This window comes from Desulfonatronum thiosulfatophilum, assembly GCF_900104215.1.
In the GTDB taxonomy this organism is placed as follows: Bacteria; Desulfobacterota; Desulfovibrionia; order Desulfovibrionales; family Desulfonatronaceae; genus Desulfonatronum; species Desulfonatronum thiosulfatophilum.
In genome coordinates this window covers 1-88,150 of the sequence record NZ_FMXO01000019.1, presented here as the reverse complement: position 1 = coordinate 88,150, position 88,150 = coordinate 1, and the positions used below count along the sequence as shown (strand labels likewise).

The window sequence follows — 88,150 nt, the reverse complement described above, 5'->3', positions numbered from 1 at the left end:
GTCCGAAGAAAAGCGATAGCCCCTATCAACGGCGGATCGCCCGTGAGCGTTTTCGCCGTAGAGCAGGAATAGAGCCGATAATTGGTCACCTGAAACAGGATCATCGCTTGTCCCGAAACTACCTGAAAGGGGTTCTCGGCGACGCGATCAACCTGTTCATGGCTGCCGCGGCATTCAATTTCAGGAAGTGGATTCGGAAGTTCGAACACTTTTTTGCCCTTTTTACGCTTTGGCTGTTTTTCGGCACCACAACCCGTCAGCCTTCTATGATGATCCTGTAACGAAAATATCGGATTTTTCAGGCTCGACTATCTAAACCACCATATAGCGTTCATATGTGGTGACCCCTCAAATCACGAAGTGGCGGACTGGGACAAGTAATCGCGGTCAGCAGGCAATATTGTCATCGCTGAGATGGTAGAGGTGTATTTTTGTGGAGTAAGATGGTATAGATGGAGACTGCTGTTCAATGTCCGGATTCTGTTGTCCGCAAAGCGGATTACCTTGACTTCCGGGGCTGCATAATTCAAATATTTGCGGTGTTTTTGAGACCGCTTCTTTTCACCACGATACTTTTATGAAAGGCATGCCATGACCGAATACAAAAAAACATTGAACCTGCCGCAGACCACTTTTCCGATGCGTGCCAACCTGAGCCAGAACGAGCCGAAGATGCTGGTTTTCTGGAAAGAAATCAATGCATATCAAGCCATGATTGAGGCCAATGCCGGAGCACGGGAGTATGTGCTGCACGACGGACCTCCCTATGCCAACGGCCATATCCACCTGGGAACGGCTTTGAACAAAGTCCTCAAGGACATTATTGTCAAGTCCCGCAACATGCAGGGATTGCGCGCGGAATATGTTCCCGGCTGGGACTGTCACGGCCTGCCCATCGAATTGAAGGTGGAGCAGGAATTCAAATTGAAACAGAAGGCCGTCTCGACCCTGGAAATCCGGCGGCGCTGCCGGGAATACGCCTGGAAATACCTGGACATCCAGCGCGAGGAGTTCAAACGTCTGGGCGTGTTCGGAGCGTGGGACGATCCCTACATGACCATGAAGCCGGCCTACGAGGCGGCCACGGCCCGGGAACTGGGCCGTTTCATGGCCAAGGGCGCGGTGGTGCGCAACAAGAAGCCGGTGCATTGGTGCTGCTCCTGTGAAACCGCCCTGGCCGAAGCCGAGGTGGAATACGCCGAACACAGCTCCCCATCCATCTACGTCGCTTTCCCGCTGAACGACCCCAAGCTGGACGAAATCTTTCCCGGAGCGGACTGCTCCAACGCCTCCATCGTGATCTGGACCACCACGCCCTGGACCATCCCGGACAACATGGCCGTGGCCGTGCATCCGGATTTTTCCTACGCCCTCGTTCGCGTTGCGGGTCAGTGCTTCATCGTGGCCGAGGAGTTGGCGGCCAAACTGCAGGAAACGTTCGGCTGGCAGGAACCTGAAGTGGTGGGCAAGGCGACGGGACAGCAGTTGGAAGGCCTGCAGGCCGGCCATCCCTTTTATGATCGGCCCTCTCCAGTGGTCCTGGCAAGTTACGTGACCCTGGAGGCCGGCACGGGCTGCGTGCATACCGCCCCCGGCCACGGGCGCGACGACTATGAAACCGGCCTGCGCTACGGCCTGGAAACCCTGTCCCCGCTGGACGACCGCGGCTGTTTCTACACCCAGACCGAAATGGTGGGCGGCCTGAACGTCTTTGACGCCAATCCCAAGGTCATCGAGATCCTCACCCAGTCCCGCCGGCTGCTGGCCCAGGAACGCATCACCCACTTCTATCCCCATTGCTGGCGCTGCAACAAGCCGGTCATCTTTCGGGCCACCATGCAGTGGTTCATCTCCATGCAGGCCGATGATCTGCGGGGAAAGGCCCTGCACGAGATCGACGAGAACGTGCGCTGGATTCCTTCCTGGGGCCGGGAGCGCATTCACAACATGATCGCCAACCGCCCGGACTGGTGCATCTCCCGCCAACGCAATTGGGGCGTGCCTATCGTGGCCTTGATCTGCGGTGACTGCGGACATACCTATACCGATTCGGATTGGGTCTTCTCCGTTGTGGATCGCTTTGCCGATCACGAACGCGGAGCCGACTACTGGTTCGAAGCGTCCCTGGAAGAGGTTGCGCCGCAGGGCCTGGCCTGTCCGGACTGTGGTTCAGCAAACTGGGAGAAAGAGGACGACATCCTGGACGTCTGGTTTGATTCCGGCACAAGTTTCGCGGCGGTTCTCGAACAGCGCCCGGAATGCCGCTTTCCGGCGGACCTGTATCTTGAAGGTTCGGACCAGCATCGCGGCTGGTTCCACAGTTCCCTGCTGGCCTCCGTGGGCAGCAGGGGCGTTGCGCCGTACAAGGCGGTACTGACCCACGGCTACGTGGTGGATGCCAATGGCCGCAAGATGTCCAAATCCGTGGGCAACGTGGTCGCACCGCAGGAAATCATCAAGCAGTTCGGCGCGGAGATTCTGCGGCTGTGGGTGGCTTCGGAAGACTATCAGGACGATGTGCGCATTTCCACGGAAACCCTGAACCGACTGGTGGACGCCTACCGTCGGATCCGGAACACCTGCCGCTTTCTGCTGGGCAATCTATTCGACTTCCGTCCCGCGGAGCATGCCGTGGATCTGGAACAGATGCCGCCCTTGGACCGCTTTGCCATGGATCTGTTTGCCAGACGGCACGCCAGGATCGTCGAGGCCTACGAACAGTATGAATTTCACAAGGTTTTCCACACCCTGCACAACATGTGCGTCACGGATTTAAGCGCTTTCTACCTCGATATCGTCAAGGACCGACTCTATGTATCCGGCACGGACAGCCTTGACCGGCGCTCCGCCCAGACGGTGCTCTGGCGCCTGCTGGAGGGATTGCTGGCGGACATGGCCCCGGTCCTGAGTTTCACCGCGGAAGAAGTCTACCAGCACCTGCCGGAAGAATACCGTGCGGGCTCCTCCAGCGTGTTCGGTTTGCGTTTTCAGGCTGATGCAGCGGGAAAAATGTCCTCCGAGGAGCGCCAGGCCTGGGAAACGGTAGTCCAGGTTCGCGCGGAGGTGACCAAGGCCATCGAGCCGGTCCGCAAATCCGGCGTTGTCGGGCATTCTCTGGCCACGGAAGTGATCCTCTACGCCCATGAGGACCTGCTGGAGGTGCTGCGGTCCATGTCTTCAATGTTGCGGGAGGTGTTCATCGTGTCCAAGGTGACGGTGAAACCGGAGAGCGATGCTCCCGGAGACGCATTCATCAGCCAGGACGTCAGCGGATTGCGCATTGGAGTGGCGTCCGCGCCCGGCGAAAAATGTCCCCGCTGCTGGGTGTTCAGCGAGGAGCTTGCGCCAGGGGCTGGAACTGGCGAGGATATGACGATGCCCTTTATCGGCCCCAGCGAGGTCTGCCCCCGTTGTCAGGCAGCTTTGGAGGGCCGGTAAGATGCAGCTTCGGTATCGCATTGTTTCCTTCCTGGCCCTGGGCGTGCTGGTGCTGGACCAGATCACCAAGCTCTGGGTGGCGGCCACGCTGCCCCTTTGGTCATCCAAGCCCGTCATCCCCGGTTTCTTCAACCTGGTGCACGTGATGAACAAGGGGGCGGCCTTCGGTTTTCTGCACGATCTGGATGTCGCGTGGCGACCGTATTTTTTCATGGCCGTCACCGCCCTGGCTGTTGTCCTGATCCTGCATCTGTTGCGCACGGTTCCCCGGGAAGACAAGGTCCTGTTTACCGCCCTGGGATTGATTCTGGGCGGCGCATTGGGCAATCTGGTGGATAGAATCCGGCTTGGCGAAGTGATCGACTTTCTGGATTTTTATATCGGCCAATATCATTGGCCGGCGTTCAACGTTGCCGACGTGGCCATCAGCATCGGGTCCGTCCTGCTTCTGGTGTCGGTTTACCGCACCCGGCGCTATGGCCTTGCCGACGATAAATAGTTGTTCAGGATGATCACGACAAATGCCCATGACTTCGCTGTCGGGTCTGCCGTTTTTGTCGCAACGCCTGCCTAACAACAATTTGACCACGGCGTTCCATGCTGTATGCCAGGAGCGCTCATCAATCACTTCATGTACAAAGGAAAACTATGTTCGACCTGCCACCGTCGCAGCTGATATTGATTATGGCCTTGCTGGCCTTGCCGATTTTGCCGAATTTGTGGGCCATCTGGCATTCTTTTCATGCCGATTTCACCACGCATCAGGAAAAGATGGTCTGGATCGCGGTCTGTGTATTCGTACCTGTGCTTGGCGGTCTGGCATATTTGATCTGGGGACGTAAACGAGCTCGGAGGGACCAATGAAACCAACAGTCATATTCCTTATTTTTCTCAGCCTGCTCGCATCTGCCTGCACGGTTTCCAGGACCGAGGTCGACACTCTGTCGGCACGGGTTTGGGATCAGGATCAGCAGCAACGTCGACTGCAGGGACAGTTGACCGCCATGGACCAGGAATTGACGCGCCTGCTGGCCGAAATGGAGGGCGTGAGCACTCCCATGCGCGCCACCCAGGCCAATTTGTGGGCCGAAATCGAGAGCTTGCGGGTTCAGACCGCCACCATGCGGGGTCAGATGGAGGAGCTTCAGTTGATGGTCCAGAATGGACGCCGGGGAGAAGGCGAGGGTCAGGTCGCCGAACTCAGCCGCCAAGTAGATTACCTGGACCGTTCCGTGGCCATGATTGCCAGCCAGATGGCCCTGGATCTCGGACCGCGACCGACTCAGGGAGTTGACGCGCCGGGCGTTGCCGAACGACCCGATCAGCGAGCCATGCTTGAGCCTGAGCTATCGGCGCCGGGACGGCCTCAACCGCCGATGACGGAAGACACGGCCCAGGCTTTGTACGACAGGGCTCTGGATGCTTTTCAAAACCGTGATTATGTTCAGGCCCAGAGGATGTGGGATGAATTCGTCCGCACTTTCACCGATCACTCATTGGTCTCCAATGCCTTGTTCTGGCAGGGCGAAAGTTTTTTTCAGATGGAGGACTACGGGCAGGCCGTGCTGGCCTACCAGGATGTGATCAGCAAGCATCCCCAAAGCAACAAGTATGCTGCCTCGATGCTCAAGCAGGGCGTATCCTTTTACCGGCTGGGCAAGGACCGGGCCGGGACTCTGGTTCTGGAAGACCTGATCAACCGCTTTCCGGATTTACCTGAAGCCACCAGGGCGAAAAATCTGCTGGCTGAGCAGCAGAATTAATAAAGGGCGAGGGGCGAGAGGCGAGGGGTGATAGGCTATAGCCCAGAACCAACGTTCATCCCATAGCCCATAGCCCCTCGCCCCCCAACTCAAGGAACCATCAATGTCTGAAACAAAAGAAACCATCTGTCTGTCTTTCCCGCCCGATGTCTCCAACCAGCCGGTAGTCTGCAACCTGGCCCGGATCTACGGGTTGACGTTCAACATACTCAAGGCGCGCATCTCTCCAAAGCAAGAAGGCCAGATGACCATAGAGATTATTGGGGAGAGGGATCAGTGCCGTCAGGGGCTCCGTTACTTGCGCGATCATGGTGTCAGCATCACGCCGGTTGCTCACAAGATTCGTCGAATAGAAAAATCCTGCGTCCATTGCGGAATGTGCACTGCTCTTTGTCCGACCAAATCGCTGCGTATGGATGTGGCTACCCGGGAAGTCTTGTTTTTGCGTGAAAAATGTTCCGTGTGCGGCTTGTGCACCAGTCTTTGTCCGGTAAAGGCCATGGTCCTGGAAACGGAAAACGGTATTTGGGAGGCGCTTACGGAGGAGGCATGAGCGAGCAAAAGAGAAACTACTCCAGAGTCGACACATTTTTTCAAGGCAGATTACGCGTTCTTCCGCCTGGGGATGCGCTTCCCCTTTATCGCGGCTGTCCTGGCTGCGAAATGCAGAGCATGGCTACCCGCCCCAAGGCAGGAAATCTGCCGGAGGCGTTGCTGGACTTTCTGGAAACCATCAATTCCAAATTGGACATGCTGCTGAGCCTTGCCAATCAGGAACTCATCCAGAACAGCTTTCCCGTGCCCATGAATATCATCGAAATCAGCGGCGCCGGCCTGATTTTCCTTGCCGACAAGGAATTCACTTTGGACGAGCGACTGGAAATGGTCCTGTTTCTGAGTCAGTTTCCACTGCAGATTGTCGGGGCCATGGGCCGCATTCATCGCCGAGACGAGCGTAACGGTTCATCGGCTTGGGCTGTGGATTTCACGTCCATCCGCGAGGCGGACCGCGAAGCCATTGTTCGCTTTGTCTTTCAGCAGCAGCGTGAACGGATCAGGGAGAGCAAGCAGTGGTCCTGAGCAACTCCGCCTTGGGATTCGCTCTTGCCCGTTCCGAGAGCGCCGCGGGCAGCGTGGTCAACGGAATTGTGCATAACATGAACAATCCGTTGCATGCTCTGACCATGCAGACCGAACTTTTTTTGAAAGCTTTGGACAAGGATGACCTGGAAGCCATTCGCCCGAACCTGCGTGAAAAGTGCTTCCGACTGCAACGGATCGGGGAGGATTTGAAATCTCAGCTTGAAGCGCTTGCCTGGCGCGATACCTACACGAGCCGAAACAACCAGTTGATCGATCCGGTACATTTCGGCAACTGGTTTCTCGAGTTTTGGCGATACCATCTTTTTTTCAAGCACAATTTTTCAACGACGATTGTCACGGACCCGGCTCCGCCCCACATCATGGCAATTCCTCTGGCCATCACCTGGAGCCTGGAGGAGCCGCTGGTCACCCTTCTCGATCTCTTTCAGAATACGGAACCCCAAATCTCGTTCAAATTACAGCTTACAATCAGCCCACTGACTGACGGAGCCGCGTTCCAACTTTATGTCGCTCCAGAATCCGGGCCGGTGCAAGCCCCTGCACAGCCCATCTTCAATGAATTTGATGTGCGCTCACTGACGTCAAGCCTGGGGTGGGATTGGAAGGCAACTCTGGAGGGAGGTTCGTTATCCGTGCAACTTATTGTTCCGGCACGTCCCGGAGTTGGAGAAAATTATGAACGTATTGGCTGAACTTTCCATTTTTCCCATGGACAAAGGCGAAAGCCTGGCGCCATACGTAGCCAGGGCCGTGACCATTATTGAACAAAGCGGCCTGGCGTATCAACTTGGTCCGATGTCCACGGTCATTGAAGGGGAATGGGATCAGGTGCTGGAGGTGGTCAGTCGTTGTCAGAATGATCTGGCCAAGGATTGTGACCGGATTCTAGTCTATCTACGGCTGGACTGCCGCCGCAACCGTGTCGACGCAATGGGTGCCAAAGTCAAATCCGTTCAGAAGCATCTGGCCTCGGATTGACTATTTTTTCTTACAACAAGACGTTGAGTATTGAACCCGGTGCTCACGGGGAGCACGAAGGGCTTTTTCGCCCAGGTGATATTTTTTAGTTTCCAACCGTCGGTTGGAAATTGATCATCTTGTGGGACGGGTTTTGAAGATTAATTGTTGCTTCAAATCCGTTGATTGCATGGCTGTCGAATCAACCGGCTGATGACCATAAAAAAAGGCTCTCCTCAGAGAGCCTTTTTTTATGGTCATCAGCCGGAATCCGGGCTGGAAGTGAATAATGATTGTCTACTTGCTGGTCCTGGGGCCTCTCTTCTTCCAAAGCTCCATTTCCTGCATTTTTTTTCGCCGCGCCTTGGAAAGACCTTTGGCGATCAGCGAGGTTCCTTTTTTGTAGCCGTATTTGCCGCGATATTCATCCGGGGTCATATCATGTGAAGCGAGATGCTTTTTCGTCAGCACCTTGAAATTCTTTCCACACTCCAGACAAGTAATGGACTTTTCCTTGATGACCTTCCTGGGATCGCTCTGCAGTTCGGGACTGGATTCGTCCATCCCTGCCATGCCGGATCCGATATCTGATGCAATCTTTAAGCTGGACGACATCTTCATGACCATGGAGGTCATCTCTTCTTCCGTCATCGGTCGGATTCCAGCCTGTGCTTTCACGATTTCCAACGATTGTTTCACGAATTCGTCCATGGTTCTACTCCCTGTGTTAAATGTTTTTTTATGTGAAAGGGAAGTGTTTCGCCGGCAACGCAAGCGAGTTCAAGCATGATTCGCAAACGCTGCATTTCGGTCCAATTTGAATGAAACGGGTTATCGCTTGTGAATGATTCTCGCCCTCCGTCTGTTTGCCGAAGATGTACTCGTTTATGTTTTCATGAACAAAAGATGCCGTGAGCCATCTTGATTCGACTTGTGAATCTGGATTGACATGGCGTTCTTGCTTTACCCTTTACCTGCTCTCGCTTGTGCGTTCTTCACCAAGATGGTCCACAACATTGCCTACATTAAGCAATTTCCATGCCCAGCGCATTGGGAACCACACTAGATGAAACAATATGTAGTATTTCTATATCGTTAGGAAGGGACAAGCCAGATGGCCAAGGATGAGAAACGCATCACGGCTTGGCGTTGCACGCAACATAAGTGTTGCAAATGCAGTAACTGAACACAACACAAAGTATGTCATGCGCTGTAAGGGTATCGTGGCTAAAACTCAGCGGGAGCTGATCCGTGACAAAACCGGAGTCAACTACAAACTCAATGAGGGGCAAGCAGGAAAGTGATCAATAAAAAAGGCGCTTCCATGGAAAACCGCAACCTTAAACGGACTGCTCAAAAGCGGCATCCATTCAAGCGAATGCTGCGTCTGGCCGCAACGCTGCGAACGCCGCGGCTTGTGATTCGGGAATTGTGCGCATGGGGATGACATGTCCGCAGGCAATTACTCACTTGAGATTTTGATTACCATGGTTTTGCGGCAGCTCGAATTCCGTCGCCGGCTTCGTAACATCCCTCGCCATTTCCATAGTGCTGGAGACAACAAATGCCTGCGTCGGGATTGCCGCGGGATGAACCAATCCTGACTTCAATCAGAGATGCGAAATCGCCAAATCAAGACTAGCTGGCCTTGTTTGTGTCGGAGATCAAAATTTGCTGAATGAATACCTATCAGCATCCGCAAGTTTGATTTAGGGCACGGGTAAATACATTTCCTTCTGGATAGCGGAAAACCAAAACTTGAGGAAAGCATAAACCTCAATTCCAGTTCATTCATCTTGTCGCTCCAATAATGAGCTGATTTTAAAACATGCACCGTCAATGCTCAATTCGTGGAGACGGTACCGAGCAGTCATTGATCAGGGTGCTGGTAACGGTTGCCCGTGATGTATGCCTGTTCGCGTCGCCCTGGCGAAGAAATTCGCTTGTGTATTGTTGAAGCCGGATAAAAAATTATGCCCGTCTGCCGAGGGTGTTGTCGGGTAATTTTACACCCGCACCTGTCGGCATTCTTTACAGCTCTTCGTCTTGGCATCTTCTTCAGCAACTACTTGCCAGCGGTCCGGCTTGTCTCGATTTTTCGGCCTCACAACTCCTTCGTCGGCTTCGTAGCATTCGAACCATTGCGTGAATAAACAGCGTTTGGCGCTTTAAGCGCCCAGCAATGGTTCGATGAACGGATCCTGACTCAGTCAGACAGGCGATGCCAAAAAATCGAGACAAGCCGGACCACTTCATGCCATGCAATCAAGAGTGCTGAATAATTACCTTCTTCATTTAAAAAGAATAAATGAGTCCTTCAGCGTGGCGCTTGAGGGCGTTCATGAAATGATCATGATTTCAAGCCTTTCAAATGCGTAGTTTGAATACCTCGAGTTGCATATTGAAGCTCAGGATCTCCCATTAGGTTCCGCCTTTACATGAAAACCTTAAGTACTGGTCCCCTCGGGGCTTTGATGGTGGCCTGGGGCTTTCACTTTTAAGTCTTCTGGAAAAGTACGATGTCGGGAGTCTTTACAGTTCAAATGCTTCTTTCAAAGAAAATAAAAAATATATTATTATTTTTAAGTATTTATATCGTGGCACAACCCTTGCTTATCTCTCGCCATAGGATAAGGCGGGGTCAAATTTCTTAAAAATTTTGAAAGGAGTTGGAGTCATGAAACGATTGCTCACGGTTTTTTTGGCGGCAGTGTTATTGAGTGGAATGGTCATGGTCGGCAAGGCTCAGGCGATCAACTTGAATTTAAATTACTGGCATAAAGCTGTTACCTCACAAGGTGTGAGCTATTTGTCAGATCATGAGCAGCCTTACTTGTGGGGAGTTGCTCAAGTTGGTGAGATTCGACCTCATCTGTTTTCTGGACCGAATCAGAATATTGTAGCCGGACCCTGGGATGACCCACTTTATTCAACTAATGGAGATGGGTATCTCGCCCTGCGTTTTGGAAATTTGCTAGGTACTCAGAGCGCAGATAATGTCAGCTATTTTGGCGCCAGCAATATGGGCACAAGTTATCTGGAATTATGGTGGAGTGACACGAATGCTTATATTCCCGCTATGATGTCTGGACCAAACCCTGGCGGTCTCGGAGCCTATGACACATTTGCTCAAGACATGCCGACTGGTTCAACTCTTCTTTTGTCCGCGATTTTCCAGCCCGGCGCCTTATGGGTCGAAGAAACCGCTACCACTGGCAATCCGATTGCCGATCAGACTGATCTTTTTCGAGCGAACTTAAATCCCGCTGACGCACGCGCTGAAACACTCGGCTATCTTGATGTTGTCGGCGGCCTGTGGGCGGAACTTCTTCAGGTCGGACTTCACTTGAGCAATTACGATGCACTTCTGGCAGATATTGGAAGAGACCGTGGATTTGATTTGCGTCTTGAAGCCAGCAATATCTCGATGAATCCTCTTTATGGCTGGAACTTTTCGATTGAATCCGGAAGCGCGACTTACTACGTAATTCCTGAGCCCGGAACGATCCTCCTGCTGGGCCTCGGCCTGCTGGGCCTCGCCGGAGTTGCCAGAATTCGTCGGCGCGAAGGCTAATTCTTGATGGCGGACCATTGCCAAGTTGAAAGCCGCCTTGCGACGCAAGGCGGCTTTCAACTGTGGAATACCTGGGGCCGCTTATCCAGATTGTCTTCGGAGCAACTAACAGAAGTTTTTTCATGAACCGCTGGAGAAGGTCATGAAAATAACGTTTTCGGATATCCTGCTGAGTACCTGTTGCAGCACTATATGTTTAGGGCTGGGGTTTGGAGCCGCTTGGCTGATCCATGGCCCCGTGCTGCTCCCTCATGGATTCCAGGCAGTGTTCCTGATCACGATTTTTGGGTTTGTTTTTGTCTTTTCAACCATTGGCATACTCTATCTTCTTCGCGCACTCTGGCCTCTTGAGGAAGGTGCCTTTGCCCTTGGAACCGACAGTCGATCGGTGGTCTGGAAACTGCTCGGTTTTCTTTACGTGAATCATCTCTGGCCACTGATCAATGCCAACCTCGTGCCCGTGAACATGCGCGGCACGGCCTATTCCATGATTGGAGCCAAAATTGGAAAATCCGTTATGGTCGGAGGGAAAATTTTGGAGCCGACATTGGTGCAAATCGGCAACTATTCCATGCTCGGAGAAGATTGCATCCTTACAGCGCACACGGTCGTCGGCAACGAAGTGGATCTGGGGCGGATCATTATCGGGGACGAGGTCACAATCGGCGGAACTTCCGTGATCTTGCCGGATGTACGTGTTCAAGACCGAGCCATAGTCGCGCCGGGCGCGGTGGTCACAAAGGGAAGCCGAATCGGTCCCGGGGAAATCTGGGGGGGAGTTCCGGCAAAAAAAATTGGCCAAAGGCAGACGGCCAATTCGGTAATTGCACATTAAAGGTCTGGTAACAAACCATCGGGGGCGTGCTGCCTGGATAGCGTTCACACGCTGGCCCGTGCCGGTATGCCGGAATGGAATGCATCGCGAACGAGGTCTTTGGTCGTGATGCCGGCAGGTTGCGGCCATGTGCTTTTCGTGTGGTTCAATTGCCCGGAGTTAATAGCAGTTACGAAAATCATCCGTAACATCCTGACAACTCGGCTGAGCCACGACGCATGTCAGCTGAAGTGAATCGGGTGGCAACATTCCATGAGAGAATCTTCGACAATTGACGACAGGAATCATGGCGTCGAGTTAATACCACCAGGACGACAATGAACATTCTGATCTTGATCCTCGGTATCCTGGGGCTGGCGGCCTCGGCCATGCCCATTGTCCTGGCCTATCGGTTCAAAAAGCACATTGCCGCTGACTTGAGAAGTCCAGCCGCTCTTCATGCTCCCAAGGCTTCCGTGATCATTCCTTGCAAAGGCCTCGACCCGGATTTCAAAACCAACATCACCGCGCTTTTCAATCAGGATTACCGGGAGTTCCAGTTGATTTTCGTCACGGCTGAGGACAATGATCCGGCCTATCCGGAACTCCGACGACTAATTCAAGAACACCCTAATGTGTCAGCGCGACTGGAGGTTGCGGGGGTGGCCCAGGGCCGGAGTCAAAAGGTGAACAACCAGTTGCGGGGGCTGGAGGTTGTTGACCCGGATTCCGAAATCCTGGTCTTTCTAGATTCCGACGCCCGTCCGGAGACGGATTTCCTGCAGCGCATCGTCCAGCCTCTGGAAGAGCCTGGAGTGGGGCTTTCCACTGGATTTCGATGGTATCTCCCGGTCAAGGGCGGCCTCTGGTCATATCTGCGTTCGGCCTGGAACGGAGGCGGCGTGGTCTTTCTCACCGATCCGCGGGCCAATTATGCCTGGGGAGGCGCCATGGCAATTCGCAGATCCGTCTTTCATGAATGCAAGATACCCGAAATCTGGCGCACTGCGCTTTCCGACGACATGACCATCACCTTGGCCGTGCGTGAACATGGTTTGAAAATCCGGTTCGTGCCTCATTGCCTGGTGGCCATCCATGAAGACTGCAATTTTTCCGAGATGTTGGAATGGACCAATCGCCAAACAATCATCACCCGGATCTATCACCCGGCGCTGTGGCGGACCATTGCCCTGGCGCACGGCATGGGTAACGCCATTCTCTGTCTTGGCGCGATTCTGGTGCTTGCCTTTGTATTAGGATTTGTGCGCGACCCGTTGATCCTGACCGGTGCAATACTGATGCTGGCCATGGCACCCATGGAAATGATCGGCGGATACGTGCTGCTTCCGGCCGTGGAGCGCATGTTGCCCCAGTATGGAACTCGGATTAGAGGTATGGCCTGGAAATATCTTCTGTTGGCGCCGCCGGCGTCCATGCTGGCCTTGGCGAATACAATCCATTCCCTGTTCACCAATCGTATCACCTGGCGCGGCGTGACTTATGAGATGCGCTCATCCACGGAAACCATCGTCGTCCATCATAAAAAGGATTAGTCGTGAAGCCGGATGTTGATCAAGCTTTTCAGGACTGGCAGACACTGCTCGGGCCGGAAAGGGCCCGCCGGGATCAGGACGTCATCGCCACGTACTCCCGCTGCACCTTGCCGGAAGGTACCACTCCCCTGGGCGTGCTCTATCCCCATTCCACCCAGGAGGTGCAGAAAATCGTCGCCATTGCCCGCCGAACGGGGATCAGCCTGTACCCCATCAGTCGCGGAAAAAACTGGGGTTACGGGGATGCCTGCGCCGTGACCAGTGGTCAGGTCATCATGGATCTCACCGGGATGAACCGCATCCTGGAGGTCAACCAGGAGCTGGCCTATGCCGTCATCGAGCCGGGCGTGACCCAGAAACAGCTTTACGACGAACTGCAAAGCAGGAACATCCCCCTCTGGTTCGACTGCACCGGTTCCGGCCCCGAGGCAAGCATTGTCGGCAACACCCTGGAGCGAGGCTTCGGCCACACCCCGTACGGGGATCATTTCTATCACTCCTGCGGCATGGAGGTGGTTCTGGGGGATGGCCGGGTGGTGAAGACAGGTTACGGGCACTACCGGGAAGCCAAGGCGACTCACGTGTTCAAGTGGGCGCTCGGACCATACCTTGACGGTCTGTTCACCCAGTCCAATCTGGGCATAGTGACAAGCATGGGAATCTGGCTGATGCCCAAGCCGGAATGCTTCAACATGTTCTTCCTGTCCATGCCCGAGGATGATGACCTGCCCCGGATGGTCGACGCATTGCGGCCCCTGAAGCTTCGCGGTCAAGTCAAAAGCCTGGTGCACATCGGAAACGACGTGCGAATCATTTCTTCCTTCCAGCGCTACCCTTGGAGCCAGGCCGGAGGAAAAACGCCGCTGCCCGAGGAGTTGCGCCGCTCCATGCGCAAAAAAGGCGGCTTCGGAGCCTGGAATATCAGCGGCGCGATCTACGGCACCAAAGGCGAAGTGCGTGCGGTGCGTCGGGAAATTCGCAAGGCCTTGGGTTCCCTGGGCCGGGTGCGTTTTGTCGGCCCGACTTCTTTGTTGCTGGCTCGTAACCTGCTCGGGATCCTTGAACAGCGGGGCTGGCGGAAGGAGTGGCAGATAATGCTCGGCGCTTTGGTCAAGGTCGGAGGCCTGCTCCAGGGGCAGCCGACGGACGCATTCCTGTACGGCACGTTATGGCGCATCAGCGGCCGGGAGGAACCCGCATCTCTTGACCCGCTGGAGAACAATGCCGGACTCCTTTGGATTTCGCCGATCATGCCCATGACCGGCAACGCTGCCGGAGATCTGGTTCGCAAGCTGTCGCCAATTTTTCTGGAATATGGCTTCGAACCTCTGATCACCGTCTCCCTGATCACGGAGCGAGCAATGGTGGCCGTGACCACTATTGCCTACGACCGCACCAATCCCGAGGAAACAAAAAGAGCCCGGGAGTGTTATGATGCCCTGTTCAGTGAAGTGATGCGCGCCGGCTATATCCCCTACAGGGCCTCCATCGCGTCCATGTCCCAACTTGCTCAGGGATCCGATGTCTTCTGGGATGTCGTACATGATTTGAAGCGGACTCTGGATCCGGACATGATCATAGCCAGGGGGCGCTACGACCCCTTTGGCGTCTGATCACCGCATCCCAATAGTCCTGCTCCATCAGGAGGCGAACCCACAATGCGGATATTCAGCCTGTTTCTTTTCGGGTCATTTCCATCAGCCGTCATCACCGTGGTATTCCCATGAAATCGATCAGCGGGTTTGTCGTGCGGCACCCTCTGGCATCCCTTGTGGCGAGCGTCATGGTGGGGCTGTTTTTCTTCCTGCAGATACCTAAGCTGACCACCATCGACAATGTGGATTATTTTGTTGTCGATGACGACCCTGACTTTGCCTACTACGAGGAAATCCGTTCGATTTTCGGAGAGGATGAGTTCTTTGTCATTGCCTTTCGACAACCCGACGTCTTCACCGAGCGGAACCTGCATCTGCTGCGGGATCTGACCCGGGAGTTGGAAAGCCATCCCGGCTCCAGAAACGTCAAGAGCCTGGCCAATGTGGACTATGTGGACGGGGCTCAGGAATTTTTTGATGTGCGGCCGTTTCTGGAAACCATTCCGGATACCAGGGAGGGGTTGGAGCGTCTCAGGGAACAGGCGATGTCCACGCCGCTGTACCTGGACAACCTGATCTCCAGAGACGCCGAAACCCTCGCGATCATCGTCTATCCCCATGACCATCCGGACGACCATGAATTTCGAAGGCGATTCCTGGATGACGTCGCCAACATGCTGGCAAGACATGAAGCCGAAGGAACGCGCTTTCACCTTGCCGGAAACACGGTCAGCAACGTCTTCCTGAGCCGGTATGTGCAGCAGGACCTGGCAACGTTCATTCCTCTGACCATCACCCTCGTGGCATTGGTCATCCTGGCTGTTTTCAAAAATCTTCGGCTGACGCTGCTGGCCATGGTCAACATCATGTTCTGCCTGGGAGCCACAGTGGGCTTCATGGCTCTCACCGGCACGGCCATGCACAATGTCACTTCCGTGGTGCCGTCATTGGTCATGGCTCTGGCCCTGGCCGACACGGTCCATATCTTCTCCTATCTCGACAAGGATTATTTGGGAGCTGAACAGAATAAGCACGCAGCCCTGAGGCGGGTGCTGGACAAGGTGATCCTGCCCTGCTTCTTGACTTCTCTGACCACGGCAGTGGGTTTTTTCTCGCTGTCCGTGAGCACCCTGCTTCCGATCCGCGAGTTTGCCTATGTGGCTTCCATGGGGATGCTTCTTGAATTCTTTTTCTCCTTTTTCCTGCTTCCTCCGCTGATTTTGTTCTGCAATCCATCAAAGATCTACAGGAGCAGGCGCACGGAACACGGCCTCTCCGGAATCTTGTTCGCCACAAGCCGCTTCGTGCGCAAACAGCATGTCCGGATCTGTTTCGTGGTTCTGCTGATAGTCATTGGCTCCGGTTGGTTTGCGGGCAAAATTCAGATGGAGACGAATCTTCTGGAGTATTTCAAGAAGGAAAGCCCGTTGCGCCAGGATCTGGATTTTGTGCAGCAACACCTGAGCGGCGTGGCGACCATGGATATCTCGTTGCGCGCCAATTCGGATTTCGCGTTCAGCGAGCCGGAGAACCTGCTGCTTCTGGACGCCATCCAGTCGTTCATGCACGGCCTGCCCGGCGTGGACACATCGCTTTCCTTCGCCGACTACATCAAGGACATGAACAAATCCTTTCATGATGAGGACCCGCAATTTTATGTCGTGCCCGAAGAAAGGGACCTGATCGCCCAGTACCTGCTGTTGTATGATTCGCGAGACATCGACGACTACATCAACAGGTCTCTTGATCATGCCCGGATCGTGCTGCGACTGTCCGAAACCAGTTCGGCCAGGCAGGCGGAGTTGATTGAGGCGACGCAAATATTCCTGGCTGAACTGGAAGCCGACGGCATTGCCATCCGGATTACCGGAAACGTGGTGCAGCAGGTCAACGTGATCCAGGCCTTGCTGGACAGCCTGATGGCCAGCCTGGCCTTGGCTGTGGGCGTCATCGCCCTGATCATGTTCCTGGTGCTGCGTTCAATAAAGATGGGATTGTTGAGTTTCGTGCCCAACATTTTTCCCCTGCTGGTCAATTTCGGCATCATGGGATTGTTGGGCATACCGTTGGATACATCCACGGCATTGATCGCAGTGGTTGCCCTGGGTATTGCCGTGGACGACACGATTCACTTTCTGATGGAGTACGACACGCACCGCAAGACAGGTCTGCCCATTGCGGCATCCCTGGAACAGGCCGTGATGAACAAGGGGCTGGCTATTGTTACGACATCCGTCATCCTGAGCATCGGATTCGGCGTGTTGGTCTTCAGCAATTTTGTGCCGACAATCTACTTCGGCCTGCTCAGCGCACTGGTGATGGTCACCGCACTGATCGGAGACCTGATTCTTCTTCCGGCCATCATTCTGCTGAAAAAAGATCGCCCCGCGACATAGCTCCTGGGGAGTCTTTCACATGGCTTTGTTTTCGATTCCGATTTTTGTTTTGATGTCAGCTCGTCAGCAGTATGTAGTATGGGGACTCGCTAGAAATAGTACCTGATTATGCAATAGATCTGGTCATTGTTGCGATATTGCCCCAGAAAGGTATCCGATCCACCTTCAAAAAAATCCAGTCCCAGGGTCAGCTCCCAATTCTGGAAGTACCGCAGCACAAGGTGGGGATTCAGCATGACGCTTTTATCCCGGATATTATAGTAATAACGGAACACGGCCTCGATGTTGCCCCGCCAGAATTCCTTGCTGATTTCTCCGTTCACGGAGTAGTCGTGTCGATTCCAATACAGGATTTCTGGATCATATCCGAAAACCACATGATGTCCGAACTGCAGATTGACATACCAGTCCTGCTCTCCGAGGTAATCCACCCCAAGGACGTAATGCAAAACCGCCTTGTCCATGGAAACAAGGTCCCGCGTCAGGAATGAGCGGCGATCAAAATAGGCCCCTTCTCCGCGCAATCCGAACCCGTTGGCGGTGGTTTCCATCTCCAGTCCGAATATGCTGGATCGCCGATATTCCACGTCGATCCCGTCGATCCCGGAGCCTGCCCGCGTTGGCGGCAACGTCGGCGGATGAGGGGAGAACGTATCGGAGGCGAGATGCGTCAGCGGATTATTGAGAACATGCGGCATTTTTTCCCAGGCATACAGGTAGCTTGCCGCAACGTCCCAACCATCGAACGTCCTGGCTGTTCGAATGCCCCAGTCTCCGGTGGTCAGTCGGCGAGGTGGCTTGTTTTCGGTGACCGAAAGATGATCAACCTGGGCTTGCAGTTCCGGCGGCAGGGGTGATTGCCGGAGAATTTGCTTGAGATGTCCGAACATGGCCCAGTCCGTTCCAAAGTAGTCCAGCCTGGGTGGTTCGAAAAAAGGGATGTAGACGCCTTCCAGGGTGAACCAATCGGAGAAATGGCGGATTCTGGCCATCCAGTTGGGCAGCTTGCGCTCCTCGATCTCGGGGAGAAGGAATTCCCGCAGATCATGCGGATTGAGGTTGTCCACCGGGCTGATTCCGTCAGCCTTGCCCCAGCGCACCCGCTGTCTTCCCAGCCGGATCTCCCACGGGAATCTGGACCAGTGCATGAAGCCCTCGAAAAGTTCCAGATAATAATCATCCGTCTTGTTATCCGGTCCGAACCAGAGATAGTCGGATTGGACCGATGCCAGAAAAAACAGATTCGTGGGAGTTGCTGCTTCAGCCGGGTAGATATCCGGCGTCCACCTGCTCTCCAGGCGGATCCTGTTGCGCAGCATCCGGGTATGTTCGAAATCAGCGGTTTTTCGAGTATCCAGAGCCGTCTTCAGTTCCACGATTCCACTCAGGTCGATGGTTTTCGGCAATGCGGCGGCACCTGCCTCACGGGGCTGATCGGCGGGGGGGGAGAACATCAGCACCCCGGGACTTTCAGCCTGGGCAACCTTCTGCTCAGTGTCGGCCTGCTCCGCTGCCAAAGCATGGACAGGAAATCCCTGCTGCAATAAAAACAGCGTGAGGATGAACAAGGCGAGGCGGATAATCTGCATATATGTTTCACACTTATTACAAGACTATTTTCATTTTACCATCTCTCAAGATTCTGCTGAGTGAACAGGCTGTCCGCCAAACCCAGATTGTATTCGATCTCCTTGGTTGCCAGGATGGTGCTGTGGCCGGAGGTCAGATCTTCCATGACGACCTCGGTTTCAGTCCATATTCCCTGGATGTCCTCCAGGCGCAAGACGCGGTATTGCTTGATATGCTGATCCTGCTTGTCGAAATAGTCGATTTTCAAGGGCACATCCAATTCCTGGGCAACCCAGATTCGGAGCAGCCCGTACAGTGAATCGCTGTCCGGCTTGGGTCTGCTTTCCAGAATCCAGACGGCTACTCCTTCGAGATCTTCACTGCCCGCGAGTTGATGTTCGGACTCGTCCACAGGACGGCGTTCCATATCCTCATAGGTGAAATCCGTATTCACGAAACTGCGCCCCTTCTGGGAGGCGGCAATGCGCCGTGTGCGGTTCAGGGCGGGCAAAAAAATGAATTGTTCCGTCGAGCCCCGGCCATCCTCGATGGAGAGAAAACCGGTTCCTCTGATGTCCGCCGGCGCTGTGAAGCGAATGAATGATTTCCGGATCGGTCCGTCCTCTTTGGTCAGCATCGTCATCTCGCGAACCCGTCTTTGACTCCCAGGGCTGATAAGTTCCATGACCACTCGACTCTGCGAATCCTGCCCGACATCCCGATCATGAACCCGCTGAGCAAGTTCCCGACCGGAGGGGGGGGCATGTTCGGTCGCCAGAGTTGAAAAAGGCATTAACATCAATACAAAGAGATACGTGATGATTTTCTTCATGATAGACTTCCAATAATTCCCTGATGTGGTCCCTATTTTATGATTGGCTTGTTCAACTTCAGACTCGGATACAGTTTGTGAAAGTATTCTATCTGTTTCGGCGGCAGTTTATCAAAGATCCTTGGTTTTAGGTTTACGAAATACAGGAATGTTTCTTCATTCATGGGTGAACACCTGTTGGCAAAAATTCTGTCCACGTAAAGAGTCTGCGTGGTATTGTTCATTTTGCAAAAGAAATTGTACAGGTTGCTTTCAAAATCATAATCCTTGTAAACCTGATTCAACCGTTTATCGATCTTGTCGAAGTTTATGCGCAGTGCAATCGCCGGAGCATTAACCGCGGGATAAAATTTCTCTTTCCCAAAATCTTCAAAAAGGAGGATGGCTTTGTAAAAGCGCACATGCTTGGGGTTGACCATGATGCATATGTCATTGACCATGGTCAGCTTGGAATATTCGAACATGGTTTTGGCTAGGTAGATCATCAAGTTGCACCAGCGCATCTCTTTTGGGGTCGCCAAAGCCGACAGTTCGGTTACGAACCTGCCCTGGTTGCGCAACCGATCGACTTCTTTCCGGTACAGAGCGTCCATGGGAAGCCCGAATTCCGAGCTGTCCGCAATCTGAGTCAGGGTGGAAATAACCGTCAAATAGCTTTTAAAGATGTATACGCAAGTGGATGGCAAGAAATTGTAGATATTGTAGGCGAGTTTTGAAGGATGAGGTTTGATGTATCCTTGTTCGAGATATTCCTTATAGACCAGAGCATACGCCTGTTCCAGTTCTTGCTTGGTTTCCGCGATCTTGATGCTGGGACGATTGATGTCGTCCAGGTTCGCTCTGAGCAGGGCTGAACGCCGGATCCGTATTGTTCGTCGGCGCTCTTGATGATGCAAATTCGAATTGTATCCCTGCTCCATGAAGAAAAATCCTATCAAAACCGCTTTTCAACGCCAGTCGAGCTGATTTCTCAAAAGGTCCTTCGCAATCCCAATGATCAATAAATACAGCCAAGAACCGGCGCTTTTTGATGTCGGACATCCGGAAAAAGAGGCGAAGCAAACCTTGAGGCATATTCATGTGCGACTTCCTTTCATCCGGCAAGGTGGCGTCGCGACTCCTTGATTCAGGATCTCTCTTACGATTGACCAGCGCCCATCGAGCGGACATACCATTGGGCGGCCATATTCAGGCCGTCATGGACCGAGTATTTCGGATGAAAGCCCAGCAAGCGGGCGGCCTTGGCGATGTCCGCGAGGGAATGGCGCACGTCGCCGGCTCGGAAGTCCCGGTATTGGGGTTTGATTTCAGCGGCGGCAGGGTGGTGCGCCGCAACCAGATCGCGGATGAACCCGAACAGCTCATTCAGAGTCGTGCGTTGGCCGAAAGCCACGTTGTAGACCTGGTTCAGGGCTTCCTCTTGGCTGGAACAGGCGGCCAGAATATTGGCTTGCACGGCGTTGTCCACATAGCAAAAATCCCGGCTGGTCTCTCCGTCTCCGTTAATGAACGGCTCCTGACTTTGCAGCAATGCCGCGAACCATTTGGGAATTACCGCGGCATAGGCTCCATCGGGGTCCTGTCGCGGGCCAAAGATGTTGAAGTAGCGAAGGCCGATGCTGTGGAAGCCGTAACAGCTCGAGTAAACCTCGGCATACAACTCGTTCACGTATTTCGTCACGGCATAGGGAGAAAGCGGTTTTCCGATAGCGTCCTCACGCTTGGGCAGACCCGGATGATCACCGTATGTTGAACTGGAAGCGGCATAGACGAAGCGCTCTGCTCCGGCATCCCGCGCGGCTGTGATCATGTTCAGGAAACCGGTGATGTTGTTTTCATTGGCTTCAATGGGATCTTCTAAGGATCGCGGAACACTCCCGAGAGCCGCCTGATGCAGCACGTAGTTCACATTGGAGACAGCATGGCCGCAGGCTCCGGCATCACGGATGTCCGCCTCCATGAACCGGAATTTTTTCCATTGCTCGGGAGAGACGGTGTCTCGAACTTCATCCAGATTCTTCTGGTAGCCGGTGGAGAAATTGTCCAGGCCGACCACCTGTTGGTCCAATCGGAGCAGGGTTTCCAGCAGGTTGGAGCCGATGAAGCCGGCTACACCGGTGACGAGCCAGGTTTTCGGGTTGTGTCGCAGTTCATTCTGGATACGGTCATATGAGGAAATGTTGTTCATCTGGTATATTCCGATACATCCCCGGTTCAAGTGTTTTACGCTCCGGTGCGAGGTTTTTCGCCCGTGGAAACGCGTAGTGTGGATTCTGGAGATTTTTGTGCAGCAGCTTCCCCGCTAGCCTGCTCTCCAGGGGCTTGGAGAACAGATACCCCTGGGCGTAATCGCAGTTCATTTCCTGCAGCAGAGACAACTGCTGACGTGTCTCCACGCCTTCGGCAACAACTTCTATCCCGAGACTATGGGCGAGCATGATCGTGGTCCAGACCATTTCAAGATAATCATTGCTATCGGTCAACCTGCCTATCACCGAGCGGTCGATCTTGAGATTGTCGATGGGCACGAAAGGATATCGTTGAAGATGCAGCAAGGCTGAGCAGCCGAGGCCAAAGTCATCGATGGAGAGCTGAACGTCCAACTCCTTCAGCCTGATGAGCAACTCGCCGATATTTTCCGTAATCGCCAATGCCTTGCCCGAGAATTCGAGCTTCAGGCTTCGTTCATCCAACCCCGTGGCCTCGAGCACGGACTGAACGCTTTCCACGAGACCGGGGGTTGAGAATTGATCCAGAAAAAGGTTGACGCTGATGGTCAGCGGCGGCTCGGAGGTGTAGTTCAGCTGCCAGGTGCGCATCTGTGAGCACGCATCGCCGAGCACCCAATGGGTCAATGGGATGATTTGGCCGTTTTTCTCGGCCAAAGGGAGAAACTCGTCCGGAAGCAGCAAGCCGAGCTTGGGGTGTTTCCAGCGAATCAAGGCCTCAAATCCGATTATTCTGTTGCCGTTGATTTGATAGATCGGCTGGTAATGGAGCCAGAATTCACCATGATCCAAGGCTCTGGAGATATCATTCATGAGCGTGTCGCGTCGGTGAGCCAATCGTCCGGAAGTGGGCCTCAGAAGATGGATCCCGCCCTTATTCTGCGTTTTGGCTTTGTACATGGCCATGTCGGCATCCCGCAACATCTCCGTGGCCGAGGTGTATCCCATGGATAGAACCAAGCCAATGCTCACGGTGCAGACGATCCCCCGCTGTCCGTTGACCGGGAAAGGAATGGACAGGCCCTCGCGAATTCGGTTCAGAATGCTCATGGCCTCGCTTTCATCCTCTATGCCATCCAGCAGGGCGACAAACTCATCACCGCCGAATCGGGAGACCGTGTCCACGTTGCGCACGGAATTCGCGATAACTTGTGATATTTTGACCAGCAGTTGGTCGGCCAGAAGATGGCCATACCTGTCGTTCACGGTCTTGAAATTATCGATGTCCAGAAAGGCCAGGGCGAACAGGCTGTCTTTTTTGCGTTTGGCCTGCTGCAGGGCCATGTCGATCCTGTCCATGAGCAGAGCCTTGTTGGGCAGGCCCGTGAGATGGTCGTGAAAGGCCTGATGCAGCAGTTTCTGATCTGAACTTTTCTGCTCCGTGACATCTTCGACAACGGCAATGAAGGAGCAACCCGGATCATCCCGCTTGCCCGCGGAGAAGCCGTCAAACTGCAACAAGCGAGATTGTCCATCCGCGGCAAGCATTTCCATCTCATATTTGGAAACCGACCCATGTTCTTGGAATTTCTGGAACATTGCACGGCACTGATTGGCCGAGACGCAACTCCTCTTCCACCAGTTCATGTCCTGTCCCCGCAACCCCTCCTGGTTTTTATATCCCAGCATATCCGCAAAAGTCTGGTTGACATGGAGGATGACTCCGCCGGCCGACACTCTGACCAGACCGCGCCGCGACATCTCGAATAAGCGCCTGTACTGCAACTCGGATTGATCCTCTCCGTCCTGATCCAATGTTGGAGAATCATGTCCACGAACGACCACAAGCCTGTTCCAGAAATTTCTTCCAGCCGTTTCGGGCATGTGATGAATGTACAGCGTTACCGGGCCTTCCTTGTCGTCGCGAGTTCTGATTTTTCCGGAAAAGGTGCGGCGTTGCAGTTCCGAGTCGGAGGGGAGATCATCGCACTCCGTTGGAGATTCGATCACGGAAGCGAAGGGAACCGGTGCACGGATGCCGTCCTGGCCAAGCCCCGTCAGCACGGCAAATGCCTGGTTCCAGTGAATTATTTCATCCTGATGATCGACAAGGCACAGTGCCGGGCCATGCTTGTCCAGCAGAGTGAAGAGCGCGGCATTCTGATCCATTACCTGATTCCACTGTTCAATGACATGCAACACTTCCCGAGCCTGATTCCCTGGTTTTGCCGGATAATTCTCCAGAGGAAGCGGGTGAGTGTTGCGCCGGATGCGTCCCCCAAGAACAATGAACGGGCTGAACTCGAGGAGAGTATTGAATGTTTCGGAAGGTAGGCCATCTTGTGGAAACTGAAACAAGATCGCGCTGGGGTGGCGTTCCAGAAACCCATTGGTGATGATTTGCAATAAATCCCGCAATTCTTGCAGGACCAAATGCAGACTGACCATGTCAAAACTAATGTCTACCGCTCGAAAACCTTGCTGAATGCCTGTCTCGACCTTCTGTTCAAGCTTTTCCAAGAACACGGGCAATACCAGTTTGCCGTACTTCATGTACTTTTGCGGATCGAAGAACTCGACTTGACCTTTGCGCAGTCCATGTTCCAGCAGTTCCTTGTGCATCGATTGAAAACAAGCGTGGCCATTGGATTCGGGATTCGTGATGCTGATGCAAAACGCTTCCCTTTTCATTGCGCCAAGCCAATGCGCCCGACTATTGACCTGTAATTCATCCAGGTTTGAATAAACCATGGCAAGGCGGTCCCGGGGCTGGATTGAAGAGAAATTTTTTGGAGTATTGAGTATCATAATTGGGGTCTGTTTTTCCGGCCAGGAGAAATTCCCGTCATGCGAGAGACACATTCCTGGGTCCTGGAAACTTCAGCAAACCAGAAAAAATGTCCTGATGAATGCGTCCGGATTGTGATGAGTAATCTTCAAGATGTATGCCAATTGCCGAAATTCTTGTATTTTTTTGATAAATCATAATCAAAACTCAGGGCCGAACACGCCGCTCTTTATTGTCCGGATTGCAAGCCGCTGCCGGCAAAACCGATTGCTGTCGCGGCATTATGGGGATTTGAATGATTCCACGCTATTTCATCAAGTGTAAGCAGGCGAACTTCGAGTCCGAAAAATTTGGATTCTTGCGTGATTAATGCGTACAGACAAGGATGTTGTCGAAAATTTTTACAGTGCATGTCTCGATTTTACGTTGAGAGCATGCGGGATTATGTTCTCTCGGAGAATACATCCTTCCTGTTTTTTTATACAAATAACATTATTTATTCCCCAAAAAACACATGTGTCGCGCTTTTTTTCAATTGCCCGGTTTTGTCGGGATTTTTTACATCTGCTCGAACACGGGAGATCCTCTGCGCAACTCCTCGGTTGAGGTCCGACTTTACTCGACTTGCGGCTTTCAAACTCGGTCGTCGGCTTTGCGGCATCCCGCGCCTGATCCCATAGTGCTGAAGATGGGCATAGGGATGAAGACAGGCGAGGGATGTCATCCTGGCATGGGTTAACATCCGAAACGGCGTAAATTGGTCCGACTCGCCCCCAGATGACATGCCATGCTGAATCGTTGGGGGTTGGCATAAAACATGCTAATATCAGCATGCACAAAAAATATGCACCCGCTCATTCCTGACCGTCTTCTCCTATAGTCATGGCCTCCTGTCCATGATCACTTCGGCATCAATGAATCAATGGTGAGAATCAGTATGGTCTCGTCGAAATGAGAAGTTCCACATTTTTTTAACCGGCTTGGTCTCGAAATTATTGTTTCCAAGTAACCCGCATCTTGCACCCTGTCCGAATATTCTGGAATGTGGATTACGCTAAGCACCATTCCAAATCGGGTGCGAGGTAACGCCCGGGACGAAAACATGAACAAGCTGCTTGTCGTTGACGACAACGAAGACATTCGAAAACAGCTCAAGTGGGCCCTGGGGCGAGATTACAGCTTGACGCTGGCAGTTGACGCGAATCATGCCCTTGACCTCTTCCGAAAGCACAAGCCTCACGTGGTTACCCTGGACCTGGGGCTGCCTCCTCATGAAGACAGCTCTGAGGAAGGTTTCCGGTGTCTTTCGGAAATTCTTAAACAGGCCAATACCACAAAAGTCATAGTCATTACAGGAAACGACGGACACGAGAACGCTCTCAAGGCCGTGCAAATGGGAGCATACGACTTCTATCACAAGCCCATTGATCTGGACGAACTGCGAATCATCATTAAGCGGGCCTTTCACCTTGCCTCCCTGGAAGAAGAAAACCGCCACCTGCACAGCCAATCATGCCATGGTCTGGATGATGGTCATGGGATCATCGGCCAGTGCCAAAAAATGCAGAACGTCTTTGCCTCCATCCGCAAGGTTGCTGATTCCGAAGCCTCCGTCCTGATTACCGGGGAGTCAGGAACAGGCAAGGAGCTTGTGGCTAGAGCCGTTCATGCCAAGAGTTCGCGTCGCAAAAATGCTTTTGTGGCCATCAACTGCGGCGCCATTCCGGAAAATCTTTTGGAATCCGAACTATTTGGACATGAAAAAGGAGCCTACACCGGAGCCAGTTCTCGAACTCAAGGCAAATTTGAGTTTGCCCACCAGGGAACCCTGTTTCTCGACGAGATCGGCGAGCTTCCTCTCGCCTTGCAGGTCAAACTGCTCCGTTTTCTTCAGGAAAAAGTGATTCAGCGGGTTGGTGGACGCCAGGACATCCAGGTGGACGCACGCATCGTTTCCGCCACGAATATCGACATCGCCCAAGCCATGGCCGACGGGTCATTCCGGGAGGACCTGTTTTACCGGATTGGTGTCGTGACTATAGAGTTGCCGCCGTTGCGGGAGCGCGGCGAAGACATTCTTCTTTTATCGAATCTGTTTTTGCAGCGAAATTGTCGGGAATTGAATCGGAAAAGCGCCGGCTTCAGTCCCGAATCCGTAGCCTGCCTGCAATCCTATGAATGGCCGGGTAATGTGCGGGAATTGGAGAACAAGATTCAACGTGCCGTGATCATGACCAATACATCTTTCATTGAACCAGAAGATCTTGGATTTTCGGAAAAGTCGGAAAAGTCGACACCTCGTCCTCAACTGTCTTTGGGAACCACATTGCGACAGGGTCGGGAGATGCTGGAACGGCAAATGGTTCAAACCGCTCTTCAGGATAATACGGGGAATGTCGCCAAGGCTGCGGAATCGCTGGGAGTTTCAAGGCCGACGTTGTATGATCTCTTAAAAAAATACAATCTGTCGCCTGCGGCAATTCATCAAGGCGCGGATGATGACGACAGTCAAAAAACAAAGCATAAAACAAGATATGAAATTAATACTGGCTAAATAGCTGCTGGTGGCATGGTTGTTGCTTTAAGGCCGCCAGAGGCCAGAAATAACGGATTTCCGCAACGTTACGTCCCAGCGCTATCGAGGTAATAAAAATGCAACAGGCTAATCCGGATCTGCGAAAATCTCCCCGCAAAGAAGTACTGGCGCCAGCAGTCATTCACATGGAAAAAGATGGAAAAGTGTATAGATCACAAGCAATTGTGAGAAATATTTCCATGGAGGGAATGCTCGTAGCTCTTTACGATTACGACGAAGATTTGAAAGAATTGGACCTGGAAAACGTCACCGCCAAAATCCGCTTTCGTTGTTCAGACGCAGATACGGAGTATGTGGCCTCCTGCCTCACCAATCGTGCTGAGAAACTGACCTATTCAATTCAGATCAGCGCGGTGATCACAAAAATGAGCCCGGAACATCTCCAGGCAATGCAACGCTACTGCTCTTAAAGATTAATTTTTCAGAATGGTTACAATGGTTTAAACATCAGGTGTCATGAGCGCTGATGACTCGACTTGGTGCTTTATTGTCCGTGCAGGAGCATCTCACGCCGCCCATGACCGCGAGGAAAGGACCTCAACCCCGAGGAAATCCGTCACCAGCTTGTTCAGAATTTTTGAATGTGTTCATTTGAAACACAAATGCAACACTTCCGTTGCTTGCAACGTTCCTTTGGCGAACCGCGATGTGCTTAAAAACTGATCCTTTTCCCCTAACTCCGCATTAAACAAGAAAAACCTACACCGCCAGGACAAGAGGCGAGAGGGGCATAGAACTTGCTTCCTTATGCTGGCTGAATGTCCACACGAACAGCCCAGGTTATCCTCGGGCTGCAGTTTTTTTATTCAAACTGTCGAACTAGAGGTGTATTGAAGAGCAGTGACAGCATTTCATTGTTTTCCGGGATGGTTCTTGCGTGTTTTTAATTGAACCAATCAGCGGCTCCGGGTGCATCTTCTTCCTTCATAACCAAGAGCTGGAATCACCACGACACGAGCCTGAATAATCATAACGAAGGCCGGATTCTGACTTGCCAAAAACATCCATGGGGTTGATATGGCTCGCGTGTTAATCATTGATGACGATCAGATCATTTGCAGCGTACTCTCCAAAAAGATTGAGCGGCTAGGACATGAGGTTCAATACTCCCACACCATCAGCAACGGAATTGAAATCGCCGCCTGTACTGATTTTGACGTCGTCTTTCTGGATGTGCGCCTGCCCGACGGCAACGGTCTTGATGCCCTGCCCATGATCAACAAGGGCGTCATGCCTCCCGAAGTAATCATCATCACCGGAGACTCGGACCCGGATGGCGCGGAACTCGCGATCCGCAGCGGGGCCTGGGACTATATCCAAAAACCATCTTCCTTGAAATCGATGGTTTTTCCATTGATCCGAGCGCTGCAGTACCGGGAAAAGCGCAAGGCTTCCTCGGCTTTGAAGGCCCTGAAAGTCAACGGGATCATCGGCAACAGCGCCAGAATCAAAGCATGCCTGGACCAGGTGGCCCATGCCGCGGACAGTGAGCTGTCCGTGCTCATCACTGGGGAAACAGGGACAGGCAAAGAGCTGTTTGCCCGGGCCATCCATGACAACAGCGACAGGGCCGGGGCGCGATTCGTCACCGTCGACTGCGCTTCCCTGCCTGAAAATCTTGTGGAGTCAGAATTGTTCGGGTCCATCAAGGGAGCCTTTTCCGGCGCGGTCTCCAACCGGGACGGCCTGATTATGCGTGCAAACGGGGGCACATTGTTTCTGGACGAAGTGGGGGAGCTTCCAATCGCGGTACAGAAGAAATTTTTGCGCGTGCTGCAGGAGCATTGCTTCAGGAAGGTAGGCGACAATCGGGAAATCAAAAGTGATTTTCGTCTGGTTTGCGCCACAAACCAGGATCTGGAAGCCATGTCCGAGAACGGAGAATTTCGGCAAGATCTCCACTTTCGATTGAAGGCAATGCATGTCGAACTGCCCGCCCTGCGGGAGCGGAAGGAAGACATCAAGGAAATCGCCATGCATCACATGAACAAGATATGTGAACATTACAGGATGCCGACCAAGGGCATGTCGCCGGAGTTCACGGAAGCCCTGCTGAGCTATGATTGGCCCGGCAACGTCCGGGAATTACTGAATACTCTGGAAAACGTTCTGGTCGGATCAAAGGACGAACCAATTCTCTACCCGCAACATTTGCCAATCAATCTGCGAATCAAGGCCAAACAGGCGAGCTTGAACCGGGAACCGTCAATGATCGACAGCCCGAACCAGCTCAATTTTCAAAGATTTTGTCCTGATGACGACGATTTTCTGGTGGACAACAACCTGCCATGCGATTTTGATACCGCCGAGGTGCTGCGTACTTCCGTGGAAAAACCCTTTAGACAAACTTTTTCTTCAAGCACGTCCTTCCCCACTCTGCGGGAACTTCGTGAAGTGACCATCAGTGCCATGGAGAAGAAATACCTCGAGGAGCTCCTGCAGCGTTCGGGCGCCGACCTGAACTCCGCCCTGAATCTCTCCGGCCTCTCCAGAGCCAGGTTCTATGAACTACTCAAGAAACATTCCATGCCGTTTCGGATGCCTTCATCGAATGATCTGGAAGAAACCGCGCTTTTTCACACAACAAACATCCACAGAAACAATGAAGCTTCGGTTGCTTGCGCCCCTTAGCAGGCTGTTGAAAATCCCCGCTAGCTGCGTCGCTGTAAAGAGTTTAAACCCTCACATGTGACAAAATACGCTTCGGATTTAAACTTTTTGCGCCTTGCCATCGGGGTTTTTGAACGACCTGCAGTTTTTTGTTTTTTCATCACCTGTTAAGCGGAACAAGAACTCTCTTGTCAGCTCTCAATGAATACACTCCGACCTGTATTTATTTGCCCCTCAAATTGAAATATTGAACGAACCGCCGCGTAAGCACTTCAACAAACAATTAAAATATTCTTCCAATATAATTTGACAATCTTGTTTTATTTCTGATTCCTAGCATCAATATGCCAATCCAATTCAAATAACTTCCAGGTGGCTTCTTCAGGCCACACATTTCGCGAAATCTTCGATAGCAAATTTCGGAAAATTCGGGGCTATCCGCAAGCGCGCTTTGAGCCAGAACATAATATCCTACTCCCAGCGCATTTTGATATTTGGCGTTCAGCATTCCCTTTTGCTTCAAGATAATTTCCAGTTTCAAGAAAACAGCGTAACGGGAGTTCAATGTCTTTTGACTCTTCGTATCCGATATGGATGGCTTTTTATTTTTGTGAGAAGTGATCAAAACAGGTGGAGCATTTTCCGCATAGATGAATGCTATACCCTCAATCAGGGCTCTCATTGCAATATCCCCGTCCTGATTGGCATGAAGAGCTTCGTCCCAACCGCCCACTTTCACAAGATTTTCACGTTTCCAGAAAACGCATGAAGTGAAAATCCACCAATCATGCTTAATCCAGCTTTCAAGCAAGTCTGGATTCGGGCAAGGCCCCAATTCCGAGAGTACGTTGAATCCCAGATCAGTGAAATATCCTTTTTTTGAAGGTCCATAGATATTTGCGTCCGAATTGCGCATTGCAACCTTCAGTAACTCCTCCAGATAATTTTTTTCCAAAACGTCATCCGAATCAAGAAAAATCAGGTAACCACCACTTGATTCATGGAAACCACGATTTCTTGCGACGTTGGCTCCTTGATTTTTCTGGTATATATATCGAATTCTTGAATCTTTGATGTTGCTGACTATTGCGCGCGTATCATCTTTTGAGCCATCATCAACAACTATCAACTCAAATTCTTTATAGGATTGCTGCAGCACGCTATGTATCGTATCCAAGATACAAAAACTATAATTATAAGTTGGTATAATTATACTAATAAACTTATTAGAAACATTAATGTTTTTCATGTTCGATTAACCATGTGCAATCTCATTAAGTGATGAAACGAACAACATACCGCTTGTCAAGAAGACATGTAAAGGGATTCGTATTTTTTTATTGAAGTATCGAGTGAGTAGTTTTGCTTTACATACTCCTGACCTGCATTACCGAAAATTTCCCTGTCTTTCTTGTTTTTTAACATTTGGATTACAGCATTTGCCATTGATTCAGGGTCACGCGGAGGAACGATTATTCCTGACCCTGAATCATTCACCAGTGATGGAACTCCACCAACGTCAGTAGCGACAATTGGTTTGCCGGCAGCCATAGCTTCAAGAATACTCAGTGGAAGGCCTTCTTTCCATGACGCAAGTACAAATATGTCTATGCAACTCAATATGTTGGGGATGTCGGAACGCGTTCCCAGAAAAATCACCGCATGTTTCAGCCCAAGGTCATGAGTCTGCTTCTCAAGCCTTTCACGTTCACTGCCGTCACCTGCAACCAATAATTTTGCATTCGGCACGTTATCAACCACAATTCGAAAAGCTTTCAGCAGCATGGCGTGATCCTTGACCGGATGAAGGCGAGCGACAATCCCAGCGACCGGATCTTCCTCTGAGAGCCCAAACTGCTCTCGGCTACTCGACGCGTTTGCGATTTTCCGAAAGTCGATTCCGTTAACGACAATATGCACTTTTGATTTGGGAATCTTCACTTTCTGGACGAGAAAGTCTGACGTCTCGCGGTTCACGGCGGTTATCGCGTTGCAAAACCTTGATATTTTGCGGAGCATGAAACGAGATTTCGCGGGCACGAGTGAGTAGTATTCATGCTCGGTGTGGATGAGTCGCGCACCGGATAAAAGGGCTCCTGGCCAGGCATAGAACAATTGATAAAGGTGATGCGTATGAACAACATTCGGCTTGAAGGAACGCATGGCTTTCCATAGTCGGATCATAGGTCCGAAGCGTTCTGTAGGTTGTCTGTCAATAACGTATGTCTTCACATTGTTCGAGTCGAACACCTCTCTGAAATGGCCATCGCTTTCCAATGAAGCGACGGCATGTTCGGAATGCTTGTTCATATTCAAGGCAATGTCCCTTGCTACCGACTCTGACCCGCCGACCTTGAACGCATATATAACCTGCATCACCCGCATTTTTTCTCCAAAATATCGATAAGCCTCCGCAACATAGCTTAATTTAGCTGTTGAGTTGGCTAGTTTTTGTCAATTATCATCAAAAATTATTACATGTATTAGCGTCATATAATGGCATATGCCAGGGCATTCAATTTAGATGCGACAAGTTTGTTTGAATCAAGGCATCTCAATCCGAAGTAAGCAAACGAAACGCAACCGGATCGGAACATCATCAGGACCGAAAACAATTATTTCTGCGTGACCAAGCATTGTTCAATTTCTAATGCCAGGCTACGAGTGCATTTTTTTCGATCAAACTCCTCTTCGACTTTTTTTCGGGCTGCAAAACACATTCCTTCTAAAAGCTTTCTATTCTTATCGACCCACAAGATGGCGTCCGCTAATTCCTGAACATTTTCGGGTTCCACCAGAAGACCGTTTTGACCATGCTGAACGAGCTCGGGGATTCCGGAAATGTTTGTGGCGATGAGGAATACCTCCATCGCCATTGCCTCCATGCAAACGACGGGAAGTCCTTCATTACGCGACGAGAGCACAAATACATCGGCTTCCCGAAGTACCTTGATGACAACATCTTGCGGCTGAGCTCCAAGAAAATCGATGTGATCAATGATATCCAAGGATCGGGCCAGTTCTTTCAACTGATCCAGAAGCGGTCCTGCGCCGACAATTTGCAGATCGAACTGCACGCCTCGTTTTTTGACCGCTGCCAGTGCTTGAAAAAGAACATCCTGCGCCTTTTCCGGTACGAGCCGTCCGATGTTGACAATCCGCAGGTGATTGCCGACGAATCTCTCAGTTTTGTCGCTCCGTCTGAATGCTTGGGTGTCGATGCCGCAGTGGATGGTTTTTATCGCATCCTTGGCAATGCCGTATTTCTTGACCATTAAATCTTGATTATAGCCACTGATGGCGACTACCAGGTTGGCTTGGAAAAGAAGTTTCGATACTTCGCCTGCCGGCATTGGATCTTCGCGGAGATCGTATCCGTGTGTGGTCACGCCGAAAGGAAGGCCTGTCCATTCGGATAAAGCCTTCGTCCATTTAAGATTTTCATCGGCAAAATGCGTATGGATGTATTGCACCCCGTGATCCTGCAGAAACAGAGCATATGGCGCCGAACTCATGTAGTGCCATCGATCCTTGGATTTTAGGATACGCATACAGCAGAAAAACGTTTTCCGCGGATTTCTCAGAGCCAATTGCGGAATTGCCCGCAATGTCCTCGCCTTGGAGGGAATAACGATTTTTCTGAACAAACCCTGGTCAATAATTTTTCGTGCCGAAGGCTGCAGAACCGATCTTTCCAGACCATGGTTAAACGTCAAAACATATGGAGTGATGTCGAGATGCATCAATGATGCGGCTTCATCTGAAATGAACGTGAGACTCGGTTCCGGAAAGTAATTCAAGACGTAACAAATGGCTTTTAATGGAGTGCCCGGCACAAGGTAGTCCTTATTATGAATATTCTTTCGTATGTCTGCGAGGAACCGCTTGCGACATGCTCACTTCCGCCACCGAATCAAGAGATAAATTTTCTTAGGCCGCTCCGGTTACAACGATTATTGAGCCAATTGCGTCTTTTTCTCACAAAGCCGCGCAACGTCTCTGGGACGAAGAGCTTTTTCAAGACGTCACGCACTTCTCTGGATGCCGGAGCCAAGAGGCAGGCCTGCAGGGCGAGCCTGCGCGCTCCATTGACATCGTCCCATCCCGGCGTCAGGTGTCGATGTGCACTGTCCACCAGAAACAGATGCGCGAGGCCGTGCTCTCGCATCTGCGCACCATGTTTCCGGTAAAATTGTTTCCGGGCTTCCAGGTTCGCCTTGATCTTGGTGGATCGCCTGGTTTCCTTACCATTTCCCCGCGATGGATCATGGTCGTTATATCGGACAAGAGGCATGTCGACGTAATCGACCTTATACAGGCGGCTGACCCGCAGCCAGTAGTCATAGTCCTCTATTGCCGGGAAGGTTTCATCGAAGAATCCGATCGTCGTAACCACATTGCGCCGCATCATGATGTTGGTTCCACCCCCGTGCAGGAGATTCCTGACGAGGAGTTCACGGTAAAGGTCACCTCGTGCGGAGGGGATCTGAACAGATCGGCTGCCGTCGCTGAAGACGCTTTCCACGCCGGTATAGATCAGCCCCACATTCTCCGGCGAGCGATTCATAAGCTCAACCTGCAAAGCCAACTTTTCAGGAAACCATTCATCGTCGTCGTCCAGAAACGCAACAAGGTCAGCCCGTGCCTCCCGCAAACCGCGGTTGCGGGCCGCTGCGACGCCGCAGTTCCTGGGTTGCCGGAAATAGCGCACACGCCGGTCCCCTTGCTTTGCGAGCACTGATGCTGGATCGTCTCCGGAGCAGTCATCAACCACAATAACCTCAAAATGCGGAAACGTCTGGCCAAGAACACTCTCGATGGTGCGCTGCAGAAGATGAGCGCGGTTGTACACGGGAATGATCACGCTGACTTCAGGCCTATCGACTTGTTTGGAAGGCTTCGCATCCGTGATTGTTGTTGCCGAGAAAGAAGAGTCCAGCACCTCTCGCGCCCGATCGAGGCCGAACCGGATCTCTTCGCCCAGCCCCTGAGCCGCAACAGGGATCTGTCTTGCAGCGGCAGGTTCCCGACGTAAGCGGTTCAGCAAGCCCTTCGCTCTGATTGAAAGCGATGGGGCATATTCCCGGCTTCTCCTCCGGGCCTGTTCGCAAAGGGCGCCAAAGCGCCAAGCCGCGTCAGCGGCGATCAAGCCAAAGGCCCTGCTAATCTCAGGACGATAATTGTCCACCCGCCTCTGCTCCTCCAGCAGGCGAACAACTTTTTCAATGATTGCAAGTCGTCCCGCCAGCCCGCTGTACGTGTACCGATGACCACTCAAGGAAATCTGGCCCTTTGGAAGCCGGCGATAATAGGCGGTACCGGAAACAGCTTCCACCATTTGTATGCCGCCGATAAACGCCCGCATCATCAAGTCGCCGTCATCATTGAGCGTGGCGGCTTCATCCCAGCAGCCGGCCTCTTGAAAAGCCTCCCTGGACCAGAGTATGGAGCATGGAGGGTGATACCATCCGATCAGCCAAGCGGCGAGAACGTCCTGATCCTGCCTGCGTGGCGCACAGGAAGCCGGTCCGGATCTCCATGTCCCATCCACAAGTTCAAGGCGTTGCCATGAACACGCGGCAACACCGCCTGGGCAAGCGAAAAGCGCCTCTGCCAGGGCCTCGAGTGCGTCGGGAGCAAGTACGTCGTCGGCATCGAGAAACATCAGAGCATCTCCTGATGCGAAGGATGCGCCGAGATTTCGTGTCCGCGAAGCACAGCCGGAACGTTGGGAGTGGACGTGAATCAGCCCCGCGAAGGCTGTCTCGAAGCGACGGGCGATATCGAGACTGGAGTCCGTCGACCCGTCATCGACGACGATCACTTCATGTGGAGCCAGACTCTGATCCAGAACCGAGCCTAACGTCTGGGACAAATAGCGTTCGGCATTGTGGCAGGGGATGATGATGGAGATCTTTTGGTTTTTTGAAATCGGCATGACGGGATTGAAGGAAACTCAGAAAATTTATTTATTCGGGAGTTAAGATGTTCTTGGTTAACTGCTGAATTTGGCAACACTTTTGGATACGGGCTTCACGACATGAATGCGTTATTTCACCATCAGCGTAAGAGCATTCCGGCTTTAGCAGTATCTCATATGTTTAAGTATTGTTACTTAGTCTTGCGTAGATACAGTCTTGTCAGGTCATGTCCGTGTTCATCAGACAAAGACAGGCATAGAGGCTAGTGATTCAAACTTCAGGCCAAACTGTTGACTTCTGTCTCAGATGATTTTGAAGGCGACAATCTTTTTCAAATATCGATCAGTTTTTTCTATTATCACGAACCATGATGATCCTGTTCATTGCCAGTCGTCATTAATTTTATGGTGACATCCTTTAAGCACGTCAGGCCAAACTTTTTCCACCTGTTGCGGCTGTCGGCCTGCAAAAATTCGATCAAAAAGATGTAGCGCCTGTTCAGGGGAAAAATCACCGGAAGTCACGGCAGGCCAACTCTTCACGGACGCACGGTCAGTCACTCTGTGGCGATAGAGAAGGAATGGTGCATGCCTGAAGCCAAGAGCCCCCAGCGCTGCCAACCGGTGCTGACCGCCCCATGGCAAGGCCACATAACTGTCTCCCTTTTTTAGCAGATATCCTGAGATATGATCTTGTTTTGCAGGCACACGGTAACCGTTTCGCTTTATGGAATCGATAATATAAACCACCCGTTCCATTTCCAGATCTGCCTTTGCCGAAGACACTGGTCCAAAGTAGTTCAAGCCGTCATCGCCTGACAATTGCTTGCCGAACTGGGCCGCATCATCTCGTAGGAATTTATTGCGCATGGATTTCACCTCCAAGCCAGGCGAGGCAAGCCAAGGAAAATCAAGTTCAATGGCTTCCTTTCGATGCAGGTTTGAATCGTTATCGACACCAGGGACATCCGCCAGTTCCGCGGCGTTTTGCGGCTGGAAATGATCGAAATAAAGTTTTAGCGGGGATTCGTCGTATTGCTGAATATTACTCTCAAGATATTCCAGCATGGCCAGGACGTAGGGATGGTGGGCTTCCGCCAGGGGCGGGAACCCCACTGGTCCCAACGTCCTGCATCTTTCCAAAGGCACGTTGACCAGCACGGGCTGCCTGGGATCCACTCGCGAGAGCGCCTCGAAAGGATCGGAAAGCACGCCGCGAAAATCCACGGGCTCCGGGACGAGCCGCTCCTGGTGAACCTGCGATGTCAGGGCCAGCAGGAACTCTTTCAACCGCTTTCTCGCGTAGGGTGGCAGGCAGCGGGCGAGTGCGAACACGGACCTCATTTTCATTTCCCTTAGAGGGTATTCATGATCTTTCTTGGCAAATAGCCGGACAGTGAGCGTCAGGCCTTGCCTGAACGCTCATGATTACCCCTGATAATAAATGCCGCTGTTCATTGGTCAATAGCGGCTAGAAATTTTGAAGAACTCCTTAACAAGCCAATATGCTAGTCAACCGGATTTCCAGAAAATGTATTCCATAGCGCGTCAAGATCATCTTTGTAATGTCTGCTTGCATCCCTCAGGGGGTGCTGGATCCAGGCGGAGGAGGACTTCATTGAGTGCCGCCGGATCAACATGCAGATCTTTTTCCAGCGGGTGGAGATCCCCGACCGACTCTGCCCTGACCAGCCAGTAGGCATGACCCATGGCTGAAGCCAAGGCATAGAAATTGGGGTTAGGAAAGCTCAAGTCGGCTATTTCAACAATCTGCGCACCTTCCGGACAGAAGATCATGTTGGTCAGACCAGCTCCGTGAGGGGCGGCCAGAACCCTGGTTTCCCGCATCAGATCAACCTGCTCGGAGAATGGCATCTTTTCCATGTACACCCGCTCAAATCCCTGCCGTTCCAGCAGCGGCCAGACCTGGTCCTCGTTGGCCAGTCGCCGCCGAGTCGCCTTGGCCCGACTGATGAACACTTTCCTGTGCGGAAGAGCCGCATCGGCAATTCCCAGGGCCTCGGGAATCAACCGCAGGAGTTCCGGACGGAAACGATCGGTTCCCATGACGGTGAGATTTTCCACGAAAAGTGGACGGCTTGGGTCATAGGTCTGAAAATCTTCCGGATTCATGCCCAGCAAGCGCAGAGAACCATCCAGGGCCCCGGTCCGTTCAGGCGGCAGAAGGACCCCGTCCAGCAAATTCCGTTTTTTGAGCAGAAGCAACTTTGGAAGGTGGGCCGTGAGCCAGTGCGAGTGATTGTGATAAACCCTTTCGGCGATCCATGTGGCTTTTTTCAAGCGGACCGGTGACGGCGACTCGCGCAAGGTCAGCGCATGCAACGGTCGGAACCGGAACTCGCGCATTTCCAATGCGCGCGAGTCACGGTTGAGGATGGCGGGAAAAAAATCATTATCCTTGGACGGATCTCTATACCAGGTAATAAGGCAATCCGGCAGTGTCGCAATAAACGTTTCACCGCTGATTCGGGTCGGCACATCCCTGAACGAATAACCCCACCAGCCCCTGTCGTCAGGAAGTTCTTCACGTGATCCAACATTACAGGGCAACTGATTTCGTGCTTCAGTCACAGGATGCACGGTTTCGTATTGCTGGTTCTTGTCGTTGGCGCCCCGACGACGAAAGTATTCCTGCACGGTTTCATGTTCTACGCATCGATAACCGAACCAGCCTGCCGGAACACCGCGGGCAACGCTTGCCGCGGCGATCCTGCCGAGCGTGCCACGGACGCAACCATTTGCACGGGAAAGAAGTGTCGTATTTTGCATAGTCGATTCAATGTCTTCTTATGTTATGTGGACATGTCCCCTGTCTGTTCCTGTCTGTCCGCAAGGGTTTGCACTAGATCAAAACCAAATAAGAGTTCATTCCATGAAAAAAGGTCTATCCGAGCGATAGAAACGCCGGCCATATCTTGCTTGCAGGTTATTGGGACGTGGTGGCTGACCAAAGGCAAGATTTTTCAGCGCATCCATGCGGCTGAAAGGCGCGAGGGGGAGTGCGCCAAGCGGGTTGCCGAGCACTTCAATGGTGATGGTTCCTGTCGCGCGCTCACCGGTAACTTTCCACCCCGGTCCATCTATGTGCAGTTCGAAATCATTCTGCTCCACCGGCAACGGCTGGGCCGGCTCGGACCAAAACAAGTGGTTTGGCGGATAGTAGAACGCCATCACAAGCGAACGAAGCGACCAGAGGCTGCTTGAAGGTCCGGCATAGGGATCGAAAATGCGAGGGTCTGTGCCGTGATAACCCTGGGTGACGACACCTTTGCGCAACGCGCCGCGGGCTAAAAAATATCGCCATGTCACATCGAGAGCATGTCTCGCCTCACCTGGCGATACAGTCTCGGGGTTCCTTTCAGCTCCAGCGACAAGCGGGGCAGACGCGGCAATGCGGTAATGAACGCTACGTCCGAGAATCGGCAGGCCATGCGGGCCAATCAAGTACCTGTAGGTCTTGAGGAATTTTTGCTGCGTGTTTTGGGTGAAGGCCGAATCCCACTGCGGATCAATGCGGTTGATCCAGGTTAATGCGTAGTGAAACCCCCAGGCGTTGTAGTAATCCACGTGTCCCGACGGTCCATCTCTGAACCAGCCATCGCCAAGGTGAAAATCCTTGACCCGTTCAAATCGCTCCCGCACTCCGCGAATTCGCGCAGGATAACCGAGGGCGGTGAGGACACGATCAATCAAGACAAAGAAAAGATGCCAGTTGTTGTCGAGCCCTGGTCGGCCATCAACAAGCGAAAGCCAGTCCACGACGGCCTTGCGTTGATGTATGGTCAAGCCTTCCCACACGGAGTCGCGAAACAACCAAAGTGCCAGCGCGATATCTGCTGCTTCAACTATTCTTTGATTGCTTTTACCTGGCATATCACCCCAGTATGTGGATGCACGAGGATCGGTTCCTGAGAGCAGACCGCGCTTGAATTCTTCAGGAAGCGAAAGACGGGTACCTTCCGCCAGGATTATTTCCGGATTGCGGCCCGATGCGCACCAGGCCCCGAAACAGGGCATGGTCCGAGCAAATCCTTCAAGTGCATCGCATTCCGGTCCACTCCAGCTTGGCAGCCCGGGATAGATTGCACCGGAACCGGAGGCGTTACGATATGTCGTCCATGCCGTTGCCAGGTAACGCATCAGATCATCGTAAGCTGAACCCGGAACCTGATCCCTTGAAAATTTCTCAAGAAGTCTTTCAGCAGACTTGGGAAATCGCCAACTGCGCATCATGGTTGGAGCCTGCCTCATCAGCCCCATCGACAGCCGCATCCCCTTGAGGACTTTCGTTGCGTAATTCATCATTTATAATTAGCCGAGCCAGAAAAATCCGATATTTTCGTTACAGGATCACCATAGAAGGTTGACGGGTTGTGGTGCCGAAAAACAGCAAAGCGAAAAAAGGGCAAAAAGTGCATTAACTGGTCGAAAAACGTACCACGAAATAGAAAAAAATATCAAACAATTCTAGACAGTTGATCTATTATCAGGGCAGACTACTTAAGAATCCGCAGTCGCTTGATCACCGGCGCTTCTCCGTTGCTCCGCGGGTCGTTCTCCCTGGCTATATCGGGGATATCGCCGGGAATGGAGTCGTACTGGTAAGGTATGCGAGCTTGAGCGGGACCGATGTCGGCAAGTGTCGTTCGGCTCATGATCCAGGGCGCATCCTGGCTGATGCCGTAATATTGGCCGAAGTGCTTCCATTGCCAGATCAATCCGCCCTTGTTGGATGACGGACTGTTGTTCGCGGTGTTGATGACCGTCTTGTATGCCTCGGACAAGCGCATGCCGTTGAGCTCGACATCGCCGCGCGTCTTGAGCGTGAAGGCGATCAGACGAGCAAATTCCGGCAGTTCCCAATGATTTCCCGGAGAGGCGGGCGGATTGGACATGGCGTAGGGCTGCCCATGCGTGACGTAGCCCCAGGTTGAATTACCGGATTGGTACCGGAAATGGCCGGGGGGGAGCTCATGGATGTTTTCCAGGACGATCCGTGTGATTTCATAGACCAATTCGGGAATTCTCTCGTCCGCCTCGATGTTCAGGTAGTAGTCGATCAAGAAATTGGCTGGGAATATGCTTTGAAAAACGGGAATCGCAATTTCTCTGTTGAAACCGTTGCTTCGGAGGCCCACGAACTTGTTTCTGTAATCACCCTTTGCGGTCCCACTGACATCCGCGTTCAAACCTCCGGTCAAAGGACCTGTAGAAAAATTTCCACCGGTAATGCTGCTTCTCCGGATCTGCATGTATCCGCTGTAGGGAAAAGGACCCAGGTCCACCCATGCGGATTTGTCCGAACTCCATCTGAAAAGTTTGCCGTCCGACGTTCTGTGCCACATGTGGTTGTTGGCGGGCGAAGAAGGTTCCTGATCGCTTTGCGTCAAACTCCTGTCAATCCTGTTGATGGCGTTCATGTCGAAATACAAGGCCATGCACTGGGCCTGTACACCCTCCTGGGTTACGGTAAAACCATCAAGATTATGACTCGGAATGTTGCCATCCCAGTTGTCAAAAGGAACCCAGGCAATATCCCATTGATGGGTGATCAGGGAGTTGAGCGCCCATCTGATGTGATCCACGTAGTTCACCTTTGCCCCGGACCAAAAAGTATGCACGGGAATCGTCGCATCGATCATCAACGCCGAAAACAGCGGCGCATACCTGTTGTAGTTGAAGCGTGGATAGTCCCAGTGACCGTAAAGCAGTCTCAGGTCGGAGGATTGTTGATCGACAATTTGCGCACCTTGAAAAAGAGTCCTCTGGGCAAAAGCAGCCACTGCTCCCCAAAAATCCCTATAGCCCGTAAGCAGATACGCGATGGCGTAACTTTGCGTTCTCGGCCCCAGCGCTTCTCTGCCGCTCACCCAGCACCCGCTGTTCGCATGGTTGGGCCATTGGACACCGTCCGGATTGGTTACAACCGCATCCTTGCAGTTGCTGTCAGGGTTTGGAAAATTGTATCCTGCCCAGTAGTTCGTCATGTGGAAAAGCATTTCATTGAAGTACTTGATGTCTCCGGTTCTGGCCCACAATCCTGCCATGGCTTTCGGATCCTCATAGTTGGAACGGCCTCTGTTCTGGTTCAGGGCCAGGGCGTTGAATCGATCCGCAGCCAATGTGGTAAACTGCTTCTCCTCCTCCGGCGTTCCTTCGCCGGCGGAGAGCAGATACTGGAAAACGATGCGGGTTGACGAAATATAGTTGGGATCCGTGGGCAATATGACGTTGTTGTTCATCACTGTTTCCAGTGTTGGCCGATGATACGGGGGGTCAGGATATGAACGGGACGTGCCGTCGATGATGATCTTGGCCGGAATGGCTTGATCCTTGTGCATCGAGTACTGAAACTGAATGAGCGCCGATCGGAGTGTGCCATCATGATGACGCCCCCGCAGGGCCGTTACGTTGGCGGGCACTTCTTTCCCAGCAACAACAACCTTCAGCTTTCCCTCACGGATCATGTCTTCCGTAACAAGCCCCCGCGGAAGAGGAAAACCGCTGCTGATGCGGCACATGCCGGTACCGTCCTGATTTCGAACCACTTGGGCATCAATGACCTCGGATGAGAAACCGAAAGAAGGAATATATAAGAATATCAGCAAGAAAAAAATTATTCTGACAAGCATTTTGAAAAACTCCTGATTCCAAATTAGGAATAAGCCCACATAAAACAAGCAGCCTGAATCAAAGTCGGAAACACCTTGAGGCTCTTCAAAAGATATTACACTACAAAAACATGTACATCTATTTTTGAGGTGCCACGACAGAAGCAGTTTGCTTTGGAATATCCACACCACCACCTACAAGTCTTGTGAAGGATGTGTTCAAGGATAAGTTTGCATATTGTTTCAACTCCATTTGACGCTCTTAAAAATGATATCCGGCCTGACGGCCGCACTATATTTCATGACAAGTTGCATCATTTGAGCCAAAACATCATCAGTCAGATAATTGGGCTTCAAACCAAGATCCAGCAGGCCTGTATGAACCGGATTGTAATAATGTTCTTCCGCTTCTTTGCGTGGGTTGGGCAGGGCCCGGATGCTGACATGAAGACCGAGATCCTTGCCGATGCGGACCACCTTGTCCGCCAGGTCGTTGACGGAAAAAGTTTCCGTGAACTGGTTGAAGATCCGCAGTTCGCCTTTCCGCGCGGGCTGTTCCAAAGACAATCGGACGCACTGCAGGGTGTCCTTGATGTTCAGGTACCCCCGTGTTTGACCTCCCTGCCCGTAAACCGTCAGGGGGTATCCCACTACGGCCTGGACGACAAAGCGGTTCAGCACCGTCCCGAAAAGCTCATCATAGTTGAAAAAAGGCATCAGTTCCGGATTGTTCTCGTTCTCGTCGGTCATAATTCCGTAAACCGGGCCCTGCATCAGGTCCGTGGCCCGCAGGCCCCAGGTCCGCACATAAAACCACAAGAGGTCGGTATCCATGACCTTTGTCGTATGGTAGAGACTCGAGGCTTGACGAGGGTAAAGAAACTTGTCCTTGCGCCCTTTGTGATCGATCTCCAGCCAGCCCTCCTCGATGTCGATGTTTGGCGTGCCGTATTCGCCCATAGTGCCGATCTTGACGATCTGGGCATCCGGGCAAAATTCGCGCACCGCAAAGATGACATTGGCGGTTACGCCGATGTTGTTGGAAAGGGTCAGATCCGCGGTGCGCCGATCAAGCATTGAATAGGGCGCCGAAGGCTGCTCCGCGTAATGGAGAACGGCATCCGGCTTGACGCTCTGGAAGACTTCGCTGACGAAATCCCAGCGCCGAAGATCTCCTACATGGACGGCAATTCGTTTACCGGTGACCTTTTCCCAGATCGCGGCGCGCCGATGCATGTCCGGAACCGGAAACAGCGGCTCAACGCCTTGCTCAAGACACATCCTGCGGCGGAGGTAGTTGTCCACGATCGCCACTTCATGACCATGTGCCGAGAGATGCATGGCCGTGGGCCAGCCCAGGTAACCGTCCCCGCCGAGAATGAGAATCTGCATGGCTAGAGTCCCTCGCACTCGTCGGACGCCGTCCGATCAATGGTATCCCCCGTTTTTCCATTGCCTCGGAGCAGGTTGTTTTGGCGCAGAAACATCGCAATCTCCTCCTGGGACAAAGCCTGTTCATTTCCCGAGTGATAGGGATTCGTCACCTCTCTGGAAACGAGATCATCGTATTTGTATTCAATGTTTCTGTAGAGGTTGGCGAAAGCGGGCAGAACTACAAAATATCGTTCAAGCTCCCATGCTCTCCGGGTCTCCTCCATGCTCATCAGTTCCTCATACATTTTCTCGCCGGGTTTTGTGCCAATAATCCGGATTTCAACATTTTCCGGATCGAGATCATATTCCGGAGCAATCTCACGAATCATGACCGCTGCCAGATCCTGGATCCGGATGACCGGCATTTTAGTAATCAAGACCTCTCCGCCATTGGCGTACATGGCCGAATCGATGACCAATCTGGCGGCCTCCTGAATGCTCATAATGAACCGCGTCATGTTCGGATCGGTGAGGGTAACCGGCCCTCCCTGACGGATCTGCTTGTTGAACAAGGGAATTACAGATCCTCTGGAACCCAGCACATTGCCGAAACGGGTAGAGGTGTAGATCGTTGTGCCGTCACGGGCGCTGGAATGGGCTGAAGTCATGAGACGCTCACCCATGAGCTTGGACGTGCCCATAACATTCGTCGGGTTCACGGCCTTGTCCGAGCTGGTGAAAATAACGCGCTCCACATTGTTTTCACCAGCGGCCACAATGATGTTCTGCATACCGAGAATATTGGTCTGAACAGCATCAAAGGGAGATCGCTCGCACAGCTCAACATGCTTGAACGCGGCGGCATGAAACACCATGTTGATGCCGCGCATCTTTCGCAGAAGCTTGTCCCTGTCCCGCACGTCACCGAGGCTGAAATGGGCTTGGGTCCGGCCATAGAGCTGCTCCATGAAAAACAGTTCGGACTCGTTGTTGTCCAATCCAAGCAGCTCTCCGACCCGATATTTTTCCAAAAGCAGCCGGACCAGTTCCGATCCGACAGTGCCGCAGCATCCTGTCACCAAAACCCGTTTGTCGCTGAAAAATGATTTCACTTCGCTTCCTCTCGATTGTTCCGTTTGTTTGTAACTGCTCAGCAGTACGTTTTACGGCGTCGCCGAATCGACTTGCCTTGATTGCGGTCTCATCAGACTGGCCAAAGTCGTCTCACGCATGAATAACGAGTACTTCAAGCTTGGCTTTTTTTAATTCCCGCACTGCGATCCTCGGAATGGACCGCCGGATTAGGATTTTTTTCAAATCGCAACGCAGGGTTTTGTTTAACTACCGCCTTTGAGCCTTCCATGATCTGTTCGAGAAAGGCTTTGTACAGCCGTCCATAATGCGCGGGTGAAAAAAAGGTCTTGGCCCGCCGTTGGCCCGCCTCACCCATCCTCGTCGCAAGAGAGGGATCGTCAAGTAATACGCGCATTTTCCGGGCCAGATCAGAAGCGTTGTCGCTTTCGAAAAGCAGCCCGGTCTCATTTTCCGCGACAACTTCAGGTATGCCCCCAACTCGGGAGCCGATCACGGGTTTGCCGCAGGCCATGGCCTCAATCAAGACCCGGCCCATGGATTCGGTGCGGGAAGGAAGAACCAGAAATCGGCAGTTTTCGAATTCGGAAACAATCTTTTCGAAGAACATGCCGTCATGGAAAGAAATTTTGTCATTACCAGCGGCAAGATGTTCATACCGTTCTCTGTCCTCGCAGTGACCAATTATTTTCAAAGTCACATCAGGGTAGTCCGACGAGATCAGATTGAAGGCCTTCAGCAGTACGTCCACCCCTTTGATGTGATAGGGATGGCCGACGCACAGGATCGGCCCGTTCGGCGTGTAGCCAGTCGTGTGAAAAGCGTCTGTGGCAATAAAGGAGAAAAAGGTCTCCACGGGCAGGTTTCTCTCGTAAAAGTCGAAAGTGTGCGCATACTTGCTCGTCAAAGGCCTGTTGATGCACTTGACTCCGTCTGCAAATCGAAACGTCAGGCGCATGCAGGACATCTTGATCCAATTGATGATCCGCCTTTTGATACCAGCCCCTCGCCCCTCATCTTTCCAGAAATGATCCGTATTCACCTCAACCACCAGCTTGGCGCGGGTGAACAGCTTGATCACCACGCCGGTCAGCCCGCAAATCAACGGGTCGTAGCTGACAATCGCATCAAATGGACCTTTCTGCTTCGCTTTTCTCAGGCAGAAGACGACATATCCGATCTGACGCAGAAGGATGTTCTTTTTCCATCTGGTGGAAACGAATTGAAAATCTTCGGCATCCACGGTCGCGCCGGTACCCAGGTGAAGAATTATTCCACTGTAGTATTTCGAAAGTACATCGAATTTATCTTTAAACCCCGGATCAACGGGTTTCCAGATCAGGTAGTTGAGAAATAGGATTCTTTTTTTCATGACGGAATTGATTTGTGAGGCTTTTCGTGTGGCTGGCAGTCTTCAGTAAGAAAAGAGATCCCTGTCCATGGGTTCCTGAAGCCAGAAATGATCTTTGCCGATCGAATCTCCAAATGCTCCTTTCATGTCGTTTATTGCGCCAAGAACATTTGCTCCTTTGACAAAGCCCAACTTAGCATACTGCTCCTGGTATATCTTGCTGCTGCAGTTGGTCAAAACGCCGTCGTACTTCAGGTCGCAAGCCATTCTGAGTATGCCGACAATTGCTTCTTTAAGGAGCATCTCGTCAATACAAAGTATACTTTGGATAACGAGAACGTTTCTTTTTTCATCTTTGCTGAGTATGCAATATCCTACCGCAGAGTCATTCTTTGTAATGGCATAAATAATTAAATTATTCTTAATCCTATCTGGTGGGCCAAATGCTTTCCATGAGAGATATTCCGCATTCCTGTTCGGAAATAATATATGCATATCCTTTAACTTATCCATTGAAATCATATCCACGAAATCAAATTTATTTAATTCTAAAAAACGAACATTACTTGTTTTTAGAGAAATTTTTGCCTTGCAAAAGGTCTTATACAGCGGCGAGAGTGAGAAGGTGAACAGTGGCTTGATTGAGGGAGGCAAGGAAAATTTTTGTATGACATTGGCAAGACCGATGGGATGGAAAAAGACATGCCCGGATTTCATCGGCACGTTATCTTTCAAAATCTTGTTCAGAGCAGGAATGGATCTTGAATTCCCATAGGCGAGACATAAATCCACTCCTTCCTTTTTCAATGTATCATACAAGCAACGTATCGTGTTCGAAAAAATTTTGTGGCGCCTATATTCATCTTTCACCATGGCATCGAAGAGTTGATAAGCAATGATTTCCCTGTGCTCATGAAAGAATGTCATTTTGAAAGCGGAAATGGCGGCAACGACTTCACCAGTCTCTTTTTTTGTTGTCAGCCATGTCCGTGCTTTCTCAGGCTTGCTGGCAAGGTATTTCCAGCTGAACTGATCCATCTGAATGTTCCGGTGGAAAACTGAATTGAAGAGGTCAAGGATGTGATTGGCAAATTCGCCAGGATCCACTTCTTTACATTCAAATTCGTTGAACATCATATTATCACCCCGCAACCTTCTTAACGAAATCGACATATTCATTGCCCGGAAGCGCAAGAAAGCGTTCGACATATTTCGTATCAATAGCTCCGAACTGAAGCGAATTGTACATGGCTAGCCCCTTGAAAGCATGCGCATAGTCGTTGCACCGCGTCTGGCTCTTGAAACAAGCGATCAATTCGCATTTGGCATCGATGAACTCGTCGATAAATACTGCCACATTAGGAATGCACAGTCCCCATACTTCATATGAGTAGACTTCGACGTCGAGGCCGGTTCGTTCGAGTGCCAGAGCAAGAGCCAGGGAAACATTTTCGTGTTCGTAGTTGTGATCCAGGATGAAAGGTCCAAATACAGCATCGGGTTGATATTCCATGATGATGCCTTCCAGATCCGCTGCAAGCCTGGAGACGTTGTCAACGCCAACCCGTGCATAGCGGAGAAACCGGGGCGCTTCGATCCCCAGCCTTTTGGCACACTCTATGGACTCCTGCTCCCGAATCTCGATCAGTTCTTTCCTGCTCAACCCAATTGCCGCTTCCGCTCCGGATCCGTCTTGTACGATAATGATTCTCGCGTCTCCATTCTTGCTCAAATGGCTCAAGACGCTCCCGCCGCAACCAATAGCCTCGTCATCGGAATGCGGCGCCACGACAAGGCATCTTTTTCCGAAAGGCGGTCGGACCTGGATCGGCTTGATGTAGCGTTTCAGAATGTTGGTGGCGTGGAAAACGGCCTGAGTCTTCCTGTCCAGTTCAAACAAACTGCCTGTCAGGAAAAATTTATAATTCCTCCTGGCCCATATCCAAGGCAATATGGTCCGATATACTCTTCTTATACGATTTCTGAACATGATTCCGCCATGTTGCTTTCGATTGGTTGAGTACCCTCAGCTGCTGGTAGATCTGGCATCCGGATTTTTATCCAGGGCGCCTGAAAGCACATTTTCATAAATTTTGATCAAGCTGTCGGCCTGGACGTGCGGAGAAAACTCCCGCAGCACCTTCGTGCGCCCATTGGCTCCATGAGTCGCCCTCATCGCCGGATCGGCCAGATAGGCGATGATCGCATCGGCCATGGACCGCGGTTCACGGACCGGGACAAGCCTTCCGGTCACCCCGTGCTCCACCACTTCCGGAACGCCCCCCACATCCGTCGCCACCACCGGGCGACCGAAAAGCATGGCCTCCATTGCCGTGTTGGGCAGCCCTTCGCTCAACGAAGGCATGACAACGAGGTCCAGGAGGGAATACCAAGGGGATATCTCGCTCTGAAAGCCCACGAAATGAACTCGCCCGTTCAGCCCCCTTGCCGCGCACATCTGTTTCAGCTTGCGTTCTTCCTGTCCGGAGCCGATCAGTAGAAGGATGGCGTCAGGTACCTGTTGCAATACTTCCTGAAAAGCGTCCATGAACCAAACATGTCCTTTCTCCGGACTCATTCTTCCGACAATGCCCAGTACGGGCCCGCCATTGCGGCCGACATGAAGTTTTCGCAACCGGTCCGCATCATGCTCAGGAATGTTGGTCTGAAAAGCGTCCGGATTGATCGCGTTGCGCAGGGTGCGGACTTGGGAAGGACTGAAGCCAAAATCGAGCATTTCCCGGCGCATCCTCTCGGAAACCGTAACCACGACATCGGCTTTGCGAACGACCAGCTTTTCCATTTTAAAATAACAACGAACCTTGAGATTCTCCGCGGTTCTCCCATGGAGGAAAGCCACCCAGGGGAGGCCTAATTTTCGTTTCAGAAGAAAAGCCAAGATGGAGGGTTTGTATCCATGGCTTTGCAGCAGATCGATCTTGTGGACGGCAATCAGTTTTTGGATTTTGCGGACCAAGGAAAAGTCCAATCGTCCCTTTTGGGAAATGATCTCCAGATGAATTCCTCGGCCTCTGAGTTCCTGGAACAGTTCCGGTTCCGGCAGAGCCGCGGGCCAAGTGAACCCCATATGGTAATGATATTGATTCGGATGGCTGTTCCGGACATGTTCCGTAAGCTGGAGAAGCTGGCGCAGCGGCCCGCTTAGATGATCCGTGGACATCAAGGTCAGTATTCTTTTCATGACTCACCAGGAAGTGGCGGCAGGTCTCTACGCAGTCGCGTGGTGATCGAGGACCAGTCATAGTTGGAGCGGGCAAAGGCCGAAGCGGATTCCCCGAGAGAGCGGCAGAGCTCGGCGTTCTCAAGCAACAGGCAAGTCTTGCTCGCAAAGTCGTCTACTTTTTCCGCAAGAAAGAGATGTTCTCCGTCCTTGATCGCTAGACCCTCCGCCCCGAGAGGCGTGGCGACGATCGCCCTGGCGCTGGCCATGGCCTCGAGTATCTTCAATCGTGTTCCGCCGCCCACCAGCAACGGCACCACGACGACACGAGCCCGAGCCAGAAAGGGGCGGACATCGGCAACCCTACCCGTAATCGTAATCCGCTCCTCGGCCAGACGAAGAATGGCCTCCGGAGGGTTCTTTCCCACGATGGTCAATCTCGTTCGAGGATTTATTCTCCAGACAAGCGGCAAAATGTTTTGGACGAAGTAGAGGACGCCGGAAATGTTGGCGTGATAGTCCATGCTCCCAACGAAGACCAAATCCTGTGCGGATGGATCCCACGGTTGGGGATGAAAATAATCGCAGTCTACGCCGTTGGGTATGACCTGTACCGGGGTCTGCAGACCATTGTTTCCGAGGAGTCGGCCATCTTCCGGGGAACAAACCAGAATCCGGTGAAACAGGGAGGCGACACGTCGTTCATAACGACGCAGTTTTCTCGCCGTAATGCGGGCGTACATGCGTTTCAGCGGATTCGGTTCGTTGACGGCGAATCGGTCAAGCAAGCTGGACTCCACGTTGTGCATGTCCAGAATGCGTCCCCCACGGCTTCCTGCTTTTGCAGCGTACTGGGCCATGACCACATCTTCGACCTGAATGAAGTCATAGTTCGTGGTCGCGGTCATTTCTTCCACCGCGGCGGCCATGGCCGGAATACGGTAGTTGTAGACATGAAACGGCATAGGCGTGAAAAGCCCGAGCAGCAGATCTTTTGGAGCGTAGGCCTTGGCACGGACGATCAGGAGCATGCGCTTGCACATCCTTTCCAGTTCCGGAAAATCGGAGGCTTGCTGTTCTGGTCCGCGAAAGCTGAGCAGATCCACCTGCCAACCCTCCTGAACAAAGCCCTTGATCAGGTGGAAGGTGCGAATTTTCCAGCCGTCGTCCAGCGGCGCCGGGACCCGGGCAGTGAGAAACAGGATGCGCTTCATGCCGCATCCACCTTAATCCGGAAATTGAATGGACCTATGCTGCGCACCCGTTGCATCTCCTGGAAGCCGGAGCGTTGCACGGCCTTGATGGAGGCGATGTTCGCATCATGGACGACGCAATATATCCGCTGCACGTTTTCAGCCATCAACTCGTGGATCGTGCATGCAAGAATCAAGGAACAAAGATGCCTGCCCCGATAGTCGGGCAGAGTGAGCATGTAGTTCACCTCCGCGCATCCTGGGCCGAGTTCAAGAAAACGGCTTGCCTTTCCGGGTGGGAAGATCCAATGCACATATGCCGGAAACTCATTCCAGAGCCCCATGAAATAATCGTGCACGTTGTGGCTGAGATCGCAGTAGAACTCTCCGGGGAGGGCGTAACGGCCACGAACGAGGCCAAGCTGGTGGTGATCGCCGCGAACGATCCGCAGTTCAACGGGCATATCCGGCTTTGAGGTTTCACCCCGGCCGCATGAGAAGACAATGAATGTGTTGACCCGGAACAGGCTGTAATACAAGAATTTGCAGATTCCTGGAAATCCGGCCCCATATCGGGTGTAGGCACTTTGACGGAAGTGACGCAGGGCGACGCCGGCAGCTCCCATGAATCTCATCCCCGAGCTCCAACGATTTGCAGCTGGGTTTCCAATCCGGAATGGTTCTCCTGGGCCTGTTCCTGCAACTCGACTTGCATCTCCAGTTTTCGGAGAATGCAGCACATGGCGATCAAAAAATAAAACATGACGAAATAGGCTGCGGAGAGGAACATTGCCGTGGCCACATATCCCCATAGGCTGACCTCCAGAGCCGTGGCCATCCAGAGATGATCCCTGAATATGCCTGGCTGCCGGGCATACTTCGCACGCAGACGGCGCAGGTAGCGGATGCTGGACGCGATGAGCCAGATAAACAGCACAAAGCCGCCTATTCCCAGTTCCGCTCCGATCTGGACGAACGCGTTATGGGCGGTCAACCATTTTCCTCCCTCTTCGCCATAGGAAAGACCGAGTCCTGTGGTGAATGCCGCTGCGCCGACCCCCGTGAGGGGATTTTGCATCATCATTTGCATTCCCCGCTTCCACAGCGCCTTGCGACCATATTCAGCGGAATAATTATAATCTTCTTCATAAGTCGTGATGGTTCGAATGCGTTCCCAATAGGTCTCCGGGGCAAACTGAAAAAAGGCCAGGACGGCAATGCCCAACACCAGAATTTTCGTCAGCCAGGTCCTATATTTATCCATAAACAGGATGAATATCGTAATTACCATCAGACCGATAAATCCTCCTCTGGAACCGGTGAGGATAAAAGCGAAAAGCAGGGCGAGCAGTATGCCCATCAGCACAAGCTTAGTGGGGCCTTTCCGGCTGTTCATGAAGAAGTAGACAATGGGCAGGGTTATGACGAAGAGCATGGCTATGTCATTGGGATCGTAAGTCGCGCTTGCGGCCAGGCGACCCGTGCCGCTGGCGGTGATCATGAAATATGCCAGGATCATTACGCCAAAGATGAATGCCCAAAACAGCTTTCGCAGGTCGTGAAAGTTGTTCACGGCATAGATCAGCAAAAAGAAAAACAGGATGGTTCGTGGAAAGCCCATCACCGCATGGTTGAAGCTTTGCCCTTGGTAGACGCTGAAAGGCACCGAAATCAGACATAATGCGAGAATTCCCAGAACCATCTTGACCTGCGGTATTTTCAACAGGGATGCCCGCATGGGCGGCTTGGGCGAGACCATCAACAAGGTCAGTGCCAGGAGAATGGCGATTTTCCCTAACTGCAATGGAATAAGAAACTGAAAAAGCTCTTGAATTCTCGCAACATACACCAGAACAAGCAGCATGATGCCGTACAACAACATGTTGTTTTGCGTGGAAACGTTCATTTTGGCTCCCCGATCAAAAGTGGTTCCAGGCGCGAAGCTGCCTTTTCCCAGGTATACTCCCTCGCCACCATCGATCTAGAGGCAAGTCCGAGATCACGACATCTTTGTGGATTGTCCAAAAGACGCAGAATGTTCTCAACAAACTCCACCCCAGTATTTGCGCGGACATAATGGGTGCCGGCTTCAGCCTGAATGGCTTCCATGCCCATATCGGTTGAAACCACGGCCCGCTCCATGGAAAACGCCTCCAGGACCTTGTTCTTCAAACCGCTGCCCATGCGCATGGGGTTGATCATCACGGGAACGGTTGCTGCAAAAGCATGCAAGTCTTCGAGAAAACCCGTGAGAATCAAGGCATCATCCTTCTTTGCTGCCTGCAGCAGCCAATCTGGAGCATTTTTCCCCACAACATACCAGCGTACTGCTTTTTGACGGAGCATTGGCCATGCCTCCTCCAGAAAATAGCGCACTGCCGTGGAATTGGGCGGAAAATCCAAGGCCCCCCAGAAAATCACAGCCCGCTTTTGTTCCGGACAAGGTACCTGTGCCGGAAGACGTACGCCGTTGGGAACGAGATGCAGCTTGCCATGTTGGCGGTTCAGGGCCTTGAGACGAGCCAAGTCTACCGGGGAAACAGCTGTCACGGCATCAAATTTTTCCGTAACGTTTCGCTCATCCCTCCTGGCACGTGCCAGGTAAAGACGCCGATGCATTCTCTCCCAATAATTCATTTGTTGATCCGCCGCGTATTCTCGCTCAAGGGTCAAGGTCCGGCTGTCGCAGATATCCAGCACTGTTCGGGTGTTGTTCAAGTTCATTCCAGCTACGAATTCGGCCATTTTCAAGCTGGTGACGAGCACGGCGTCCGCTTTTTCCCCATCGATCACTCTCATCAGTTCGTTTCGAATCTGTTTCCAGAAGGAAGGATTGAAACGTTTGACCAGATGCCCTTCCAGCGGTCGCAGGAAACGCTTCCAGGATGCTTTGCCGTTCATTCGCGGCAGGACCAAGCTCTTCCGGAAAACGTCTCCGGCCGTGGGCGACAAGGGGACCGATCCGTCAGAATTCTCACCGGAAAAACAAGCCACAAGGGAATGGGACGTGGAAAGCACATTGCAGAGATTGTAGACCCGCAACGTATTCCCGCAGCGCACCGGAAACGGAGCTTGATGATTCAATACAAGAATTGTCGCCATGAAACGTCACTCGCTCCCGCTGCCAACCAGATCCGAATTTCAACTCCGTTATGAGAGAGGTTCCGAAGAAAAGCCGCGCCCTTCCCCTGGAACCCGGGGGAAATTGGCAGTTGCCTCAATATCGCCGGTCTTTCGTTTCTCACGAGCTTCGCCTTTGCCGTTTCCATCGAAGTCGACCCGGCGCGCAATCTGCCGGAAATGCTCATTGCTTTCGATAAGATCGTCATAAGAGCCGGAGGCCACAAGTCGTCCCTTGTCCAGCATGAATATCGTGTCGCAATCCCGAACCGTACTCAGCCTGTGAGCGATCATCAGAATGGTTTTTTTCCGTGCCAGGCTCTGAATGTCCTTCATGACCTGTTCCTCGGTCACATTGTCCAGGGCACTGGTGGCTTCATCAAGAATCAGCACTTGCGGATCATGATACAAGGCTCTGGCAATCCCGATACGTTGCCGCTGACCGCCGCTGAGCCGGACGCCGCGTTCGCCCACCTGGGTTTGGTAGCCATGGGGAAGCTCTTTGGTCACGAAATCGTGCAAATTGGCGATTCTGGCCGCCCGCTCCACGGCCTCGAGATCCAAATCCGACTCTCCCACGCCAAAAGCGATGTTCCTGGCCACCGTATCATCCGTCAGGTAAATGAATTGCGGCACATACCCGATATTTCGCTGCCAACGAATCATCAAATCTTCATCCAGCAGCACTCCGTCCACCCGCAGTTGACCGCTTTGAGGAGCAAGCAGTCCGAGAATCACGTCAACAGTGGTTGTTTTTCCGGAGCCGGTGGCTCCGACAAAACCCACGGTCGTGTTCGCCTCGATACGCAGGCCCAATTCATGCAAAACCGGGTCGGCAGCTTGCGGATAGCTGTAGGTGACCTTCTCCAGGACTATCTCCTTGATTATGGGCAGTCGTTCCACCTGACCAAGCAACGGACTGTCCAGGGCGCCCGTTTTCTCCTGCATATCCTCGAGGAGCGCGTCCAGGGCCGCGGAGTTGAAACGCATCGTCGTGACGTTGGTGAACAGGGTTTGAAGTGCGGGCATCAGCCGATAGCCGGCAAAGGCGTACAACGCCAGCAGCGGGATGATCTCCGATGTCTGGCTGGCCGAGAACAGGAAGTAGACCACGATCAGGACGATGCCGCCGAAACCTATGGCCTCCAAAGCGAATTTGGGAGCCTGCGTGATCACCGCAAGCCTGCTCTCCGTATGCGCCAGTTCTCGGTTGTACGACGCAAACTTATCCAGAAAAATTTTTTCCCGCCCCATGATCTTCAGATCTTTGATCCCGCAAAGCGCTTCAGACGCCGTCTGAAAGCGGCCTCGATTGGCCTGGGCACGTCTTTTGCCGAGGGTGTCCAATCCCCTGCGCACAGAAATGAAGATCATGGCATAGCTCCCTCCAAGAATCAGCACGACCATCAAGGCCAGAACAGGATCCACCGCCACAAGCATCGCGAAAATGAGCACCGTGATGGTCCCTCTGGCAACTATGGCCAATATCGGCTGCAGAACGCTGTAGATGACCCGTGAAACTTCCTCAAGAACATTCTTGCCCATATTGGACGTATTTCGGGTCAAGAAGAACTGATACGGTTGCATCATGTAAAATTGGAGCATCTTCCGAGACAGGTTTGCTTTGCAGTAATGGATAAATCGCGTGTTGAACCACATGGAAACCAGACGCAGCAAGTTGGACGAAACAATCAGTATCAGTACAGCGATTCCGATAAAAATTAGAAATTGATTTGCGCTTGTGAATTCAAATCGTTGGTAGATCATTTGCAGATATTGGTTTGTCTCTATAACATGCGGATTCGTCACAACAGCCATGAACGGCATGACAGAGGCAATGCTGAGCATGTCAACCAGTGCCGTGGACAGCATTGCCAGAAACAGCAAATACACCTTCAGGCGTTCACGCCTGGAGAGCAAGGAAAGAATTTTTTTAAATTTGTGCATTATCAGACATCATCCTAATTCTTGTAGACCGTATTAACGCCCGCAAAAGAAAATCTACTCTTGGAATGCTCCGCGGTGTCAAAACTGGTCATTGTTTTCTTGGATCCCATGTGATGAAGACCTGACCGGTCATCAGCCGACACAAACCCAGCACTGCAGCGGCATGAAGCAACGTGAACATGGCTGGAACACGCAACAGTCCTTCGGTGCGCCTCCAACCGGCGATGACCGCCAGATAGAAACCGAACTGGATCGTGAACAGGATCTGATACCTGAGACCTTCATCCAGCAACAAGAGATTGAAGAACAGCAACGCCGCCATAAGAGGCAACGTGATCCAACGCAGCACCTTGTGCGAGATCATGGCCCAGAAATGGCCCACACGGCCGGCATGGAGCAAATTTTTAGCCTGCGAGAACACGATCAGCCAGGATTGGGCCATGATTCGCGTCTGGCGTTGCAGTTCCTTGCCCGCATCACCATCCTGAACTTCCCGGCACAAGGCCTCGGATTCCTGCACGGCCCGAAGCCCCCTGCAAACGACTTGCAGAGGATGAATGAAATCATTGATGTACTCCGCCGGCAGCGGCTGGTAGAGATCCGCGCGTAGAGCGTATATGGCGCCGTCCGCTCCGACAATGGATACCGTGCCACTCTCCTGCTCCTTGATGAAATCTTCGTATTGCCGATAGACTCCCCCGGAATGTTCCGTATTGTTCCGTGCATCCAGGTAGACTGATCGACCGCTGACAAGTCCCACTTCAGGGTCCGCGAAATGTCGGGTCAGCTTGCGCAAGGCATCCGGAGCAAACATGGAATTGGCGTCCGTAAATACCAGGATGTCGCCTTTCGCTTCGGCGGCGGCCCGGTTCAGAGCCAGGGTTTTGCCTCCGCGCTCCTCCTGGACGATCAGTCTGATTCGCGGTGAATCAAATGATGCGACAATGGCCTCGGTCCCATCCGAACAACCATCCGAAACAACGATCATTTCCAAGGCTTGCGAATCATAATCCAGCTGCAGAAAGTTTTCGAGCTTGCTCCTGATCACCTGCTCCTCGTTGTAGACGGAAAGAAGCATGCTCACAGTGGGAATGCGACGCTCATCAAACCTCGAACGTTGTCCTGCCGTTCGCGCAAAGATCCATATCAGGGCAGGGTAGCCGATAAATGCGTAGAAGAGGAGCAGGAAGCAAACCCAGAAAAAGATTTCAATCATGGAGTTTTCTTGGTCCCAGAGGTTGACGTTACGGACGTGACGGTTTGTATGTCTTCAAATGCCGCTTGAGCTATATTGACAATTATTTCAGCCAACCTTTGATCCACGCCCAGATGAGTGGGCAGGGTGACCATTCGCTGGGCGATTTCCCTGGCGCCGAAGGTCTTTGGAACAGGATCGGCCAGCCTGGAACGCAGTGCCGGCAGGTCGACCAGAGCCATTGGATAGAGACGTCTGACTCCATAGGCTGCCAACTGACGCATCTTGTCCCGGCAACGGACCAGGATCGGGAAACGGACGCAGCTTGGTACGTAACTCAATGATCCTTGCGTCGGACCTGATTGAAAGCCCTTGATGTAGATCTCTCCGATCATGGCCCGATGTTGATTCAACAATGCAAGATCGGACAAAGCTGCTGTCCCTATGCGTTGCAACGCCGCGGCCATGGACGTCACGGGAAAGCCGGGATCATAAACAGTTCGACCCAGGCCTATGGGCAGTTTTTCCAGCATCCAGTACAGACGCGGCCAGGACATGATGCGTGTCATCGCAGGAGCCATGGGGCCTTTGGAACCGTTCGGAGATGTCAAAACCGCTTCTGCAATGCGCTTCAACGGAGTAGTCGCCTTTGGACTGTTTGCGATTAAAGCTCCGCCGCCGCCCAGGGGCAGAGGTTTTCCCCGGCCGAAACTGTAAACGGTGAAATCAGCCCCAGTCGAAAATTGCTTCGTCTGGTTGGAAGCCATGAACTGCGCTGAATCCTCAATTAAGCAAACACCGTGCCGCTGTGCCGCGGAAATCAACGGTTCGAGGTCCGCGGGCATCCCCAACAGATGCTGGCCCACCACGGCCAGGGTGCGATCCGAAAGCGCACGCTCCACACTATGCAGGTCTGGTTGGAATGTTCGCGGATTCAGGTCATACAGGGCCACACGCAACCCGGCTTTGACCGCGGCCGCGGCTACGGAATAGCAGGTGTAGCCCGGAAGCAGGACTTCAGATTTTTCCGGCCCGGCTTGGCCGCGCAACTCCTTGAAAAGCAGATACAGCAAAATCCTGGCGCTGCCTGCGAGAATGCATGCGCGGCCTGAGGTCAGATTCCGTATTTTTCCGGAAAAATCAGACCGCCCCGGGATGAAGCCCTTGGACAAGGCGGTCCAGGAAAGACGTGTTTCGGCGGGTGGGATATTGTAGAGAAGCATGATGATCAGCGGTCGATATATTTGCGCAGACATGGTCCCAGTATATTTGCCGCCGGCAACGGCAGGCATTTCCAGACGGATTCCATGGTGCGGCGAAGGGAGCCGTTCGTTTGTTCGTCTGCCTGTGATCTCGCTGTCCCCAGTCTGTACCAAGCCAGAGGGGCAGGCGCCGCACCCCACTGTTTTTTGAAGGAGTAGGTGCCTTCCCCGGGAGTGGACCTGCCGAAATCGAAGGACGAACAACCGCTGTCAGCGGCAAACTTCAGGAAGGTCCAGTACAACAGCATGTTTGGACTGAGCCGGTTGAATTCCCGCAGAGCCGAAGCCCATGGGATGGATACGGTTCGCCCGTGGCAGAGAATGATTCCGGCGGCAGCGGGTGAATTTCCTGCATAGACCACGCCCACCACAGCCTGCTTGCCAAAGGCCTGAATAATCGCGGTCAACCATGACTTGCCATGGACGGGGGAGCCCAGGTCGCGCATGTTTCTTGTAAATACTTGGTAAAAGTCGTTCAGGAGTTCGCTGCCTCCCAGACGACACGTCAGCCCGTTCTTCTCCGCCCGATTGATCTGGCTGCGTAATTTTGATTTGAATCCCGACCAAAGTTCATCCGCCGTACTCGGCAGTGCCAGCAGCATTCGGCATTTGTTCGTAGTCTGGATAAATCCGCCATGAGAGAGAATTGCCCCTGCTGGAGCAGGGCAGCGTATCTCCAGATCCGCGCGCTGATCCGCGGCCAGCTTCAGAGCTTGGTTTAAAAGGTTTTCCGCCACCGCCGGGTCATCGGCCAGCAATCCCCCGAAGTCGCAAAAGGGCAAGGAAACCAATCGATTTTTGACCAGTGGAGGCTTGACCGTCACCAAGGGCAAAGAGCCGACAACGTCAGAACCCGAAAATGCCGCCAAATATGATGTTTTATGGCCATAGCCCACCTGCACCGCCTTTTTCCACGCAGTCGTCAGGTATGGGCTGCCATGTTCGTGGTGGAGCACGTATCGGTCCCAGGCGGGATACGCTGATTCCGAAAGAAACTGGCTTTTTATCTGGAATCGCCGCGGCATGACTTCATCGATCCTGTTCATGTCCGGAGGGCAGCGGGCCGAAGGAGAAGTCCCTGAGCAGTCTGCAAAAACGCGCTTGCGTCTTGTCCAGATTGTTGTAGTGGCGAAATCTGGAGAAAGGTGAAGCCTTGTTGAATCTGGGCTGTTCCGGATCAATCTCCCAGGGATGGAGGTAGAAGATGAAAGGGCGTCTTTCGATAGTGTTGATGCGTTTCAAGGCCCAATTGCTGAACCAGTAGGGAAAGAGCCGAAAATAACCGCCGCCGGAGACGGGGATGTTCTTCCCCATGATCTTGGCCGTTGAAACAGGGAATTCGACCATCCCCGGCTGAGGCAGGTCGTACTGGAAACGTGGCGCGTCCGGGATGCCGTAGGTGTCGTGATGGATGGGAAAGATGCTTGAATCGGTGCTAAACCCGACTTCATGCAGAATATCCAGGGCCCAGAGAGACTTGCTGGTGATGGAATAGCTGGGGGCGCGGTAGGCGGTAACGGATCCACCGCTGAGCTGCTCCAGGAGTGTCTTGCTCCGCTCCGTGTCCGTGCGGAACTCTTCCGGGGTCAGATCAAAGACATTGCGATGCCAGTAGCTGTGACAACCAATCACGTGCCCCTGTCCGGCAATCCGTCGGACCAGGTCCGGCTCCTTTTCCGCTATCCAGCCAAGAATGAAGAAGGTTGCCGTTACCTGGTACTTGTCCAGGATTTGGAGAATGCGAGAAGTATTGGTCGTGACACGTCGGGAAAGGTGGTCCCATTCTTCCCGTTTGATGATGCGGCTGAAGGCGTTGACCTGAAAATAGTCCTCCACGTCAATGGTCAGGTAGTTCTGCATCCAAGAGGATGAGCAAGAACGATGCCTGACGCCGCAGGGACCGGAGCTCCCGATGCTCTTTTGCCCGACTTTGTCCGGCAACTCCGGCTATGGAATCAGCCGTACGTTGTCCAGATGGATGACTCGAGGTTCCGGCATTTTAACGGCAAAGACGGCCATTGACGTCACCTGCGACAAGTCCAGACGCCGTCCGGCAGGCGCGGTTTCAATATCCGAGAGGGGGATACGCAGTTCATTCCATCCCTGGGCCAGCTTGAATTCACGGTTGTAGCGGTCGTGATAGGCTCCCCCGCGGATATCGTGTTTTCTGTCCCGAATGGAGATGGTCATCTGCAGTGGCCCGGGCCCTGGATTGTGAATGCTCAGGGCCAAAGCAGCATAGCCTTGCCAATCGCCGAAACTTCGGATCATGGTGGTGCCGGAATACAATTGGGTACCCAGCCGTACACGCAGAGAGGCCGTGCCGTGTCTGGAGAAATCGGAATCAATCATCCCTCTGGACCAGCGCCTCGCCTCGAAGGATGTTTCAAAATCGCTGAGTACGGGAAATTGTCGGGCAGCCAAATTCATGTCCCAGAAGTTTGTAAACGGCTCGTAGAACTGGATCAGGCAAAGCGTCAGCACCGTAACCTGGGCGGTTCTGTACAGATATGAGCCCAGGTTACGCCCCTTGGGAACCAGAAACGACAGGGCGAAGCACGCCCCAAGAAGGTTGACGCCTAAATCCCGCCATGATGCCGTGCGGTTGAAATATGGTTGAATCAACTCGATTCCTCCGCCCAGAATTGTGACGGTCGCCAGAATGAGAGCTGCCTGCTGAGTAAATGTATGCTTGCTCAGAGCCGGCAGGTGCGCCATGGACCAGGAAAACAGGGCAAAGAAGAGGAAATGAAAAAGACTGTTCAATTGCGTGACGGGACTGGGCGCTTCATGAATTGAACTGATGAAAAAGAACGGCAATCCTGCCGCCAAAAGCAGGATCGTAATATGAGATAAGCGCATTGAGTTTCGAAGAAATTAACTGGCCGTGATATGATGAGTCTGTGGTGCGGATGGCTCAGCCGCTACACTTCCTGGTGAAAAGGAAGCCAGACCGTGAAAGTCGAACCTTGGCCCTGGATGCTTTGTACTTCAACTCTTCCGCAATGGGCCGTAATGATCTGCTTGCATTGATACAAACCAATACCCAGTCCACCGGGCTTGGTGGTTCTGAAGGGGGTGAACAAACCATCCCGCAGGAACTCCGGCGCTATACCGCAACCTTTATCTTGGACACGGATTCCAGCTTCCTTGCCATGGCGGATGATGTCAACATGCACTGGGCCTTTTTTTTCCGTGGCATCCAAGGCATTGAGAAGTAAATTGAGCATGACCTTGTGCAACTCCTCCGGATCCGCCTCTACCCTTAAGGACTGACCGCTGACCGATATGGGAGCCGTATTGACCATGGCCGCGGTCTCTTCGACCACCTTCCTGATGTCGACCATCTGAAGACGCAGACTGGTGGTGCCGGGCAAGGTCTTCAATCGAGTGATGAGCATCTTCATCCGATTGATCGAGTTGCCAAGAGATTGAAGCATGTCTTTTTGAAAATCCGGATCATCCATATAATCCTTGGCATTATCCAGCATCAAGGACAGAGTATAGACAAGATTTTTCAGATCATGGGCAACAAAAGTTGAAACCTTCCCAACTGCTTCCATTTCTCGAGCCTGGGCAAGCTGCTCGGCTAAGCGAAAATTCAGCAAGGCCAATGCTACCTGACGTGACATTGCCTTGATCAGATCATAATCCTCAAAACCGTAGGATTCATTCTTGTCAAGCGGTTTTCCCAAGGCGATGAATCCTTCCAGACGATCGGCCAGGATAAATGGAGCAAGCAGGATGATCCCGTGTTTTCTGATGTCTTGTGCCAGGCTTGGCGCATGTGTTTCCCATGGCTCGGAGCTAAGATCCCTGACCCATGTTGAATTCTGCATCGGCGAAAGCAGTGGGTCATCTTGGGCGATGACTTCATTTCCACGGTCCATGGACATAACGGATTGACGCCTGAAGGCGTTCGTCTCGTAATCCCGCAAATACAATGCGGCACACCCCATGCCGAAGGTGTCGCAGTATTCTCCAAGCACGGCCGTCAGCAACTGGTCCCGGTTCTTGGCACGCGATAAATGGGTAGTGAACTTCTGCCATTCGACTCGGTAGTCGTATTTGTTTTCATAGAAATGCTTGACGAGAAACACCTGGATCTTGCGCTTGAAGCTGGCGGACATCAGAACCACCAGGAGGAGAACGCCGGAGAGCAGCGAGATGATGGCCAGAAGCACCTTGGGGAAATCCTGCCCAAAATATTTCATCCCCTCGCCGAGAAGTCCCAACCCCAGAAGATAGAGTCCCACCGTCAGGAGCACCACTGATTTGAGGGCCATCTGTCGCGAAAGGTTGATGTGCACATCATTGTTGCGCTGGATCATCGAGTAGCCGATCAGGCCTGTTCCCAGAAGCAAGGCTAGGGACCGCACGGGAACCAACTGCATGTTAATGGTCCGGTACAACAGCCCCTGGCTGTAGTAAAAGAGCAACCCAACCAGGATTACGCCGGCGCCGGTCAGCGCCAGTTTCACTTTCCATCGCTCTTCTCGGGCGGAGCCGAGCAAGGTGGCCTCAAGATTGATCAGCGGCAGAATAAGTATGACGAGCACTCCGACATAGAATAGAAATGCCGGACCTGTGAGAAAGAGAATTTGCTCCTCGGCAAAATCCGGTGAAAAGTAAAATGTTTCGTTAGAATAGAGGAAGGTTGCGGCGGGAAAGGCAAACGTGACCGCCAGGGCGATAATCTGGAAATAAGAGATGTTGTTCAGCTTCACTTTCCGGGCAAAGACCAGGCTGAATCCAAGCCAGGAAATGGGCAGCAATGCCTCGGCGAACATGGCCGGGCGTCGCCAGTAGGGCATCTCTTCAGGATTGCGCAAGGCAAGAAGATCAAACAATTCAAGGCATGCGGTGCAGGTCAGGGCGATAAAAAGCAATACGACGTCCGGCGACAACTTGCATCGTGCCAGAAGGTAAAGCGGCAGGCCGACCGCCGCCAGAATCGCCGAGATGGAAAGGATGGTCTGCAACATCTGCATTCAGTAACAGGCTCAGTCTGTCTGCGTATCGCCGATATCAAGATGATGAAAGCGACATGACGCAAAAAAAAGCGAATGTGCTTTTGGTTGAGCAATGCCATAAGCTGAGGCATCAATGGCTGAATATTTTACGACGGCAGAAATTCACGGATTACTGGGTAAAAGTCGCTGGCAAAATCCCGAGTGCGCCTCAGCCCTTGCTCGAGATCGCCGTCATAGCGGGTGGAAATGCGGATGAACGCAGTATCCCGGCGACCGTGCAGCAGAGATCCGGTCACCTCGGCCAGTTTCAGGGAATATTCATTGTTCAGGCTCCTGTCTCGAGTCTGAAACCAATACAAAAACACTTCTCTTGTCTCCCCAAGCTGGTACACAGCCTGGACCATGTTTACGTTCTCAGTGCCAATCGTCATGGTGAGCCTTTCACTGGAGATCACTTGCCACCCTCCACCGGGCAGACAATGCTTGGGGGAGTGGATCACGCCTGTTCCCTTGCCTCCGTCATAATATCCGATATGCAGGTCAACCGGTCTCTCACCTTTTCGAATGTATGTCCGATTGAGAATATCAGTGGGTTTCAGGATTTCCATGACATTATCGCTGAAATCATAGGAACTGACCATTTTCCAATCCGCGTGATGAGTAGGAAACTGATGGAACGGCTTGTTGATCGGGGGAGTCGTGGCGGCGTGAACATGCAGATAGAGCATGGTCAGCAAAAGTAGAGCGTAAAGCAGGATGAAGCGTTTTGTGTTCAGCATGTTATTTCCTTTTATCCATTCATGGCATTAGCGTTCCCGGGGACCAATGCTCAGGATCCCACCCAGTGCAAGCAGAAGAACCATGGCCACGGCAAAGACGGCGAATCCGGCAAAGTCATGAAAAAAACCTTGAGCTACCTGGGGCCCCCAATATTGTGCCAAGAATCCCGTAACGATGACGCGCATGGCATTGGTTATCACGGCGATGGGAATGGCCGAAGCAATGATAATCGCTCGTTTCGTATTGTTCTTCTGGGTCAGAAAAGCAAAGGCCACGGCCAAGGCCAGCAATGACATAATGGATCGCAACCCGCTGCAGGCGTCCGCGACTTCCAACACCGTGTTGGTGAACATGATGATGTTGCCCTCGTTCCAGACGATTACGCCCAGCATTTTCAAAGTGGTCACGGAAATGTTCGTGACGAAAAGCTTCAGGGGGAACGCTGCGGCATCATAGATGATGTAGGGGATGGGAATCATCAGAATCAGGAAAAGCAAAGGCAACGCCATGATTTTGAAGATTCGGAGACCGAACAGATAAAGGGTCATGCCGCAAAGAATTACCACCAGCGACAAGCGCATATTGAATAATTCGGTGCCCAGCCAGCCCAGGATAAGCTGACTCAGGCCGATGAAAACAACAATCAACCCGAGATTAGATGGGTCGACAGGCGCAGTCCGAAGTTTATCCCATCGCTGATAGACAAAAAAACCTGAGATCAGGGGCACCAGAAAACCGTGTGAGTAATTTTCGTCATTGGCCCATTGGAAGATCATATGCGATACGATATCGAAGTACATCACTGCAAGAATGGGTATAAGAAGCAGCAAATAGAATCGAAATTTAAAAAGAGCTTCCGTAAAAGTCATATAAAATCCTTGATGCGTGAATTTTGGAAAAAAACAGTTCCAGCAGTTGGGAATCAGAACGTCTTTCTGAGCATCAATATCACCCTGTTTTCACGAAAATTATCATTGGACAAGGGAATATTGCTCGATGAATCGATATAGAAATAGTTCAGGCTGGCGGTAAAGTTTCTGCCCAGTGGGCGGATTAAACCCAATCCGAGCCGCCATTCATCGATCTTGTTCTCACTCCTCTCCGGGACAGAATCCACGAGAATAAACCGTTCTTCTTTGCGGTTGTTGTACGTCACACCGGCTGTCCCAGTCAGCAGCCGGGTTAACCCGTGCTGGAGGGCGAAACCAATGCTGTAGCGGGAGTCGTCGGGTTCATTATATTCTGTGCTCGAGGCAAAAACGCGGATATTGCCCCGGGCGTAAGGCCGGTTAAGGGAGGCAACATGGCTTATCTGACGTCGTGACGCATCCCGCAAAGGATCTTCCACGTACGTGACGCCTGTCCGTAAAGTGGCGGTCACGGTGGAGAAGGCGTGCGTAATGCCTACATTCCAGTAGGGGTTGGTTGTGGTGTTTCGATCCGAATATCTCCGCCAAGTCGTTCCGTAGTCGCCGTGGATTCGCGAACCTGGTCCGTAGGCATAGCTCGCCCCACCGTAGACTGTGTGTCGATTTTCCCGGCCCTGTCGAGACGGGGATTCCCGCCGTAGTTCTTCAATAAAAAACTCGCCGATGTCCGCTTCGTCGACGAATACGTCGCTTTCGCCGTCTCTGTTGCGTCTCCAGGTGCCGGTATATCCTGCATTGAGGTTGATTCTGGCTGTTAAATCATACACGCCGTTCATAAATATTTCATGGATGTCCACATCTTGAACTTCATCCCTTTCGTACCAGGTATTTCTGTATCTGTAGCCGGTACGCAACTCGGTACGCACCGAAGGACGGAGTTCAATGTAGGGCGAGATTAAAAAATTGTTGCGGTCAGAGACCTCGCGTTCCCTGCTGGTCACTTCCTCGTACTGGGGAACCAGAATTTCGTCCCCTGGAAAGATCACCGGAACCGGCTCCTCTTCCACTGGGACTTCCGGTTCAACAAGAACATAAGAGGAACGCACAAGATTTAGGTCGGTCCGCCTGTAGTCGTTACGCACGTCCAGGAAAAAAAGATTTGGAACAAGATTGGCCAGACCGCGGGCATTGAGAGTGTGTCTGGTATCATCCTGGGTGAACCCGCCGGAAACTTTCTTGTTTTTTCGTGCGTAATAGAGGTATTCGAATGCATAGGAAATGCTGAGGTCCCAATGACGGGCATCATGGTTCAGATCAAGCTTCGGCATGATGCGGGTGGTGAAATCTGGAAGCTTTTCCTGTTCCTGGTTAATGTTGTCAGAATACTCTTGACTGACGGAAATGGACGGATCAATGGAGAAGCCTTGGGCCGAAAGAACGGATGGTTTCGAGGTCAGGATGACACAGAGCGCGATGAGTAATAACAAATTGAAAAAAAGGTCACGCTTGTAGGCGGAAAAGGGCATGGTAGAGCCTCCTATGTTCTTGTTCATCCCAATGGCCTTGAGCATGTAAAACTTGTCGTGTTTTCATAGCCATGCGAGCGCTTCTCACGGAAATCATCCACGGAACAGTCTCCTGAAAAAGCTCTTTCGCTTGCGCGTCTGAGGTTCTTCCAGGTTCAGTTCCACCAGGTCCTGTTGAGTGAAACTGGAAGCCGGCTTGACCAGGATGCTTTCCAGATCGAGTGAGACAGGATTGTATTTCGCCTGCAGCTCGGCAAGTTCACGGGCGATTGTTCCAAATGAGCTTTCAAGCACGTCAAGGCGGTCCTTGTGATCCAGAATTTGGGATTCATCGGCTTTCGCAAGGTTCCTTTCAAGCATTTCAATGCGTTGGGTTATATCCCGCAACAGGGATGTCAGCTTGACCTTTGATCGATGCAGGTCCGGCATCACGTCCAATGAAAGGGCATCTTTTTCAGCAGGTTGAAAAGAATCTGGTCCGTTTTCCCAAAACTGCTGTTCGAAATCAAGTTCCCGGAAAACCTCTTCAGCCATGACCGGGTCCACCTCGCGGGTTTCCGCGGAAAACATGGAAAGCATCAGGAAGTCGCAGATGATATTGATCAGCCTGGGGACGCCTCTGCTTTGGGTATGAATCTGGGACAGTGCCTCGGGCGAAAATGTCGCGGCATTGCGGTCGCCGGCGATTTCAAGGCGATGCTGAATATATTGCTCGGTTTCTTCCAAAGAGAGGGGCTGGATATGGCAATTGATGTTGATCCGCTGTCTGAGTTGGCGCATTTCCGGGGAAGCCAGGATTTTTTTCAATTCAGGCTGTCCCACGAGGATGATCTGCAGCAACTTGGCCTGGTCGGTCTCAAGATTGGATAGCATGCGCACCTCCTCCAGGAGTTCGGAGGAGAGGTTTTGCGCTTCATCGATGATCAACACCGGCTGCATGTCCCTGGCAAACTGCTCAATGAGAAATTCGTTCAATTCCCGTAAAAGCACTATCTTGTCTTTTCCCTCCACGGAGAGGCCAAAATCGTCGTTGATCATGGAAATAAGCTGTTCGGAGGAGACTTTTGTGTTGAACACTTTGGAGAGGATTACCCGGTCCAGCTTTTTCTTGATCAGGTCACGGATTATCGTTGTCTTTCCAGATCCGATTTCGCCGGTGATCAAGATAAATCCAGCTCGGGCCTTGATGCCGTAGTCCAGATAGGTCATGGCCCGCCTGTGCGACTTGCTGTGATAGAGAAAGTCCGGGTTAGGCAGCAGTTCAAAAGGTTTGTTGTGCAGGCCGAAGAAAGATTCGTACACGAATGCTCCATGTTTTTTTGGGAGAAGCGCAGTGTCGTGTCAGGATCAACAAACAACCGCGGTAACTCCCGGCTATGAGAGATATGGATTATTCTTTCATTGTTTGATTGGCCGCAACCGATCCGGAATCATGAAAAAGCTGGACGTGAAGCAGCAAAGGGATCCAGCCTTTCCGGTTGTTCCAGGATTTATCCGCTGCTACATATTTCCGATCACCTTGACAGCGCTTCACCATATTCGACGTAATCATTTTTATAATAATACGAATAACTGCTGCTCAAGGATTCCGGCTTGGCGTGATTGTAAACCAGGCCCAGGATATGCGCGCCGCTCATGGCATATTGAGCGTCGCGAATATTTTCCAGAGTGGACAGGCCTGATTTGACGACCATGATGACGCCGTCCACGATTCCGCTCAGGCTTCTTGTTTCCGCAAAAGGAAGCACGGGCGGAGTATCGATAATGATGTAGCGCTCGGCATAGCGATGCTTCATTTCACGGACAAGTTCGCGCATCTTGCGGGACGAAAAAAGCTCACCCGGGTTTGGAGCTTTTCGACCGGAAGGCAGAACAGTCAGCTTGCCGATTCCGGTCTTGACCAGCACATCCGAAACCTGAGCCTTTTCCAATAGGCAATCGGTCAGGCCGGGTTTTGTGTCGAGTCCCAGGTATTGCATAATGCAGGGCCTGCGCAGATCCGCATCGATGAGCAGCACGGTGTGGTCGTACTCCTGAGCCAGGCTGATGGCCAAGTTGAGGGCGGTCGTCGTTTTTCCCTCGCCGACCATGGAACTTGTGACCATCAAGGTGTTTTTGGTCAGGTCGTTGCGTGTCAGCTTGATCACCATTTCTTTCAGTTTGCGATACTCTTCGGCCATGGGCGACTGCGGATTCGTGGCCGCGACCAGGGTTGGGTTGTTGATCTTCAGCGAACCTTCGGGAGGGGTGAAGATTTCGGGGGATGTTTGTGGAGGGGTGGGTTTCAACCGGGCAGCAGAGACATATCCCACCTGGTTTTCCGTTACCCCCAAGCGCATTTTCGCGGCTTTTTCCAAAGCTTGTTCTATTCTGCTCATATTATTGATTTCCAATGGCGATTAAATGTTCAGCAAGGCGAGGTGCCGTGCCAATTCTCAACGTTTCTCGGGTTCTCGAAGAGCATAATTAAAAAATTCTTCTATAGAGGCCTTTCATATAGCCGATGGCGCTCTCGGTCTCCGGTCGTTGGACAATGTTCTGCACGTAATCGTAGAGGATGGTGGATCCCATGAATTCCAGCAGCATAACCCCGACGATCAGCATGAAAAAGGCGGCGGCCAGAAGGTACAGCAACAGGTTCCTGAAATGCATCTTCCGAACATTGGCAGGGTTGAGCATCTCCGGAACCACAGCGAGCACCGGCAACCCCAACTCTTTCAGAGTGTCCACATGGCGAACGGAACGATCCAGGTAATTCAGCCCAAGGCTCATTCCCACGCCGGCTCCCAGCCCTCCGAGCATACCCAGGAGTATGATCATCAAGCGGTTGGGACTTGATGGATTCGTGGGCAGTATGGCCGGATCCACAATCCGAAACGTGGTTGTCTTGTCCTGAAGTTCCATCTGCCGGGATATTTCAGCCTGTCCGTATCGTCCCATTAATTGTTCAAGAACCCTCTGCTGTTCTGAACGCTTGTGCTGTACTTCGGCAAATTCAGCCTGGGCTACAGGTATGTTTTCAAGAAGTTCGTTATAGTACTGGATCATTCGGCGGAGGCGTTGTTCCTGAAGTCGGAGTTCCTGCAACTGCACATCGAAGACGCTTGAGATTCTTGTCTGCGTGTCGACGTTGACGGCGCCTTCGTCGTAAAGCCCTTTTTCCAACATCTGCATTTCAGCCTTGACTCTGACAACTTCCGGATAAGATGGACCGTAACGCAGCTGCAGTTCAGCAAGTTTTCTCTGGAGCATGTTAAGACGACCCTGGTGACCGGACATGGGAAGACCCTGATCATCAAAGGCAAGCGCTGCCTCAGAGGAAGCACTAGAGAGCAGTTCGTAACGCCGGATCGACAACTCCTGCAGCCGATCTTCGGCCATAGCGATCTGTTCGAGCAACTGGCCGGGATCCCTGTTTAAAAGGTCACCCTTACGGATGCGCAATTCCAGGACGGCTGCATCCGCCTCTTCCAAGCGCGCCCGGTGGATTTCAATTTGTTCAGCCAGAAAGCCGAAGGCAGCATAGGTATCGTCGCGATCGGCGGAAATATTCTGTTCGATATATCGGCGAACAAGGGTGTTCACAAAGTCCCGCGCCTCGCGTGGATTTTCGTGAGAGAAAGAAATGATGAACAGCCCGTCTCGAGCTCGTAGGCGAATGTCCATTCTTTGCCGGGCATTGTTGATCAAGCCTTCAAGTTCGGCATCGGTCCTGGCATGCAGATCCATATTCAAATCTCGCAGAACCTGCTGCAGCATGGTTCGGCTTTGCATTGCCGTGGTCAACACCCGAATTTTGGCATCCATGGAAGGAGTGACCGCCACGCCCTGCATCAAACTGGACATGACGTTTTCTTCAATGAATACTGTGCTGCTGGAGCTGTACATATTTTTTAGAGCAAGACTGTATAGCGTTGCCCCTATGGTGACAGCAATTGTGGCAAATATAATCAAAAAACGTCTTCTATAAGCTATAGCAAGATATTTTCTGATATCCAGATCTTTTGGATCAGACATGATAACTCCAAAATATATTTAAACCATCGCGAGATAGCTGAGACAGCGCAACGGTCTTTTAAATGATTGTTGACTGTCGACACGCGTTCGCTAGAAGAAGCCTTCGCGGACAACTATGTAATCTCCTGGAAGAAGTTCAATATTCTGGGTCATATCTCCCCGGAGCAAGTCTTTGGCACGAACTGGAATATTGATCTCTTCATCACTTTGCTTGCGAACGATCATGGTGCTGTTTTCACGAGCATACGGTGAAAATCCACCAGCCTGTAAAATTGCTTCAAGCACTGTCAGTCCTTCACGGTACTGAATAAACGTCGGTGCACCAACGGCTCCAAGCACGTAGACATTTGGCTCTCGTAACGGCGGCACAAAGATGACGTCGTTATTTTTGAGAAGAATATCCTCCCGGACATCACCCTCGATGATGAGCGCGTGAAAATCCTGCTTGATTTTTTGTCCGTCCCGCAGGACGTATGCCGCACGAAGATCCGCCGTCTGCAAATTTTCCACGGTGCTCAGCATTTGCAGCAGTGATGTCTGGCGCATCAGGTCCTGGGTGCCAAGTTCAAGGCCGCCTCCGAAAAAAAACACCCTGCTGTTGGTGATCTCGATCACCGATACGGTAACTATCGGGTTGTGGACCAAGCGTTTCATTTTTTCTTCCAGCGACTCCTGCAACTGTCCCGGAGTCAGTCCGCTGGCTCTGACATCGCCAAGGCCGGGAATGGTAATCTTTCCATCAGGCCTCACCGTACTCGTCGCGCTCAATTTCGGTTCATCCCATACGGAAATGGCCAAACCATCTCCTTCGCCAATAATGTAATCTTGAGCTGTCGCGGACAATGGAAACAGCAAGCAGATAAGCACCAAAAGAATACGTTGTTTCATGATGAACCTCGCGTCTTGGATGGTTGAATGATATATTTCTTTATGCCTGGCTTGTGTTATGATAAACGCCATAAAAATCATGTTCCCCTGTTCTTGTGCATTGTACCCTTGATTGCATCACCGGCTGCCTTCCTGGAACAGTACGACATTTATAGTTCTGAGTATGATGCGAATGTCGAAAAGCAGAGACAGATTCTTGATGTAATACAGATCGTAGCGCAGCTTTTCTACGGCATCCTCGACCGATGAGCCGTACGGGTAACAGACCTGGGCCCATCCCGTGACGCCGGGCTTCACAAAATGACGTTCGGAATAATAGGGAATGACTTTCTTCAATTCTGAGACGAATTCCGGGCGTTCCGGACGCGGCCCGATCAGACTCATGTCTCCCAGAACTACGTTGATCAATTGCGGGATCTCGTCCACGCGTGTTTTTCGAAGAATATGCCCCAACTTGGTGATTCGTGGGTCGTCCTGTTGCGCCCATACCGCGCCGGTGACGGTTTCCGCGTCCTGCCGCATGGTTCGAAACTTGATGAGCGTGAACTCCTCATCGCGCTGTCCGACCCGTGTCTGCCGGAAAAAAACCGGCCCAGGAGAGTCCAGCTTGATCAGCAGGGCGATCACGGGAAACAAAGGCAATGTCAGCAGAAGGCCCAAACCCGCGCTGGTCACGTCCAGCAGACGCTTGAAGAGTCTGGTCAGGTTGTTGATCCGGAAGCCGTCGGAAAAGATGAACCAGCTGGGAGTGATGTTTTCCAGCAGAAGCTTGCCGGTGACTTGCTCGTAGAAGGACGGCGCATCAACGATATCCACGCCGCTGATCTTGCAACTGAGCATGTCCTGGAGGGGAAACGTACCACGGCGTTGCGGCAGGGAAACAACGACATGGTCCGGCTTGAGCTGCTCCACGGTATGGAAAAGGCCCGCGCCATTTTCCACAATTTCCTTACGCGGCACGACAACAGGCTCACATTCCGGGTCGTAATACCCAGCCAACGTAAATTGCTGCCCATTGGCGCTGACAAGGGTGCCGATTTCTTTTGCCAAAGGGCCAGCGCCCAGTATCAGCACTTTCTTGGCCAACCCCGGCATTATATCCATGCGCTTGAAAAACAAGTGCCAGGTGAATTGAAAGGCTCCGAAAATGAGTAAGGTTAAAAATAGTATTCCGCGTCCGTACATGGTCGCCGGCAATACATAGTACAATGCCGACAACAAGAAAAAGGACAGAGTCAACCCGAGAATGATCCGCATGGCCAAATCGCGCACCGTGATCTTTTGACGCTGATTATACATCTCCACGACAACGGAAGAGAAAAGGATTGTCGCTACCACGGCCCCTGCCTGTTCGAAGGTGATAAACACGCCTTGGTGGAGTTCTTCTCCAAAGCGAATGATCATTGCCGCATACAAGGCAATAAATGCCAGAGCGATGTCTCCGGTCTTTAAAGTGATGAGAAATCTGGTCATTACCGCCTCCGTTGACAAACCTTGCAAATTTATTCCGTGCTTATCAGCTTCTGGTTCAGTTTTCTGGCTTCCTGCTTTTCCGGAAACTCTTCGTGCATCAAGGCCACGTTCAACTCGTTCAAAGCCTTTTCGCGTTCTCCGGTCATGCTGTAGGCCAATGCCAGATGGTAACGGACTGTAGGATGATTTGGCAGCAGTTGGACGGCTCGTTCAAGTATGCGACGCCCATCTTCAGGCCTGTTGTTCTGAATCAGGGCCAGCCCAAGAGTGTCCATGACGCCGGGGTTGTGCTGTTCCAGTCGAAACGCCTGAGTGGCGAGATGCAAGGCCTCTTCTACGCTCCCGTGTCCCTTGAGGGATAGATAGGCTACGTTGTTCAGGGCAGGGACAAAGTTGGGATCGATCCGCAGAATTTCTTGATACAACTCTTTGGCCCGCGCCATTTCCCCTTGCTTTTCGAGGATATTGCCATGACCGAAAAGCGCCGGGATGAATTGCGGGTTTATTTCCAAGGCCTTCGAGTACTCCTGTATGGCTTCATCAGTTGATCCAGCACGTGCTCTCAGATTTCCCAGCCGAAAATGCGATTGCGGATTTGCGGGTTCCACTTCGACAGCCTTCTGGATCATCGCTTCGGCCTGGCCCAAGTTCCCCGTCGATTCGTGAATACCGGCCAGGAAAAGGTATGATTCAGCTTTGTCGGGGTGAAGGTCGATCAATTCTTCGCCCTCAGCAACGGCCCCTTCCACGTCCCCTTTGAGCAGGAGAGAGTTCGCCAAAAGCCGGATGCCGCCTTCGCGCTGGTGAGATTTAATTTCTTGATGCAAGGCAATGGCTTCGTCGATTCGACCCTGGGCGATGAGAATCCGTGCTTTGACCTCCATGAGAGGCATTTTGTCGTCCGTGGCGGCAATGCCTTCATCCAGGATCGTCGTGGCCTCTTCTGGCCGTCCTTTACGTACGGCATGCTCGGCATGGGCGAGAAATGCTTGCGAATCTCCGGTTCTCTGGGCTCTTGCAAAATACTCCAGGGCCTGCTCTTCCTGTCCGAGTTGTATGGACAGGTTCGCCGCGGAAAGCAGGGCACGCAAATTTTCGGGATGGTGGGAAAGCAGAGCTTGGTATTCCGCCAATGCCTTATCCAACTCGCCGCGGCTCTGATAAAATGAAGCCAGATTGAAGTAGGCTGAAGCGAATGTGGGATCTGCCTTTTTGGATTTTTCCAGAAGTTCCAGCCCTTCTTCAGTTTGGTTCTGAGAAAGTCGAATAGCGGCCATATTGTTCAACAGCGCAGCGTCGCTAGCCTCACCGGTAAGCCCTTGCTCAAGAGTCGCATGGGCTTTATCCAGTTCTTTTTGTTGCATCAGGTTGGCAAACTGCAGCATGCGGATGTTGAGTTGTTCGGGGGCGACCTGAATGGCCGCGTCCAGATTTGCCGTCGCCTCGTTGATTTGACCTTTGTCCAGGAGAAAAACTCCCTGCATGAAAAACGCATTTGCCATTTCGGGATCGAGTTCCGTTGCCTTCTGCAACAGTTGCATGCCCTGCTCGTAATTGCCCTGGGCCATCTGGATGCTTCCCAGCATGTTGTAGGCCATGGCATTGCCCGGCTCCTGATTAATAACCCTTTGGGCTTCTCTGACTGCCAGATCAAGGCGTTCTTGTTGCAATAAAACAAGGGCGGTCATAAGACGCGCTTGAGTAAAATTTGGCGCTTGATCCAGAATGATTCGAAACTGGCTTAGCGCACTTTCCAATTCCGCTTCCTGGTGCAGGCTTAGCCCGAGAAAATAATGTCCACTTAGAGATGGCCTGATGCCGTTGGACTGTTGCAGGGACACGATGGCTTCCCTGAACTTTCCTTCCTGGAAATGCTGCAGGCCGTTCAGGAGATAGCCTTCAGAGCGTTGCGGAAAGCGTCTTTCCAGTCGGTCAGCTATTGAACGGACTTCCGAAGTCTCGCCTTTTCCGAGATGAAGCATTCCTTTTTCATATAGAGCTTCAGCGTCTTGAGGGTTGAGCTGGATGATCCTTTCGTATGTGATCATCAGCTCTTCCGTCCGGTCTTGCCTGCGCTGCAGTTCGGCGGTTGCAGCCAGAGCTTCCAGGTTATCCGGATCAGATTTAAGCACCCTGTTTAATTCATTTTCGGCTCGCACCAGATCGTCCTGAAGAAGAAACGACTTGCCCAACCCAAGATGTGCCGCCGGCATTCCGGGCTCCAGTTGCAGAGCTTGTTCAAAACTGCGTTGGGCATCTTCAATCTCTCCCAGTCGCCCCTGAATCTCCCCAAGAATGATCAGGGCTTCCGCTGACAGCGGCTGGGCCTCCATGTACCTGTCGGTCTCATCCCCAGCCTGATCCAATCGATTTGTATGCAAAAAAATGCGGGCCATATCCAAACCGATGCCAGGATAGTTGGGATTCTGGAGCTGAACCTTGCGCAATTCCTGCTCCGCGAGATCGTAACGCTGCATCTCCATATACGCTCTCGCCAATTGATATCGCGCATCTATAAAATTTTGATCCTTCTCGAGTGCATTTCGAAAAACCACAATGGCGCCTTGTGGATTGCTCTGCTCCATCTGCCGCAAGCCTTCCGCATACAAGTCTTCCTTGGTTCCGGCGCCACAGGCGGATGCGCCAATCAAGAGGACAAATAGAAAAATGCTTTTTATTTTCAACAAGGTAGTACCCTCCGTTGTTGGCTGTGTTGTTTATTGTAATGAAGACGAAATTGTTTATCTCGTACAACTATCAAGAAGCGTGCCGTAGGTGTGACAGAAAATAAGCCATCTTAACCTCATGAATTAACAAGTATTCAGCTATGGCCAATTGTTTTTCTACCGAGGATGGGGGATTGTCCGGAAAGATCAGACGAAGAATAGACCATCATGGATGTTTCCTCGAACAAGACATTAGGCCGGTCTTATCCACGAACCATGGACGTATGTTTCCGGCAATGGTTCGATGAACGAATCCTGACTCAGTCAAACAGGAGATCTCGAAAAAACGAGACAAGCTCATACCATGTAGTAAAAATATGCTGAGTAGTTACCGGAAAAATGGATGAAATAGGTGGAGGCGGCTTTGTACGCGACCGGAGAATGTGCGGATGCCGTGTTCGACCGGTAACTGCGGAATTACCAAAAAAACCACTGTTCCGTGCGCAGCACGTAGATGGCCAGAGCCAGATTGGTCACGGCATGGGCCAGGATGCATTGAGCGAGGCTTTTGGTGCGGTAAAGGAGCCAGGCATATGCGATTCCGGCCATGATGCCGGCCAGAATGAAGTGGTGGGCCAAGCCGAACAGCAGGGAGCCAATCAGCAGCGAAGGCCATGTGAACGTTCCGAGAGGGACTTTGGAAAAAGAACTGTTGATGATGTAGCGGAGAAGAAAGGAGCGCCAGAAGATCTCCTCCATGATCGGAACCACGATCACGGCGCTGGACACGCGAATGGCGATCATGAGCCAGCGCTGAGGGCCTTCCGGAAAAACATGAGGATTAAAGCCCGGCGGTTCGGTCATAGCGCCGATGGTCCAATCCATGTTGATCCATAAAACGAAAACCAGCAGCCCCAGGCACACGCTCAGCAAGGTCTGGCCCCATTTTGTCAGATCAATCCACTGCAATTCGGTATATGCCCTGTACAAGAGAAGCAGGGCGGTCAACGCTGCCAGCGGCCTGAGCGGGTAGAGCAGGTCAAATGCAAATCCTTGAAGATCCAGCCATCCTCTGTTGTCCAGAAAAATGAGACTTTCTTCAAGACCGATAATAGCCATGAACAGAGCAAAGGGCAGGATGCGGGGCCAAGCTTTATCTTGCATGGGGACGTTAATGCCAAATGCATGCCGAAACATGTTACGTTTCGAGGAATGTGAAGGCGGATTCGGATGTGAGCGAAGAGTTTTATTAATCGATCTTTCAAGTCAAGCGACCGTTTTACAGCCTGCCGCAAGATTTTTGAATGAATACAAATTGCTTTACAACCAACATCCTGGTGTGCAGATTGCTTGCTTGTTCAAACTTGTCGGCAAGCCACAGATGAATTGTTGCCAAGCCAATATGGCAGGCGGATTTTGGGAGGATGTCGAGTTCTAATTCTGGGGGAATTAACTATGACTATACGCAACAATGCTTCATCAAAGCATGCGCTTCACGGCAAGACTCTGCTCCTTACCGGCGCGTCCATGGGCATCGGACGTGCTTTGGCCGTGGCTCTGGCCGGGGTGGGAGTCAACCTGGTGATCAATGCCCGGAGCGAGGACCGTCTGCGAGAGACGCGGGAAATGTGCGTCGGTTCCGGAGCGGTTGTCGAGGAGATCGCAGGCGATGCTTCCCGTTCGGAAATCGTTGATGCCATGGTCGCGAAAGCCGGCGATATCGGTGGACTTTGGGGATTCATTCATGCCGCCGGACTGTTGCATCCGGGCCCGCATGTTTGGGAGTTGGCAGAGGAGGAATTTCAGGCCGTCTTTCAGGCCAATGTGGTCGCTGCGTATCAGTTGATCCGGGCCTGCATGCCTCTGCTTCTGCGGCAGGGCGAGGGGTTGGCCGTGTTTTTCGGTTCCGGGGCTGCCGTGAAGACCCAGCCCGGCATAGCGGCTTACTGCGCCGCCAAGGCCGCTGAGGAGCACCTGGCCAGGCAACTGGCCGCCGAGGCTCCGCAGATCACTTCAACGGTCTACCGGCCCGGTGTTGTCGAGACCAGGATGCAGTCCCAGGCCCGTGAATCCGAAGGTGGCGCGGCCAGGCAACTCCAGCAGGTATTTAAGGCCTTCAAGGAGCAGGGACAGCTGATAACTCCCGAAGAATCCGCGGCCGGGCTGGTCCGGCTGCTTTCTTCCAGTCCGAAGCGCTTACATGGCGGGACGTGGGACGTGCGGGACATGGGCTGACTTTTTATATGGGCTGACCCAACGGGCATAGAGTCCCTTTGGAACCAGCCGTACACCCTGAGCTTCATCTCGGACTGGATCGTGGATGTGGAATCCGGCTCTCTCGGCTGGCAGGACTTCTCCTGCCCGGCATCCGTCTGGGCCGTCAGCAATGCCGGATGTCCATTCGCAAAAACGACCGCAAGCTAATCCAGAAGCGCCAGGGGATCGACCCAGAAGCCCAGTATGCTCAAGCCGAAGTGCAGGTGCGGTCCGGTGACCCGGCCGGTGGCGCCGACCTTGCCGATGGGCTCGCCCGCAATGATCTTCTGGCCTTCCTGGACCGTTACCTCGGATAAGTGGATGTACTGGGTGACCACGCCCAGCCCGTGGTCGATGTAGACGGAACGTCCGGCAAAAAAATGATCCCCCGTCAGCACGACCTTGCCATTGCTGAAAGCCCGGACCAAGGTTCCTTCCGCACCGCGCAGATCTACTCCCCGGTGCGGAGCACGGGGCTGGTCGTTGAAAAATCTGCGCAGACCGAACTCGCTGGAAATATTGCCCGATACGGGCCGCACAAAAGGCGTCTCCCATAACCTGTCCGGGGTGACGCGCTCCAGCGCGGCCCGAACCTTACGACGCTCCTCCTCGATCCGGGGATGGAGGCTTTGATCCGGCGAAACCATTTCTCTCGCCACCTGCAGCCACTGTTCCGGAAACGTGCGAGGCTGCACGTGGACCTCATGAGTGAACGGCAAGCGCTGGTCGCCCTTCTGCACGGTACCGTCAATCCGTTGCACGCCCAAGGGGGATTCCAGGCAGACTCCCAGCAAAACAACCGCCTCTCTCCCATGCTCACCGGCAACGGCCAGAACGGTCAGATCCTTGTCCTGCCAGCGAAACGTTATCTCACGAAAGTTCTCCGGTCCGAAGACACGCAGAAAAAAAGGCATTCCCACATCCACATGGTCCGGACTCTCAATCCGAATTCCGGCCCAGGCCGAAAGCGTCGTCATGCTGAGCAGACATGCCACAACGCAACATTTCACAAATAAATAAAAGAACCGTGTCATTTCATTTTTCCTTTTTGCGTATTGATGCACCTTTTGCCGGAGAAGGGCCATTCCCACCGACAGGCACGGCGATACTTAATGTTTCAAGAATATCAACGCCCGGCCCCCTCTCAATGGAACAACCGGCGCTCACTCCTCATCCCTGGCGATGACTTCAGCCGTGATCGTGCCTGAGCGCGGCATGATCCGCAGAGTGTCGCCTTGGGCCACTTCCCGGCTGTCGCGAACATACCGGCCGGTCTGCACGGACTCGACCAGGCAGAAGCCTTTCCGCAGAGGACGAACCGGATCCAGGCTGTTCAGGGAAATTTCAAGCTTTCCGAGGCCATGTTCGCGAGTACGGACTGGTTCCGATGCCGCCGAGCAGAGCATCCGGATTTGCTGCTCCAGGTGGGCCTGTCGGGCACTCCAGTACCGGACGCCCAGGGTCCTGGTCAGGGCGGCGCGGCTCTGCTCCAAAGTGAGGCGTCGGTTCTCCATCATCCGCTGGGCGCTGCGGCACATATCCCGCTCCAGGGTTTCCAGCCGCTCCATGGCTCTGAGTACCCGCACCCGGGGTGAAAGCCAGGCCAGAGCTTTTTCCTGGCCGGTAAGCAGAACTTCCTTGCGTCGGAGCAGTTCACGTCCCGCCTTTTGCAGCCGGCATTCCAGCTCGTCCACGGCCTGGATCAATTCGCGGCGTTCCGGCCAGAGGAGCTGGGCCGCGTGGCTGGGGGTGGCCGCCCGCACGTCCGCCACGAGATCGGCGATGGAAGTGTCCACCTCATGGCCGATACCGGTGAGCACCGGAATGTTCGAGACAAATATCGACTTGGCCAGATCCTCGCTGTTGAAGGCCCACAGATCCTCCAGGGAGCCGCCGCCGCGAATGAGCACGATCACCTCGGCCCATTCATGCAGATTGGCTTCCTGTACTGCCCGGACAATCTGCCCCGGCGCTTCCTCTCCCTGCACCAGCACGGGATGGATGCGGATGGACGCACCGAAGCCGCGTTCATCCGACAGGCACAGGAAGTCCCGCAAGGCCGCGCTGTTCGGCGCGGTGACCACGGCGACCCTTCGCGGGTATGACGGCAGAGGACGCTTGCGGTCGGTATCGAAATAGCCCTGAGCGGCAAGCCGCTTCTTCAGCGCCTCGAAAGCCATGAACAGCGCCCCGAGACCTTGGTCCTGCACCATTTCAACAACAAGCTGATAAGTTCCCCGCGGCGGATAAACCGTCAATCGCCCTACGCAGACCACTTCCTGTCCGTCCGCGATTCTTGGGCATCCTCCCGATCCGATCTGCCACTGCTGAGACTTGAACCAGACCGCGCCCAGGCAGGCATCGCCGTCCTTGAGCGTAAAATAGATATGCCCCGAACCCGGTCTGGACAGATTGGACACCTGCCCCCGGACCCAGATAAGAGGAAACTCCCCCTCCAGGGTCGCCTTTACGGCCTGGGTCAGTTCACGAACAGAGAAGATGTAGGCCATGTACTTTGAATTGCTAAGAAGCCTTTCCTTCGTCTAATCCCCAATCTTTGAGAATACCCTGCCACCATTGTCGAACGTGAGTTTCCAGATCCTCCAGCGCCAGCTCGGTACGCTCTCCGGTCTTGCGGTTTTTGGCTTCCAGCACGCCTCGGGCCAGGCCTTTCTCGCCCAGGATGAGCTGGCCGGGCAGGCCAATCAGGTCCGCGTCCTTGAATTTCACGCCAGGTCGTTCGTCTCTGTCGTCCAACAGCACCTCGAAGCCCATGGCTTCCAGACGGTCGTGCAAGGCTGTTGCCTGTGCCAGCAGTTCCTGATTTTTGCTGTTCAGCAGGATCAGCTCGATCTGGAACGGAGCGATGGGCGGCGGGAACAGAGCCCCGTTTTCATCGTTGTTCTGCTCCAGGCAGGCGGCCATGATTCGACTTACGCCGATGCCGTAGCAGCCCATGATGATCAGTTGTTCCTTGCCGTTTTCGTCCAGGTACCGTGCGCCCATGGCCTCGCTGTACTTGGTGCCCAACTTGAAGACATGACCGACCTCGATGCCCTTGGGCAGCTGCAGGGCCGCGCCGCATCGCGGGCAGGGGTCCTCGGCCGTGACCTGGCGCAGATCCACGTATCCGGCAATCACGGCGTCGCGGGCCGGATCGACATGACGCAGATGGGTGTCCGGCAGGTTGGCGCCCGAAATCCAGTCCCGACTCATCCCCACCTCCCGGTCCGCCCAGATGGCGTCCACATGCAGGTCCACGGGACCGGCAAATCCCACCGGCGCCTTGGTCCAGGCCTGAACCTGCTCCGGCGTGGCAAGGTTCAGCTCATTGGCGTCGAGCACATTCTTCAGCTTGATTTCATTCAACTCGCGATCTCCGCGGATGACTGCCGCCACGGGCCGTCCGTCGACCTCATAAAGCAGGGTCTTCAGGATGCGTGCGGGTTCCACTCCCAGAAACTCGGCCACATCCTCCACAGTATGTTTGTCCGGCGTGGCCACCTGCTCCATGGGGGGAGCTTGCGTTTCGTCGCCAACTCCTCGCAGAACCGCTTCCGCTTTCTCCAGATTCGCTGCAAAGTCGCAGGCCGTGCATACGGCAATGGTGTCCTCGCCGGTGCTCGCCAGGACCATGAACTCGTGGGAAAAGCTGCCGCCGATGGCCCCCGAATCCGCTTCCACGGCCCGGAAGACCATTCCGAAACGGGTGAACGTGCGCATGTAGGCATCGTACATGGCCCGGTAACTCGCGTCCGCGCCCTCGTCGTCCCGGTCGAAGGAGTAGGCGTCCTTCATGATGAATTCCCGGCCGCGCATCAGTCCGAACCGGGGCCGGATTTCGTCCCGGTACTTGGTCTGGATCTGGTACAGGTTCACGGGCAACTGCCGATAGGAACGGATCTCGCCCCGGATCAGGTCGGTGATCACTTCCTCGTGGGTCGGCCCCAGGCAGTAATCCCGGCCATGACGATCCTGGATGCGCAGCAACTCCTTCCCGTAGACCACCCAGCGTCCGGATTCCTTCCACAGGTCCGCCGGCTGAACCATGGGCATGAACACTTCCAGAGCCCCGGCCCGGTTCATCTCCTCGCGCACGATCCTGGCGATCTTGTCCAGACAGCGCAGCCCCAGGGGCAGGTAGGTATAAATCCCGGAGGTCAGCTTGCGGATCATCCCCGCTCGCATCAGCAAACGGTGGCTGACCACCTCGGCCTCAGCCGGATGCTCCTTCAGGGTCGGCAGGTAGTATTTGCTCCAGCGCATGTAAAATCCTTTTTGTTGAAATAATTATCGTAGAGTGCAGCCCTAAACATGTTCTCTGAACCGGAAGTCGATTAATTGGTTACTGATCACCACCTGCTCTTCGCTCCACCAAAAACGCTTCCAGCTCGCGCATGAATTCCGGGAGCAGTTCATCCCGGCCGCGGACTTTGCGCAGGATTTCGCCGCGGCTAAATATCAGACCGCAGTCCCGGCCTCCGGCCAGTCCGATGTCCGCCTCCCGGGCTTCGCCCGGCCCGTTGACCACGCAGCCCATTACGGCCACGGTGAACACGTCGGTCACCCCGGCCAAACGGCGTTCCACTTCCTCGGCCAGATCCTGCAGATCGATTTCGGTCCGTCCGCAGGTGGGGCAGGAAATGATTTCCGGACCGCGTTGGCGCAGACCCAGGGAGCGGAGAATTTCCCAGGCTGCCCGGACTTCCAGGACCGGATCCGCGGTCAGCGACACCCGTAGCGTGTCGCCCAGACCTTCCCAGAGCAGGATCCCCAGTCCCACCCCGGACTTGACCGCGCCCCGGAGCAGGGTTCCGGCCTCGGTGATGCCCACGTGCAGCGGACAGTCCAGCCGAGCGGCCAGCAGGCGATAGGCGGCAATAGTTCGGGGGACCGAGGAGGATTTTAAGGAGATCTTGAAATTGCCGAAGCCGCGCTTTTCCAGCAGCACCGCATGGCCGAGAGCGCTCTCGACCATGGCTTCCGGCGTGGCTCCGCCGTATTTTTGCAGAAGTTCCTTTTCCAGGGAGCCGCCGTTCACGCCGATCCGGATGCATGCCCCATTGGCGGAGGCCGCGTCCACCACCCGATCCACATAGGTCTTGGAACCGATGTTGCCGGGATTGATGCGCAGCCCCTGCAGCCCGGCTTCCAAAGCCTTCAGGGCCAGGCGGTGGTCGAAATGAATGTCCGCGATGAGCGGCACCGGAGCGGCGGACTGGATCGCCGGCAGAACTTGCGCGGCATTTTCGTCCGGCACGGCCAGCCGCACGAACTCGCATCCGGCCTCGACCAGCTCGGAGATCTGCCGGATGGTGGCCTCCGCGTCCCGGGTGTCCGTGTTGGTCATGCTCTGCACGCGGATGGGATGCGCGCTGCCCAGAGGCACGCCTCCCAAGGTGACGGTTCTTGTGGGATGGCGACGGGGAATGGGAGTTGCGTCGGATGTGTTCGTCATTGTTCTGGTAATTCCCTCGGATTGGCGATCGACAGGGGCCACTTCTGCCCTCTTATGCGGCAGCAGTTTTTCTACCCACAGTTTGTCCTCAGGTAAACACATCCGCGCCATCCATCAATGTTCAGTGAGGTATGACCAATTGGACAAGGTGCATTCGCCCATTCCAACGTTTGATGAACCACTCTACTCCGCAGGGAGTCGCAAAATTCTTGCGAATTCAGGAGCGGCACATGTAACGCGGGAGCCTTCGCGCCAGACGTTTCTGGAAAGAATTTGCGCGACCAGGGAAGTTCGAGGAGGTGTTCATAATGTGAGGAGAGTGGGAGGTGCGAGGATTTGTCGGTCAAATCTTATACTTGGCCCAGAAAAGTCTCTCGGGCGGCTTCGATGTAAAGTTGGCGATGATCCAGGGGCAAAGGCAAGTCTGCGTCAGATGCCAGGAATGTGTAGGTTTTAATCATGTGTTCACGAACCAGAACTGATCCTGTCTTGCGTTTTAATTCCACTCGTGAGGTGAGCAATTTCTCGGCCAGGCGGATGATTTCTTTGGCTCTGACCGTCGCGCTATGCTCTCGCAAAACTCTGCGTTTGCCCTGTAGCGCGATCTTTCTCAGTCGTTCCGGCTCACTTAAGGCATCGAATGCGATTCGCACTGCTTCGCCGGCATTGCCTCGGGGATAGACCAGGATTTCCTCGTCGGGTGTAAAGGCATCCCGCAAACCGTTGGGCACATCTTCCGTAAGCACGGCCGCGCCGCAGGCCGCGGCCTGAAAGAGACGAAAATTCAGCTCGCCCACAGCGCTCTGATTGAGCACGATCATGCTGCGATTAAAAATTTCCGTATAGGCGCCGTGCTGTACAATGGTCGGACATCGGCTTCGAAACTGCTGCAGAAAAGGCCGCCGGGACCTGTTCAACGGTGGATCAAGGGTGCCCACGAAACTCACCGGGATATCCCGCTCGAGCCCCTCGTCCCGATCAACATCCGGTCGGCAATAGAGCGGAAACCAGCGGCATTCCCGCCAGGCTCTATGGTCCGCGAAGAGCGGCAGGTAATCCTTCTGCGCCACCAGAAAGAGGTCAAACGCCCAGCTGTAGGGCACATGCCATGGATTGCAGTACTGGTCGATGGAAAAGCCGATCACCGCTCCCGGCATCCGCTCCAGCCCGAAGACCTCCAGGGGGCGGCAGCGATCCACCCAGACCGTCAAATCCGGACGAAAATTTTGGGAAGACAGGATTTCCCAGAGTTCACGCAGACCAATGGGTTGCTCCAGCGCAACATCCAGGCCGCTCCCCTTGCCCAGAGTGAGAACATCATGCCCCATGTTCCTCCAGGCCGGTACAAAATCCGATCCGCCGACACTCAAGATGCGCATATCGGATTATCCTAGAAATACCCAAGGCTTCGCAGGCTTTCCATCTGACGTTCCTTTTCCGGGTCCCGCCCAGCCCGTTCCGCGTCGCCTTGCACTTGATCCGGAGCCAGGGTGCAGGGCATGCAGCCCAGGGATCGATAGCCCACGTTGTACAGGCTGCAGTAGGGCAGCCCGTGCTCCATGATGCAGGCCCAAACGTCCATTTCCGTCCAGTCCAGGATCGGATTGACCTGGACGTGGTCCGGATTGCGGCGCTGTTCGATATAGTCCCGATCGGTGCGGTTCGGATGTTCGTCTCGGCGCAGGCCAGTGATCAAGGCCGTGATGCCGCACTCATCAATGGCCTTCTGCAGCGGCAGGATTTTCAGATCCCGACAACAGGTCAATTTGTCCGCGGCTACGGGATAAACGTTCAGGTCGATATCCGGCCGCTGGACGTGCAAGGTGACGTCCCACTCCTGAGTCATCCGGTCACGCAACTCCAGGATTTCCGGAAACTTCAATCCCGTATCCAGATTGACGGCACGTGGTGGGAATTTGCCATGCTCCTGCAGGAGCCCGCGCCACAGCCAGAGTGCCACGGTGGAGTCCTTGCCGCCGGTCCAGGCCACGGCAGTCCGGTCGGGGCCGTATTGGCTGAAGATTTCATCCAACATTATTCGCGAATGCTTCAGTCTGTCTTGAAGCAGCATCACACCTCTCATCCCATCCGGAACAAGCGACCGGATCAAGCCGTCAGATTTCGCGGAGCCCTCCGCACCTATCCCAAGCCACATGAAGACCAACTTCGAAATCTCGTCCGAATCGTTCGTTTTTCTATTCCAACAGATACCTAAATCGCGATGCGACCTTGTCCGTCTCAGCGACCAGGACTTCCGCCTCCTGGGCAACAACATCCGCATCGACAAACCCTAATCGATCACTCAGGTAGTATGCCAGCACGTCTCCGGACTCCACATAGCGCCAAACCACTGCATACGCGGATCCGAGGAAAGGCCGTTCCGGAAATTGCGGGCGGGTGATCAGCCGCAGATTAAGATGTTTTTCCTCTCCCCCGGCCAAGCGGAATAGGGAAGATTTCTGGAAGGTTTCCTTAAGGTGAAGCGCCAGACGCATGCCCACAGGATCGTTTCCGACATGTTCGACAAGCACGGGGATGCCCGTATCTGGAATATCTGCGGACTCCTCATCGGCGGGGGGCGCATGTCTGGGCTGCGGAACAGGCTGATCCTGCGTCTGGGGTACTGATTCAGGTGATTGTTCCGCTGACTCCTGTGCGGTTGCCATTCCATGGCCGCCCACCAGGAACAGCATTCCGAAAAGTATCCACAGGCAACTCGTCCTTCCTACTGCATTCATCATAAATCCTCCGGCGGGTGATCATCGCGTTTCTGTTTCAATTGACGAGGCTGAGCTCGCATCGAGCCTCAGCTCTGTATGTCTCTGTAGCTACTCACTGCTGTCCAGCTTACCTTGATTTCGCGGCCTCGCAAAGTCCTTTGCCGGCATAGATTGCCGTACGCTCGACTCGTTGCAACGCGATTTCATTTCAAACTATCAGGCTCAAGCAGCAATAGGACTCAAAAAAACGTTCTCAATGAACGTTTTCATTGCCTTACGCAAGCCAATTCAACAAAGGATTTTGTTCCCGCATTTTATGGGGGAAGGAGCATGTCACACCGGCAATTGTAGCCAAAATCTCGACGTGATGATCCAGCGGGCACACATGGCGTGCTCAATCTCATTTATAAACACATTATGTTTTCTGCCCAAAATCCTAAAATTTAAAGATTTTTAACGAGAGAACAGGCAACGCAAGATAGGCAAGCTTTGCTTCTTGAACAGGCACCTAACTTGCAAATAAAGGCTCACAACCAAAGAGCCTGTTATGCCTCAAAAGAATACAATTAACGACCATATCAGATCATCCGAACATCGGATGCCGATGAATCTGCCGGAATTCGCGCTGGAGCAGGGCGAGCAGCGTCACGCTACCTGGTCCGTTCCCTGGTCTGACCTGATGATGGTCATGTTCATCCTGTTTCTTGTTCTGTTCGTCTTTTCCCTCCGGGAAAAGGAGCGCCTGGTGCTCAGTCACCGCTCCACCGCATCCATCCAGTCCGTTACCTCTTCAAACGCGCAACTGAACATGTTGCCCCTGTACGAAGTACTTCGGGAGAGGCTGCTTGGCCATGAGCGGATGCTCAATGTCGCTTTTACGGAAGACGCCTCCATTGTCATCTCACTCTTCGGCGAAAATTTCTTTAATCCCATGAGTTACGAGATTGAGCATCGCCCAGGGCTTTTACTGTCAAAGATCGGACATGCCATCTCCGTAGCCCAGGGAACCATTGTCATCACAGGATTTGCCGACGATGCGCCTCCCACGCCTCAGGGCTCTCGCACCTCTGAGCAAGGAGCGTGGGAGGTCGCGGCTCTCCGAGCTGCCGCGGTCGCGGAGCACTTTGTTCATCAAGCCGGCATCAACCCAGAGATGTTGATCATCCAGGCCCGCGGCACGGCCCACCCTCTGTTGCCGGATTTCATCGAGACAAGGAATTCGCAACGTCGGCTGGAAATTCGTATCGACCCTGATCAACCTTCAAGTGCACGCTGAACAGCACTATTCACCAGGAGCAAGTTCATGAAGAGCAGGACCCTGATTGCCGCGGCAATCTGCTTTATTGGATTCAGTTGCGTATTTTTCTTCTCCGGACAAGCCTCCATCTACTTCAACGCCACTGCCATGCTTGTGGTTGTATTCGGGACATTGGGGTCAGTCGTGCTGGGCAGCGGTCCTGAGGGGGTACGCCAGGCTTGGCGCAGTGCCGGCGCGGCCTATTCCGAGAAGAACATCTCCGAACAGATTCTGGTCAAAGAACTGTTGCGCACAGCCCATGTGTACAAACGCACGGGCCGGATCAACCTGAGCGAGGAAACGCCGCACTACCCGCCTTTAATTCATGGGGTTGAAATGATAGAGGATGGGTATACTGAAATGGAAATTCGGGAAATCTTTCAGGCCGAAGCCAAGGCGTTTGTCCAACACCGGGAAGAGATGGAGCGAATCTTCAGGAACATGGCGACGTATGCTCCATCTTTCGGAGTCGCCGGCAGCGTCATCGGCCTTGTCGGCATGCTTGTTGGATTGGGAGATACTTCGCTGATATTGCGAAGCATTCCTGTTACCTTGGTTTCAACGCTATATGGCATTGTACTGGCAAACTTCTTATTTTTGCCGCTGGCGGAAAAGATTCGCGAGAGCACGCGCGGCGAATTGGCTTTGCGCCGACTTGTGTTGGGAGGAATGGTGGGCATGATTCGAAGCACTGATTTTTTGAAACTGCAGACAATGCTCAATGCAATTACGACAAAACGCGAAGCCCAGGTGGACGGTCTTCAGATTTTGCGCGAAATCAAGGCCGGGCTGCCTCATAAGCGTAGCAAAGCGAATTCTGCTGCAACACACCTTGACTTGGCCAATGCGATAAAACGTACGTGTAGAGTAGAGCGCTAATTCCTTCGTCACTCAGGACTTTTACCGAACGCCTCGTCGCACGCGACTACTACGTGTCTACTGATATGCATTCCGGACATCAGCGCCCCCTCGTCGAACCGTACGTGCGGTTTTCCCGCATACGGCTCTCCGATGATCTTTCAGCCACAGGCATTCACAAGGAGTTGACGGCTTTTGTATCTCTTACGCAGGTAGACCAACCCCAGGCCTTGCAAGGCCGCATACAGCGAACCTTCACCCAGACGTCGGCTGCGCCGTTGGCTCCTGGTCGTCAGAAAACGACCAAACCGCTGCTGCACGTACCAATCCAACGCGCCAAAGGCT

At 53.0% G+C, this 88,150-nt stretch carries 69 protein-coding genes; 20 read left to right on the top strand and 49 right to left on the bottom strand.

From position 1 onward, the window contains the following. The 9 genes from BLP93_RS14975 to BLP93_RS14935 all read left to right on the top strand — a co-directional run. Positions 1 to 281: transposase (locus tag BLP93_RS14975; protein ID WP_244148779.1), on the top strand; the 281-nt coding region annotated here is incomplete at its 5' end. Between the two features lie 310 nt (positions 282 to 591). Then, positions 592 to 3,438, top strand: a complete 2,847-nt coding sequence (gene ileS / locus BLP93_RS14970) for an isoleucine--tRNA ligase (protein WP_092123453.1) — start codon at positions 592 to 594, stop codon at positions 3,436 to 3,438. A 1-nt stretch (position 3,439) separates the two neighbouring features. Beyond that, entirely contained in the window at positions 3,440 to 3,937 is a 498-nt protein-coding gene (gene lspA / locus BLP93_RS14965; RefSeq protein ID WP_092123451.1) for a signal peptidase II, read from the top strand. A gap of 98 nt (positions 3,938 to 4,035) precedes the next feature. Continuing rightward, positions 4,036 to 4,302, top strand: coding sequence for a PLD nuclease N-terminal domain-containing protein (locus BLP93_RS14960; RefSeq protein WP_425248232.1), 267 nt, complete (start codon positions 4,036 to 4,038; stop codon positions 4,300 to 4,302). Then, positions 4,299 to 5,201, top strand: coding sequence for a tol-pal system protein YbgF (gene ybgF, locus BLP93_RS14955; RefSeq protein ID WP_244148778.1), 903 nt, complete (start codon positions 4,299 to 4,301; stop codon positions 5,199 to 5,201). Before BLP93_RS14960 ends, ybgF begins: the two co-directional genes overlap by 4 nt. A gap of 103 nt (positions 5,202 to 5,304) precedes the next feature. Beyond that, positions 5,305 to 5,754 (top strand): NIL domain-containing protein, encoded by a 450-nt coding sequence (locus tag BLP93_RS14950; RefSeq protein WP_092123448.1) that lies wholly within the window; start codon positions 5,305 to 5,307, stop codon positions 5,752 to 5,754. Next, positions 5,751 to 6,281: a PilZ domain-containing protein gene (locus BLP93_RS14945; protein ID WP_161946362.1), complete on the top strand. Its 531-nt coding sequence runs from the start codon at positions 5,751 to 5,753 to the stop codon at positions 6,279 to 6,281. The genes BLP93_RS14950 and BLP93_RS14945 overlap by 4 nt, the downstream gene beginning before the upstream one ends. Beyond that, a complete protein-coding gene (locus BLP93_RS14940) occupies positions 6,272 to 6,997 on the top strand; it encodes an ATP-binding protein (protein ID WP_092123444.1) in 726 nt (241 codons plus the stop codon). The genes BLP93_RS14945 and BLP93_RS14940 overlap by 10 nt, the downstream gene beginning before the upstream one ends. After that, positions 6,981 to 7,283, top strand: a complete 303-nt coding sequence (locus tag BLP93_RS14935) for an MTH1187 family thiamine-binding protein (protein WP_092123442.1) — start codon at positions 6,981 to 6,983, stop codon at positions 7,281 to 7,283. Before BLP93_RS14940 ends, BLP93_RS14935 begins: the two co-directional genes overlap by 17 nt. A 276-nt stretch (positions 7,284 to 7,559) precedes the next feature. Here the strand turns inward: BLP93_RS14935 and BLP93_RS14930 are convergent, their stop codons facing one another. After that, complete coding sequence (locus BLP93_RS14930; RefSeq protein ID WP_092123440.1) at positions 7,560 to 7,973, bottom strand: Ros/MucR family transcriptional regulator; 414 nt, start codon at positions 7,971 to 7,973, stop codon at positions 7,560 to 7,562. Positions 7,974 to 9,939: 1,966 nt separating this feature from the next. Here BLP93_RS14930 and BLP93_RS14920 point away from each other — a divergent pair. The 5 genes from BLP93_RS14920 (at position 9,940) to BLP93_RS14900 (ending at position 17,194) form a co-directional block, all read left to right on the top strand. Beyond that, positions 9,940 to 10,836: a PEP-CTERM sorting domain-containing protein gene (locus BLP93_RS14920; RefSeq protein ID WP_092123436.1), complete on the top strand. Its 897-nt coding sequence runs from the start codon at positions 9,940 to 9,942 to the stop codon at positions 10,834 to 10,836. A 142-nt stretch (positions 10,837 to 10,978) separates the two neighbouring features. Next, entirely contained in the window at positions 10,979 to 11,671 is a 693-nt protein-coding gene (locus tag BLP93_RS14915; RefSeq protein ID WP_092123434.1) for an acyltransferase, read from the top strand. Positions 11,672 to 11,988: 317 nt separating this feature from the next. Then, the gene (locus BLP93_RS14910) at positions 11,989 to 13,203 is read left to right on the top strand and encodes a glycosyltransferase (protein ID WP_092123432.1); all 1,215 of its coding nucleotides are present in this window, start codon (positions 11,989 to 11,991) and stop codon (positions 13,201 to 13,203) included. Between the two features lie 2 nt (positions 13,204 to 13,205). Continuing rightward, positions 13,206 to 14,816, top strand: coding sequence for an FAD-binding oxidoreductase (locus BLP93_RS14905; protein ID WP_092123430.1), 1,611 nt, complete (start codon positions 13,206 to 13,208; stop codon positions 14,814 to 14,816). A 110-nt stretch (positions 14,817 to 14,926) separates the two neighbouring features. Next, on the top strand, positions 14,927 to 17,194 hold the full coding sequence (locus tag BLP93_RS14900) for an efflux RND transporter permease subunit (RefSeq protein WP_092123428.1): 2,268 nt from the start codon (positions 14,927 to 14,929) through the stop codon (positions 17,192 to 17,194). Between the two features lie 89 nt (positions 17,195 to 17,283). On the opposite strand, the gene BLP93_RS14895 is transcribed toward BLP93_RS14900, so the two are convergent. The 5 genes from BLP93_RS14895 to BLP93_RS14875 form a co-directional block, all read right to left on the bottom strand. Beyond that, a complete protein-coding gene (locus tag BLP93_RS14895; protein ID WP_092123426.1) occupies positions 17,284 to 18,783 on the bottom strand; it encodes a DUF1302 family protein in 1,500 nt (499 codons plus the stop codon). A gap of 35 nt (positions 18,784 to 18,818) precedes the next feature. After that, on the bottom strand, positions 18,819 to 19,595 hold the full coding sequence (locus BLP93_RS14890) for an outer membrane lipoprotein-sorting protein (protein WP_092123424.1): 777 nt from the start codon (positions 19,593 to 19,595) through the stop codon (positions 18,819 to 18,821). A gap of 32 nt (positions 19,596 to 19,627) precedes the next feature. Beyond that, positions 19,628 to 20,515, bottom strand: coding sequence for an N-acyl amino acid synthase FeeM domain-containing protein (locus BLP93_RS14885; RefSeq protein WP_092123422.1), 888 nt, complete (start codon positions 20,513 to 20,515; stop codon positions 19,628 to 19,630). 218 nt (positions 20,516 to 20,733) lie between these two features. Beyond that, positions 20,734 to 21,774, bottom strand: coding sequence for an SDR family oxidoreductase (locus BLP93_RS14880; protein ID WP_167353027.1), 1,041 nt, complete (start codon positions 21,772 to 21,774; stop codon positions 20,734 to 20,736). Further along, entirely contained in the window at positions 21,761 to 24,514 is a 2,754-nt protein-coding gene (locus BLP93_RS14875; protein WP_161946361.1) for an EAL domain-containing protein, read from the bottom strand. The genes BLP93_RS14880 and BLP93_RS14875 overlap by 14 nt, the downstream gene beginning before the upstream one ends. Positions 24,515 to 25,653: 1,139 nt before the next feature. On the opposite strand from BLP93_RS14875, the gene prsR reads away from it, so the two are divergent. The 3 genes from prsR to BLP93_RS14860 all read left to right on the top strand — a co-directional run bounded on the left by prsR (position 25,654) and on the right by BLP93_RS14860 (position 29,778). Further along, positions 25,654 to 27,105: a PEP-CTERM-box response regulator transcription factor gene (prsR, locus tag BLP93_RS14870; RefSeq protein ID WP_092123416.1), complete on the top strand. Its 1,452-nt coding sequence runs from the start codon at positions 25,654 to 25,656 to the stop codon at positions 27,103 to 27,105. Positions 27,106 to 27,203: 98 nt separating this feature from the next. Then, positions 27,204 to 27,557: a PilZ domain-containing protein gene (locus BLP93_RS14865; RefSeq protein ID WP_092123414.1), complete on the top strand. Its 354-nt coding sequence runs from the start codon at positions 27,204 to 27,206 to the stop codon at positions 27,555 to 27,557. A gap of 607 nt (positions 27,558 to 28,164) precedes the next feature. Then, positions 28,165 to 29,778, top strand: a complete 1,614-nt coding sequence (locus BLP93_RS14860; protein ID WP_092123412.1) for a sigma-54-dependent transcriptional regulator — start codon at positions 28,165 to 28,167, stop codon at positions 29,776 to 29,778. Between the two features lie 262 nt (positions 29,779 to 30,040). Here the strand turns inward: BLP93_RS14860 and BLP93_RS14855 are convergent, their stop codons facing one another. The 35 genes from BLP93_RS14855 to BLP93_RS14685 form a co-directional block, all read right to left on the bottom strand. After that, on the bottom strand, positions 30,041 to 31,006 hold the full coding sequence (locus BLP93_RS14855) for a glycosyltransferase family 2 protein (RefSeq protein ID WP_092123410.1): 966 nt from the start codon (positions 31,004 to 31,006) through the stop codon (positions 30,041 to 30,043). Positions 31,007 to 31,062: 56 nt separating this feature from the next. Continuing rightward, complete coding sequence (gene pelF, locus BLP93_RS14850) at positions 31,063 to 32,142, bottom strand: GT4 family glycosyltransferase PelF (RefSeq protein ID WP_092123408.1); 1,080 nt, start codon at positions 32,140 to 32,142, stop codon at positions 31,063 to 31,065. A 230-nt stretch (positions 32,143 to 32,372) separates the two neighbouring features. After that, positions 32,373 to 33,593 carry a glycosyltransferase family 4 protein gene (locus BLP93_RS14845; protein WP_092123406.1) on the bottom strand — a complete coding sequence of 407 codons (1,221 nt, stop codon included), beginning with the start codon at positions 33,591 to 33,593 and terminating at the stop codon, positions 32,373 to 32,375. 77 nt (positions 33,594 to 33,670) lie between these two features. Beyond that, the gene (locus BLP93_RS14840; RefSeq protein ID WP_092123404.1) at positions 33,671 to 35,695 is read right to left on the bottom strand and encodes a glycosyltransferase family 2 protein; all 2,025 of its coding nucleotides are present in this window, start codon (positions 35,693 to 35,695) and stop codon (positions 33,671 to 33,673) included. 363 nt (positions 35,696 to 36,058) lie between these two features. After that, a complete protein-coding gene (locus BLP93_RS14835; RefSeq protein ID WP_139163025.1) occupies positions 36,059 to 37,012 on the bottom strand; it encodes a ParB N-terminal domain-containing protein in 954 nt (317 codons plus the stop codon). A gap of 219 nt (positions 37,013 to 37,231) precedes the next feature. Then, on the bottom strand, positions 37,232 to 38,467 hold the full coding sequence (locus BLP93_RS14830) for a glycosyltransferase family 61 protein (RefSeq protein ID WP_092123400.1): 1,236 nt from the start codon (positions 38,465 to 38,467) through the stop codon (positions 37,232 to 37,234). A 96-nt stretch (positions 38,468 to 38,563) separates the two neighbouring features. After that, a complete protein-coding gene (locus tag BLP93_RS14825) occupies positions 38,564 to 40,003 on the bottom strand; it encodes a DUF2264 domain-containing protein (RefSeq protein WP_092123398.1) in 1,440 nt (479 codons plus the stop codon). Between the two features lie 191 nt (positions 40,004 to 40,194). Further along, positions 40,195 to 42,246 (bottom strand): hypothetical protein, encoded by a 2,052-nt coding sequence (locus BLP93_RS14820; protein ID WP_139163024.1) that lies wholly within the window; start codon positions 42,244 to 42,246, stop codon positions 40,195 to 40,197. Between the two features lie 306 nt (positions 42,247 to 42,552). Further along, positions 42,553 to 43,701 (bottom strand): NAD-dependent epimerase/dehydratase family protein, encoded by a 1,149-nt coding sequence (locus BLP93_RS14815; RefSeq protein WP_092123394.1) that lies wholly within the window; start codon positions 43,699 to 43,701, stop codon positions 42,553 to 42,555. Between the two features lie 2 nt (positions 43,702 to 43,703). Next, positions 43,704 to 44,795 (bottom strand): polysaccharide biosynthesis protein, encoded by a 1,092-nt coding sequence (locus BLP93_RS14810; RefSeq protein ID WP_092123392.1) that lies wholly within the window; start codon positions 44,793 to 44,795, stop codon positions 43,704 to 43,706. A gap of 134 nt (positions 44,796 to 44,929) precedes the next feature. Then, complete coding sequence (locus tag BLP93_RS14805) at positions 44,930 to 46,147, bottom strand: glycosyltransferase family 4 protein (protein WP_092123390.1); 1,218 nt, start codon at positions 46,145 to 46,147, stop codon at positions 44,930 to 44,932. Positions 46,148 to 46,189: 42 nt separating this feature from the next. Continuing rightward, positions 46,190 to 47,335 carry a GNAT family protein gene (locus BLP93_RS14800; RefSeq protein ID WP_092123388.1) on the bottom strand — a complete coding sequence of 382 codons (1,146 nt, stop codon included), beginning with the start codon at positions 47,333 to 47,335 and terminating at the stop codon, positions 46,190 to 46,192. Beyond that, positions 47,268 to 48,026 carry a PIG-L deacetylase family protein gene (locus tag BLP93_RS14795; protein ID WP_161946360.1) on the bottom strand — a complete coding sequence of 253 codons (759 nt, stop codon included), beginning with the start codon at positions 48,024 to 48,026 and terminating at the stop codon, positions 47,268 to 47,270. The genes BLP93_RS14800 and BLP93_RS14795 overlap by 68 nt, the downstream gene beginning before the upstream one ends. 126 nt (positions 48,027 to 48,152) lie before the next feature. Beyond that, entirely contained in the window at positions 48,153 to 49,328 is a 1,176-nt protein-coding gene (locus BLP93_RS14790) for a glycosyltransferase family 4 protein (RefSeq protein WP_092123384.1), read from the bottom strand. After that, on the bottom strand, positions 49,325 to 50,521 hold the full coding sequence (locus BLP93_RS14785) for a glycosyltransferase (RefSeq protein ID WP_092123382.1): 1,197 nt from the start codon (positions 50,519 to 50,521) through the stop codon (positions 49,325 to 49,327). The genes BLP93_RS14790 and BLP93_RS14785 overlap by 4 nt, the downstream gene beginning before the upstream one ends. Then, positions 50,518 to 51,135, bottom strand: coding sequence for a GNAT family N-acetyltransferase (locus tag BLP93_RS14780; RefSeq protein WP_161946359.1), 618 nt, complete (start codon positions 51,133 to 51,135; stop codon positions 50,518 to 50,520). Before BLP93_RS14780 ends, BLP93_RS14785 begins: the two co-directional genes overlap by 4 nt. After that, positions 51,132 to 52,406, bottom strand: a complete 1,275-nt coding sequence (locus BLP93_RS14775; protein WP_092123380.1) for an O-antigen ligase family protein — start codon at positions 52,404 to 52,406, stop codon at positions 51,132 to 51,134. Before BLP93_RS14775 ends, BLP93_RS14780 begins: the two co-directional genes overlap by 4 nt. Then, positions 52,403 to 53,602 carry a glycosyltransferase family 4 protein gene (locus BLP93_RS14770; RefSeq protein ID WP_092123378.1) on the bottom strand — a complete coding sequence of 400 codons (1,200 nt, stop codon included), beginning with the start codon at positions 53,600 to 53,602 and terminating at the stop codon, positions 52,403 to 52,405. The genes BLP93_RS14775 and BLP93_RS14770 overlap by 4 nt, the downstream gene beginning before the upstream one ends. A gap of 48 nt (positions 53,603 to 53,650) precedes the next feature. Continuing rightward, positions 53,651 to 55,387, bottom strand: a complete 1,737-nt coding sequence (locus BLP93_RS14765) for an ABC transporter ATP-binding protein (RefSeq protein ID WP_244148780.1) — start codon at positions 55,385 to 55,387, stop codon at positions 53,651 to 53,653. Positions 55,388 to 55,655: 268 nt separating this feature from the next. Continuing rightward, positions 55,656 to 56,783 (bottom strand): glycosyltransferase family 2 protein, encoded by a 1,128-nt coding sequence (locus tag BLP93_RS14760; protein WP_244148776.1) that lies wholly within the window; start codon positions 56,781 to 56,783, stop codon positions 55,656 to 55,658. Then, positions 56,780 to 58,018 carry a DegT/DnrJ/EryC1/StrS family aminotransferase gene (locus BLP93_RS14755; protein WP_161946358.1) on the bottom strand — a complete coding sequence of 413 codons (1,239 nt, stop codon included), beginning with the start codon at positions 58,016 to 58,018 and terminating at the stop codon, positions 56,780 to 56,782. The genes BLP93_RS14760 and BLP93_RS14755 overlap by 4 nt, the downstream gene beginning before the upstream one ends. Continuing rightward, on the bottom strand, positions 57,991 to 59,070 hold the full coding sequence (locus BLP93_RS14750; protein WP_092123372.1) for a FemAB family XrtA/PEP-CTERM system-associated protein: 1,080 nt from the start codon (positions 59,068 to 59,070) through the stop codon (positions 57,991 to 57,993). Before BLP93_RS14750 ends, BLP93_RS14755 begins: the two co-directional genes overlap by 28 nt. Further along, a complete protein-coding gene (locus tag BLP93_RS14745) occupies positions 59,054 to 59,884 on the bottom strand; it encodes an XrtA system polysaccharide deacetylase (protein WP_092123370.1) in 831 nt (276 codons plus the stop codon). The genes BLP93_RS14750 and BLP93_RS14745 overlap by 17 nt, the downstream gene beginning before the upstream one ends. Before the next feature lie 87 nt (positions 59,885 to 59,971). After that, positions 59,972 to 60,886: a hypothetical protein gene (locus BLP93_RS14740; protein WP_092123368.1), complete on the bottom strand. Its 915-nt coding sequence runs from the start codon at positions 60,884 to 60,886 to the stop codon at positions 59,972 to 59,974. A 62-nt stretch (positions 60,887 to 60,948) separates the two neighbouring features. Beyond that, positions 60,949 to 63,015, bottom strand: a complete 2,067-nt coding sequence (gene prsK, locus BLP93_RS14735) for an XrtA/PEP-CTERM system histidine kinase PrsK (protein WP_092123366.1) — start codon at positions 63,013 to 63,015, stop codon at positions 60,949 to 60,951. 128 nt (positions 63,016 to 63,143) lie between these two features. After that, positions 63,144 to 63,776, bottom strand: coding sequence for an exosortase C-terminal domain/associated protein EpsI (locus tag BLP93_RS14730; protein WP_092123364.1), 633 nt, complete (start codon positions 63,774 to 63,776; stop codon positions 63,144 to 63,146). Positions 63,777 to 63,803: 27 nt separating this feature from the next. Then, positions 63,804 to 64,646, bottom strand: a complete 843-nt coding sequence (gene xrtA, locus BLP93_RS14725) for an exosortase A (protein WP_092123362.1) — start codon at positions 64,644 to 64,646, stop codon at positions 63,804 to 63,806. 53 nt (positions 64,647 to 64,699) lie between these two features. Beyond that, a complete protein-coding gene (locus BLP93_RS14720; protein ID WP_092123360.1) occupies positions 64,700 to 66,172 on the bottom strand; it encodes a porin family protein in 1,473 nt (490 codons plus the stop codon). Between the two features lie 93 nt (positions 66,173 to 66,265). Then, a complete protein-coding gene (locus BLP93_RS14715; protein WP_092123358.1) occupies positions 66,266 to 67,474 on the bottom strand; it encodes an XrtA/PEP-CTERM system-associated ATPase in 1,209 nt (402 codons plus the stop codon). 212 nt (positions 67,475 to 67,686) lie between these two features. Further along, on the bottom strand, positions 67,687 to 68,550 hold the full coding sequence (locus BLP93_RS14710) for an XrtA-associated tyrosine autokinase (protein ID WP_092123356.1): 864 nt from the start codon (positions 68,548 to 68,550) through the stop codon (positions 67,687 to 67,689). Between the two features lie 88 nt (positions 68,551 to 68,638). Next, positions 68,639 to 70,189, bottom strand: a complete 1,551-nt coding sequence (locus BLP93_RS14705) for an XrtA system polysaccharide chain length determinant (protein ID WP_092123354.1) — start codon at positions 70,187 to 70,189, stop codon at positions 68,639 to 68,641. Between the two features lie 90 nt (positions 70,190 to 70,279). Beyond that, positions 70,280 to 71,077 carry an XrtA/PEP-CTERM system exopolysaccharide export protein gene (locus BLP93_RS14700; RefSeq protein ID WP_092123459.1) on the bottom strand — a complete coding sequence of 266 codons (798 nt, stop codon included), beginning with the start codon at positions 71,075 to 71,077 and terminating at the stop codon, positions 70,280 to 70,282. A gap of 117 nt (positions 71,078 to 71,194) precedes the next feature. After that, positions 71,195 to 72,550, bottom strand: a complete 1,356-nt coding sequence (locus tag BLP93_RS14695; RefSeq protein ID WP_092123352.1) for a TIGR03013 family XrtA/PEP-CTERM system glycosyltransferase — start codon at positions 72,548 to 72,550, stop codon at positions 71,195 to 71,197. Positions 72,551 to 72,579: 29 nt separating this feature from the next. Further along, entirely contained in the window at positions 72,580 to 75,237 is a 2,658-nt protein-coding gene (gene prsT, locus BLP93_RS14690; protein WP_092123350.1) for an XrtA/PEP-CTERM system TPR-repeat protein PrsT, read from the bottom strand. Positions 75,238 to 75,693: 456 nt separating this feature from the next. Next, complete coding sequence (locus tag BLP93_RS14685; protein WP_092123457.1) at positions 75,694 to 76,380, bottom strand: CAAX prenyl protease-related protein; 687 nt, start codon at positions 76,378 to 76,380, stop codon at positions 75,694 to 75,696. 291 nt (positions 76,381 to 76,671) lie between these two features. Between BLP93_RS14685 and BLP93_RS14675 the strand changes: the two genes are divergently transcribed. Beyond that, a complete protein-coding gene (locus BLP93_RS14675; protein ID WP_092123346.1) occupies positions 76,672 to 77,451 on the top strand; it encodes an SDR family NAD(P)-dependent oxidoreductase in 780 nt (259 codons plus the stop codon). Positions 77,452 to 77,636: 185 nt separating this feature from the next. Here the strand turns inward: BLP93_RS14675 and BLP93_RS14670 are convergent, their stop codons facing one another. The 7 genes from BLP93_RS14670 to BLP93_RS14640 form a co-directional block, all read right to left on the bottom strand. Beyond that, positions 77,637 to 78,449, bottom strand: a complete 813-nt coding sequence (locus BLP93_RS14670) for a M23 family metallopeptidase (RefSeq protein WP_161946357.1) — start codon at positions 78,447 to 78,449, stop codon at positions 77,637 to 77,639. 186 nt (positions 78,450 to 78,635) lie between these two features. After that, positions 78,636 to 79,982: an exodeoxyribonuclease VII large subunit gene (xseA, locus tag BLP93_RS14665; protein ID WP_092123342.1), complete on the bottom strand. Its 1,347-nt coding sequence runs from the start codon at positions 79,980 to 79,982 to the stop codon at positions 78,636 to 78,638. 13 nt (positions 79,983 to 79,995) lie between these two features. Continuing rightward, positions 79,996 to 81,738, bottom strand: a complete 1,743-nt coding sequence (locus BLP93_RS14660; protein ID WP_092123340.1) for a proline--tRNA ligase — start codon at positions 81,736 to 81,738, stop codon at positions 79,996 to 79,998. A gap of 79 nt (positions 81,739 to 81,817) precedes the next feature. Further along, a complete protein-coding gene (ispG, locus tag BLP93_RS14655; RefSeq protein WP_092123455.1) occupies positions 81,818 to 82,930 on the bottom strand; it encodes a flavodoxin-dependent (E)-4-hydroxy-3-methylbut-2-enyl-diphosphate synthase in 1,113 nt (370 codons plus the stop codon). Positions 82,931 to 83,280: 350 nt separating this feature from the next. Continuing rightward, positions 83,281 to 84,309, bottom strand: coding sequence for a glycosyltransferase family protein (locus tag BLP93_RS14650; protein ID WP_092123338.1), 1,029 nt, complete (start codon positions 84,307 to 84,309; stop codon positions 83,281 to 83,283). Positions 84,310 to 84,320: 11 nt separating this feature from the next. Beyond that, entirely contained in the window at positions 84,321 to 85,001 is a 681-nt protein-coding gene (locus tag BLP93_RS14645) for a phosphoadenosine phosphosulfate reductase family protein (RefSeq protein WP_092123336.1), read from the bottom strand. 124 nt (positions 85,002 to 85,125) lie between these two features. Continuing rightward, complete coding sequence (locus BLP93_RS14640) at positions 85,126 to 85,671, bottom strand: hypothetical protein (RefSeq protein WP_139163023.1); 546 nt, start codon at positions 85,669 to 85,671, stop codon at positions 85,126 to 85,128. Between the two features lie 577 nt (positions 85,672 to 86,248). Between BLP93_RS14640 and BLP93_RS14635 the strand changes: the two genes are divergently transcribed. Then, entirely contained in the window at positions 86,249 to 86,926 is a 678-nt protein-coding gene (locus tag BLP93_RS14635) for an OmpA family protein (RefSeq protein ID WP_161946356.1), read from the top strand. 27 nt (positions 86,927 to 86,953) lie between these two features. After that, positions 86,954 to 87,826 carry a motility protein A gene (locus BLP93_RS14630; RefSeq protein WP_092123330.1) on the top strand — a complete coding sequence of 291 codons (873 nt, stop codon included), beginning with the start codon at positions 86,954 to 86,956 and terminating at the stop codon, positions 87,824 to 87,826. Between the two features lie 140 nt (positions 87,827 to 87,966). Here BLP93_RS14630 and BLP93_RS17290 read toward each other — a convergent pair. Further along, positions 87,967 to 88,150, bottom strand: a 184-nt coding sequence (locus BLP93_RS17290; RefSeq protein WP_208596665.1) for a hypothetical protein, incomplete at its 5' end; no start/stop codon positions are given.

What these genes read in the sequence shown, in the direction of transcription:
- ileS (WP_092123453.1), top strand. Translation starts at nt 592, where the DNA reads ATGACCGAATACAAAAAAACATTGAACCTGCCGCAGACCACTTTTCCG.
- lspA (WP_092123451.1), top strand. Translation starts at nt 3,440, where the DNA reads ATGCAGCTTCGGTATCGCATTGTTTCCTTCCTGGCCCTGGGCGTGCTG.
- BLP93_RS14960 (WP_425248232.1), top strand. Translation starts at nt 4,036, where the DNA reads ATGCTGTATGCCAGGAGCGCTCATCAATCACTTCATGTACAAAGGAAA.
- ybgF (WP_244148778.1), top strand. Translation starts at nt 4,299, where the DNA reads ATGAAACCAACAGTCATATTCCTTATTTTTCTCAGCCTGCTCGCATCT.
- BLP93_RS14950 (WP_092123448.1), top strand. Translation starts at nt 5,305, where the DNA reads ATGTCTGAAACAAAAGAAACCATCTGTCTGTCTTTCCCGCCCGATGTC.
- BLP93_RS14945 (WP_161946362.1), top strand. Translation starts at nt 5,751, where the DNA reads ATGAGCGAGCAAAAGAGAAACTACTCCAGAGTCGACACATTTTTTCAA.
- BLP93_RS14935 (WP_092123442.1), top strand. Translation starts at nt 6,981, where the DNA reads ATGAACGTATTGGCTGAACTTTCCATTTTTCCCATGGACAAAGGCGAA.
- BLP93_RS14930 (WP_092123440.1), bottom strand. Translation starts at nt 7,973, where the DNA reads ATGGACGAATTCGTGAAACAATCGTTGGAAATCGTGAAAGCACAGGCT.
- BLP93_RS14920 (WP_092123436.1), top strand. Translation starts at nt 9,940, where the DNA reads ATGAAACGATTGCTCACGGTTTTTTTGGCGGCAGTGTTATTGAGTGGA.
- BLP93_RS14915 (WP_092123434.1), top strand. Translation starts at nt 10,979, where the DNA reads ATGAAAATAACGTTTTCGGATATCCTGCTGAGTACCTGTTGCAGCACT.
- BLP93_RS14910 (WP_092123432.1), top strand. Translation starts at nt 11,989, where the DNA reads ATGAACATTCTGATCTTGATCCTCGGTATCCTGGGGCTGGCGGCCTCG.
- BLP93_RS14900 (WP_092123428.1), top strand. Translation starts at nt 14,927, where the DNA reads ATGAAATCGATCAGCGGGTTTGTCGTGCGGCACCCTCTGGCATCCCTT.
- BLP93_RS14895 (WP_092123426.1), bottom strand. Translation starts at nt 18,783, where the DNA reads ATGCAGATTATCCGCCTCGCCTTGTTCATCCTCACGCTGTTTTTATTG.
- BLP93_RS14890 (WP_092123424.1), bottom strand. Translation starts at nt 19,595, where the DNA reads ATGAAGAAAATCATCACGTATCTCTTTGTATTGATGTTAATGCCTTTT.
- BLP93_RS14885 (WP_092123422.1), bottom strand. Translation starts at nt 20,515, where the DNA reads ATGGAGCAGGGATACAATTCGAATTTGCATCATCAAGAGCGCCGACGA.
- BLP93_RS14875 (WP_161946361.1), bottom strand. Translation starts at nt 24,514, where the DNA reads ATGGTTTATTCAAACCTGGATGAATTACAGGTCAATAGTCGGGCGCAT.
- prsR (WP_092123416.1), top strand. Translation starts at nt 25,654, where the DNA reads ATGAACAAGCTGCTTGTCGTTGACGACAACGAAGACATTCGAAAACAG.
- BLP93_RS14865 (WP_092123414.1), top strand. Translation starts at nt 27,204, where the DNA reads ATGCAACAGGCTAATCCGGATCTGCGAAAATCTCCCCGCAAAGAAGTA.
- BLP93_RS14860 (WP_092123412.1), top strand. Translation starts at nt 28,165, where the DNA reads ATGGCTCGCGTGTTAATCATTGATGACGATCAGATCATTTGCAGCGTA.
- BLP93_RS14855 (WP_092123410.1), bottom strand. Translation starts at nt 31,006, where the DNA reads ATGAAAAACATTAATGTTTCTAATAAGTTTATTAGTATAATTATACCA.
- pelF (WP_092123408.1), bottom strand. Translation starts at nt 32,142, where the DNA reads ATGCGGGTGATGCAGGTTATATATGCGTTCAAGGTCGGCGGGTCAGAG.
- BLP93_RS14840 (WP_092123404.1), bottom strand. Translation starts at nt 35,695, where the DNA reads ATGCCGATTTCAAAAAACCAAAAGATCTCCATCATCATCCCCTGCCAC.
- BLP93_RS14830 (WP_092123400.1), bottom strand. Translation starts at nt 38,467, where the DNA reads ATGCAAAATACGACACTTCTTTCCCGTGCAAATGGTTGCGTCCGTGGC.
- BLP93_RS14825 (WP_092123398.1), bottom strand. Translation starts at nt 40,003, where the DNA reads ATGATGAATTACGCAACGAAAGTCCTCAAGGGGATGCGGCTGTCGATG.
- BLP93_RS14815 (WP_092123394.1), bottom strand. Translation starts at nt 43,701, where the DNA reads ATGCAGATTCTCATTCTCGGCGGGGACGGTTACCTGGGCTGGCCCACG.
- BLP93_RS14805 (WP_092123390.1), bottom strand. Translation starts at nt 46,147, where the DNA reads ATGAAAAAAAGAATCCTATTTCTCAACTACCTGATCTGGAAACCCGTT.
- BLP93_RS14800 (WP_092123388.1), bottom strand. Translation starts at nt 47,335, where the DNA reads ATGTCGAACGCTTTCTTGCGCTTCCGGGCAATGAATATGTCGATTTCG.
- BLP93_RS14790 (WP_092123384.1), bottom strand. Translation starts at nt 49,328, where the DNA reads ATGAAAAGAATACTGACCTTGATGTCCACGGATCATCTAAGCGGGCCG.
- BLP93_RS14785 (WP_092123382.1), bottom strand. Translation starts at nt 50,521, where the DNA reads ATGAAGCGCATCCTGTTTCTCACTGCCCGGGTCCCGGCGCCGCTGGAC.
- BLP93_RS14780 (WP_161946359.1), bottom strand. Translation starts at nt 51,135, where the DNA reads ATGAGATTCATGGGAGCTGCCGGCGTCGCCCTGCGTCACTTCCGTCAA.
- BLP93_RS14775 (WP_092123380.1), bottom strand. Translation starts at nt 52,406, where the DNA reads ATGAACGTTTCCACGCAAAACAACATGTTGTTGTACGGCATCATGCTG.
- BLP93_RS14770 (WP_092123378.1), bottom strand. Translation starts at nt 53,602, where the DNA reads ATGGCGACAATTCTTGTATTGAATCATCAAGCTCCGTTTCCGGTGCGC.
- BLP93_RS14765 (WP_244148780.1), bottom strand. Translation starts at nt 55,387, where the DNA reads ATGATCTACCAACGATTTGAATTCACAAGCGCAAATCAATTTCTAATT.
- BLP93_RS14760 (WP_244148776.1), bottom strand. Translation starts at nt 56,783, where the DNA reads ATGATTGAAATCTTTTTCTGGGTTTGCTTCCTGCTCCTCTTCTACGCA.
- BLP93_RS14755 (WP_161946358.1), bottom strand. Translation starts at nt 58,018, where the DNA reads ATGTCTGCGCAAATATATCGACCGCTGATCATCATGCTTCTCTACAAT.
- BLP93_RS14750 (WP_092123372.1), bottom strand. Translation starts at nt 59,070, where the DNA reads ATGAACAGGATCGATGAAGTCATGCCGCGGCGATTCCAGATAAAAAGC.
- BLP93_RS14745 (WP_092123370.1), bottom strand. Translation starts at nt 59,884, where the DNA reads ATGCAGAACTACCTGACCATTGACGTGGAGGACTATTTTCAGGTCAAC.
- BLP93_RS14740 (WP_092123368.1), bottom strand. Translation starts at nt 60,886, where the DNA reads ATGCGCTTATCTCATATTACGATCCTGCTTTTGGCGGCAGGATTGCCG.
- prsK (WP_092123366.1), bottom strand. Translation starts at nt 63,015, where the DNA reads ATGCAGATGTTGCAGACCATCCTTTCCATCTCGGCGATTCTGGCGGCG.
- BLP93_RS14730 (WP_092123364.1), bottom strand. Translation starts at nt 63,776, where the DNA reads ATGCTGAACACAAAACGCTTCATCCTGCTTTACGCTCTACTTTTGCTG.
- xrtA (WP_092123362.1), bottom strand. Translation starts at nt 64,646, where the DNA reads ATGACTTTTACGGAAGCTCTTTTTAAATTTCGATTCTATTTGCTGCTT.
- BLP93_RS14720 (WP_092123360.1), bottom strand. Translation starts at nt 66,172, where the DNA reads ATGCCCTTTTCCGCCTACAAGCGTGACCTTTTTTTCAATTTGTTATTA.
- BLP93_RS14710 (WP_092123356.1), bottom strand. Translation starts at nt 68,550, where the DNA reads ATGAGCAGAATAGAACAAGCTTTGGAAAAAGCCGCGAAAATGCGCTTG.
- BLP93_RS14705 (WP_092123354.1), bottom strand. Translation starts at nt 70,189, where the DNA reads ATGTCTGATCCAAAAGATCTGGATATCAGAAAATATCTTGCTATAGCT.
- BLP93_RS14700 (WP_092123459.1), bottom strand. Translation starts at nt 71,077, where the DNA reads ATGAAACAACGTATTCTTTTGGTGCTTATCTGCTTGCTGTTTCCATTG.
- BLP93_RS14695 (WP_092123352.1), bottom strand. Translation starts at nt 72,550, where the DNA reads ATGACCAGATTTCTCATCACTTTAAAGACCGGAGACATCGCTCTGGCA.
- BLP93_RS14685 (WP_092123457.1), bottom strand. Translation starts at nt 76,380, where the DNA reads ATGCAAGATAAAGCTTGGCCCCGCATCCTGCCCTTTGCTCTGTTCATG.
- BLP93_RS14675 (WP_092123346.1), top strand. Translation starts at nt 76,672, where the DNA reads ATGACTATACGCAACAATGCTTCATCAAAGCATGCGCTTCACGGCAAG.
- BLP93_RS14670 (WP_161946357.1), bottom strand. Translation starts at nt 78,449, where the DNA reads ATGACGACGCTTTCGGCCTGGGCCGGAATTCGGATTGAGAGTCCGGAC.
- xseA (WP_092123342.1), bottom strand. Translation starts at nt 79,982, where the DNA reads ATGGCCTACATCTTCTCTGTTCGTGAACTGACCCAGGCCGTAAAGGCG.
- BLP93_RS14660 (WP_092123340.1), bottom strand. Translation starts at nt 81,738, where the DNA reads ATGCGCTGGAGCAAATACTACCTGCCGACCCTGAAGGAGCATCCGGCT.
- ispG (WP_092123455.1), bottom strand. Translation starts at nt 82,930, where the DNA reads ATGACGAACACATCCGACGCAACTCCCATTCCCCGTCGCCATCCCACA.
- BLP93_RS14650 (WP_092123338.1), bottom strand. Translation starts at nt 84,309, where the DNA reads ATGCGCATCTTGAGTGTCGGCGGATCGGATTTTGTACCGGCCTGGAGG.
- BLP93_RS14645 (WP_092123336.1), bottom strand. Translation starts at nt 85,001, where the DNA reads ATGCTGCTTCAAGACAGACTGAAGCATTCGCGAATAATGTTGGATGAA.
- BLP93_RS14640 (WP_139163023.1), bottom strand. Translation starts at nt 85,671, where the DNA reads ATGATGAATGCAGTAGGAAGGACGAGTTGCCTGTGGATACTTTTCGGA.
- BLP93_RS14635 (WP_161946356.1), top strand. Translation starts at nt 86,249, where the DNA reads ATGCCGATGAATCTGCCGGAATTCGCGCTGGAGCAGGGCGAGCAGCGT.
- BLP93_RS14630 (WP_092123330.1), top strand. Translation starts at nt 86,954, where the DNA reads ATGAAGAGCAGGACCCTGATTGCCGCGGCAATCTGCTTTATTGGATTC.